Below are 115,343 nucleotides of genomic sequence, written 5' to 3'. Positions count from 1 at the left end.
CTAAAGCAGCTTGCTCGCTGATCATTGCGCCCATAAATGGTTGAGGCTCAGCAAAACTTTCATCGACAACAATGTCCTTCGTTGCGCTAATAAGCTTAGCTAAAATAGCATCACCATTTGATCCATTTTCAATGAATAGCCTGCGTGCACAAGTACATCGTTGACCCGACGTTATAAAACCTGACTGGATAATATCGTGAACAGCTGCATTTACATCAGCAACATCTTTGACGATTAATGGGTTATTCCCCCCCATTTCAAGTGCAAGAATTTTCCCCGGATGGCCTGCAAACTGCTTATGCAATAGATGCCCGGTGTTTGAGCTACCGGTGAAGAATAACCCATCAATATCTTGATGACTGGCAAGTGCTTTACCTGTTTCGACTTCACCTTGAACCAAATTAATTACGCCAGCAGGTAAGCCCGCTTTCAGCCACAATTCAAGTGTAAATTGTGCAACATAAGGAGTCAGTTCAGAAGGCTTAAACACCACCGTATTACCCGCTAAAATTGCTGGTACAATATGGCCATTAGGTAAGTGGCCAGGGAAGTTGTACGGGCCAAATATTGCCACAACACCATGAGGTTTATGGCGAATGAAGGCTTTAGCACCTGGCATGGGGTTTTCAGTGGTGCCCGTACGTTCGTTATAGGCTTTAACTGAAATAGCCACCTTACCCGTCATAGCACCCACTTCAGTGCGTGTTTCCCAAATGGGCTTGCCTGTTTCTTTTGCAATAATGGTGGCGAATTCTTCACTGTGTTTTTTTAACAAAGAGGCAAAATTTTCAAGTATGCTAATGCGTTCAGCAAGCGGCGTATCAGCCCAATTAACCTGAGCGTCACGTGCAGCTTTAATTGCGTTGTCAACTTGCTCTGGCGTTGCGCTTAAGCCTTGCCATAGTACTTCACCATTACTTGGGTTTATTGAGCTGAAGCTATGACCTAGACCTATTTGCCATTGGTTGTTTATCAGTTGATTGTTTTGTGATTCAAGACTCATAGAATTCCTACTTTGTTTACAGGCGAAAAAATCTCGCCGCGTCGCCTTGTTTTAGTTCAAGGGCGTGTGCAACGTCTTTACTTACGATTAATGTATGCTTAGCATGATTATAATGCGCATGTTTGGTAAACGTGGCTCTAAAATCTGCTACTCCTTGATTGCAAATTGCCAACGTATCAGAGCTTTGTTCATCTACATAATCAAGCTCGCCGATAGAAATTGGACATACAATTGAATCCCTTACACTGCGAATATTACCAAGCTTTGCTTCTACCGTAGGGCCTGCATCAAACAGGTCGACGTAACCTCTGTGTTCAAACCCTTCTTTTTCTAGTAATTTAAGTGCAGGTTTAGTTTTATCATGCACTTTACCAATCACGTCTTGCGCTTTTTTGCTGAGTAAATTCGCATAGATAGGGTATTTAGGCATTAGTTCGCTGATAAAAACCTTATCCCCTAAACCAACTAAATGATCTGCTTGTGGAAATTCGATACTAAAAAAATGCTCTTCTAACCACTGCCAAAATGGAGAATGGCCGTTTTCATCGCTCACCCCACGCATTTCGGCGATAATTGTGTCAGCAAAGCGTTCACTGTGCTGTGCCATAAATAGAAAACGTGAACGAGATAAGAAACGTCCAGCTAGCCCTTTACGACTATCTTCACGTAAGAATAACGTACAGATTTCAGAGCAACCGGTGTAGTCATTACACATACTCAGGATATCGACTGTGTTATAGACTTTTAAAGTAGGTGAGTGATGGACTGTTTTACCTAAATGGTAATGATACAGAGGAACATTAAGACCCACAGCAGCTTCAATAGCTGTTGTACCAATGACCTCTCCAGTGTTGGTGTCCTCAAGGACAAACAAATAGCTCTCATCAAGCGGTTGGCTAATGTCTTTAGAAAAGCTACTTTCTGCGCGGGCAATTTTTTCAAGTAACAATGTATCGTCAACGGGTAGCGATGTGAAACCATGACCAGATTCAATAGCGATTTGTTTTAACGCTTCAAAATCAGTGTTCTTGATAGGGCGTAATACATGCATTTATTAAAGCTCCATTAGCGCTCTTTAAATAAAGAGCGCTAAATTAAATTAACCGTTTACTACATCAGCTACGGCTTTTTCAAAACGCGAAAGGCCTTCTTTTATATCCTCAAGCGGTATTACTAATGAGGGTGTGAAGCGGATTACATTTGTGCCTGCTACTAAACTCATAAGCCCTTGTTCAGTACTTGCTATTAAAAAGTCACGAGCGCGCCCTTCAAACTTACTGTTAAGAACAGCGCCTAATAAAAGTCCTTTACCGCGAATTTCACTAAACACATCATACTTTTCGTTAATTGCAGCAAAACCGTCACGGAATAATTGTTCACGCTCTTTAACGCCTGCCAAAACGTCTGGATTATTTATTGTATCAAATGCAGCTTCAGCAACGGCGCATGCCAAAGGATTGCCACCGTATGTTGAACCATGAGTACCTATTTTAAGGTGAGCTGCAATTTCTGTTGTGGTTATCATGGCACCAATTGGAAAACCACCGCCGAGTGCTTTTGCTGTTGTTAAAATATCGGGTGTAACACCTAAATCTTGATAAGCGTATAGAGAGCCCGTACGACCTACGCCTGTTTGTACTTCATCAAATATTAGTAATGCGTTGTGTTTATCACACAGGGCACGGACGCCTTTGATAAACTCATTAGTTGGGGAAATAATACCGCCTTCACCTTGCAGAGGCTCCATCATTACAGCACAGGTTTTATCACTAATTAGCTGTTCAAAAGCAGCAAGGTCATTATAGTCACAATGATCGATAGCCGCAGGTTTAGGGCCAAAGCCATCTGAATAGGCAACCTGACCACCTACAGTCACTGTAAAGAAAGTGCGACCATGGAAACCTTTGTTAAAAGCAATAATTTGTGTTTTGTCTTCACCGTGAACATCCAGTGCAAAACGACGAGCAAGTTTAAGAGCTGCTTCATTTGCTTCTGCGCCAGAGTTAGCAAAATAGACTTTATCAGCAAATGTTGCATCAGTAATTTTTTTTGCTAAACGTAAAGCTGGCTCATTGGTCATTACATTTGATAAGTGCCAAATTTTATCGCCTTGTTCTTTAAGCGCATTAACAAGTGCAGGGTGGCAATGCCCGAGACAGTTAACCGCAATTCCACCTGCAAAATCGATAAACTCTTTTCCTGTTTGGTCCCAAACACGAGAGCCTTCTCCACGCACAGGAATTACTGAAGAAGGGTTATAATTTGGAACCATGACATCGTTGAATAAATCTCGAGAAACTTGCATTTGACGCACCTTAAATAGCGAATAAGAAAATAAATAAACGTGTAACTAACTATCTTTTAACTGCTATAAGCAGTATTTCATTGTTATTTATCTATTATCTAGCTTCGTTAGTTAAATTTGCAGTGCTAAATTGTTAAAAATGACTATAATAAAAGTCATATTAACGATTAGGGTTAGCAAAGTGATAGGAAAGCAAGATGAAAAGCTACTTGCAATTTTAAGAACAAACGCCCGTGCAAGTATTTCTGATTTAGCAAGAGCGCTGAATTTATCCCGTTCAACTGTACAAAGTAGAATGCTTAAGTTAGAAGAAACAGGAGTTATCAAAGGCTACAGTGTTGATTATGGTGAAGCGTATCTCAATGCAATGGTTGCGGCACATGTGTCAATTAAAGTGAAGCAAAAGCTAACTACGAAAACAAATTTAGAGCTTAAGCAAATTGATGCTATTTCACAGTTATATGCAATAAGTGGTGAATTTGATTTAATTGCAGTCGTACAGGCACAAAACTTAGAAAAGTTAAGTCATTTACTTGATGATATTGGTAATTTAGATGGCGTTGAGCGAACAACGTCTTCAGTTATTTTAGAAACTAAATTTAATCGTTAGTGTAATAGTAAATTAATCACTATACTAAGTTTAAAATATTCATTAAATTTAGTGTGAATAGCTTTTATAGGTACTGTTATTAGTATAATTAAAGCTTAATAATATTAGTGTCAAATAGTGTTCTTACACAAAGATTTGGCTTTTGAGGGCTTATGCAAGTCGGTTTACTAAATTCAATTATTAAGATAACGAAAAACAAAGATGTAGACTCTCTTGAGTATACGATAATCTCAACGATTCAAGAGTTCGTTAAGTGCGAAGAAATATCGATATATAAAGATTTAGAAGTTGCTGGAGAATTGCGGATTGAACGAAGCGCTTCTTTAAAATTTTTATCTCAAAATGATTTTATTTGGCAAGATAAAGATGTCATAAAAGAGCCCGATGCTGAACTAGTTTCATGTATCAGTTCTTCCTGCATTATCACTGTTAAATCAGATAACAATAAAGAACGTCGGTGGCTTCCTATCAATGTGCGTGATAAACCCGTTGCTGTTATTGCTATTTTATCGGAACATTTAGAAAGTGAAGATCAAGTGTTGCTGAATGCTTTTTGTCGCATCTTTGAAAATTACTTAGCAATTTTACATGAAAGTGAAACGGATAAACTGACAGGGCTGTTGAATCGTCAAACGTTTGATAAGAAGATCAAGCTACTGATAGAAAAGCAAATGGCGAAGCAGCATCAGAACATCAAAACAGATGAAAAACGCTCTAAACACTCAGGTTCCTCCTCCTGGCTCGCGATTGTTGATATTGATCACTTTAAGCAAGTCAATGATGAATACGGCCACGTCTGTGGCGATGAAGTTTTATTAGTGTTAGCACAAAAAATGAAAAGCTATTTTCGTTCATCAGATTTAATATTTCGATTTGGGGGAGAGGAGTTTGTATTGGTATTTGAACCAACAAATTATGATTTTATCCACGCTAAGTTAAATACATTTTTAGATTTAGTGAGAAATACAAAATTTCCATTCGTCTCAAACCTATCTTTGAGTATTGGCTTATCTAGGATCAGCCCCTATGACTTTCCTATTTCTGTTGTAGAAAATGCGGATAAAGCACTTTATTACGCTAAACGAAATGGGCGTGACCAATTATGTTTTTATGATGAATTAGTCACAAAAAATTTGATAGATACCAAAGAAAAACAATCTGATATTGATTTATTTTAACTGAAGAGGTGATTTTTTAATTACCTTTTTTGTTGTCTCATCCAGCTTAATGACATAGGCATTACCTCCTATACCCTTAAATTCCTCATCGGTAAATACTAGCGTATTTTCATCGTAAAAGGTTATGGCTTCTTTTTGAGTCACAATTCCTAAGTCAATTTGAGATACGTCACCAGAGAAAAATTTATCACCTTCAAAGTTTTCGAATAGCCAGATACTAGTTGAGTCGAGTAAGACGAGTTTTTTTCGGTTTGGGCTTAAAGCTGCCGATGTTATCCAGCACAACTTTTCCATTGTGGTACACGTTTGAAATGAATCAATTAATTGTGCATCAAAGTTAGCAGCATGGTCGCCCACTTTATATACATTGGTTATGCCATCAAATGGTTTAGTTCTGTTTTTTGTAAAAAGGTATAAATGTCTGCCAAATGCAACAAAAGCCTCTAAGTCATAATTTCGTTTATTAGGAGCAACTGGTTGGTCATTGAGTTCAGGATAGGTAAATTTAATAATTTCTGCTTGTGTAGAGTTACCTTTTATATCAATGGGGTTTTCAATTTTATAAATAGTCAGCCATCGACGCTCTTGTTTGTTATTGCCAAAATCACCTAAGAAAAAATGGCCAAAGTCATTTTGGGTGATGTCTTCCCAGTCAATATTTTTAGCGTTGGTAACAAGTACTTCTTTTGAGATAGAGCCATCTTCACTTAGGCGGTAAAGTTTTGCATCATCGCCACCATCATTGATGGCCCAAAGTTGATTGGATTTATCAAATTCGATACCGGATATTTCTTTAAGACGCGCATCTACAGTAAGTTTCTTTTTACTGTAAAGGGTATAGATAGATGAACCAATAGTAATAGCTGTTATCAGTACGGCAAATATGATGAGAGACAAGAAACTTTTTTTGAGCATTGGTTTTATAAAAAGATAGTAATATCCCGCTATTATGCTGTATTTAGCTAATAATTACTACTTGGAGGCTTAACCATTTGATTCAATTTGCCATACCCCCGTGCCTGTAGCAGCTACGTGGTTAACGTTACCTTGTAAAACTTTGTTGCCTACATTAATCGACGATTCTGGTCGGCTGACTAAATACCCTTGCACACTGCTGATCCCTAAGCGCTTGACAAGGTCAAATTGTGCGAGTTCTTCAACACCTTCAGCCACTATCTTCAGCCCTAATTTAGTACCTAGTTCGCTGATTGAATTTAAAATTTCATTATATTTAGGATTTTCATTTGCTTGAGCAATAAAGAGCCTATCTATTTTTAAAACATCGATAGGTAAATCAGCCAATGTACTTAAAGAACTAAATCCGGTGCCAAAGTCATCAATAGCGATAGTGACACCTTTTGTTCTGAGTTTTTCTAATTCTCTGATTATGCTATTGCTAGCCGTAATCAGTGTTGATTCAGTTATTTCGAGCATAAGTGCAGAAGGTGGTAAGCCTGTTTTATCAAGTTTTTGCATTACCCAGTCATGCAGTGGTCGGTGTTTTAGTTGAATTCCCGAGACATTGACTGAGATTTTTACTTTACGCATACCTGCATTATGCCAAGCTGACATTTGTCTACATGATTCAAGCATAATCCAATCACCGAGCTCTAATATGAGGTTAGACTCTTCAGCAATAGGAATGAATTCAACGGGAGATATCATTCCTTCAACCGGATGATCCCAGCGAACCAATGCTTCGAAATAGTCTATGGCACAATCTTCAACATGAACGATTGGCTGAAATGAAAGGTGAAAGTTTTGACACGCAATAGCTAATCGCAACTCTTCAAGAAGGTAGTGATAGCGGCGCATCTTATTACCCATTTCAGGTGAGTAAACTTTAAAAATTCCACGCCCGTCAGTTTTTGCTCTATACATTGCAACATCAGCCATTTGCAATAAAGCATGAGGAGTAGATGCACTGTCAGGGTAGACTGCCACACCCACGCTAGCACTTATTTTTATCAGTTTATTACCTAAAACAAAATCACGTTCTATTTCACTCAATACATTTTGCGCAACGTCTAATGTCTTACTTTCACTATCAATGTTATTGATAAAAATAGAAAATTCATCTCCCCCCAAACGCGCTAAGTTTTGCTCTAGCATACTGGTTGGATTAATATCATTTAGTTTGTGATTACGTAAAACGCTTGCAAGTCGCTCAGCAACTTGGATTAAAACTTCATCACCAAAGCTATGGCCAAAAGAATCATTAACTTGTTTAAAGCCATCTAAATCAATAAACAGCAAGGCACAGTGCATATTTTCAAGTTCGGCACTATTTAATTGTCGGTCAAGATGTTCAATGTAAGCATGACGGTCAATTAACTGTGTTAGTTTATCCTGGCTAATACTAGTTTGTGTTTCTCTGGTATATGTTGCGATATGTGTGTTTAAGGCCGATAAACCCTGACTTAACCGAGTCACAGGATTAATAATTTCTAAAGACGGTAACTGAATTTTAAACGAACTTAATAATTTATCGGTTTGAATGTTTAATTGTTCGATTACTTTTTGTTCACGGCGAGCGCGCTGTAGACTCCCCAAATACCAAGTTAACCAAAAGCCCATCAAAATTAAAATAATAAGGTTGGCTGGAGAAAGAAGCGTGGCCACTAATAATGACGAATATTGCACAGTAACAAATTCAGCATCCGTAATTTTTATCAGTAAATAATCATGCTCGTTGGTTGATATTAGACTGTGTCCACTTAATACAGGGTTATACCAAGAGGGTATTTCTAAATGAGTTTGCGCTATGGGAAACGTTCGAATAGCGACATTCGACTGTTTTGGATTAATACTATTAACTTGTTTTGTCAGCAAAATATTTAAGCCGTAACAAAAGACAATTAAAGTAATTAAAGCAATACTGATTACACGAAAAAATTTAGTCATTCTATTAAGCCATTATGACCCCCTATTTTATTATGATTATAGCGAAGGGAGTTGGTACTTTTTTTCAGTATATAGTGTGTGAGTTCAAGAGACAAACTTTTCACAAGCACGGTATTAAAAAAACATGATTTTAAGAATTAGAGTACTTAATCTACTGTGTTTGTTGAATTTTTCGCTTGTTTCAAATTTAGTTTATTTCACTTTACGAATCTTTATATGTTATCTATTTTGTTTACTGTTAGTTGTTTGATAAGTGAACTATGGTTTAGTTCTTGCAGTTTTCAATTTAACGTAAAAGATAGCCTCATATAGAGCTATTTTGCACCATACTTGTGCGGTGGATTTTTTAATGCACTGTCATAAAGCATAAATATAAGTTTGATTAACTTATAAACACCCCCCGGCATATGTTGAGTAGTTGAACTGGCACGGTGGCAAGGATAAATAAACATAAAGTTTAGCTGGAGCCCGCTATGTTGAGTAAACGTTTTTTTAAAACCAAAGAAGAAGCTGAAGTAACGTTCGAATTTAGTCACCCTGACGCACAAGATGTGCAACTTGTTGCTGAATTTACAGATTGGCAGCCTGTTGCAATGAAATTTAATAAGAAGCAGCGTTGTTTTAAATTAAAACAACGCTTACCTAATAATCAACAATTTCACTTTAGATACCTTATAGACGGTACTATTTGGGATAACGATCATCAAGCAGATGGTTACGCTGCTAATAATTACGGTACTGAAAACAGCATTGTAAATACTCAACGTGTATAAGGTAATATAATGGATTTACTTTCGCAGTTGTTTTATCTGCATGGTATTGGTTACGAATACACAAAATATACTGGGGAACAGGTATTTTTTGAACACGATACACGTTCAGCGGCACTTCGCTGTTGTGGCGTAGATACTGAAAACCTTCAGCAAATAGAGCATTTAAATATCTCATTGGATGCTGCAAAATGGCTAGAATATGTGCCTAGTTGCAGCCTTGTTCAAAGCGATGCACCAGCTTTAAAAGTGAGGGTTGATAAACGGCTAATACATCATACTTGCACTATTTCTTTTGAAAGTTTAGATATTGAGCCAATAGTTTCTGATTTACACACTCTTGAGTGTACTGGAAATTATACGTTTAATGATGTCGTTTATGTTGAGTTGCAAGTTTGCTTGCCTAAACTCCCTGTTGGTTATCATGATGCTAAAGTTTCTATTAATAGCAAAACAGTCTTGACTGAAATTTGGGCAACCCCTAAACAAAGTTATCAAATTCCTGATAAAAAACGCACAGGCCTATCAATACAGCTATATAGCTTAAAAAATAAAGCAGGGTTAGGGATTGGTGATTTTGCCGATTTAATGGAATTGACTTGCCACAGTGCTGCTTTGCAACTTGATTATATATTGCTTAATCCATTGCATTTACTTTTTGTAGACGAACCCGAAAGAGCAAGCCCTTACAGTCCAAACAATCGTGCTTTACTTAATCCATTATATATTGCGGTGTCACTTAGCGAAGATGCACATGCTAACGCTTCGTTGAATCAACTTCTTAAAGAATCTGAACACTTTAATACCGATAGTCAATATATTGATTATACCTTGGTTTCTCAATACAAATACCAACTACTTAAATGTCTGCATAACAAGTTTATAGCTGATGGAAGTGATGAGCGAAAAGCTCAATACGCACTCTTTTGCCAAGAACACCGCACAACGCTGGCAACCCTTGAACAACAAGATTCCGAGTTTGCTTACTATCTACAATGGCAAGCGCATACTCAGTTAAAGCAATGTCAAAACGTAGCGAGAGACAGCGGGATGGCAATTGGTTTAATCAATGATTTAGCCGTAGGATGTGCCGGCGATGGTGGTGAGTTTTCAACCCAGCAGCAGCTATTTGCTAAAAATGCACATGTAGGTGCTCCGCCAGATCCGTGGGCTGAGCAAGGCCAAAACTGGGGCTTACCTGCTCTGAACCCAGTTAAAGTAGGTGACAATAATTTCGCATTTTACCGTGCACTCATTAAATCTAACATGGAAGATGTGGGTGGATTGCGTATTGATCATGTAATGGCCATACGTAGATTATGGTGGTGCTTCGAGATTAATGGACAACAAGAAGGGTGTTATGTGTATTACCCGTTTGAATACTTACTGGCAATTGTAACCATCGAATCGCACTTGAATGAATGTATTGTGATTGGTGAAGACTTAGGGGTTGTACCTCAGGAGGTAAAAAAAGCGCTGGCAGAGAAAGCAATTTTTTCAAATAGCTTATTTTACTTTGAGAAAGATCAATATGATGAGTTTTTACCTGCCGACGCGTTTGACCCCCATTGTTTATTAATGATTGCTAATCATGATGTCCCTCCATTTTTCGCTTGGTGGGAAGGCCGCGATATAAATTTAAAGGTTCAATATCAATTAATAGATGAACCGCAACAAGTGAAAGATTTAGAAGTCCGTCAAGTTGAAAAACAACGAATGTTACGATTTTTAGAGCAAAGTGGTCATCATGGCTATACGCTTAATACGCAAACTAAAGATATATATACCGCATTGACATTAAGTCTAGCACAGTCACCAGCTCAACTTTTCGCAATTCAATTAGATGACTTGGATCAGCAAATACTCTCTGTGAATATCCCCGGTACAGATAAAGAGTACCCCAATTGGCGAAGAGTGCTTTCTAAGCCATGTACAGAAATACTAAAACAACATGCTAATTTGCTTAGTGAAATAAATTCAATAAGGACGTATTAAATGAACAGTTCTGTTCAAATTAAATCAGTATCCGATCAGTATAATCAGCAAGTATCTGCGTTAGAGCGTGGTTGTTTTAAAGACCCATTTAGTTTTCTAGGTGTACATACTGATTCAAACGGTAAGCAATGTATCCGTTGTTTTTTACCCGCAGCCAAAAGCGTCAGTGTTAAATCAAAAGGCACAGTAATTAATTGTTCTCGATATATGGATTCGGATCTATTTATTGCACACCTTAATTCTGTACTGAGCGATGACTACGAACTAGTTATTAAATACTCTGATTGCACCGTTTCGCAGCGTGATATATACAATTTTCCAAGTGCCTTAGATACGCATGCAATGTATTTATTTAATGAAGGTACGCTTGAGCATGCGTATCGTCATTTAGGCGCTCATTTTATTACTCTTAATGAGACTGATGGAGTTCGCTTTAGTGTATGGGCCCCAAATGCAAACAGTGTTTCAGTCATTGGCGAATTTAATCACTGGCAGCGAAATCATCACTTTATGCGTTTTAACCCAGGTTCAGGGGTATGGGATATTTTTATTCCAGCTCTTACAGCAGGGCAGTGCTATAAGTTTGCTATTACAACAACGAGTGGCGATGTACTCGAAAAAGCCGATCCATTTGCATTTAAAATGCAACAAGCGCCCGGTACCGCTTCTGTATTGCAACCCCAATTAGGTGCCATCAAGTTAACTGATAAAATGCTAAAGCAAAAAGCGAAGCGAAATGCTATTGATGCACCCATCAGCATTTATGAAGTTCATTTAGGTTCTTGGCAACGAAAGATTGATAATTGCTACTTAAACTATACTGAATTTGCTGAACACCTCATCTCTTATGTTAAAGAAACGGGGTTTACTCACATTCAATTAATGCCGATAAGTGAGTATCCGTTTGACGGTTCTTGGGGTTATCAACCAGTTGGTCTATTTTCGCCAACAAGTCGTTTTGGCAGTGTTGATGACTTCAGATATTTCGTGCAACGCTGTCACGAAGAAAATATTGGGTTGTTAGTTGACTGGGTTCCGGGACACTTCCCAAGTGATCCGCACGGGTTACATTGTTTCGATGGCACGCACCTATACGAACACGCAGATGCAAGACAAGGGTTTCACCCTGATTGGAACACGTATATTTATAATTATGATAGGCCTGAAGTACGCAGCTTCTTAGTTGCAAACGCGATGTTTTGGCTTGAGGAATTTGCTATAGATGGTTTGCGTGTTGATGCTGTTGCCTCGATGTTATACCTAGACTACAGCCGTGAAGAGGGACAGTGGGTACCTAATTGTTATGGTGGCAGAGAAAACCTTGGTGCAATCGAATGTTTAAAGCAAGTTAACCTGCGTAGTTATGCAAATAACCCCGGTATTATGATGGTTGCAGAAGAGTCAACTGCGTGGCCAGGAGTGACCCGCCAATTGGATCATGATGGTTTAGGTTTTGGTTATAAGTGGAATATGGGCTGGATGAATGACAGTTTGCATTATATGCAACGAGACCCACTCTATAGACAGCATCATCACCATGAAATGACATTTTCTATGGTCTATGCATTTAGTGAAAACTACATTTTACCGTTAAGTCATGACGAAGTGGTGCATGGCAAAGGCTCATTAATTGAAAAAATGCCAGGAGATGATTGGCAGCAATTTGCAAATTTACGCGCATATTATGCCTTTATGTGGGCACACCCGGGTAAAAAGTTACTCTTTATGGGCGGAGAGTTTGCACAGCGCAAAGAATGGAACCACGACCAATCCCTTGATTGGCACCTGTTAGAGCACCAAAGCCACAATGGTATTCAAAACACTGTTAAAACATTAAACGAAGTTTATACGTCTACACCTGCTTTGTATGAATTAGATTCAGAACCAGCGGGTTTCAGTTGGATTGATAATCAAAACGCACAACAAAGTATTTTTAGTTTCGTTCGTTATGCTAAAAAAGCGTCAGATTATGTGGTGGTGGTGTGTAACTTAACACCGAATGTTTACCAGGGGTATCAAATAGGTGTGCCGTCAAATGGGCATTTTGAAGTGGTGCTTAATACGGATGATGAGTTACTTTTTGGCTCCGGGGTTAAGGTGAGTGATGGTTTAATTGCAACAGAAGCATCGCCGAGCCATGGTCATCAAAACAGTGTATTAATAACGTTACCACCGCTTGCGACAGTTTATCTGAAAAAGGTGTGCAATGAGTCTATCAATTGAGTTAAGCCAAGGGGAAATTACCTCTTTAGGTGCGTCAATCAAAGATAATGGCGTCAACTTTGCTGTTTATGCCCCATTGGCAAAGCAATTGTATCTCTGCTTATTTGATGCTAGCGGGCATACCGAAGTGCTTAAATTAGCGATGAACAAAAATGAAGGTGGAGTGTGGAGCTTATTTATTAGCCCACTGCCTGTCGGTACGTTATATGGGTATCGAGCGGAAGGTGAGTATCAGCCTAGTAAAGGCCTGCATTTTAATAGTCAAAAACTTTTAATAGACCCATATGCAAAAGACTTATTTGGTGAATTCACTTGGAGTGAACGTCATTACAGTCAAATGCCCATTGGTACATTAAGTGCCGTGAATAATGCCATTGATATGCCAAAGTCAAAAGTGACACAGCTACAACCTTATCAAGGTGTTAAACCGAATCATAACTGGGGCAAAACGGTCATATATGAATGCCATGTTAAAGGGGCAACTGCGCGCCACCCTAGTATACCAGAGCATTTAAGAGGTAAATATTTAGGGTTAAGCCACGCTGTATTTATTGAACATTTGCGAGATCTTGGTGTGACAACACTTGAATTGTTACCAGTGCATAGTTTTATCAGTGAACAATTTTTAACTGGAAAAGGCTTACAAAACTACTGGGGCTACAACACGTTAAACTTTTTCACCCCCCATAAAGATTACCTTGTTGATGATGAAATAGCTGAATTTCAACAAATGGTCTCAAAACTTCACAATGCTGGGATCGAAGTCATACTTGATGTGGTTTATAACCACACTGCTGAAGCTGGAATTGACGGCCCCTTGTTATCATGGCGCGGGTTAAATAATCCTGGTTACTATCGCGCTGTTGAAGGAGATCCTAAAGTCTACATTAATGATACAGGCTGCGGCAACACACTCGATATTGACAATCCATATAGCTTAAAAATGGTCCTAGATAGCTTACGTTATTGGGTAGAAATTATGGGGGTTGATGGCTTTAGATTCGACTTAGCTTCAATTTTAGCTAGAACCGCACACGGTTTTAACCAGCAACACACATTCTTACAAGCAATTAATCAAGACCCTGTTTTATCAAAAGTTAAACTGATTGCAGAGCCATGGGATATTGGCCCAGGTGGTTACCAATTGGGCGCGTTTCCTGCACCGTGGCGTGAGTGGAATGACAAATACCGTGATGTTGTAAGGCGTTTTTGGTGTGGTGAGCAAAACATGTTACCTAAATTAGCTAAGCGATTACATGGCTCATGCGATTTGTTTGATCATAATTTAAGAGGCCCGCTTAATAGCATCAATTTTATTACAAGCCATGATGGTTTTACGCTTGCGGACTCGGTCAGTTATGAAGAAAAACATAATGAAGCCAATGGTGAGCAAAATAGAGATGGGCACAGCGCTAATTATTCCTTCAATTGTGGTGTTGAAGGATTTAGTAATGACCCAAAAATTACTGCTGTTCGTCTGCAACAGCAAAAAAATATGTTGCTCACATTATTATTGTCGAAAGGCGTGCCAATGCTTGCATCCGGCAGTGAAATGGGCCATTCGCAAGGGGGTAACAATAACGCTTATTGTCAAAATAATCGCACGAGTTGGCTTGCTTGGAAAGGCTCTCAACGTCGACACCCGCTAACACGCTTCATTGATGACGTTTTACGGTTACGTAAACAACATTGCGTATTTAAACACCGCGAATTTTTACATGACACAGATAAACGATTCGCAGTGCATTGGTTTAATGAACTGGGCATGCCAATGCAAGAGGATGATTGGCATGATGGCAGTAAGCAATTTTTGATGTATAGCTTGCACGACGAACAATTAAAATCTGCATTATTAATTATATTAAATGCAAGTGACGTAACGGTAGATTGTACGCTGCCAGAAGCCGAAGAAGGTGATTGGCAGCTAAACATAACAAGCGTTGAAGCAGGTGTTTTAAAAGACACAAAACAATTTGAAGTTGCTGCGCATAGCAGTTGGGTATTTTCAGCTAATTTAGAAGGCGAAGGTCATGGCTAAGAACAGTGAACAAATATGTGTTGCAAAGGGTTGGCAAGATGCTCCTTTGATTGATGAAAGTACATTGGAAGACGATTTATCGCGGCACTTTTACTACACTTTGGGGCGTGACAAAGTGGGCAAGTCTCAGTTGTATTTATACAACGCACTGGCGTTTACTATTCGCGATCGGTTAGTTGCTCGGTGTCGTGCTACCAAACAGCAAATGAACAGTGAAAAGCGTCGTAAAACAGCTTACATCTCGCTTGAGTTTTTAATGGGCCGAGCAATGGGCAATGCAATTTTAAATCTAGATTTAGACGACCAAGTTAGCCAAGCACTGCAACAATATTGTACTAATATTGAAGATGTCGCCCAAGCAGAGCATGATGCGGGGTTAGGTAATGGCGGATTAGGGCGCCTAGCTGCTTGTTTTTTAGATAGCTGCGCAAGCCTTGCATTACCCGTTGTAGGTTATGGTATACGTTATGAGTACGGTATGTTCAATCAAGCCATTGAAAACGGCCACCAAGTAGAGCAACCGGATAACTGGCTTCGCGAAGGGCATCCTTGGGAGTTAAGCGCGCCAGAGCAATCTAAACGGGTAAAATTCTTTGGTCACGTTGAGTGTTACACAGATAAAAATGGTCGTGAACACCGTCAATGGTTAAATACACATGATGTACTTGCAGTTCCTTATGACGTTCCTATTCCAGGCTATAAAAATGATATCGTAAATACCTTACGTTTATGGAAATCAGAGGCCACCGACGAATTTGATTTAAGTGAGTTCAATGCCGGTAGTTATTCTGAAGCTGTTGCCCATAAAAATCTAGCCGAACAAATTACAATGGTATTGTACCCTAATGACAGTAGTGAAAATGGTAAGGAACTAAGGTTACGCCAACAATACTTCTTGTCGTCTGCGAGCCTACAAGACACCATTGCTAGCTGGGTATCACAGCATGGCGAAGACTTTAGTGATTTTGCTGATTATCATGTTTTTCAGCTTAATGACACACACCCAAGTATTGCTGTTGCCGAGCTAATGCGCTTACTCATTGATGAGTATGAGCTCGATTGGGATAAAGCATGGCAAATCACAACTGCCACAATGGCGTATACAAATCATACATTATTACCTGAAGCGCTTGAAAAATGGTCAGTATCGTTATTTTCTCGCTTATTACCGCGCATTTTAGAAATCATTTATGAAATAAATGCCCGTTTTCTAGCTCAAGTGGCGCAAGCATGGCCAGGGGATGTAGCTAAACAACAAGCACTTTCACTTATTGAAGAAGGCCCTGAGCCGCAAATTCGCATGGCGTATTTAGCTATCGTAGGCAGTTATTCTGTTAATGGTGTCGCCGCGTTACATACAGAGCTGTTAAAAGAAGGGTTGTTTAAATCATTCTTCGAGTTGTGGCCTGAAAAATTTAATAATAAAACCAATGGGGTAACACCAAGGCGTTGGCTTGCTCATTGCAATCCCAAATTGACCCAGCTTATTAGTGACAAAATTGGGTCTGAGTGGGTGGGGGAATTCGCTCAAATTAGTCAATTACGTCGTTACTTTGATGATGAACAATTTCATACGCAATGGCAGCAAGTAAAGCTTGAAAACAAACAGCGCTTAGTTGATTTAGTCAAAGAACGCTGTGATGTTGAATTTGATAAACATATGTTGTTTGATGTACAAGTAAAGCGAATACATGAGTACAAGCGTCAACTATTAAACGTACTGCATGTGATTCACCTTTATGACCGCATCCGCCGCGGCGATACTGACAACTTAGTACCTCGTTGTGTACTGTTAGGTGGTAAAGCTGCACCGGGTTACTACATGGCAAAACGCATTATTAAGTTAATAAATAATGTGGCAGAAGTCATTAACAAAGACCCACTAGCCCAACCTTATTTACGTGTTGCGTTTTTACCTAATTATAATGTGACTGCAATGGAAACTATTTGTCCTGCAACGGATTTATCGGAACAAATATCAACTGCAGGTAAAGAAGCATCAGGAACAGGCAATATGAAGTTCATGATGAATGGTGCATTGACGATAGGTACCTTAGATGGTGCTAATATCGAAATCAGGGATGCGGTGGGCCAAGATAACTTTTTCTTATTTGGTGCCAAAGCACAAGAAATAGAATCTATTAAGCAAAACTATAACCCTTTGCATATCATTCACTCTACACCTGATTTACTTAATGTAATGCAACTACTTGAAAGTGGGCACTTTAACTTATTTGAACCAGGCTTGTTTGATGACATTATCGGCGCGATTAAAAGCCCGCATGATCCTTGGTTAGTCGCTCATGACTTCGAGAGCTTTGTTAAAGCGCAGCGTGATGTAGAGGGCGCTTATCAAAACCAACAACACTGGACACAAATGAGTATCTTAAATACGGCAGCAAGTGGCGTATTTTCAAGTGATAGAACAATTGGCCAATACAGCGATGAAATTTGGCATTTGACACCTTTAACAGCAAATAAAACGAACATCAGCACAGATTAATACGGAGATAAATTATGCCAAGTTATGCAAATCGTTACATAAGTAGTTTAACAAGAGAAACCTACGCGCTTATTTTAGCAGGAGGGCGAGGATCGCGACTCCATGAATTAACTAATTGGCGCGCTAAACCTGCTGTTTATTTTGGTGGTAAGCATCGAATTATAGATTTTCCGCTGTCCAATTGTATTAATTCAGGTATCAGGCGAGTGGGTATTGCGACACAATATAAATCGCACTCATTAATACGCCATGTTAACCGTGCTTGGGGTCATTTTAAAAAAGAGCTTGGCGAATCGGTAGAGATATTACCAGCATCTCAGCGTTATGGTGACGAATGGTATTGTGGCACTGCGGATGCTGTTTTTCAAAATATGGATATAATTCGTCATGAATTACCAAAGTATGTGATGATTTTGTCAGGCGATCACGTCTATCGTATGGACTACGGTGCATTATTAGCAAAACATGTTGAAACTGGTGCAGATATGACAGTTTGCTGCATAGAAGTTGATTGCGAAGAAGCGGCAGACACCTTTGGTGTGATGACAGTCGACGAAGAAAAGCGTGTAAAGCGTTTTGATGAAAAACCAGCGTCTCCAAGTTCTATTCCGGGTAAACCTGGCACGTGTTTAGCGTCAATGGGTAATTATGTATTTAATACCGATTTTTTGTTTGAGCAATTGAAAAAAGATGCTGAAAATGAAGGATCTGGACGTGACTTTGGTCATGATATAATTCCATCAATTATTGAGGAACATAACGTTTTTGCTTTCCCATTTAGAGATCCCGCACATGAAGGTCAACCTTATTGGCGTGATGTAGGTACACTTGATTCATTTTGGGAAGCTAATATGGAACTTGTTATGCCAGAACCACAATTAGATTTATATGATCCAACGTGGCCTATCTGGACTTATCAAGAGCAATTACCACCGGCTAAATTTATTTTTGATAATGACGATAGAAGAGGTATGGCTGTTGATTCAACCGTATCAGGTGGCTGCATAATTTCAGGTTCAGTAGTCAGAAAATCCTTGTTGTTTTCTAATGTTCATATTCGTTCATATTGCGAAATTGAAGAGTCAGTCATTTTACCTGGGGCAATTATTCATCGTAACTGTAGAATACGCCGTGCCATTATTGACCGTGGCTGTGAAATTCCTGAAGGTGTGGAAATTGGTTTTGACGAAAAAGCGGATAAAGAAAATGGCTTTAGGGTGTCTAATAAAGGTATTGTGCTTGTTACAAGAGATATGTTGACAGAGCTTGCCAAAAAAATAGAACGCCAAGAGCAAGAAAAAAAACGATTAGCTTAAGTTGTAGGAAGTAAATAAATAATGCATGTATTGATGGTTGCGGCCGAAAATGACGCGTTACCTAATGCCAAGGTTGGGGGAGTTGCTGATGTAATACGCGACTGCCCAAACGCATTAAGTAATAAAGGGATTTTTGTTGATGTAATAATTCCAGATTATGGGTTTAGTCAACTAGACAGAGAACGGTTAGGGACACTGAACGTGGCATTTGCAGGTCATAGCCATCAAGTTGATGTATGGCAAGTACATATTGCCAACTCATCATCAAGGCAACTGGTTTTGTCGCATCATTATTTTAGCCAACACAATGGCAATGTGTATTGTAATGATGAACCTGGTCGACCTTTTGCAACAGATGCGACTAAATTTGCGTTCTTTGGCGCGGCGGTGTGTGAAGGGTTACTGCAAGGGATTATTCCATGCCCTGATGTTATTCATCTACACGATTGGCACAGTGCATGTGTTGCTTTGCTATTAAAGTTTGATAAACGTTATGAAGCTCTGCTACAAACAAAACTTGTGTTCACTGTGCATAATATTGCATTACAAGGGATCAGACCCTTTAAAGGCGATGAATCAAGTTTAGAGGCTTGGTTTCCATCACTTGGTTATGATGGTCATGTGATATGCGACCCACGTTATCCGCATTGTTTTAATCCAATGCGTAGTGCCATAAACCTCGCTGACAAAGTTCACTTAGTATCACCTAGTTATGCTAAAGAGGTAGTATTACCTAGTGAACCAGATAAAGGGTTCTTTGGCGGTGAGGGGTTGGAAAAAGACTTACAAAAAGCGGCTGATATGGATAAAGTCGTGGGTGTTTTAAATGGTTGCGAGTACACACCAAACGATGAAAATCCCCCTAGCTTCGAAGCCTTGTATAACGCTATAGAAACAGAACTGTTTATATGGCTAGCTAAAAATAAGCAATTAGAGTCAGGTTATTATATTGCACATCAACGTTTATTATCGTTTATTAAACATGATGACAAAGGGCCACTGCTGACAAGTGTAGGGCGCTTAACCGATCAGAAAGTATTATTATTACGCCAACCATATAACAACAAACTACTTGTAGATGAACTATGTAAAGAGTTGTCAAAGTTTAATGGCAAGATCATTATTCTAGGCTCTGGTGACAGTGAATTAGAAGATGTGTTTACTCAAGCCATGGCAAGAAATACTAATCTTTTATTTTTAAAAGGTTATGGGCAGAAGATTGGCGAATTACTTTATCAACTAGGGGATTTGTTTTTAATGCCTAGTTCATTTGAGCCGTGTGGTATTAGTCAAATGTTAGCTATGCGTGCGGGACAGCCATGTTTAGTTCATCAAGTTGGTGGGCTTAATGACACGGTGACACATTTAGAAAACGGCTTCTGTTTTGATGGCAACACGCTAGAGCTGCAATGTAAAAATCTCCTGAATTGCTTTATTGAGACTCTTACACTATATAGTAAAGAGCCAAAGAAATGGCAGCATATTGTTAATAATGCGCGCAATGCCCGATTTACCTGGGATGATGTCGCACAACAATACATAGAGACTATGTACAAATAGGCTAAAAAGATTACTTTTTATAATTTTACTAGTTATAATGTTTGGATACATAAAGTGATTTAATGATTTTTTACTATTTATTTTGTAAGTAGTAAAAAATCCAGAATAAGGGCAATCTAGTGCAAGTATTTGTTGCGCGTCAAGCAATATTCAATCGTCGCCAACATGTTGTTGCGTATGAATTGTTGTTTCGTAATAGTACAGACAATTTTTTTCCTAATATCGACGAAAGTGTCGCTACTGCAAAGCTTATTATGGAAAATCAGCTTAACTTTGGCACTCGTCACATTACTTCAGGTAAGAAGGCATTAATAAATATTGGTCCAGATTCATTAAAAATGGACTTATGTACATTTTTACCCTCCAATGATGTTGTTCTTGAACTACTAGAAGATATAGAGCCAACAGAAGAAAACTATCAGCTTTGCCGTGACTTGTTTCATAAAAATTATATTTTAGCACTCGATGATTTTGTCTACGAGCCCAAGTGGGATCGTTTCCTAAAGTTTATAAAACTAATTAAATTTGATATTCAAATCACCCCACTTAAACAATTAAATGGTTTAATTACAGAACTCAAAAAACATAAAAAAATTAAACTGTTAGCAGAGAAAATAGAAACCATTGATGACTTTCAATTAGCGCATAAAATGGGCTTTGATTATTTCCAAGGCTACTTTTTTGCTAAACCTAAAGTAATTGAACAAAAAGACATTGATATGAATCATGCGCTGGCTTTGTCTATTTATGCGCAAGCGATGAAAGAAAACCCAAATATCAACACGATTGCAAGCTTATTCCAGTTAGACACCGCGCTTGCGTTTAAATTGTTAAGGTTGATAAATAGCGGTGTCTTTCCGGTGCAAAAAGAAATTGAATCCATCAGGCAGGCCTTAGTTTATTTAGGGCATGAGCATATTCGAAAATTTGTTAGTTTAATTATTACTGCACACGTGTCTAAATCTAAACCCGCTGAATTAGTAAAGATGTGCATCATTCGCGCTAGATTTTGCGAACTAGTCGCTCAGAAAGTGGCACCTAGCCATGCTAACAGTGCATTTTTAACCGGTTTATTTTCTTTACTGGACGCTATTTTAGACAGGCCGATGGCACAATTGCTGGATAAATTACCTTTCCCAGAAGAGATTAAATTGGCACTGATGGCGGAAAAAAATACACTTTTCTATATATTAGAAACAGTTAAAGCGTATGAGTCTGGAAGCTGGTGGGCATTGGAAAAAGCAGTGGTGTTTTTAAATACTTCAAGTGAGGGTTTACCTAAGTTATATGAAAATGCGTTAAGCTGGTCAAATACTCAAAAATATCATTAGGGTCTATTGACCTTTGTGGATTAAAATTGGTTCAAACTAGGATCGGTTTAATCGCGGGGCGAGGTTTGTAACCTAGTGGGCTAAGTTAAAACCGAGCAAAGCCTGCGCGTCCTGCACACGCCCCTCACCACCATTTATGTAGGCAACAAAGAGTAAGTCGCCCCTAGGCAGAACCCGAAGGGCAGCGCCTGTTTGGCATTGATGCTGCGTTATCACCTATTTATGGGGAATAACCATATCACATAGGCGGCTTGCCTAAATACTAAACAGACTGCTGCAAATTTAACCTTAAAAGGTCAGCAGACCCCAGAGCACTGTAATGAGAAATAAAAACATGGATGTAGTTCGTGGCATCGCCGTTTTAGGTTTGATGTACATGAATGTTTATTTTTTTGGTTTATTTGAATTCGGTTATGTGCCGCAACCAACCCCTCCTTTGTCAGATTATGTAATCCAGACTGTAAACCTATTTTTCATTGATGGCCGCTTCCGCACTTTGTTTTGCTTATTATTTGGCGCAGGCCTATATATACAATGGCAGCGTTATCAAAATATTACGATACTTAAGAAACGACTAAAAGTGTTGGCAGTATTTGGCTTGTTGCATGGTTTTTTACTTTGGGCGGGTGATATTTTGTTTATTTATGCCTGCGCGGGTTGGTTGACGTGTAAATATTTAAACGCGGACAATTCAATCATTATAAGGCGTGCGTGGCAGTTTTTGTTCATAGGCGCATTGATGAGCATGGTATTAATGCTAGTGGAGCCTTATGTTGTTATCAATCGCACTGATAGTGCATTTTTACAAAGTTATGAGCAAACATTGTCGAGTTTAGGCAATATACTGGGCACAAATGCACTGATGTTTGTCATTATGATTATCGCGGTCCCGTTAATTACGCTTTGGATGAGCGCTGCTGTAATGCTGGTGGGCGTGTATCTCTATAAATTAAACATTTTCGATGATGGCTTACCGACTGCCTCAGTTCGCACTGTTGGATGTATTGCTTTTTTACTGTCCTGTTTGAGAGTGCTATTGGAGTACCAACATTTTCAATTGGCAGAAGTGCTGAAAGAGCCGTTAAATTGGTTAGCGGCATTATTTACCGCCTTACTATTAATTCACATCATCGTGAAAGCTGTACATAAAGATAATTGGATCACAATCGGATTTATGCGGTTAGGTCGAATGTCTTTAACCGCTTATATTTCTCAAACGGTTTGCTTGTTTTTGCTATTCAAAATAGTGTATCCACACTGGGTATTAAGTTTTAATCGGATTGATTATTTGTATTTAGTTACAGTACTTGCGCTGATCCAATATTTTAGTTTTTGGCTTTATAGTTGTTACTTTAAACTAGGGCCACTTGAATTAGTTTGGCGAAAACTGTCAAGGTAAAGTTTGTGGGCTATGCTTAAATTCTGGTATATAAGATTAGGTTGCGATATGAAAATTCTGCTGTTAATCCTGTGTTTAAGCGTGAGCTCACAAGCCGCGGCAAATAATGCGATTTCAATCTTATTTGTTAATCCATCAATTGAAGGAGAACCCTTTTGGGCCAAGGTTCAGGCTGTAATGGAAGTCGCAGCAAAACAATATAATGTTAACCTTGATGTAATTTATGGTGAAGGTAATCGTTATCTCCAATTAGCCGAACTTAAGAAATACCTCCAGTATCGAGCCACCCCAGATTACGTTGTCCTGCTCAATTACCCCGGGGGTGCTGAGCAATCCATGTCATTGCTTGAAAAATTTAATGTAAAGTTTATTACTTTAGAGCAAACAATAACCGGCGAAGAGCGTGCAGCAATTTCAGGCCCTCAAGCGCAGTTTAAATTTTGGCTGGGTGAAATTTATCACGATAACTACACAGCAGGCTTTATGCTAGCAAAGGCATTAATTGAAAAAGCAACTGCAAAGGCACTCACACCTCATGTGGTCGCTATTAATGGCCATTATGGTACAGAGTCTGATGCGCGAAGCGATGGGCTCAAAGCTTATTTGCAGCAGCATGACTTAAGCCTTAGCCAAACAGTGTATGCTGGCTGGTCTAAACCAGAGGCGATGGAAAAAACTAAAAAGTTACTTAAAAGGTATCCAGATACAAATATCATTTGGAGCGCATCTGATTTAATGGCATTAGGCTCTTATACTGCGGTAAAAGATAAAAATGCTCATCCTTATTTAATAGGTGGGTTTGATTGGCTCAGAGATAATTTAAATTTAATAAAGCAAAACAAAATCACTGCCAGTGTAGGGGGCCACTATATGATGGGAGGTTGGGCACTCACTACTTTGGTTGATTATCATAATGGACATCCTTTTTGGCAAAACAACACCAAGGTTGAATTTGAACTGGGTGTAATAACACAAGACAATATTCACCAGTATGATTACCTTATAGACATTGCGGATTGGACTTTTTTAGATTTTAAACAGCTCTCCTTATTTCGCACTAAACAGGCTAATTATGTGTTTGATGTGTCTCAATTACGTAAAGACAACAGCCAAAATGAAAATTAACCGCGCAAAATTTTTAGCGCTGGTTTATATCTAAGTCACCCAAGATATAGAATTTAGCGTTTCACAGAGGCTCGATACTTAGACGCTACTTTGCCACAATGCCAATCATTTAAAAATAGCCTCTATGAGTTAAGTGCCTGTAAAACGTCCTCAAGGTGGGTTTTAAAACAATGTATATTGCGTTATGGATTTTAACAAAAGAACCTCTATTATCTAAAATCAATGCCTTGCCCAAATCACTTTTAATTCCAACTGTAACTCGCATCTTAGGGTGGTTTGGGTATACAATATCTGCCTTTAAAATTAAGACGAATTGGCCATGACAGATTTAAAACGATTAAATAAATTTATAAGTGACACTGGTTTTTGCTCGCGACGTGAAGCTGATAAGTATATTGAAGACGGTCGTGTCACTGTTAACGGTCAACGCCCTGAAATGGGTGTAAAAGTTGCGGTCACTGATGATGTATTAGTTGACGGCAAACCACTTAAAAAAGTGCCTAAACGCGCGTACATTGCTTACAACAAACCCGTAGGCATTACCTGTACTACTGAGCGTAAAATTCAAAGTAATATTGTTAAAGCAGTTAATTACCCTGATCGAATCTTCCCAATTGGTCGTCTTGACCGCCCCTCTGAAGGGCTTATATTTTTAACCAACGAAGGGGACATCGTTAATAAAATTCTTCGCGCTGGTAATAACCACGAAAAAGAATACGTAGTCACTGTTGATAAACCGCTGAATCGCCAGTTTGTTAATAAGATGGCCGGGGGTATTCCCATTCTTGATACAGTCACTAAAAAATGCAAAGTAACGCAAACCGGCGCTAAAGAGTTTACTATTATTTTGACTCAAGGCTTGAACCGCCAAATACGTAGAATGTGCGAATACCTTGGCTACGAAGTAGTCACATTAAAGCGCACGCGTATTATGAACGTGACGCTAAAAGGGTTAAAAGTAGGGCAATGGCGTCATTTAACTGAACATGAAATGGCATTAATTAATGACTCAATTGCAGACTCTGGCAAAACAGAAGAACGCTCAATTGATGAAAATAAACACGGCGTAGCCGATGTTAAAAAACGCGACTTTCAAAAGCACGTTGAAAAAGCTAAGTCACAACAGCCAGCAATTGCCAATAAGTCCTTTAATAAACCTCGTGCAACTGCAAAACGCAGAACAGGCACACTCAGTTTAAAAAAGTAACGCGCTAAAATTTTGAAAAGGCCAAGTAATGTGAATTACTTGGCCTTTTTTGTTAGCTGTTCTTCGGCACCTCAATTCTAAACAGTACAGTATAAAGCACTGGCACAACGATTAAGGTGAGTATGGTAGCAAAGCCTAAACCAAACATGATGGTGACCGCCATTGACTGGAAGAACACATCGAACAACAGTGGGATCATGCCTAGTATTGTGGTGATAGCGGCCATAGCCACGGGGCGGACACGGCTAACACCAGAATCAAATACGGCTTGGTAGGGGTCTTTGCCTTCGCTGAGTTCGAGGTTTATTTGATCGACTAACACAATGCCATTTTTTATCAACATGCCGCTTAGGCTCAATAAGCCAAGCAGAGCCATAAAGCTAAATGCGGCATTCATTAATAATAAACCCGCGCTGACACCAATGATGGCCAATGGCACAGTGGCCCAGATCACGAGTGGCTTTTTAACAGAATTAAATAACAACACCGTCACTGCAAACATGGCAAGGTAACCTAGAGGCAGTGAGCCAAATATGGCTTTTTGTGCCTTTGTTGCTGACTCATATTCGCCGCCCCATTGCAGCTCATAGCCGTGAGGGAGTTTTATAGCTGCAATACCACCTCTTACGCGAGCAAACAACTTAGCAGGCGTTTCATCACCAATGACGTCGTGGTCTGCCATAACGGTGATGGTCCGCTTGCGGTCGCGGCGCATTATTAGGCTGTCTTCCCATTCAACAACAAAGTCATCCACCACTTGGGTAACGGGCACAAACACGCCAAGTACCGGGCTGTATATCTGTAAGTCGCGCAAGCTTTCAACATTCAAGCGCTCTTCTGCAGGGGAGCGTGCGATGATCGGTAATTGCTGAGTGCCATCTTTATACACGCCGACTTTTTTACCTGACAAACTGGTTAGTAATAACTGATCTAAGTCTGTTTTAGCAATACCTAAGCGCCGCGCTTTTTGCTCATTTAGTTGAGGGCGAATTAGTTTTGAGCGCTCGCGCCAATCATCACGAATATTAAACGCGCCAGCATCTTGGCTTAAAACTTCTTTCGCTTTTTTTGCAAGTTTTCGAAGCACGACTGGGTCTGCACCAGAGAAGCGTGCTTCTATTTTGGCGTCGGTCGATGGGCCAATTTCCATCCGCTTGATTTTAAGTTTGGCATCAAACACGTGGCTGTACTCATAGTCACGTACTTTGGCAATCATAGTGGAGACGGCTTCACGGTCTTTTACCCGAATAATTAATTGTCCATAGGCTGGGTATGATTTTTCAGGTGCATAGGTCAACATAAAGCGTGGCGCACCTTGGCCTATGGTTGAGGTAACTTCTTCGACCAGCTCATCTTTTTGTAAAAAGGCTTCAAGTTTTGCTACTCCATCCATTGTCGCATGAATATCAGCGCCTTGCGTGTGCCAATAATCTACGTAGAACATGGGCGTATTTGATGCAGGAAAGAATGCTTGTTTAATAAATTTAAAGCCAAATACCGAGCCTACCAGTAATACCACCATTAATAGCAAGGTCGTTTTACGAAAACGCATTGCATTGCCTAATAGGCTTTTATAAATATTAAATATGAAGCCTTGGTAAGGGTCTTCTTCGGTATTTTGGTTTTTAAACTCAGACTGTTTAAACATTAAATCAGCAAAAAATGGCGTTAGCGTTATAGCTGTTATCCAACTTAAAAGTAATGAAATAAGTAACACCCAGAATAAGCTGCCAGCAAATTCACCACTGGCGTCAGAGCTTAAACCAATAGGTGCAAAAGCAGTGATTGCAATGACTGTTGCGCCGAGTAAAGGCCATTTTGTTTGCTGCACAATATTAGCCGCGGCTTTAACTTTGGTTTGCCCACGCTTTAAGTTGATTAATATACCTTCGGTGACAACGATGGCGTTATCGACCAGCATACCCAATGCGATGATCAAGGCGCCAAGTGAAATGCGCTGTAAATCAATAGCGAACAGCTTCATAAAAATGAATGTACCCAACACGGTAAGCAATAATATTACGCCAATCAAAACGCCACTTTTAAGCCCCATAAACACCAGCAAAACAATAATAACGATGGCAACGGCTTCAACTAAGCTGATAATAAATCCGCTTACAGACTTTTCTACTTCAACGGGTTGGTTGTATACAGTATTAATCTCCATGCCATGTGGGCGTTGGTATTCTAGCGATGCTAAATGAGCTTGAATATTTTCGCCAACATCCACCACATTCACGCCAGTACTAAAAGAAACACCGACTAATAGAGCTTGTTGTTGGTTAAACCGCATTACATTATTGGGTACTTCGGCGTATTCGCGATATACCGTTGCTACATCACCTAAGTAAATAAGCTCACTTGCGCCAGGTTTTGAAATAAGTAGATTTTCAAGCTCAGACACATCCTTAAACTCGCCCGTAGGGTGAAGCCGAATTGATTCATCACCCACGCGTACTTTACCTGCATTAGAGACGGTGTTTTGAGATTGTAATAACTGGTAAATTCGATTTGGAGCAATCCCTAGTTGCGCAAGTTTACGGGTAGAAATTTCTACCATAACTTGTGCTTGTTGTTCTCCATTGACGGTTACTTTACTTACCCCTTCCACTAAGACTAGCTCACGCTTTAGGTAATCAACGTAATCTTTGAGCTCATCATAAGAGTAACCATCACCCGTGACTGCGTACATTACACCATATACATCACCAAAATCGTCCAGTACGGTGCTTGGGTATACACCGCTTGGCAAAGAGGATGCATTGTCACTAATTTTGCGGCGCAGTTCGTCCCAAATTTGACGTAAATCTTGTTTTCGATAAGTGCTTTTCATTTCAACGGAAATTTGCGATTTACCCGGTGATGAAATACTTGTTACGTAGTCAACGTAGGGTAATTGTTGAATAGCGTTTTCAATGGGAAAAGTGACTTCTTCTTCTACTTGCTGCGGTGATGCCCCCGGATAGAGTGTAATCACCATGGCTTTTTTCAGTGTAAACTCAGGGTCTTCTAACTGACCAAGGCCTAAGTAAGATACTGCACCACCGATCAATAAAAGCAGTGCAAACATCCAACTAACCACTTTGTGCTTGATAGCAACCTCTGCAAAGCTCATTTTATAGGCCTCGCTCTTTTTGCCATGGACGAACTTGCATGCCTTCTTTTAGATAATGCACACCAGCAGCTACCACGGTTTGACCTTGTTCAAGCCCAGAAAGTACTTCTATACCACTCTTATGCAATTGGCCCACTTTAACAGCATGCTTATTAACTTTGCCTGTTTGTTGATCATACACCCAAACATAACTGCTATTAGCTTGTTCTGTTGGCTCAGAAAAAACAGCCTCTACAGGTAATAAAATATAACTCGATTGTGAATGTGTAATTTTACTTAAATCAATGTCTACTCGGCCAGTCATTCCTGCAAGCAGGTTAAAATCTTTTGGCACTGGCAATGAAAACACCACTTTATATGTCAATGTGGCAGGGTCCGCTTGTGTATCAAATTCTTTGATTGTGAGGGTGTATGATTTATCAGGGTAGCCATCAAATACAACGGTTGGTTGGTAGTTCGCGTCTTTATCGATACGAGCGATAAGCTTCTCTGGTACTTGAATAACAACATCCATTAAATCGCGTGTTTCTAAGCGCAAGATGTTTTGTTTAGCTTGAATATTCTCGTAATTTTTAACAAATACTTTTGCAACGGTACCACTAAATGGCGCACGTAATTCACTGTTATCGAGATTAGTTTTAGCTATTTTTAATGCTGATTCAGCAACTTGTTTATTTGCTAATGCCTGATCAAGTTCTGATTGACTGGTGATGGATTTATCAAATAACTTTTTGACCCGCTGTAGCTGTGACTGAGCTAGCTCAAAACGAGCCTTGCGTTCATCATACTGGAGTTTAAAGTCCTCTGGATCAAGTTTTGCCAGCAGTTGCCCTTTTTCTACATGTTGACCTGCTAAGGCGGGAAATTCAAGTAATTCGCCATTTACCCGAAAGGCCAAATAAGAACCCTGATTAGCAACAACTTCAGCAGGGAAGCTACGTATTGTTTCATCCGAATTAACGCCAATAGCAAATAATTTCACTGGGCGAACAGGCTGCTCTATTGTCGTATTCTTGGCTGCTTCTTTACACGCAACTAAACTAAGCATGAGTGATGATAAAATCAAAACTGACAACAGTTTCATGGTCTTCTCCGTGGCTATGAAAACATAAATTAGATGCAGCATACGCCGCAAACATATAAAATAAAAATTATTAAATTTTAAAAAGATCATAAATAAAAATTATGGTTATTAACAAGGATACAAAATGAACCTTGTTCAGCTAAAAATGTTAGATGCGATTGTTTCAACGCAAAGCTTATCTAAAGCTGCAAATGAATTGCACAAAACGCAGCCCGCGCTAACGCTTGCTATAAAAAAACTAGAACAAGAGCTCGGTTTTGAGTTGCTCGATCGTACACAATACAGATTAACTCTCACTGAAAAAGGAAAGCTGTTTCACCGGGAAGCGGTCCAATTATTAATTGCTCAATCACATTTAAGTCAGTTAGCGAGTGAGCTTGCATTAGGAAATGAGTCAAATTTTAAAATCTGTTACGAACAGCTCTGTCATGCGCCGTTATATAACGATATTATCTGTGAAGCATTTACTGAGTTTCAAAGTACTGAGTTTAGCGTAAGCAGCGGTAAGCGATTTGCGTCTTTAGAGCAAGTGAATAAAGGTCTAGCTGATTTAGGAATAGGGCCTTGGTTTGACCTTTTTCATGCGACTGGTGATTTAGAAAGTCTACCCATCGGAAAGTTAGATATTGGCATTGTGTGTGCAAATGACTTAGTACCAAAACAAATTAACTACGAGCAGCTTCAGCACTATCCTTGCCTTGCAATGTTTGAAAGTGAAATGAGCTTTGACTCTGAGCGACTTTCTTATTCGAAAGGCTCAGCAATTATGAAAATTGACGACATTGCTACCTTAAAATCTTTTTTAGTCTCAGGGGCTGGTTGGGCAATGATCAGTATAGGTCACTGCCAAGCAGAGCTTGACGCAGGTTTATTACAGCAGGTTGAAGTGTTAGACAGAGAGCACATGTTTAGCGCTCAAATTCGCGTTTTTAGGCAGCATGCAACACATCATGGCCCTGTTGCTCGAGCAATATGGCAAGGTTTTAAACAAGCAAGTGAACAGTTTAAAAATGAAAGATAATCAGGCAACCAAAGAAGAAAAAATTTTTACTGTAATCGCAAACATTCCACCAGGTTGTGTTGCAAGTTATGGGCAGGTTGCAGCGATGGCTGGGCTTATTAATAATGCTCGTTTGGTCGGGCGGCTATTAAAACTAATGCCCAAAGATTCAACTATCCCTTGGCACCGCGTGATAAATAGCCAAGGGAAAATCTCTTTTGCAGAAGGTACAGCGCAATACATAAAACAATATCAGTTATTGCTCGCTGAAGGGGTTGTGTTTAAAAATGGCAAAGTCAATATGCGGATATATCAGTGGCAATAAATTAAGTCATTAATAAACGTATTGGCTGATTGCAATATAATGGCAAACACATCCTAACATCACAAATACATGCCAAATTGCGTGGCTGAATTGACGGTGTTTGGCACTGTAAAAAATGGTGCCTAAACTATAAAATAGCCCACCACTGAGTAACCACCACAGTGCATTGATATCCACTTTTAAATAGAGTGGGTATACAATAGCGACAGCAAACCATCCCATTAATAAGTAAGTGGTTAGTGACACTCTTTTATTTTGATTTTTTACAAATAATTTATAGCAAACCCCACCTAAAGCTAAAGACCAAATAAATACCAAAGTTAAAACCGAGACTAAACCAGACAAAGAAAGCACTAAAAATGGTGTGTAAGTGCCTGCAATTAAAATATAAATAGCACAATGGTCACATTTTTTATAAACAGCACGTGCACGCATAGATGAACTACCGTGGTAAAGGGTGGATGCTAAAAACAATAAAAAAAGGCTTGCACCGTACACCAGTGCGCTTGCACCTTGTACTACGTTTTCAGATTTTACTAGCAGCTGCCAAAGCACATAAATAGAAAAAATAACGCCAGCACCGTGCGTCACCACATTTAATTGCTCTTCTTTTTTTGAATAAGCAGGGATAACACTCATATCACACTCTAAAGGGGAAAATATAGTTTCAGTGTACAAGTGTACGCTGAAATTTTCAATACAAAATAAGAGACAACATTTTGGTTAATTTAACTAACTGTGATGGTTAAAAAAACCATACCCTGAATCTTCACTGAAAGTGTATTTAGTTATATCTATATATATCAGTGAGTTAATTTTTATTTTTCAGTTGGCACAACCTTTGATTAAGTAATAGCGACTAACTTAATAACTCAATAAGGAATACCATTATGAAAAGCTTAATGAAACTATCTGTTGCGGCACTATTGGTTGTTGGCTCTACACAAGTAAGTGCAAATGATGGTCAATTAGACCTTACACAGACACTATCAAATAATATTGCTTCATATATAGAAAAAACCAGTAATGAATTGCAAAAAAACTTAAAGCAATCATTATTAGTTGATTCACAAAATATGTTAAATAACCTGATCTCAGAGCAGGCAGATAATGTAACTAATGTGGCTAAAACCAATACTAAAGAGCAAGTTGTTTCAGTTGAAACAGCAAAAGTAGAGGGTTAATCAGATGAGCAGTGAACTAGGATTATTTGTTTTAATGTTAGCACCTGTTCTTAGCTTATTAAGTGCTTACGCTTCATTTGAACTGTTAAGAAATATCGCTCAATGGTTAAATGTAGGCTGATAGATTAAAACAATTTTTGATGTTGATCTTATACACTGCAATGCACGTAAAGTAATGCATAGTTGAATTAATGTAGTAGGGCAATATGATACGTGCAATCTTCCCATTACCTGTGTTTATTTTACCTGGTGGGTATACGCGACTTAGGATATTTGAAGCGCGCTATTTGGATATGGTTAAAGAGGCGCTAAAAAATGATGCCCAATTTGTTCTTTGTGATTATGATTCGCATACATTCAGTAATGTTCCTGAAACAGGCTGCCTTGTAAAAATAGTCGATTTTGATCAGGACGATCAAGGCAATTTGCTGATTGATATCCGCGCTCAGTCAGTTGTTACAATTAGTAATGTTACTTTCAGTAAAAATAAATTGCGCTATGGCGAAACTGCACCATTACAGGGGCCAGGCTGGCTTAGTGATCCTCGACCATTGAATTCTGACGATCAAATCCTTAGAGAATCACTTGAAAAATTGTTTACAGAAAACCATGAACTCGCTTCACTTTATAAGTCCACGTGCTTTGATGAACTTCCATGGGTTATAGCTCGTTGGCTTGAACTAATTCCAATATCTCATAATAAAAAACAACAGCTTGCGTTCAATTCAGGCTTTGCGAATATTCAAAATTTCCTCCATACTGTAATTAATAACGAATTTACCTAAAAATGTGATCTTATTATTTATCTCTACGTATTGGATAGAAGTGAATATTAAGGGGAACTAACAATGGTAAGTCAACAACCTTCTACGCGTTGTAAACCTAAAACAGGTAACTTCACTGCCATGGCGGATACACCGAGCAAAGAACTTGCAGATTCATTATTTGCAGTTGCATCAAGCAGAGACAAAAAAGCATTTGCTTATTTGTTTTCTTACTTCTCTCCAAAGATAAAGCGCTTTGGCATAAAACAGTTTAATTCTGAGGCTCAAGCAATGGAGCTTGTGCAAGAAACGTTAACCTCAGTTTGGCGAAAAGCGCACTTATATAACAATGACAAAGGCGCTGCTACGACTTGGGTTTACACAGTCATGCGAAATGCATCATTTGATATGCTTAGAAAAATGAAAAGCACAAAGGAAGATTGCATAAGTGAAGATATTTGGCCATTGATTGAACAAAGCGAGACTGAAAACTATGAGTTCAGTGACCACTTAGAAGATAAACAGATTAAGAACTACCTCGAAAAACTACCCCAAGCTCAACGAGATGTTGTCCGTGGCGTGTATTTTCAAGATATGTCGCAAGAGCAACTGGCAGACCAATTAGGCATACCAGTTGGTACAGTAAAATCCAGACTTCGTTTAGCGCTACAAAAACTTCGCAACGAGATGGGAGAAAGTCATGATTAAACACCATCCAACAGATGAAATTTTATCTCAATTTGTTTCAGCAGATTTGCCCGCAAGTCTCAGCGTAGCAGTTGCCATTCACGTTGACATGTGTCCGTGTTGTAAAAGCAAAGTAGCTGCAATTGAGGCTAAAAATGCTGAACAAGTTTTTGCTGAGGAGTCTATCAATGACTTTTTAGTTGAAGATGAGCTCGAAGGGATCTCAGACTTACTTGATGCCATTACAATGGACGAGTCAGTTGATGACATGTACGAGGTTGAACCTCAATTGATTAGTATAAACGAGCAAGATTATCAATTACCTCGTAGCTTATCGCGTATTCCTCATAGTAAGTTTATGCAAATGGGTAAGTTATCTCGTTCTCGTGTTGCTATAGATGACGGCCCATTACGTTCAAGCTTGCTACATATTGCGGCAGACGGAGAGATACCTGAACACACACACACAGGGTTTGAGTTAACACTGTTGCTTGATGGTGAATTTAGCGATGAAACTGGAAAGTATGTACCAGGTGATTTTATGATGCTCGATGGTCGTCACAACCATACGCCAATTACGAAAGAAGGATGTTTGTGCTTTACTGTTGTAAGTAGTGCTCTACACTTTAATAAAGGATTAAGTAAGTTACTAAATCCAATAGGCAATTTTATATACTAGGATAGGTATGCAAGAACAGGTTATAAAGCTAGGCATTAGTGCATGCCTAGCAGGTGAAAAAGTACGTTTTGACACAGGCCACAAAAGATCAAACTTTTGCATGGACGAACTTGGGAAGTACGTAGAATATCAACGTTTTTGCCCAGAGGTCGCAGTAGGTTTACCGATACCTAGGCCTACTATCAGACAAGTCAGAGTGGGTGACACCATTAAAGTTTGTAGACCTGATGGTACAGGTGATGTAGGTCCTAAGCTTACTGAGTATGGAAAAAAAATCGCTATGGAGCAGGCGTCTACTTTAAGCGGTTTCATTTTTTGCGCTAAAAGCCCAAGTTGTGGAATGGAGCGTATTAAAATTTATAACGAAGCGGGTACAGGTAATACTTCTGAGGGAGTTGGTTTTTTTGCAGAGCAAATAATGGCTCATAACCCTTTATTACCATGTGAGGAAAATGGCCGTTTAAATGATATGCATTTGCGCGAAAATTTTGTTATGCGCATTTATACGTTTAAAAATTGGCAGCTACTTACAGAGCAGCCAATTACTGTGCACCGTTTGACGCAGTTTCATGCAAAATACAAATATTTATTAATGGCGCATAATTATCAGGCTTATAAAGACCTAGGCAATCTACTAGGGACATACGACGGTGATGATTATGAAGCACTTGCAGATAAATACATTTTGGGTTTGATGACTGCGCTTAAGAAGCCTGCGTCACGCAAAAATAACAGCAATACCTTGATGCATTTACAGGGCTATTTTAAAAAAGTGCTTTCAAAGGTAGAAAAGAAAGAATTACGTGATGCCATTGATGAATACAGAGAAGGCATTGTCCCACTTTATGTACCCTTAACCTTGGTTAAACATCACCTAAAAGTTCATCCTAATGAATATTTAGAACTGCAAGTTTATTTTAACCCCTATCCTAATGATCTAAAATTACGTTTCGGAATTTAATGGACACAATTTTTTGGTTTAGGCGCGATTTGCGCCTTTTTAATAATTTTGCACTATACGATGCAATCGAAGCAGGCTGTAAAAATGCCCTTTTTTTCGTTACGCCAGGTCAATGGGAGCAGCATAAGGTTGCGCCAATACAAATTGATTTACTAAAAAGGCGTGTAACATTTTTAGGTAAGTTATTAAGCGAACATGGTATTACACTTCATGTCATCGAAAGTACTAATTACACGTCTTGCATAAAGGATCTGTCAGATTTTTTATCATCAAATAACGTAAAGCACATTTACGCTAATGCAGAATACGAAATAAATGAGCACAATCGTGACAGACAGTTTATTTGTGAGGCGGATAAGCTAGATGTGTCTGTTCATATGTATGATGGTGATTTGATAGCCCCTCCTGGTTCTGTTACCACAAAAAATGGAGAGATGTATAAGGTGTTCACACCATTCAAAAACGAATGGTTAAAACAGCATCATGACACCCATTTTTATTTTAAAGAAATGCCTAACACGTTTTCTGCGGTTCAATTCCAAGATAACGATTTGCTTAAAGGTGACGGTAGCTCACATAAGTGGCCAGTTGATGATGAGGCCTTAAGTCAGGTTATCCATCGTTTTATTGATGAGAAACTTACGAACTATAAAGAAACACGTGATTTTCCTGCAATAAAAGGCACATCCGGTTTGAGTCCATACCTAGCACTGGGTATTGTCAGTACCCATCAGCTTATTGCCCTTGTGCAACAACGTCATGTTGATGTGCTATCCAGTGCAAAAAGTAATTTATTTACATGGGTTAATGAATTAGTTTGGCGTGAGTTTTATCGCCACTTATTAGTCGCTTTCCCGTCGTTAAATAAATATAAAAACTTTAACGAAAAGTACGACGCGGTTAAGTGGCGTACGAGTGAGGCTGAATTTCAGTCTTGGTGTGAAGGTAAAACAGGCTATCCATTAGTGGACGCGGCGATGCGCCAACTGAACGAGACGGGTTGGATGCATAACCGATTGCGAATGGTTGTGGCAAGCTTCCTAACAAAACACTTATTGATTGATTGGCGCAAAGGTGAGCGTTACTTTATGCAGCACCTTATCGATGGTGATTTAGCATCTAACAATGGCGGCTGGCAATGGGCTGCAAGTACAGGATGTGATGCTCAGCCTTATTTCAGAATTTTTAACCCGATAACGCAAAGTGAGCGATTTGATCCGAAAGGCGAATTTATCCGTAAGTATATACCAGAGCTTGAAAATGTTCCTGATAAGCAAGTTCATTTTCCGCATAAATATTTAGCGAGTATTGGCCGAGAAGCCGATTACTGGCCGGCGATAGTGGATCATAAAGCAGCAAGAGAAAGAGCACTAGCCGCGTTTAAGGTATAACGAAGGAATAAAATGAGTACGCAAAGAGTTGAATCATTCGTTAATATATATCAACAGCTGAATAAGCATAATCTTCACCTTTTAAGTGATATATATGCGCCTAATATTCACTTTTCAGATCCTCTTCATGAGGTTACTGGTCTTGATGATTTACACAATTACTTCTCAGATTTATATAGTAATGTTCTAGAGTGTGGTTTTGACATAACGAGTCACCATTGCTCTGGGGATGATGCGTTTGTCTATTGGATAATGAAATACAGACATCCAAAGCTAGCAAATGGCAAAGAGATTAGCGTCAATGGACATAGTCACCTTGTGTTTGATGGCGATAAAATAGTTAAGCATCAGGATTACTTTGACGTAGGAGCACTTTTGTATCGTAACATTCCTTTGGTTGGTGCTGTTATTAAACTTATAGACAAAAGGGCAACGCAGTCATGATAACGTTAATTACAGGCGCCACATCTGGGATTGGTGAGGAGTTAGCCAAGCAGTATGCAGCGCAAGGCGATACTGTTATTGCGTGTGGTCGTAATACCGATAAGCTGGCAGAGCTTGCGACACATCAAAATATCGAGCCATGCAAATTTGATGCGACTGATTTACAAGACATTAAGAGTGCGACAATAGCTTATACCCAATTTGACCGTGTAATTTTAAACGCGGGTAATTGCGAGTATATAAATGATGCGCGTAATTTTGATAGCAGTTTATTTACTCGTGTCATAAACACAAACCTTTTGTCTGTCGGGTATTGTTTAGAAGCGTTACTGCCAAAAGTAAAACTGGGTGGTCAACTTGTGCTTGTCAGCTCAAGTGTGACTTATTTACCTTTGCCTCGTTCAGAGGCCTATGGCGCTTCTAAAGCGGGTGTGAGTTATTTAGCTAAAAGTTTAGCTGTCGATTTGAATGATGTCGATGTCACTTTGGTCCATCCTGGATTTGTTAAAACGCCACTGACAGACAAAAACGATTTCCCTATGCCGATGGCTGTTTCTGCAGAAAAAGCAGCTGATTACATTATATCTGGTGTTAAAAAGCGTCGCAAAGAGGTTCACTTTCCCTACCGATTTACACTTATTTTAAAATGCATGCGCATTTTGCCATTACCATTATGGCTTAAATTAGCAAAAGGATTATCTCGTTGAAAAAAATTGCAATTATTGGCTCTGGTATTTCAGGCTTAAGCTGTGCTCATCTACTACACAAACAATACGATGTTACGGTATTTGAAAAGAACGACTATATTGGTGGTCATACTGCAACTGTTGATGTTGATATTGAAGGGACTAATTATGCTATCGATACGGGCTTCATTGTATTTAATGATAGAACCTACCCGTATTTTGAAAAGTTACTCAGTCGAATTGGCATCAGCCGCAAACCTACCCAAATGAGCTTCAGTGTTCACAATGAACAAACAGGCTTTGAATATAACGGACATACATTTACAAGCTTATTTGCTCAAAAGCGAAACATTTTTCGTCCTCGCTTTTACAAATTATTAGCTGATATTGTCCGTTTTAATAAATTATGTAAATCACTACACAGTAAAAATGTATACGAGAAAAAAACGCTGGGACAGCTTTTAGATGAGCATAGTTTTAATGACTTCTTTCGCTACCACTACATACTCCCTATGGGCGCCGCCATTTGGTCTACCAGCATAAAAGAAATGAGTAATGTTGGGGTTGAATTTTTTGTCAAATTCTTCTTTAACCACGGTTTATTAGATATCACTAACAGACCCCAATGGTATGTAATCCCAGGCGGTTCAAGAGAATATATTGCGCCTCTTATTAATGGTTTTGAACAGAAGATAAAACTTAATAGTGATATCGCTGAAGTTGAGCGCCTTGATGATAAAATTATTATCCATTTAAAAAATGGTGAGCAACAGCAGTTTGATAAGGTCGTCTTTGCATGTCATTCTGATCAGGCTTTAGGGTTATTATCATCCCCTAGTATCGATGAGAAGAAGGTGCTTGGCGCTATTCCTTATTCTGAAAATTCAGTGATTTTACACACTGACACATCAATCTTACCCAAGCGAAAAGCAGCGTGGGCGAGCTGGAATTATTTATTGAACGACAGCACAGATAAAGCCGCTGTAGTCACTTACCAAATGAACATTCTTCAGGGTATTCAAAGCGATACGCAATTTTGTGTAACTTTGAACCACAAGCAAGGTATTGATAAAAGTAAAATACTACGTGAATTTACTTATCACCACCCAGTCTTTAATGAAGCCTCAATTGATGCTCAACAACAAAAGCACAGTATAGATGGTGAAAATAACACTTATTTTTGTGGGGCTTATTGGTATAACGGTTTCCATGAAGATGGGGTTAGAAGTGCAGTCGATGTAGCTCGCCAATTAGGTGTTGAATTTGAATAGTGCTGTTTTTACAGGCGATGTGCGTCACCGCAGGTTTGCTGTTAAATCTCATGAGTTTAAGTACCCGCTCTACATGATGTGGGTTGATTTATCACAACCATCATTGCTTAATGGTATTCACCCACAACTGGGCACATCAGGATTTAAAGCATTAAAATTTAAGCAGTCTGACTATTTGAAAGATGGCACAGAAGAGCTTAATGGAGAAATAGTCAAACGTGCACTAAATAAAATTAATGAATTAGGTGTAAACGATGAGTTTGCAAATGTGTACATGCTTGGCCAGCTTCGTTGTTTAGGTATTTATTTTAGTCCGGTTAATTTCTTTTTGTATGAAAAATCGGATGGCCAGTTAAGCTATATGGTTGCTGAAGTAAGTAATACGCCGTGGAACGAACGGCACTACTACTTAGTAGAACTTGAAAAGAAAGTGAACTTTAAGAAAGTTTTTTCCGTATCACCTTTTATGAATTTAGATATGGATTACCACTGGGCAACGCGTATTAATGATGACAGTGTTTTAATCCACATTGAGAATAAAAAAGACAATAATGTGTTGTTTGATGCAACACTTAGGCTAAAACGGCAATCGTTAACTAAACAAAACGTATCTGCTATTTTTAAACAGTTCCCTGCAATGACTTGGACTATTTTTAGAGGTATTTATGTTCATGCATTTAAGTTGTTTTGTAAACGAGTGCCATTTATCGGTCATTCAGGAAGCGGCAGTTAAGTCTGCTTCAAACTAGTTAGGTGATGTAATGGAAAAAGTATCCAGTTTGTCAAACAGTCAACCCAGTGGATGGCTTATAAAAATTTATAAAAAACTGGTGTTTGGTGCATTTAATAGCATCGAAACTGGTCGTATATCTTTAATCGATGGCAACGATGTTAATCATTTTGGTGATGATAATGAAAAAAAACTAGCGGTTAAAGTGGTTGTTAATGATCAGGCAATGTATAAGTCATTTGCGCTTTCAGGCAGTGTTGGTGCTGGTGAGTCTTATATTTTGGGTCATTGGGAATGTGATGACCTAACAAAGCTGATTGAGATTTTTGCTATAAATCAATCACAATTAGATGCCTTCGAGAAAAAATTCGCTTTCTTTAGCAACATCTTTTTTAGATTTAATCACATTCGGAATAAAAATTCTGAAGATGGTTCTAAGAAAAACATTGTTGCTCATTACGATTTAGGTAATGATCTGTATTCTTCTTTTCTAAGCACTGAAATGCTTTATTCAAGTGCAGTTTACCCTTCACAAAATGCTTCTCTCGAACAAGCACAAAGCCACAAACTTGATTTGATTTGCCAGCAAGTGGATTTACAGCAAGGTGATAAGGTAATTGAAATAGGCACGGGGTGGGGCGCTTTTGCAATACACGCGGCTTCTCATTATGGTTGTCATGTTACTACGACAACTATTTCGGATGAGCAACACGCTTACGTGGCGCAGAAAATAAGTGAGCTTGGATTAAAAGATAAAATAACCCTACTAAAGCAAGATTACCGATTACTAGAGGGTAAATTTGATAAATTGGTTTCGATTGAAATGATTGAAGCTGTAGGTCATGAATACTTACCCAGCTTTTTCAAAAAATGTAATGACTTGCTTAAAGATTCGGGTGCTATGTTGATTCAAGCAATCACCATTGCAGATCAACGTTACAAGCACTATTTAAAAAATTCTGATTTTATTCAGCAGTATATTTTTCCCGGTGGTTGCCTACCTTGCATTGATGAAATGAACAAACAAATTAAGCATCAATCAGATATGGTTGTGCACAGTGTCAAAGACATTGGTGTGCATTACGCTAGAACTCTCGCTGACTGGCGCACGCGTTTTATTGCAAGTTGGCCTGAAATTGATAAAGCAAAGTTCGATCAGCGCTTTTATAGGTTGTGGTTATTTTATCTTGCTTATTGTGAAGGGGCATTTAGAACGCGCGTAACAAGTACAGTGCATCTTGTTGCTAGAAAGCCACGTTTTACTCATTCAGGTGATGGCATTGCGCTCGATTATTAATTTTGTTTTATTTCAAGGGGTCTGGTTTCTGGCCTTACTCCTCGAAAATAAAGCGTTATTACCAATTTGCGGCATAGTTATTTTGATGCTTTTTCTTTCCCAACAGAAGAAGCAGGATATGTTTTTACTGGTTATCGGGCTTTGTATTGCCTTGGTTTTTGAGTTTGTAATGGTTAAATTTGAGTTGCTAGGTTTTAAAACCTATCCATTTCCGCTTTGGTTTGTGTTGCTGTGGAGTGCTCTTATTTTAACGATTAATACATCGATGCAATTTCTAACACGGCTACCTTGGTATGTAAGTCTTTTTGTATGTGCCTTGTTTGCACCAGCAAGTTATTGGGCAGGCGCTAGATTTGATGTGATCACAGTTGCACAGCCAATTTGGTTTTTCTGGTTGGCGTATGGCCTGTCATGGGGTGTAATGTTCAATTGTATTTTAGTAACAAACAAGCTCATAAAATCAAAGATAAATAGCACGGCTATTCCCCCTCACGCTTAGAAATATTCATCCATTGTCAAATAAGGATTTGTTATGCGCGTTTTACTTATTTTTTTGTCTTTATTCTCACTTGGAGCATTTGCAAACTCTGCTGCTAGTACTGACTTTAAGTTAGTAGGTGAAGGCCGTTTTGAGTATTACTTTTGGGATGTTTATGACGCTAAACTGTTATCACCCACGGGGAGTTATGAGTTTGGGCAACACCCCTCACAATTATCTTTGACTTATTTACGCGATTTTGCTGCGAAAGATATTGTTAAAGCAACCAATGAGCAATGGGAACACTTAGGCAAAAAAAGTTTAATAAATAAATACGATGATACTTTATTAGAGTTATGGCCTGATATTAAAGAGGGCGAAACACTTACTTTTAGAACAGATGATGCAGGAAATGGCACGTTTTATCACAATGATAAGAAGCTAGGTGGAATTGAAGATGCTACTTTTGCAGATGACTTTATGGCTATTTGGTTATCACCTAATACATCAGAGCCTGCTATGCGAAACCAATTAATAGGGAAGTCCAAATGAAACTACTAAATACTGCAATCTTACTTATTTTGTTTTTGTTTTTAGCCAGTTGTGCCGCTCCTGATGTTGAGCATTACAAAGGTAGTTCGCCAGAGTTTAATTTTAAACAGTTTTTTAATGGCAAACTTAAAGCGTACGGTGTAGTACAAGACTTCAAAGGAGAGTTAACCCGCAAACTTGTTGTTGATATGGAGGCTAGCTGGGAGGGCAATGTTGGTGTCATCGAGGAAGACTTTATTTACGACGATGGTGAAACTCAGCGACGTGTGTGGACTATTACACTAAATGACGACAATACTTTAACTGGAACAGCCAGTGATGTATTGGGTATTGCTAAAGGCGCGAGTAGTGGCAGTGTATTTCATTGGACTTATTCGTTAGAGCTTTTAGTCGATGGTAGCCAGATTGAGGTTAATTTTGATGATTGGATGTATCAGGTAACTGATTCTCGGTTGATAAATCGTACTTCAATTGATAAGTTTGGCATTGAGGTTGGTGAAGTAACCCTTGTTATAGAAAAAGTTGAATAATTTTAAATTTAAATATGGTTATATTTAGGCATTATTTTGCTTTGAATTGTTGTTTATTGTCGCTTTTTGACGACAATAGTTATAAATTTTGCACATTTTTTAATAATTTACGCAAAAATGGCAATTTGCTGTTGCCATCAGTTTAAAAATGCATAAAGATAGGTTTTGCGAAGGCAAAATAATAACGAATAGGAATTTAACAAATGAATAAAGCTCAATTAGTTGAAAAAATCGCTACTGATGCAGAAATCTCTAAAGCAGCAGCTACACGTGCACTTGATGCATTCACTGGTGCAGTGACAACTTCATTAAAAGAAGGTAATTCAGTCGCACTAGTTGGTTTTGGTACTTTCTCTGTAAAAGAGCGTGCTGCACGTACAGGTCGTAACCCACAAACAGGTGCGGAGATTCAAATTTCAGCTGCCACTATCCCAAGCTTCAAAGCAGGCAAAGGTCTTAAAGACCAAGTTAACCCTTAATAGAGTTATCTGAACAAATAAAAAAGGGCTGTTAAGCCCTTTTTTAGTGTCTGTTAAGCTTTAAGCGCTTTGTCTCCCCTGCCAATACCAACGGCTCCAGAACGAACAACTTCTATTACATCAGTTTCATGTCGTAATGTATCTAGAAAAGACTCTATTTTGTCTGTGCTACTTACCAGTTGCAAAGTATAGCTGTTTCTACCCATGTCTAAAATAGCACCTTGAAATACATCCACGACACGAGTTACAGCAGCACGTTTAGTTTCATCTTGAGCAAAAACTTTAACTAACAACAATTCACGCTCAATATGCGCCATTTCTGTAAGATCAATAATTTTTAGAACATCAACTAGTTTATTAACTTGTTTTGTAATTTGTTCGACTATTCTGTCATCACCAAGTGTTGTAATTGTAATGCGTGACAGTGAGTGATCATCGGTTGTGCCTACCGTCAAACTATCTATGTTATAAGCACGTTGCGAGAATAAGCCTACTATACGTGATAGTGACCCAGGCTCATTTTCTAATAAAATTGATAAGATACGACGCATTATGCTTTCACTCCTTTACGCAACCACATTTCATCTACTGCACCAAGCTTTATTTGCATTGGGTATACATGCTCTTTTTCATCAACACAGATATCAAGGAATACTAGCCTGTCATTAATAGACATTGCTTTTTCAATAGCCGGCTGTAATTGATCCAAAGTGTCTACGCGAATACCCACATGGCCATAACTTTCAGCTAATTTAACAAAATCAGGGAGTGAATCCATATATGATGATGAATGTCTTCCGCTGTACATCATATCTTGCCATTGTCTTACCATGCCTAAAGAACGGTTATTTAATGAAACAACTTTAACAGCAAGATTGTATTGTAAGCAGGTTGAGAGCTCTTGAATATTCATCTGAATCGAGCCATCACCGGTGACACAAATAGACTCTTTGTCAGGGAATGCTAACTTAACCCCCATAGCAGCAGGAAGACCAAACCCCATGGTGCCTAGGCCGCCAGAGTTAATCCATTGGCGCGGGTTTTTAAAAGGGTAGTATTGAGCAGCAAACATTTGGTGCTGACCCACATCTGAACTGATATATGCATCGCCGTTAGTCGCTTTATATATTGCTTCAATTACCGCTTGAGGTTTTATTTTTTCACCTTCAGTACTGTAGCTTAAGCATTTTTGCTCGCGCCAACTTATAATTTGTCGCCACCAATCTTCTTGCGCGCTACGGTCAATATTGATTGAGCTCTTATCAATTGCCGTCTGCAGTTGTTCAAGGACTGTGGCTAAACATCCTACAACAGGGATATGTGCTTTTATTGTTTTAGAGATAGAAGTGGGATCAACATCAACATGGACAATTGTTGCATTGGGGCAAAACTTCTTAACATTATTTGTTACTCGGTCATCAAAACGTGCGCCTAATGCCAAAATAACATCAGCATTAGCCATCGCTTTATTTGCTTCCAAACTGCCATGCATGCCTAGCATACCAATAAAGTTAGGGTGAACGCCTGATATACCACCTAAGCCCATTAAAGTGTTTGTTATCGGTGCATTTAGTGACTCTACCAGGTGTGTTAGTTGCTCAGATGTATTAGAAATAACAATACCGCCACCTGAATAAATAACTAACTTCTTAGCCTCAAGAATCGCATTTACGGCTTTGCGTATTTGTTTAGAGTGACCTTTTGTGTTCGGGTTATATGTGCGTAACTCTGTTGATTCAGGGAACTTAAAATCATATTTAATAGAAGGGTTAAGCATATCTTTTGGCAGTTCAACAACCACGGGGCCTGGTCGTCCAGTGCTGGCAATATAAAATGCTTTTGCCAATATAGCGGGGATTTCCTCTGCACTTCGACAGTTAAAACTGTGTTTTACGATAGGGCGTGAACAACCGACAATATCGGTTTCTTGGAATGCATCATCACCGATTAAACTGGTAGGTACTTGACCTGACAAAACCACCATAGGGATTGAGTCCATGTAGGCTGTTGCTATGCCTGTAATACAGTTTGTAGCGCCAGGTCCGGAGGTTGCCAGTACGACACCTACTTCTCCTGTTGCACGGGCATATCCGTCAGCCATGTGTGTTGCTGCCTGTTCATGACGCACTAAAATATGTTCAACATCATCTTGTTGAAATAGCGCATCATATAAATCTAAAACGGATCCGCCTGGGTAGCCAAAAATATATTTAACCTTTAACTCTTTTAATGCCCGAACAACTAGCTCAGAACCATTATATTGCTGTGTACTCATCCTCATTCCTCTGTGTACCTAGGGTCTGTTGACCTTTGCAAATTTAACCTTGAAAGGTCAACAGACCCTAGTATTTTTTTGGTATTTTATTTACCAAGTCGTATTTCAATGCATAAAAAAACCCCCGTTATTAGCGGGGGTTTTTAAAAAGCGTTTTCACTTTTCAATACATCCCCGCTGGACTTAAGACTAAGACCAGTACGAGTACGTTTACAAAGCGAATTTGATATTTCATTTTAATTTCTTTTTATAAAAATAATGGGTAATAAACCAATACGAATAACGTATATATGATTTTTTGTTCTAATAGGTTATTTTTAAGGCTTTTGTAGTTCAATGTCAACCTAAGAACGTGTTTAATTTGCATTGAAATTTCTTTATTGAGCTTTTTATGGTTGTTTTTTAAATTAAAAGTAAGGAATGGTATTTTTATATGCAGTCTTTATGCATTTCTATATCTTTGCCAACGTTTCATTAATGTGAACATGGTTTTACTTTGCTATTATTACATCATAATCTGCAGTAGGAATTTTTATGAAACGTTTATATGTGATAGTAATTGCTGTTATCTCATTGTTTGTAGGGCATGTAAGTGCTAAACCACAACATTCTAGCCCAACCGATATAGGGGTAGTTAATAAAGAACGAATTCTTTATTGGTTAAACAAGCGAGGTGAGCTGAATGAGCTGCATAATAAGGAAGCTGCAATTGCAAGCTTTATAGGCACCCCAACGCAATATTATCCAAGTAGGCTGCAAAAGAACATTCCGCCCTCGCTAAAAAAAACACAGCATCTTAATAAATCATTTGCTTCTTCACTAACACCAAATGACATCTCAACTACTGTAAAGGTATTGGTTATTTTGGTCGATTTCCCTGATTTGCCCTACGACGAAAATGGCTTAGAGGAATCAGATACAGCGATGTTTTACCCTTTGTATGATAAACAGCATTACCAACACATGTTATTTTCAACGCAAGGTTATGATGGACCGGATGGTCAAACTCTCAATAGCGCTTATCAGTATTATCAACAAGCCTCAGGTAATACGCTTTCATTCACTGGTGAAGTATTTGGTTGGGTACGTGCGGACAAAAATGCCAAAGCTTACGGCGAAAGGGTCGGGGATGATAAAGACATCGATGCACCAAGTTTAGTTAAAGAAGCCGTCGAAAAAGCAGTTGATCAGTTTAATATTGATTTATCGCAATACGATTTAACAGATTTAGATGATATAGATGGTGACGGCATTACAAATGAACCCAATGGTATCATTGACCACGTAATGATTTTTCATTCAAGCGTAGGTGAAGAAGCCGGAGGCGGAGTGTTAGGGTCAGATGCGATATGGTCACATCGTTTCTATGTTTATAATGAACAGTTTCAGCCGAGTAACTTGCCAAACAGTCCTATCGATCTGTTTGGGTATACAATTAATCCACTCGACGCTGGTATTGGTGTTGTTGTGCATGAGTTTGGTCATGATTTAGGTTTACCAGATGAGTATGACTTAAATAATTCAGATATTGGAGAACCGGTTGCATCGTGGTCAGTCATGTCTGGGGGCAGTTGGGCGGGAAACCCTAGGGGGTCTGAGCCCGTAATGTTTAGTCCCTATGCATTGGAGTATCTGCAAAACCGTTACGGTGGTAATTGGTTAAATCAACTTACGTTTGATCTAAGCGAAGTGAATGCACAAACAAATCAGGTGTTACATCACACAAGTGCGACCACAGACGACTTGAATCAAATTAAAGTTAAACTCCCTGCGAAATTAAAATCATTTTTTTCAGCTGTTGAGGGTAAGTTTCAATACTACTCAGGCAATGGAAATAACTTAATTAATACAATGAGGAAGTCAATTGCTATCCCTGCTACGAGTGAACAAACGTTACTTGAATTAACCACTTTTTATGGTATTGAAGATGATTATGACTATGCTCAGGTAATTGTAAATGGCGAAGCGATTTCATCACAATACACAAAGACTAATAACCCATATTATTCTAATTTAGGGCCCTACATAACGGGTGATTCTTTATCAAATAGCGATGCAAAGCTTCCTAACAATTATTTAATACATCAATTTGATTTGTCTGCTTACGCTGGCGAAACAGTTACATTAGAGCTTCGATATGTAACTGATAGCTATGTTAATTATTTTGGTATTGTGTTTGATGACTTAAAATTAATACAGCAGGGGGAAGTGGTTTGGGAAGATAATGCTGAACTAAAGACTAACTTTGAGTTAGCTGGCTTCTCACGTGTCGGTGCTTATATTTACGATACAGCCAAACATTATTATTTACAGTTAAGAAACTACGAAGGGATAGATAGCGGCTTGCAAAAAGAGCAATACTCACCGGGTTTGTTACTGTGGTTATCTAGCACCGATTATGAAAACAACAATACTTCAGAACACCCAGGTGAAGGCTTTATTTTAGTGGTAGATGCTGATCAAAATATGATCGCAAGAGGCGCAACGCAAAGTCCTGCTAATACAGAAATTCAATTAAGGGATGCAGCGTTTAGCCTATATCAGCAACGCCAAGGCTTAGGTGATAACAATCTTGCCGCTATCAGTGAATTTAATGACGCTACTGATTATAGTTTTGCAGTGCAACCACAGTCTGGCGTTAAATTGACACCATTTGGCTTTGGCTTCTCTATTGCTGATCAGGCTGTAGATAATTCAACGATTGAAGTTGACTTAAGCTACTTAGAAAATCTGGGGATAACCTACACGGCAAATGATTTGGCTGTCACATTCGAGGTGAGTGGCTTACAGCTGTCACCAACAGATAGTTTTGAGTGGCAATTTGGCAATGGCGTTAAAAGTGAGGAGTTAAACCCTACCGCAATCTACACGGAATATGGACGTTATTTAGTTACTTTTAGCCGACTCACGGAATCAGGTGAAAAAACGGTTGAGAGCCAAGAAATCCTGCTGACACAGCCTTTAGGTTTCAACGATTTCGAGGCTTCAGTAAATGAAAGTAATTTAACTGGTTTTGTCACTGCGTCGGGTGGTTTAGCACCTTATACCTATCAATGGGACTTTGGCGATGGTAACACCGCATTATCTGATACTGTTACACACAACTATCGTTTTAGCGGCAGTTATGCGATTACAGTAACGGTTACAGATAGTTTAAATCAAACGACAAGTTCTACAAAGAATGTGTCGGCAGTTGTGCCTTTATCTGTCTCAGTCGATTTCACGGCTACTAACTTAGTTGCAGCGTTTAGTGCTCAAGCGACAGGTGGTTTTGGTGACTACACCTACAGCTGGGAATTTGGAGACGGCTCAACAAGCGTGAGTGAATCACCAAGTTATACCTATGGCAGTGCGGGAAGTTATCAAGTAATACTCACCGTAACAGACTCTAAAACCAACCAATCAGTAAACAAAACGGTGACTGTTTCAGTAAAAGAAAAGCAAGCCAGCTCAGGAGGTGGTTCGCTTGGTTGGGCTTTAATATTTGTTTTAGTATTCGTTAGTAGACGCACTTGGTAAAGTTGTAGTCATGAAAAAGGCCAGTTATTAAACTGGCCTTTCAAATTTTAAATCTATGTTTAAATTATAAACGGTCAATTACTGATTGTGTAAAGTCAGTTGTTCCGTGGCTGCCACCTAAGTCACGCGTTGTACGATCCCCAGATTTAATTACCTCAGCAACAGCGCTACGAATACGCTCTGCTGTATCAGCCATTTCTAAATGCTCTAACATTTGAATTGACGCTAATATCACAGACGTTGGATTGGCAAGGTTTTTACCCGCAATGTCAGGCGCGCTGCCGTGAACAGCTTCAAAGATTGCAGTATCTTCACCAATGTTAGCACCTGGTGCCATACCTAACCCGCCAACAAGGCCCGCACATAAATCTGATAAAATGTCACCGAATAAATTAGTTGTAACGATAACATCAAATTCTTCAGGGCTCATTACTAGTTTCATACACGTTGCATCAACAATCATTTCTGTTGATTCAATTTCAGGATAACGTTCAGCAACTTCGCGTGCTACTTTTAAGAATAAACCTGACGTAGACTTTAAGATATTGGCTTTGTGTACAGCCGTTACTTTTTTACGGCCTTCACGCACAGCAAGATCATAAGCAAAGGTTAAGATCTTTTCAGCGCCTTCGCGTGTGATCATTGACATTGCTTGTGCTTCATTACCATCTTCAGAAACGACTTGACCAAGGCCAGAGTACATCCCTTGAGTGTTTTCACGAACTGTAATGATGTCGATGTCTTCGTAGCGTGCTTTTGTACCAACAAATGATTTTACTGGGCGAACGTTTGCGTATAAACCAAATTGCTTACGTAAAGTCACGTTAATTGATGTAAATCCTTCACCCACAGGTGTGGTTAATGGCCCTTTGAGAGTAATTTTATTACGCGCAATGGTATCGATAGTGTCCTGAGGTAATAATTCACCTGTTTTTTCTAACGCGGCTAGACCTGCATCAACGAATTCGTAATCAAAATCGCATCCTGCGGCTTGTAATATCTCAAGAGCTGAATCAATGATACTTGGGCCAATGCCGTCGCCTTTGATTACTGTGATGGTTTGTTTAGCCATGAATTTTTCCTATTAAGCGGTGACGTAAATACATCGCATGTGTTTTTGCGACTGCTTGTTAGATATTTACGTTAATGAGTTTGAAAATTTAAGCGGCTTTTATAGCAATTTATTCAAGAGATTTCCACTAAAACCCGCTAAATTAGGCAATATGTCTAATAAAGTGCGTCTATTATACGCTAGATGACAAATGTAATGGTGGCAATTGTGCATAAAAATTCGTAATGCTCTCCCAGCCAATATCTTTTAAAATACTATCTAGCGTTTGTTTTTGCCAGCTGCTGTTAGTCATGTGGGGCTGATAAACGTTTAATGTAATAACTTTAAGCGCGACCCATAGTTTTGCTTTTACTGAAAGGTGCTGTTTGGTCTGTTGCTCGGCATCAAGTAGCGCTTGTGTCCATGGGTTATCATCCAGTAGTTGTAACAAAAACACGCTTAACTCTTCTACATTATGATTATTTACGCCAAATAGCCAAGAAATTGGCAGGCTAATAGTCGTTTTTGGGTCTTTTTCACACAAGGTTTTGCGACTCAATTTATTACTAGAGTGGGTTAGTAAATAATTTATATACGCATATAAAGGGAGTGATACTTGTTCAAACTGTATTTCTGTTTGTTTACTTAATAATAAAGACAATAAGCGCGTTATGGCTGTTAAGCGCACTTTTATGTGTTCTTTTAATGGGTGACGTTGTATATCAACGAGCTGCTCAAAAAGCACTCGTTGAATAATTGCAGGCGCGTTATCAATTCCCACCATGGTTAAGCAATGGCGTAAGTCCTTTGCGGCCAAATGTTCTTTATTATAGGGTTTGACAGCCTCTTTTAAAATATCAATTGTCTTGGTGTGGCCGTTTAATAACTTTTCTAAATTACGATACGAGTATTCTTTTTGTATTTTCAGATTACCAATCAGCTGAAGAATATTATCTTGCTCATTAATCGGATCACTATCCACTGCAGGTATGTGTTCATTAAACCAAATACTAAATAAAAGTCGTTTATCTTTTGTTGGACGTTGTTTTGCATTGCAATCTAATTTTGCAGCAACACCATGCCATCTTGCTCTTTTAGTATCGTTTAAATCAATAAGAATATGTTTATTATGTGTTTTGCTGCATACATACGTGAGTGACTGTTCTGCAATATTAACATGACTACCAGGTAGGTAAGGGCCAATATTTTCTACTAACTTTTTAAGTGCATTTTGTGCGAAACTATTTGGCGTTCTAATATATATATCAGCAATCGCTTTATATAGATTAACGTGGTCATTAGCCGCCCTGTAAGTAATATTCATAGCAATAATATTGGCCAACGCTACGAGAGTAGTAGCCCCATCGTAAATCATTATTTTTGGCGCACTCAGCAATGCTTGTTTGTATTTGTTTAATGGAGCTAAAATTCGGGCTATATCGGTAGAGGGCAGGTTAGCTGACTGCAATAATTTTACAGCAAGTTGATGACGTGCCTGCCACTGTTTTTTTTCTTCGTTATTTAAAGGCTGTTGAGCGGCAAGTTTGTTAGTTTGAGTTTGAACGCATAGGTAGTTTGTTAAGCAAACGGCTATGAGTTGTTGGCTAACTTGTGAATTGTAATTTAAGCTTTTGCAAAGTGCCGCTACAATAACACACTGATTAACAACTAAGTTTGTAGTGTAGCCAAAATCAGAAACATAGAGGCATAGTTGAGCTTGTAATGCATTTGGATGGGTTTCATATAAATTATAAAACTGTTCAGCCTGCTTAGATAAAAGTGGGTATATTGAGGGCCATTGGCTTTTATTATAATACAAACGTAACATTTCATGGGTTTGTTTAAATAAGTTGGCTAAATGCTGGGGTGTTGGTTGCATAGTACTCGTTTAACTTTTCTGCATAAAGGCGTCATGAGCACTTGGGCCCCATAAAACTAATTCACCATTATTAAATAGAAGTCCGGTGCATTCATCCATGGTTGTTATACCATCTGATTTTATATGTTGAGTACGATAAAACACAATTTGCCATACATCATCGCCACTGCGCTTTGCGAAAGTAAGATCTGGGCTACCTAAATAGTCTAAAACAGTATTCAAGGTTGTTGGCTTTTTGATGCTTAATTTTGTGATGTAACGTTTATTAAATGCTTCTCTGTCTTGCCATATCATGGCTTGTGGGTCATCTTTGTAAAAGGTAATCACTAACGCAGCTATAAGTGCGTAAACACCCAGCCCTAATATGATATATCGAATAACCTTTTTAAACATTTTGCACTCTTAAAGATGATTAAAATAATGCGTTGCTTTAAAGCAATACTTGAATAGATACTACGCAATAATTACTAAAGTATATGCGTAGGTAAAACCCAGAACCAGTTTAACCATTTAACAAAGTCTTAATTGTTTTAAGCTAAACCCTAGATGTATATCAGTTCGTAAACTCACAAGTTGCTTTGATATAATATAGTCTTGCATTCCTGCATCCAACTTATTTCTTAGCGCTTGTGAAATAGTTTCATCGGAAATTGCATCGGCAATATTTTGATGCTTCCTGATTACCTCTTGTGCAGTTTTAAGGCCAATGCCTTTAATACCGGGAATGTCGTTGGTCTTATCACCAGCAAGTGCCCAAAAATCGATTAATCTATCCTGTTCAACGGCAAAGCGCTCTAATATGGCATTTCTTTCAATATATTCTTTCTTAAAATAATCGTAAATGTGAATATTTTCACTCAATGCCGGTAAAAAGCCTTTATCAGTAGATACAATTGTACTTGAAACACCATGTAATGCAGCTTTATGAGCTAGAGTTGCAATAATATCGTCAGCTTCATCGTTATCGGGTGCAAATACAACAACCCCAATTTCCTCAATTGCACTTATGAACTGTGTTAAGTTCTCTTTAAGCAAGGTCGGCATTGGGGCACGACTATTTTTATATTGTGGGTAAAAGTGATAACGCCAACTTTTATTGCCATCAAAAACAGCGATGGCATGGGTGGCATTCGTTACACGGAGCAGCTTTTTACATGCCTGTGCCACGCGTTGGCAACAAGTGGTAATCATTTGCTGTTCACTGTACTTATTTTGATTACTATCAACAGCATAGATGCGCCTTATTAAATTAAGCGCATCTATTAAAAGTAATTGTCCTGACACGGTTTTCTCTTCTAAGCCTTTATTTCGTAACACGGGACATACTTTGAACCAGGAAGTTTCATTCTACCTTGTTCAACAAATGCTTTAAGTAACTTATCCATGTTTTTCATGAGCGCAGGCTCACCACTAAGAATAAATCGACCATGTTGTTTAATTGCTTGAATACCTTCATCTTTAACGTTTCCAGCCACAATTCCAGAGAATGCACGACGAAGATTAGCCGCCAGCAATTGTTTAGGTTGATCAAGGTGTAAATCAAGTCCTGACATGTTTTCGTGGGTAGGAGCAAACGGTTGCTGAAAGTCATTATCAATTTTTAGTGTCCAATTAAAATAATAAGCATCACCTACACTTTTTCTATAATCACGTACTTGAGACATAGATGATTTTAACTTAATTGCTACTTGCGCAGGGTTATCAACAATGACTTCAAACTTTTCTAGTGCTTCACTTCCTAATGTTAACTCAATAAACTTACATAACTCTTTGAAATAGTCTGCACTTTCTTTAGGGCCCGTCAGAATAACAGGTAATGATTGTTTCTGATTATCTGGGTGCAATAAAATACCTAATAAGTACAGCAGTTCTTCAGCAGTCCCAGCACCACCGGGAAAAATAATTATGGCGTGAGCTGTGCGAATAAACGCCTCAAGACGTTTTTCAATGTCTGGCAGTATAACCAGTTCATTTACAATGGGGTTAGGTGGCTCAGCAGCAATGATACTTGGTTCAGTTAAACCTAAATAACGATTATCGGTATTACGCTGTTTGGCATGACCAATGGTGGCTCCTTTCATAGGTCCTTTCATAGCGCCTGGGCCACAACCTGTACAAATATTTAAACCGCGTAAGCCTAATTCATAGCCAACTTGTTTCGTATACTTATACTCGATTTCATTAATAGAGTGACCACCCCAACAAACAATCATACTAGGATCAGAGTTAACTCTTAACGCACCGGCATTACGCAGCATGTCAAATACCATGTGGGTAATTTTTTTTTGTTCTGTTAAGTCTTTTTCGTATTTTTGACAAATAAATAGTATGTCGCGAATAACTGAAAAAATATGTTCATGGATCCCAGTGATTATCTGACCATCAACGAAGGCTGTTTGAGGTGGGTTTTCTAGCTCAATTTTAATACCACGTTCGCGGATTAACAGGCGAATATCAAAATCTTGGTATTTATCATATATCTCAGAGCTTGAGTCCGTATGGCTGCCGACATTTAATACTGCGAGTACACAATTTCTAAATAAAGTGTACCGCTCACTTGCAGAGGATTGCTCTAATAAATCAACTTCTAATTGCGACAGTAAATCTAACACGCCTGTAGGGTTTAACTGAATTAACATAGGCATTCTCCTTGCTGACTGTTATTACTTTTTATGTTAAGAATTGATACATAGCTTGTCTCGGCCAGATTTTTTGGCTTTATATAAAGCGTCATCAGCGCGATCAAATGCGATTAGCGGCGTATCTCCTTTTTTGAATTGAGTGGCTCCAACTGATACGGTGATCTGTACGCTCTTGTTCTTAAATTTGAACGGAATCGATTTAATTGCTTGTCGAAGTTTCTCAAGTGGTGCTGTTGCATGCTCCACAGACATCCCTGGCATAAGTAATACAAACTCTTCACCGCCGTAGCGCGCGATAAAATCCGATTTTCTAATCGACATTTGCAGTGCTTTAGCAATCACCTGCAGTGTTTTGTCACCAGCACTATGGCCATATTGGTCATTGATTGATTTAAAGTGGTCAACATCAATAACAACCAAAGTAAAATCAGATTCTTGCACAGAGAAAAGGTGAAATTCATGGTTAAACCTTTCATCAAATGCAGCACGGTTTGGTAATTTAGTTAGTCCATCAAGTAAACTTTTAAACCGTTGTTCATGCAATCGTTTTTTGTATTTAGAGAGTTTACTTTCTAAACTACCAACACGGGTATTTATATCATGGAAGTTTTTAATAAGGGCTTGTCGGTCTTCTTGCTCAAGGCGCTCTTTTGCAATTAAATCGTGACTTAGCGATTTTAGTTCATTATCTACAAGTGCTTTTAAAGATGATATAGATGTCGCATCTTGAGTCTGTTTTGTTAAATTTACTATTTTGCTTTCAATGCGTTTATTAAGCGTCTCGAATTCAGTACTCATAGACTCTGAATGTTTGCTAGTCGCTACAATTGAATGATGGAGATCTTCAAGTGTCTGATTGAGCGATACTAAAAAACTTTGCGCAGATTGGCGTTCATCGCTAATGTTTGTGGCAACAATTCTAATTATTTCAATTGCTGAGGTCAGTAAATCTTCAACTGAATCTGTTTCTGATATTTTATTCTTAATGGCCTTAACATTGTCAGCGGCTTCATCTTCAAAAACAAGGTCATTGGCCAATGTTAAAAGCTCTTTAGCTAACCTAGGTTGAGTAATTGAATCCTCAGTATTTTTGACAGAAAGTTTGACGTTTAGGGCTTGGTTATATATAGATACCAGCTTATTTAGAATCGGTATAAAATCGTTAGTCGATTGAATTTCATTTAATTGGTGATCCAACAAATGGCGTAACATGCGGCGGGTATCATCAGGTAAACCTTTGGTTTTTTGTAATAACTTACCAGCGGTTAAAACACTCGTGTGCAGCTCTCGTTGATGCGATAGTTGCTGTGCTTCTTGGTTTTTTAAAAGGCTCAGGATTTCAGCGATCAGTGGTGCTAAATTCTCAAAGTCGACACCTTTACTCAGGGCGCTTCTAAATTTGGCTAAACGGTTATCCAATTCGATATCCATACCTTTGCAACTTAATGAAAGCTTAGCTGCAAAATTTGTCAAAGTATCTACTTGTTGCTTTCGAGCAGTTTCAAGTACCTTTCTGGTATCGATAGCTTGTTTAAGCTTTTTATTTAAAACTTCGAGCTGGCCTGACACTAATACTTACCGCCATAAAATTTAATCATTTATAAGCGTAAGTTTACAACAAATTTGGCACAAATGTAGGTGCTAAGTCAAAAACTTAGTATTTGATGTTGTTTTTTATTCATCGAACCTAAACTGTGGTCATCTTATCGCTTTTATTACACATCATTTCACTTCATTGATAGGCTCTTATTTATTAAATTTTAAATTAGTAAGAGTTCCCATGAAAAAGTTATTAGCCATGTCGCTTGCGACTGCATTCTCGTGCTCAGCTTGGGCTGATGTGAATTATTCATTATCCATTTCAGAGCCTGAGCATCATTTAGGCAATGTTAGCGTTGAGTTTCCTGTTTCAGCTCAGGCCCATTTAGATATTAAATTGCCTGCATGGCGAACGGGCCGCTATGAAATTTTAAATTTAGCGAATGGTGTACGCTACTTCGACGCAAAAGATGAGAACGGACAAACTCTTAAATGGGAGAAAATAAATGCCAGTACGTGGCGTGTTCATTTAAATGATCCAACCAGCGTAAAAATTGATTACCAAGTCTATGCCAATGAATTAGGTAAACGAGCTCGCCATATAGATGATAGCCATGCTTTTATCGATGCATCAGGTTTTTTTATGTTTAGTGAATCATTTCGACAGGAGCCTGTTACCGTGAATCTAGACGTACCTAAAGCATGGCGATCTGTGTCGGGTATGGACAATGCTGGCTCAAAAAATAGCTTTAAAGCAGCTGATTACGATGTACTTGTTGATTCGCCGATTGAAACAGGGATTAATAAGCTTCATAAATTTGAGGTAGACGGACGAGATTACGAATTAGTTATTTGGGGCGAAGGTAACTACGATGTTGACTTGATGCTAACTGACCTTAAAAAGCTGGTTAAAACAGGAAATATTATTTGGGACAATTACCCATATGAACGTTATGTGTTTATGATTCACGCCACATCGGGTGCTGGTGGTGCAACTGAGCATTTAAACTCAACTATAATCCAACGCCCTCGAGATAGGTTTGGCTCGCGAGATGATTACCTTGCTTTTATAAGCACCGCTGCTCATGAGTTTATTCATACTTGGAATGTTAAAGCATATAGACCAGAGGGTTTGATGCCTTACGACTACACAAATATGAACTTTGATAAATTGTTATGGATTGCGGAAGGGTCAACAAGTTATTTCGAAGATCATTTACTCGTGCGTTCAGGTATATCAACCACCGATGAATTTTTCAAAACCTTGACTAAAACAGTTAATCGTCACTTGGCTACGCCAGGGCGCGAAGTACAAAGCGCGAGTGAAACTAGCTTTGATAAATGGATTAATCAGGGGGGCGATCATGCACGAAATTATGGCACGAATATTTACTTAGAAGGTGCATTAATTTCGATGGCGTTAGATATAGATTTGCTTGAAAAGAGCCAAGGAAAACAAAGTTACCGTGATGTACATCGCGCTCTATATAATAGCTACAAAATGCCTCATGGGTTTACTGCCACTGATGTAAAAACAATTTTGCAAGATTTAACCGGTCGTGATTATAGTGATTGGTGGGCTAGCAATGTAGATAGCCCAGTTGCTATTGATTTTGATAAGTTGTTAGCAAAAGTAGGTTTAATTCACACCCGTCCAGCGGGGGCAAAGCCGCAAGCGAGTATTGATAGTTTTGCCAAGAATACGGGCGAGTTATTAACGCTTACTCATGTTCGTCGTGGTGGGGCTGCTTGGCAGGCTGGTTTAACGACAAATGATAAAATTGTTGCTATTGAAAAAAAGCACGTAGGTAAAGATTTAAAAGCAAGCTTAGAAACGTTTAAAGCAGGCGATACAGTTTCGATTGATTTTATACGTCGAGATGCATTGCAAACGACGACAATAACGCTAAGTGAAGGCTTTGATAAAGCGAAAAAGATAACAGCAAATGCTGATGCAACAGAACAACAAATGGCGTTGTTTAAAGCATGGATAGGTGTAGATCACCCACATAAGACTCAGTAACCAGAACTCTGGAGGTTAAGGGGGTGATTCGTGATTATTATCAATGTATTAGTACATCTCTTAACCCTAGTTCAGGTTAAATAATTAACTTGGTTTTTCAAATAGAAAGGAGCTCAGGCTCCTTTTTTGTTTGAAATGCTCTTGGTGTATTTCGTTTATAAACTCGCTGGTTGCTTTTTTATTATTAATATTGGCTATTAATTGTTGATACTTTCTTTTGAAAAAGGCTTTTTTCACCTGCTTTTCGCTTCTAACATGAATGTCACTCTCTTGTTCTGTAGATTGAATGACAGGAAAGGGCATAAGCGAATAACCACATACACCGGTTTCCCAAATATGCTGTAAATCACAATCAATAGGTCTGCCAAATTTTTCTGTTGCTGCCAGTAGCTGTTTCGCGCCATGATAACTTATTGCCGTAGCGCAGCACCCTGACATCAGCTTTTTGTGTACCACTAAAGAGTAGCCATCATCTAAAGTTTTTTGATAAGCAATGCGTCGCTTTCGCCCTTTATATGCACAAAGTTTAATTAATTGCCACTGCATTTCTAATTTATTAATACGGTTAATTGCCGCGTGTATATCGCTTGTTAAGTTAAAGTCATCTTCAAAAATTAATGCATAATCAAGCTTTTGATCAACAATTGCTTGCCATGCTTTGCGGTGACTTAAATAACAACCGATTTGCCCTCTACTTAATGGGTAATGGTAGTTTTTTTTATTTAAGGTTTCACAGTAATGCTTATTAATCTGGGCTTGTGACAAGGTCGCACCATCAATTGCATCTATTTTGGTGAAGGAAAGTTCGTGCTTGTTAAACTGCATTACGCTGTTTGCCAAGCGTTGCGGTGAACGCTCAAGGTTAATTAAAAAAATAGGGGGCATAAAACACATTCAACATAAGATAAGATTTTACAATATGTTAATGAGGGCATGTGACACATCTATGGCAAGTTTATGTCATATTAATTGCAATGAAGGTAAGTTTATTTCCTTTTGACGTTATATTATAACTATTAGTCGCAGAAAGATTGACCTGTTCAGTGATTGGCGCGTACCCTATTTATGACATAATAAAAAAGGATTGAAAAAATGCGTTTAAAACCTCTTATTGCACTGTGTGCTTTGGCATTTACTGGCACATCGTTTGCTGATGAAGGTATGTGGCAACCACATCAACTCCCAGAGCTTGAATCTGTATTAAAAGCGAAAGGGCTTGAGATTGATGCAAAATCAATTTCTAAATTAACCGAATTTCCAATGAATGCAGTTATAAGCTTAGGTGGATGTACTGCATCGTTCGTATCACCTAAAGGCTTAGTGGTAACTAATCATCACTGTGCTTATGGTTCTATTCAATACAACTCCACACCAGAGAACAATATTTTAGAAAATGGCTTTTTAGCTAAAAAAGCTTCTGATGACTTACCTGCAGCCCCAGGTTCGCGCGTCTATGTTACAGAAACCGTGACCAACGTGACTGATAAAGTCATTAAGGGTACTGAATCGCTTAGCGCAAAAGCTCGTTACGATGCACTTGAGAAAAACCAAAAGCAACTGGTAGCTGACTGTGAAGCGGATGATAATTACCGTTGTAATGTATATTCATTTCATGGTGGTTTAGAGTTTTACTTAATAAAATCATTAGAAATTAAAGACGTTCGTTTGGCCTATACTCCAGCAATGGGTGTAGGTAAATACGGTGGTGATATAGATAACTGGATGTGGCCGCGACATACTGGTGATTTTGCATTTTACCGCGCCTATGTTGGCAAAGACGGTAAACCGGCTGAATACAGTGAAGACAACGTGCCATTCGTGCCTGATTCATATCTGAGCGTCAGTGCAAAAGGCGTGCAAGAGGGTGATTTTGTCATGGTGACAGGCTACCCTGGGCGTACCAATCGCTATCGCATTGCTGCAGAAGTTGATTATGTATTTAATACCAGCTACCCAAAAGCCCGTATCCATAATACGAAGTATGTTTCATTAATTGAAGAAAATGCTGAAGATGGCAGCAAAGCGCGCATTGCTTATGAAAGTACTATCGCAGGGTATAACAATTATATTAAAAACTACGGCTCAATGATTGAAAGCTTTAATAAAGGCACGATGTACGAGCGTAAAAAGCAGTTTGAACAAGCGTTAACAAACTGGATAAACAACGACCGAAGATTAAAAAGGCAATACGGCAGCGTATTGGCTGAACTTTCGGCATTAGTTGAACAGTCACAACAGCATAACGAACGTGATCGTATGTTGGGATATGTACATCGTTCACAAATGATCAGCACAGCTCGTCGTTTATATCGTTTAGCATATGAAAAGCAAAAACCGAATAGTGAGCGTGAGTCTGGTTATCAAGAACGTGACTTACCAAGACTAGAAGCAGGCTTAAAGCGTATGACTCGTCGCTTTGATGAAGGTGTTGATAAAGCAATCTTACTGCACTTTTTAGAGCTGTATGCTGCACTGCCGAAACAAGAACGGTTTGCTGAAGTTGATCAAGCATTTGACTTGCAAAATGGCTTTGATAAAACAAAACATAAAGCACTACTCGATAGCATGTACGCGAAATCATCACTTAATGATGAAGACACTCGTTTAAAATTAGCTGAAAAGCCATTTGCGCAAATTAAGAAAAGTGATGACCCATTTATTCAGTATGCTGATGCCATCTTTAAGGTAATGAAAGCCCAAGAAGATAAAGACAAAGCACTTGCAGGCAAACTTCAAGCCGCACGTCCAAAGTTAATGGCAGCGATCATTGCATTTAATAAAGCGAAGAATAAACCTGTGTATGCTGATGCAAATAGTACGCTTCGCGTAACCTATGGCACAGTGGGTGGTTATTCTCCACAGGATGGGTTGGTTGCAACACCGTTTACGTCGCTTGAAGGATTACTTGCTAAAAATACCGATGTTGAACCGTTTAATGCTCCTCAAAATTTGCAAAAGCAAATTAAAGCTAAATTATATGGCGACTACACTGGCGGCATGAACACAGTACCTGTTAACTTTTTATCGAATGTTGATACTACCGGTGGTAACTCAGGATCGCCTACGCTAAATGGTAAAGCGGAACTTGTAGGTTTACTGTTTGATGGCGTATACGAGAGTATTATTGGTGACTGGGATTATAACCCTGCATTAAATCGCTCAATTCATGTTGATTCACGTTATATGTTGTGGGTAATGGATAAAGTTGATAACGCGCAAAACTTGCTAGACGAAATGAAGATCGTTAAGTAATAGCAAAAATATATTTTTATCCAAAAAGCGTTGATATTAATCAGCGCTTTTTTATTTATTTCAGTTTCTTATAAAAATCCTTCCTTATCCTATACAACTCATATTTTACATTTTTGTTCATTTATTAATAAAAATTGTTTTACTTTGGTTACTGGTATGTTAAAAAGTAACAGTTGCTTTTTTATTAATAGTTACAAAGTAACAAAAGGGTCGGCGGGCAAAAGCATTGTTTAAGCCATGTAATGTCTGCTGTAAATTCAAGGGGTACGTTAGTTGTTGTTTTACTAGCTCACTGGTTTATGAAAATAAAGAGATTATAAAAATGTCAAAACTAGTCATCGATACAGGAAAAAATCAGACTAAACGAACAAGGTTAAGCCTTGCAGTTACTTATGCGTTAATGGGTTTAAGCCCGCTATTTGTTTCATCTTTTGCATTGGCTGAAAATGACAGCGCTGCCAATGCGGATGAAGACATAGAGGTCATCGAAGTAAGCGGTATACGCGGTAGCATTAATAGCGCGCAAAACCTTAAGCGATTTGCTGATACAGTGAAAGATATTATTACCGCGTCTGATATTGGCGCACTGCCTGACAAATCGGTGACAGAAGCTTTACAACGTGTGCCTGGTGTAACAATTGAGCGATTCGCTTCTTCGGATGATCCTAAGCATTACGCAGATGAAGGAACAGGTGTTTTAGTACGTGGCCTAGACAGGGTCCGCTCAGAAGTAAATGGCCGTGATGCATTTAGTGCCAATGCAAGTGGGGGTCTAAGTTATGAGGACTTTCCTGCCGAGTTACTTGGTGCGGTTGAAGTGGTAAAAAACCAAACTGCTGACTTGATTTCGGGTGGTATCTCAGGCACGGTTAATTTGTTGACAAGAAAGCCTTTTGATTCTGATAAGCAACTTATTTCTGTTAATGCAAAAGCAAACTATGCTGATTTTAGAGAAGAAGTAACGCCGTCTTTCTCCGCTTTATTTTCTGACACGTGGGAAACTAATTCAGGTAAGTTTGGATTTTTAATTGCCGCTTCACAATCTGAGTATAAAACCCGCGGGGATGGTGTTGGTTTAGGTAACTTTCATTCACGAGGTGATGCTTTTATCCCAACGCTTGATCAATGGGGCGGCATCACAGGGGTAGACCCTTCTTCACCCGTAGATGGCCCAGCGCTTCCTAATCAGCCTGCCGGGAGTATCTGGCATGTGCCTGTTGCCATCCATATGAGCACAGCAGATAACGACCGTAAACGCCAAGGCTTAACCTCATCTTTACAGTGGGCAAACGATGACGAGACCATCGTTGCAACGGTTGAGCACATTCGATCTAAAGCATCTTTAGAATGGAATGAACGTCAAATAGGCCAGGCTGCACAGGGCTTCAAAGGGTTCATGGGATCATCTCAAAATTGGCAAGATGATGCTGCTAATGGTTATCCGCTTACGACGAGTGATAATTTTGTCACGTCGGGTATTGCTTTAGGTGTAAGCCCTGAAACCCCATTCTTTTACCGAAGTCGTTGGAACTACAATGAAAATACGGTCAATGACACCTCATTTAAATTGACTTTAAAGCCTGTTGATAGGCTGACAATCGACTTTGATTATCAAATGATAGACTCAGATAAGCACGTACAAAACTACAGCATGTCAGGTCAAACCCGTGGTAACCATGTACATGTAGTTTCACCATATTTTTTAGATATGCGCGGTAGCAGACCAACCGTTGAGTTTTTGAGTGACAATATTATGACTGCGGGTTGGTCACCTAATGAAGATTGGAATGGACCTGTACCTAATTTATTTTTAGGCAGTGGCATGGAGCAAGTGGAGCATAATACAGCTGAAGCAGATAGTTACAAAATTGATTTTAAATATGAATTAGATGGTAATGTCACTAGTATTAGTGCCGGTGCATATATGTCAGACAAAGATCTGACAGTTAGAGATACAGCTTACGAGGGCTGGTCTGCTATTGGGACACCTTGGGTGCAAGATGACCGTAATGCCGCAGCAGCAGTGAATCGTCCAGAACTATTTGAGCGTGTTGATTTTTCAGATTACTACAATGGTCAAGTGTTAGTTGGGAATGTAAATAACTTTCTATTTCCTAAGATGGACCTAGTAAAGAACTATGCAAACTCTCTTCGCCAAGGTTGTAAAGATGGGTGGCATAATGCAACTAACAGTGCAGCAAATAATGGTATGTGTACAGGTACCTATGTTCCTTATGAAGATAAACTTGACCGCGTAGAAGGCCCATTTGCTGCTCATAATATTAGTTCGAGTAATGAAAAGCGTACAGAGTTCTATGTGCGCACAGATTTCGATTTCGAGTTTAACGATATGCCCATTGTAGGTAACGTGGGTTTGCGTTACGTCAATTACAAGCTGCAATCGACAGGAGCAGTTGTGCAACCTGCAACGATTAAGCGAGGTGAAGAAGGGACTTCTTTAAACAATGTTATGCAGCAAGATGAATACAAGCGTTACTATGATCTTGCTAATGGTGAATCCACTTTAAGTACAGTAGATGGGACTGATTACAGTACAATTCTGCCAAGTTTAAATCTTAGTTTTGGTGTATCAGAAGACGTTGTTGTGCGTTTTGGCGCATCAAAAGCATTGTTTTACCCTAACTTGATGGATGCTAGAAATATTAGCATTATCAATTTAGATTATAATCGAAGATTACAAACACCGGGCGCTGATTATGATGAAACAAACAACCCTGTTGTGGGGATTGACGATATTGAAGTAACGGCACTGTCGGGTAACCCTAATATAGAGCCGGAAGAGTCTATTAATACAGATCTAACCACTGAATGGTACTTTGCAGAAGCAGGCTATGTCACTGTTGGTTTGTTCCATAAGAAATTAGACAATATTATTCGTAATAAAGCATTTAATATGGCGCGAACTTTTAATGGTGAGCAATACGATATTTCAGCCTATGGCCCAGCCAATACGGGTTCAGGAACAATTCAAGGTGCTGAATTTTCATACTCACAATTTTATGACATGCTGCCAGGTGCTTGGAGCGGTTTAGGCTTACAATTTAACTTTACCTTGATCGATCAGGATGGACTGGAAGATCCAAATGAAGTCTCAGCGGGTACATTGGCGTTTGATGAAAACGGTGATCCAATTTCTGATACTCGTAATACATTCCGTGTATTCAGTGGGCTGCCATTGCAAGGCTATTCTGATAAGAATATGAATTTAGTCGGGATGTATGAATACGACAAAATATCAATGCGTGTCGCTTACACATGGCGTTCAGAGTATTTACTTACCCTTCGTGAATCTGAAGAATATGTTCCAGCATATGCAGAGGCATCAGGCATGATGGATGCAAGCATTTACTACAGCATAAATGACCATTGGAAAGTGGGACTTGAAGCTAGTAACTTATTGGATACTGAAACCAAGACTCGATACCAAATGGATCAAGCGGGCACCAAAACTCAAGCTTTAAACTTTACAACAGACAGACGTTTTGCGTTAAGTGTTAGAGCAACCTTCTAATGGACTGTCCTTGTCAAGGCTGCTCGTTAGCTATTAGCAGTCCTGACAAGGTTTATTTCGTCAAATGGAATTGTGAGTAATATAAGGATAAAAATGTCTGAATTGAGCAAAGGTAGTGGCTGTATAAAGCAATTACAACAAACAGGTTGGGATATATTTAAAGAACAAGTTAGTTTACCTGTGGCTGTTATTAAACAAGATAATATTAAAAAAAATGCAAAATGGATGGCAGACTTTACTGCTAAACATAACATGTTGCTTGCCCCTCATGGTAAAACAACCATGTCAACAGAATTGTTTAAAATACAACTAGATGCAGGTGCATGGGGGATAACGTTAGCCACAGTTGCGCAAGTTATAAATGCATTTGAAGCCGGTATTACGCGTGTGATTATGGCAAATCAGTTGGTTGGTAAATTTCATTTTGAACAAATTGCAAAATGGTTAGAAAGTAGCAAGGTTGAGTTTTACTGTTTTGCAGACTCAATAGAAAACTTAACAGACATAGGTGAATTTTTTGCTGAGCGTAATTTGAGTGTTAATGTTTTATTAGAAGTGGGTATAAAAGGTGGGCGCTGTGGCTTGCGTTCAGCAAAAGATATATCAAGTTTAGTTGCTACCTGTGAGCAATATACCAGCCTAGAATTGATGGGAATTGCTTTTTATGAGGGCGTTATAGGCGGTGAAAACGCTGCACAGCAAGTGAAAGTTTTTGTTGATGAAGTAAACACTCTGGCAAAAAGACTGCAAGTTGAAAATCGCTATAACACAGATAAACCTATTATCACGGGAGCAGGTTCAGCATGGTACGACATTGTAGCGAAAACACTTTATGACAATTCATGCTCGGATAATTTTAACATCATACTTAGACCCGGTTGCTATCTTATCCATGACACTGGCATTTATCAAAAAGCGCAGCAGGCAATAATGGCGAGGAGTCAGGTAGCCTGTGATATCCCTGGCGATCTAGAAAATAGTTTAAGTATCTGGGCATATGTGTTGTCACTCCCTGAGCCTGGTCTTGCAATTATTGGTATGGGCAAACGTGATGTTGCTTTTGATGCAGGGCTTCCAACAGCGGAGCTTATTTACTCAGTGAAAACCAATCAATTACGTGCTGTAAACAGTGCATTTAAAGTTGAAAAGATAATGGATCAGCACTGCATGTTACGTTACTCAGACGATCAACCACTTCGAGTGGGCGATATGATGAGTTTTTCCACGTCTCATCCTTGTTTAACCTTCGATAAATGGCGTCAAATAGGTATTGTTGAAGATGAGTGGGTTATCACTAAGACCATTTCAACACAATTCTAGAAAGGTTTCTTATGGATATAATAAGTAAAATAAAGGAAGGCCTTGGACACTTCAGTCCAGCTGAAGATAAAGTGGCCAGATTAATTTTGTCTGAGTTGAATTTTTCAGCTACCGCATCAATCAGTGAACTAGCAGATAAGGCACAAGTCAGTCATGCCAGTATTACTCGCTTAGCTCGAAGCTTGGGCTGCGAAAACGTTCGTGATTTAAAATTTAGACTAACCCAATCCGCGGCCATTGGAGAGCGTTTTACTAATTCAGATATTATCGAAAAAAAGCAATTATCTCATGTATATACATCTATCCATGAAATTTTAGAATTAAATGCTGGCGCCATTGATGAAGCAATTGTTGAGCAAGCGAGTGATGCTATTTGTCATGCTAGGCATTGCTTAATTTTTGGTGTCGGTGGCGGCAGCAGTATGTTAGCCCAAGAATGCCAAAACCGCTTTTTTCGCCTTGATGTACTTTCTAATGCCTACAGTGACCCTATGATGATGCGTATGACTGCCTCAACAGTAAATAAGGGGGATGTGGTCATTTGTTTATCTTTAAGTGGCGTTTCACCCGATGTGATGGATGCTGCAAAAATAGCAAAAGAGTATGGGGCTGTGATTATTACTATTTGTCCTGATAGTGAGCTTTCAGCACTCGCTGATTTTCAATTGCCAATTAAAACACAGGAAAGCGATTATATTTTTAAACCAAGTGCCGCAAGGTACGTAATGATGGCAGCTTTGGATATTCTTTCAAGTGAGGTGGCGATGAGAAACCAGCGCCGCTCAAAAGAGAAATTACGTCGCTTGAAGATCCAACTTGATCAACATCGAGACAAAAATAGCGATATGCCACCTGCCGATAAGCGTTTTCCGATAGGGGATTAAGAACGTGCAAAACACATCAGCCGATTTAATTATTCAAGGAGCTCGGGTCTTTATTGATAAAGAAAGTCCAATAGAGCAGCTCGATGTTGCAATAAAGAACGATCTTATTTTAGCTATAGGCAAAAACCTAACTATAGACACGAGAAAAACGATTCCCGCACAAGGTTTGATTTTAGCGCCAGGGTTTATTGATGTTCATACCCATGATGATCTCGAAGTGCTAAGAAACCCAACAGTGCCAGCCAAGTTAAGTCAGGGTGTGACAACAGTCATTGCTGGCAATTGCGGCATAAGCGCAGTGCCAACAACGGCTATTAGCGCTGTGCGAGATCCTATTAACTTACTTGGTGGGCAAAGTGAATTTGTTTATCCTGATTTGCTGAGTTACAAAAAAGCTTTCGCAGAGGTAAAACCCAGTGTGAATTTGGCAATGTTAATAGGTCACATCAGTTTACGCGCACAAGTGATGGATAATTTAGAGCGAGAAGCAACCGTTGATGAAATAAATGAAATGAAAAGAGCGTTAGCTGTTGCTATGAAACAAGGCGCGCTCGGTTTAAGCACAGGGCTTGCTTATTACAATGCAAAAGAGGCCAGTCAGTGTGAAATTAATGAATTAGCTAAGGTTGTTACGCCATTTGATGGGCTTTATACCACTCATTTACGAAGTGAATTTCAGGGAATAATAAATGCTATGGATGAAGCATTTGCGACTGCTAAGCAGGCTAAATTACCTTTAGTTATTTCTCATATAAAATGCGCGGGACAAGAGAATTGGGGTCGTTCAAAAGAAGTGCTCGCTCACTTTGAACAGCAAAAGCAGCATCAGCATATAGGTTGCGATTGTTACCCATATTCTGCAAGTTCAAGTACCTTAGACCTAAAGCAAGTAAACGACGATACAGAAATTTTTATTACATGGTCTAAATCGTTTCCTGATATGGCACAGCAAAGCCTAAGTGATATTGCAAAGCAATGGCAAGTTTCGCAACTTGAAGCAGCTTCCCGTATACAGCCAGCAGGCGCTGTTTATCACTGCATGTTGGAGTCAGATGTGAAAACATTCCTAGGTTACGAGCACAGCATGATTGGCTCGGATGGTTTACCGTGTGATCCTCATCCACATCCAAGGTTGTGGGGGACATTTCCGCGCGTGTTGGGTCATTATTGTCGTGAAGAAAAATTGTTTTCATTAAATCTTGCTTTGCACAAAATGACAGCGCTGCCAGCTGAGCATTTTAAATTGTGTCAACGCGGCAAAATTGAGGTCGGATTTTTTGCTGATCTGGTGTTATTCGATCCAGAAAAAATTATAGATAATGCAAGTTATAGCAACCCCCAATTTAAAGCGAGTGGAATAGAGATGGTCTGGGTAAATGGGGCTTTAAGTTACCAATCAAGTGATAACTCAACTGAGTATTCAGGATTTGGACGAGCTGGACAGTTTTTGAATCGACATAACCATAGTTAATGAGGAACGTATGACAATAATAAGAATAGGTGCCGAAGGTGGGAAAGGAACGGGTGGCCAGCATTTACCTTTTTCACGGGCTGTAGAAGCGGGCGGGTGGCTTAAGGTATCAGGCCAAACACCGATGAAAGACGGTGAAATCGTAGAAGGAGGCATTGTACCTCAATCACGTTTAGCAATAGAGAACTGTATTGCAATTATGTCTGAAGCCGGTTACGGACTAGAGCATGTGACACATGTTTCTGTTGTGCTCACTGATGCCCGGTATTTTCAGTCTTTTAACAAGGTATTCGCTGAATTTTTTGGGGCACATCCACCTGCACGGATTTGTATGGTTGCAGATTTGGTTGTCGACTGCAAAGTCGAGGTTGATGTGACCTGTTACAAGATTAGCTAACACAGCCTGGGGAGAACGTATGTTTGCAAGTCAATCTTATTATCTGTTCGCATTTTTCATATACTTACTGGTCATGATTTTAATTAGCTGGTATGTATCGCGAAAGCAAAAGAATGCGAGTGATTATTTATTGGCTGGACGTAAAGTGCCCCTTTTTCTTACACTCGGTACGACCGTTGCAACTATGGTCGGCACAGGCTCCTCGATGGGGGCTGTAGGCTATGCATATGAAAATGGATGGGCTGGTGCTTTGTATGGTGTTGGCGGCGCTACGGGTATTTTACTACTAGCGTGGTTATTTGCACCTGCTCGAGAGCAAGTATTCTCAACAATGAGTGAAGAGCTTGCAAGCTACGTCGATAATCATAAAAGGGTCAAACAGATTTTAGCTGTTGTGATCTATTTGGCGAGCATAGGTTGGCTTGGCGCCCACCTTATTGGTGGTGGTATGTATTTGTCTTGGTTAACCGAGTTGAGCAATACGCAAGCTAAATTACTGATAGGGGTTGGTCTTGCTGTATTCATTATTTTAGGCGGTTACTCAGCAGTTATTTGGACTGACTCACTCCAAGCCATTATATTGTTTATAGGTTTTATACTAATGGCATACTTTTCAATACAGGCTATTGATGGCGTTAATTCATTAAAAAAGAGTGTTCTTATTGCTGAACAGGGATTATTTTCCTATAAAAATGTGGGTTTATTACCTGCAATATCGATGTTTCTGGCTGTATTAGTAGGGGTATTGGCTACACCGTCATTTCGTCAGCGAATTTATGCTGCAGATAGCGTTAAAACAATTCGTCGCTCTTTCATTCTATCAGGTATCTTATATTTATTTTTTGCATTCCTACCCGCTTTAATTGGAACCAGTGCCTACTTAATCGATAGTTCGTTAGATAATGCATCTTATGCATTTCCATACATTGCATTAAATGTTCTACCTGTTTACTTAGGTGGTTTTATTTTGTTGGCAGGTATATCGGCAACCTTGTCCAGCGCAAGTTCAGATGCAATCGCTGGGGTCAGTGTATTAATTCGTGATATCTATAACAGGGGCAATAATGTTGTACAAAACGAGGCAACACAATTGCTAGTTTCTCGGTTCGCTATGTTAGTGACGATTTTAATTGCCTTATTATTAGCTCTTTGGTCAAACGATATTGTTAGTTATATCACTAAAATGATTTCTATTTTAATGAGTGGTTTATGCGTGATGGGGGTTTTAGGGCGATTTTGGTCTAGTTACACATGGCAGGGAGCTCTTGCCACTCTACTTGGCGGAGCTTTTGCTGGTGTGCTAGTGGGGGCAAATAACCAGTGGTTGCAATTATTTGGTAATCCAATTATTCCTTCATGTGTTAGTGCATTGTTGTTAGGTATTGTAACAAGTTTGCTTACGCAACAGCATCAGATGCTTGATTTATCTAATAATAAAAGTGAGCAATCACAATGAAGAAAGCATTCCTAAGTAATATTAAAAGCATCGTTTTTTTTGGTGAGTGCATGGTGGAACATCGTGCTGATGCCGATACAAGCTTTGCCGGTGATACCTTCAATACTGCTTGGTATTTAGCACAATTGATTAAACATGACTCTATTCTCGCTATTTATTATGCAACAGCTATTGGTGATGATACTGCAAGTCACAAGTTGAGTGACTTACTAAAAAGCTCAGGCATAAAAACAAAATATATAGCGACTCGAACAGGTATGAATTTAGGGCAATACTGGATCAAAATTGACAACCGTGGTGAGCGCCAATTTGATTTTGACCGTTCTAAAAGCCCAGTTAAACAGTACGTTGAGCAACACCCTGCTTTATTGGAGGCTCTGGGAGAAAAAGAGTTTGATGCAATTTATCTTTCGGGGGTAAGCCTCGCAGTTTTATGTGATGCACAAAGAGAACTGTTGATTAGATCACTTATTCAATTCAAACAACGTGGCGGAGTAATTATCTTCGATAATAATTACCGTTCTGCATTATGGGGCGCCTTTGAAGCTAGAGGCTGGTTTAAAAAAATAATGGCCTTAGCAGAACTAGTCTTTTTAACCGATGAAGATGAATATAGCGTATATGGAACGACGAATGTAGATGAGATTATACAATGTCATTTTAGTCAACCCAACCACCCTGATACTTTAGTTATCCGATGTGGAAGTGCCCCATGTATTGTTGTAGATAAAGGAGGGGATAGTATATTGCGAATCTCACCAGAGGCACTTGTTAGTAGCAAAATTATCGACACAACAGCTGCAGGTGATGCTTTTGCGGCGGGATTTTTATCCGCTACTTTTAAAACAAAAGATTATGATGAGTCAGCCAAGTTTGCCCACCGCCTTGCTGCTAAGGTGATTCAATACCATGGTGCACTTATTCCTAAAAAAGTGCTCACAGACCTTATTGCTCGGGAAAGTTAAATGCGTTGTTACAAAGCTATATTCATTTTATTGAGTTTATTATTTTCAAGTCTGGCTTTTAGCTCGGTTCATCCTCATTCGGACTTACCTCTTATGCCTATGCCTAAATACATTTCTCAAAATGGCGCTGAGCTCAATCTCGGCTCAGCTTTTTCGGTGTATATCGAGGGGATGAGTAAATCACGACAAAACTTTCAGTTGCAGCGTCTGCAATTACATTTATCGCGAATAAATCAGGGGGCTGTAAAAATATCACCAGGGAATGAAGAGCTTGCCGATATCAAAATTAGCATACATCAACCAGAAACGACTTTAACTGTCCCTCAATTTGGTGAAGATGAAAGCTACACTATATTAATTAGTAACATCGGGGTGAACATACAGGCTATGAGTGTATTTGGTGCTCAGCATGCGCTGACTACATTAATACAACTTGCAAATACAGGGGAAGCTCGCAGAGAAAAAAAAGGCATCTCTTTGCCAATACTCAGTATTGAAGATGCACCTCGTTATGCTTGGCGTGGCTTATTAATAGACAGTGCGCGACATTTTTTATCACTGCAAACCATTAAACGTCAGCTAGATGGTATGGCCGCGGCAAAGCTTAATGTTTTCCACTGGCATCTAACGGACGATCAAGGCTGGAGAATTGAAAGTAAACAGTACCCACGTCTGACAACTGCAGCATCAGATGGCGATTATTACAGTCAACAAGAGATCAAAGAGGTTGTCGAGTATGCGAGTTTACTTGGAATAAGAGTTCTTCCTGAAATTGGCATGCCAGGCCACGCCAGTGCAATAGCGGTGGCTTATCCTAAATTAATGACCAAAAATAAGCACTATGAAATGGAGCGCCATTGGGGAGTTTTTAAACCTTTACTTGATATTGCAAATCCAGAAGTGTATGAGTTTATTGATACGCTGATTGGCGAAATGGTGACTTTATTTCCAGATCGCTTTTTTCATATCGGTGGCGATGAAGTTGACCCAGAACACTGGCTTGAGGATGCAAGAATTAACAACTTGATGCAACAAAACAAGTTGCAATCGGGGGCTGATTTACAAAGCTATTTTAATAGTAAAGTTCAGCCAATCATCGCTAAACATCAACGAGTAATGGTAGGCTGGGATGAAATATTTCATCCTCAACTACCTAACAACATTGTAGTGCAATCTTGGCGAGGGCACGATTCTTTAAACACTATTGCTAAAGCTGGCTACAAAGGGGTGTTGTCAACTGGGTTTTATATCGATCAACCACAATATACAGATTATCACTATCGTAATGACCCTCTTTTACTCCCCCCAACAATTGATTTTACACAACCTAAGAGGTTGGCAAAACAGTTTGTTATAGAACGATTAAAAGGCAAAGCTGTAAAAGGTGAGCTGCTGTTATTAGGTTCGCAACTATTGATTAAATTAAATAATAATCACCATCAACGAGCTGTACTTATAACCGAGTCATCTTCTACTCAACATCTATCAGCTAAACTAGATAGTTGGATGGGCCCACTGACTTTTGAATTTAACTTTATTAAAAATACAGGTTTTGTATTGATTGGTAATAGTCGCTACCCGATCACAATTGAGGATTCACTATCACCAGCCCCCGTAACTATTACGCAACCATTGTCAAAAACACAGGAAGCCTCAATTTTAGGGGCTGAGGCCACAATTTGGAGTGAAATGGTAACGGAAGATAATATTGATTTACGAATATGGCCGAGGCTATTTGCCATTGCTGAACGTCTTTGGTCGCAAGCGCGAGTAAACAATCCACAATCGATGTATGAGCGGTTAGAAAAAGTTAACGTTTTTGCAGATAAGGTTATTAACCTATCACATAACAAGCAGCAGCGGTCAGGATTTAAGGCGCTAATAAACAGCAAGCTTACAGAGCGCGAGCAAATAGGGACGTTAAATTTACTCAACACCATGGCACAACTACTTGAACCAAGTCACTATTACACTCGCCATCATATTAAATTTTTAAATGACAAATACCATCAAAATGCACCACTTGATTCTTATGTTGATTTTTTAGCAGTGGAAAGTGACCAAATACGTTATTTGAAACAGCAGGTAAATGCATTTATATCAGGCAATAAAAAAGCATCTGAAAACATATACAAACAACTTTTAACATGGGAGAGGGTATTAGCTCTTGAGCATGGCTTGCTGAGTAAAAGCGAGCAATTGAAACTATTACAACCGGTTTTTGAAAAGTTAACGCGGTTTATAGCACACTCTAAAACCGTACTTGAGGTGTGTAAAAGCAATAAGGCGGTTAAAGAAATAGAAGATGAGCTACTGACATTAACGTCTTTGTCAGATGAGCTTGTGATAGCCGGTATTTACCCAGTTCGAGATTTATATTTACACTGCGTTGCTGCGCAGGATAAGGAATAAAATGAAAGCGATAATTCTATCAAGTTTACTATTTAGTTGCGCCGCCAATGTAATGGCTGGTGAAGCAATACAGTCTAAAATTATGCATGTGTCAGAGGACTATATTAGTGACGGTTTATTCACACAGGGTATTGAAGGTCCAGCTGTTGATAAAAATGGTGTTTTATATGCCGTTAATTATAAACAACAGGGCACCATAGGTAGGGTTGTTGGCAAGAATAAAGTGGATACATTGCTTACCCTAGAAAATGGTTCGATTGGTAACGGTATTCGATTTGACGGCATGGGTAATATGTATATTGCTGATTATGTGAATCACAATATCCTCAAGGTGTCGGTTTCTGCCCTTACAAATGGGGGAGATGTGTCTGATTCTGTGCACGTATTTGCCCATGAGAACAGCATGAATCAACCTAATGATATTGCAATTATGGGTAATGGTATTTTATTTGCCAGCGATCCAAATTGGGCAAATAATACGGGCAACTTATGGCGAATAAATCAAGACGGTAAAGTAACGTTACTTGAATCAAATATGGGCACAACCAATGGCATTGAGGTTAGTCCTGATAACAAAACATTATATGTAAATGAAAGTGTGCAGCGAAATGTCTGGCGTTATGATTTAGATGAAGTTGGCAATGTATCTAACAAACAATTGCTAATCAATTTTTCTGACTTTGGTATGGATGGTATGCGCTCTGATAAACAAGGAAACCTTTATATTGCGCGCTATGGGGCAGGACAAATTGCGGTTGTTTCACCACAAGGAAAGTTAATCAATACCATTGAACTTAATGGGGAGTTTCCTACTAATGTAGCGTTTGGCGGCGAAAATGGCAGGGTTTTGTATATTACCATGCAAAAACGAGGCGCCATAGAGGCCGTTTCTTTAGCAACTACAGGTCGTAATTTTTAAATGTTGTTAAACCAAGATTAAACGACGAAACCCAAATCATCAGGAAAGTAAAACTGACTCTTTGGAGTATTACCTATAAAGGACATAGTATGCTCAGTTGTTCAAGAACTAGACGCGCTCAGAAAATTGATTATAATTTGACTTACACTTTAGGTTTATAAAGTAACCATAATTCGTAAGTCAGGATGGTAATGTCTAATAAAAATCAGCGTGATTTAGAAAAAGAAAATCTTCACTTAAGAGAGCAATTAGCAAAAGTCTCATTTGAAAGAGACAAATATAAAAAGCTATTTGAGGTCTCAGGTGATGCTTTATCAATCATCGATTTGAGCTCAGGGAAGTTTATTCAATGCAATGATTCAGCAATCAAGATGCATGGCGTTGAGAGTAAGAATAACTTCTTAAATTTATCCCCATCAGACATTTCACCACCTATACAACCATGTGGTAAATCTTCTGAAGAATTAGCTACTAGGTATGTCGAAAAAGCTCACTCTGATGGGCCACAGTTATTTCAATGGACGCACTCTAAAATTGATGGTACTGAGTTTCCTTGCCTAGTCTCTTTAAGTGCAGTGCAAATACAGGAAAAGAACTTAATACTGGCGATCGGAAGAGATATCTCTGATTTAATGGAAGTTAAAGATCAGTTAGAAGCTGCACGCACTAATATCAAGCACTACAAAGCGGCGTATCAAAAAGAAAAAATAAAATTTGAGAGTTTTGTAAACTTAGCACCTGTTGGTATTGCAGTGAACTCGTTAAAGGATGGCGCATTTCATTATGTGAACAATGAATTTAGCCACATAACAGGGTATACGGTCGATGAAATTAATGCCATTGATTATTGGCAAATCACTCCAGACAAATACAAAGAACAAGAAGAAAAGCAGCTGTTATCTTTAGTAGAGACCGGGCGGTATGGCCCTTATGAAAAGGAGTATATTAATAAAAGCGGGGTGACATTTCCTGTGCGCCTATCCGGTATTAAAGTTATGGATGAAAATGGCGATGATCTTATTTGGTCAGTGGTGCAAGATACATCAGAGCAAAAAAATACCGAGCAACAATTATTAAATGCAATTGAAAAAGCAGATTTATTGGCATTAAGAATTCAATTGGCCAATACATCTGCACAAATTGGTGTTTGGGAGTGGGATCTCATTACTGGCAAGCTATTTTGGGATGAGCTTATGCTCACACTCTATGGGTTGAAAAAAGAGCAGTTTAAAGAGTCTTATGATGATTGGGTTAAAGCTGTACACCCTGATGACATTGAGCTTGCGAATGCGCAGTTGAAAGATTCAATTGAAAAGGGTGCTCTCTACGAACCAGAGTTTAGGGTCGTACACCCAGACGGAAAAATAAGAACTTTGAAAGCGAGTGCGCGAGTTATACGCGATAAATGGGGCACTCCATTAAAAGTAATTGGTGTGAGTTATGATGTTACTGATAAAATACAAGCGATAGAAACGTCTGAAAATGCAAGAGTGGCAGCTGAGAACGCCTCTAAAATTAAAAGTGATTTTCTTGCGAATATGAGCCATGAAATACGTACACCAATGAACGCAATACTTGGTGGGCTGCAACTATTAGATAATGCAGAGTTATCTACAGACTTACGAAAAATATTAGTCAATGCCACCTCATCTGCTAAAAGCCTACTCACTATAATCAACGATATTCTGGACTATTCAAAAGTAGAATCTAACAAAATTGAAATAGAAAAAATGCCATTGTCTATTGTGGATATTCTAAATTCAGTAAAATATGATCTAGATGCATTGATAAGCAATCAACAAATCGATTTTAAAATTGACGTGAGTAAAAATTTTCATGATAACTGGCTAGGTGATCAGGTTCGAGTAAAGCAAATTATCCTAAATTTAGCTTCTAATGCGGTCAAGTTTACTAATCAAGGCTGTGTAAAAATAGCCGTTGATTGTATAGAACATAAAAGCCAACAAACAATCCTAATTAAAGTAGAAGATTCCGGTATAGGCATGAGTGAAGAGGCTCAAGGACGTATTTTTGAACGTTTTTCTCAAGCTGATACATCTACAACACGAGAATACGGAGGAACTGGGCTAGGCATGTCCATAACTATTAGTTTGGTTAAGTTGATGGGCGGAGAAATTGCAGTAAATAGTATCAAAGGTAGAGGGACCATAATCGACGTCACTTTGCCATTGGAGAAAACGCATGTTGCACCAAAAAAAGTAAAAGCTCAGTCGTGTACTCCACCTGCCTTAAGTGGGAAACGTATATTAATTGCAGAAGATAATAAGATAAATCAAATGCTAATTAAAACGATGTTGCAGGAAACAGAATCAAGTTTAGTTATTGTCGAAAATGGTATGTTGGCCGTAGATGCGTTTAAAAATCAGCCATTTGATTTGGTTTTAATGGATATACATATGCCGGTTATGGATGGTGTCGAAGCCCTGAAATCAATAAAAACGTTAAACAATTCAATCCCCATTATTGCCTTAACTGCAAATGTAATGGTTGAAGACGTCAGACAGTATCTTAAGCTTGGTTTCGACGCGCATGTGCCTAAACCTATTGAGTTATCAAGGTTGTATGGGACGCTACTAGAGTACGAATAACTCGAATATTAACAATGAAAATAAGTTTGCCTACCATGGATACAAATTGATTACTTATGGGGCTGTTCCCTTGGTGTTTGTAAAATCTTTGCTTTTTCATCATCAGATAAAATTATCCAATCAAATATTTCGTCATTTGAACGACCGCACCCAGTGCAGTGACCTTTTAATCGATGGCACTGACCAATACAGTCAGTCTTAAATTTAGCTGTGACAGGCTTTATATTTTTCATGTTAACTTATTTGTGTTGAAAGCCAGAATATCTGGCTTTCAATGACAATTGAGTCATTAGTTAGCTGCAACAGGTTTACCTATTTCTAATGACGTAGACCAAGGCTTAGAGCGAGATAAAGTTTTACCCGTATGGATTGAAATCACTGGTTTCGTTTCATCAAGCACAAAGGTTGTGCGAAGTGAATCAGCCGACTCTTTTTGTTGCTCATACCAGTTTTTAGTCGATAAGCACTGTCGAGTAAAATCAACTGCTTTTTGATGAAGTGCAACTGCTTCACTTTGCTCACTGTACTCATCTTGGCATCGGTATGTCATTGTATCTTTATCAAGAGCTGTGATTTGGCATTCATCACCCACTAAATTATATTTCGCAGTCCAGGTTTCCATATATTTTGTGTTAACGCGTGCACGTTTTAAGCCTTCAAAACGATTATCATAGGCAGACAGTAAACCGCTTATTTTTTCGCATGGTGTGAGGCTGTCAATTTGGGCTTGTTGCTCAGCAGTTAAGCTTGTACAGCCAGCTAAAACCATGGCGGTAAATATTGCAGACAAAGACTTTTTCATAGTGCGCTATCCTTTTGTAATAGCCGTTCCTGAATAATAGGCTAAAGGATACCTAAGGGCTTGAAAAAATGCTATTAAAGTAATGAAAATAAAATAGTGAAGCGTAGATAAAAAAGCTTTTTAAAATTGTAAACTTGAACGCTAATGCGGCGCACGATAAAACTAACATCTTAGCTCGTTATCATTTAGCTAACTAAGTAAGTAACGCGGCGCCGCGATTATTTTGTTCTAAATTAAATCAATAACAACCCTAAAAGCTCAACAGACATTTGAGTGATTACAGTTTAGTGTTTTGCACATTTTTAACTTTTACGCGCCCAGAACCATCAGCAACTAGCTTAAAGCTTTGCGCCTGATTAACATAAATACCACCAGATCCATCTGAAATTGTAACTGAGCCTGCTGTTTGTTCGACATCAATATTGCCAGAGCCATCATGAATCAAAACATCTGCGTTACTATTTGACAAGTCGATGCTGCCAGAGCCATCATGTATTTCAACCTTGCCTGTTATATTTGTTGCATCAATAGAGCCTGATCCATCTTCAATTGTCAACGGGCCAGAAATCATGTTTACCACTATTTTTCCTGATCCATCGTGAATAATTGTATCGGCGGTATTTTCAATTTCAATTGCACCAGAGCCATCGTTAATTTCTAGCATAAACGACGACGGTACAGAAACTGTTAAGTCGATACGTGTTTGGTTTTCATAATTGCTATTGGATTTATTATTACAATTATTAGCGATCAGTTGGGCTGTTTTAGCATTTTGCTCTAAAGATAGGCAGTAATTATTGTGCGGTTCATACTGATAAATTTCTGCTTTAACGGTAACTTCATCCGTGTCACTACCAATAATGTTTAAAAACCCTGAACCACTTTCTACAGCTAAAGTAGTGAGCTTTGATTGTGCTAAACTCAACTGTTTAGTTTCTTGTAATGTCATATCGTTATTCCAAGCCAAAGCTTGAGTAGACAGTAATCCTGCGATTATCAATGTAGCGTGTGAGAGTGTTTTTAACATTTTTATTCCTTTTTTATTTGGGCGATTTTTAAATTAGACGCATATAAATATAAAAAGGTTTAAAGCTTTTTTAAATAATGTTTATTAAGAAATTGCAACGGCCTTCTAAGAAGGCTAAAGCATGTGTAAGGGCAAGAAGCTAAGGTCAGCAGGCCTTAGTAAATAGGTTTAATAAACCAAAACACCGAATAATTTCAGCGTTTTGGTATATTTAAGTTTTACTTATGGCGACCTTGCAAACAGCCTACCACGTCTTTTAGCTCAAGGCCTTGGCGTTGTAGTAACACGATTAAGTGATATAACAAATCGGCAGATTCGTTAGTTAGCTCATCGTTATCGTGCTTCATCGCGGCAAGGGCGACTTCAACGCCTTCTTCACCAACTTTTTGGCAGCTGCGGCTTAAATCTTTGGCAAATAATGACGCTGTGTAGCTTTTCTCTGGGTCGTCGTTTTTACGCTCAACAATCACTTGCTCAAGTTGAGCTAAAAAGCTGAGACTTGGTTTTGCAGCATCGCCAAAACAGCTCTGTGTGCCTAAGTGACACGTTGGGCCAAGTGGGTTGGCAAGCACTAAAATTGAATCGTAATCGCAATCAGTATGCACCGAGACTACCTCTAAGTAATTCTCTGAGGTTTCACCTTTGGTCCATAAACGTTTTTTTGAACGCGAATAGAAGGTCACTTTTTGTTTCTCGAAGGTCACTTCAAGGGATTCTTGGTTCATAAAACCTTGCATCAAAATAACCCCAGTACGGGCATCTTGCACAATGGCGGGGATCAATTCGCTTTTAGCGAAATCCACTTGAGAGAGGTTTTCTTTTGTTAGTTGCATAGTCGCGCCGCCACTTGGTTATCTGTTAAATATTGTTTTAATTCGCCGATATTGATCACGTTTTTGTGAAAAACACTGGCTGCGAGTGCGCCATCAACCTGACTTTGTTGAAATACATCAACAAAGTCTTGCATGGTACCAGCACCACCTGAAGCAATTAGGGGGATATCACATAAAACACGCATTTTAGCTAACTGCTGGTTATCGTAGCCGTTACGAACGCCATCTTGGTTCATACAGTTAAGTACGATTTCGCCTGCACCTAAATCTTGCACGCGTTTAACCCATTCCTCAGTTTTGTATCGTGTGCGGCTTGATGCATTAGGATCGCCGGTGAGCTGATACACTAAGTATTCGCCGGTGACTTCATCATAAAAGCTATCGATGCCGACCACTACACATTGCTTACCAAATTCATCGTGTAACTCTTTGATAAGCTCAGGGCGTGCAATAGCAGGGCTGTTGATACTGATTTTATCTGCACCACGTTCAAGTACGCGTGCTGCATCAGCAACAGATTTTATACCACCGGCAACGCAAAAAGGAATATCAATATGGCGGGCGATGCTTTCAACCCAATTGACATCGAGTAAACGTTTTTCAACGCTTGCGCTAATTTCATAAAAAACCAGTTCATCTGCGCCTGCTTCACTGTATGCTTGTGCAAGAGTGAGAATATCACCAACAATTTCGTGGCCTTTAAATTTAACACCTTTGACGACTTGGCCGTCTTTTACGTCTAAGCATGGGATTATGCGTTTTGATAACATGCCAGCGCCTCCTCAACATTAAAAGCGCCATCAAGCAGTGACTTACCTAAAATAACGCCGCCCACACCCAGCTCTTTGAGCTTTTTAATGTCATCAAGTGAGCTTACGCCGCCTGATGCTTGTACTTTTATATCACTGTTGTGATTTGCTAAATCTTTATACAGTTCAAACGAAGGGCCCGTCATGGTGCCATCTTTACTGATGTCCGTGCATAGAAAATCAATCACGCCAAGGGCAACATAAAAGTCGATGAGTTCAAACAAACCAAACTCTGATTCACTTAACCAACCATGGGTAGCAGGCGCCCAACCGCTAGCTGTTTTATTTACATCAAGGGCAATCACAAAGTGTTTAGCACCAAATTTTTCAATCCAGCTTTTCACTTCATCACGCTTTTCAACCGCCATAGAGCCAATAACAACTTGGTTGGCACCAGCGTTTAGCCAATCACTGACATCTTGCTCAGTGCGAATACCGCCGCCAACTTGATAGGGTACGTTGATTGCTTTGGTGGCCGCTTGAATGTGTTGCCATTGTTTCTTACTTGGGTCGCGTGCGCCTTCTAAATCAACAAGGTGTAATTTACCTGCGCCGCTTTGTGCATATTCTTGTAATCGTGCGCCTAGCTCAAACGGGTAAAATTGTGCGGTATCGTATTTACCTTGATATAAACGCACGATTTGATTTTGTAATACATCTAATGCTGGAATAATCACGTTAAATTCTCTTTTAATTTTGTTTGCCAGCAGCCTACAGCTGCCAGTCTAAAAAGTTTTGTAATAATCGCGTGCCGACTTTTGCGCTACGCTCTGGGTGAAATTGCATCCCTGCGTAATTGTCGTTAGCGACAATGGCTGAAAACGTTTGCCCGTATTCGCCGCTAACCAGTGTCGCGTCATTTACGGTGTGAGCAAAACTATGCACAAAATACACTTGGTCGTTTACATCAAGGCCTTTTGTAAGGGCATGCTCGCGATTAAGCGTTAAGTTGTTCCAGCCCATATGGGGTGATGTTAAATTACCGACATCCAGCGCTTTAACTTGGCCAGGGATTTTACCTAAACATTGCACGTTACCTTCTTCAGTGCTGTCGCATAACAACTGCATGCCCAAACAAATGCCCATGATCGGACGCTGGTATTCATTAATTGCTTGTTGCCAGCCACCTTCAACTAAGCGTCTCATTGCGACAGAGGCATGGCCAACCCCCGGTAAAATAGCACGCTCAAAGTTTTTCAGTTGCTCGGGTGAGGTGATCACTTCTGGCGTTTCGCCAAGGCGTTCAAAGGCAAAACGTACTGAGTTTATATTGGCACAACCGGTATTGATGATGGCAATCATAAACACCCCTTAGAGCTGGCTGTTTGCTGGCTTGCATCAGCGGCAATCGCCATACGTAACGCGCGCGAGAATGCTTTAAATAAGCCTTCAACTTGGTGATGACAGTTACCGTCACTAACCGATAATATTAAACTAATTGCAGCGTTATCACTTAAGCTTTTAAAGAAGTGCTCAACCATTTGCACATCTAAGTCACCGGCCTTTTCACGGCTAAAGTTGGCATTTAATACAAATGATGCACGCCCTGATAAGTCAATTTGTGCCTCTGCTTTACATTCATCCATTGGCAATGCAAAACCATAACGAGCAATTTGCGATTTAGTACCTAGCGCTTCTTTTAACGCAAGGCCAAGGGCAATACCAATGTCTTCAACTAAATGGTGTTCATCGATATGTAAATCACCTTTAGCTTGAATATCGAGACCGATGTTAGCGTGAGTGCGAATTTGATCCAGCATGTGATCAAAAAAGCCAAGACCAGTGCTTATTTCGCCATTTTTACTTTGGTCTAAATTGAGTTTGACATCAATTTGCGTTTCTTTGGTATTACGCGTAACGCGGCCTTGGCGGTCGGCAGTGGTAAGCTTAGTTACAATCGCGTTCCAATCACCTTTATATAAAATGCCTTCGCAGCATAAGTTTTGCGCAAGGCCAATATCCGTTTGGCGGTCACCAATAACAAATGAACGAGCTAAATCGACTTTACCCGAGCGCATAAGCTCGGTAAGTAAGCCTGTTTTAGGCTTGCGGCAATCACAGTTTTGCTCGTCAAAATGCGGGCAGATTAGCACGTCGTCAAACTTAATCCCTTGGCTAGATAAAATATCCATCATTTTATCTTGAGCGATATCAAAATCAGCCGTTGGGAAGCTGTCTGTGCCTAGACCATCTTGGTTTGACACCATAACCAAACGGTAGCCCGCAGCTTGCAATTGCAGCAGGGCAGGGATCACATTCGGTAAGAACTCTAGCTTTTCAAGGCTATCGACTTGTTTGTCAGTAACAGGCTCTGAAATGATAGTGCCGTCACGGTCAATAAATAAATAAGGGTTACTCATGATACTTCCTGCTCTACTAAGTTGGTTGCTTGGCTTAGGTCATCTAACCATATTTTGACTTGTTCTAATTCTTGCTCATTACCGATTGAAATACGTAACCAATCGTTCTCACCGTATAAGGTAAATGCACGCATCACTAAGCCTTGATCAAGTGCGACATTAAAGCTGTTCTTATTGGCAAGCTTTAAGGTAACGAAGTTACCTTCACCACTTAGCACGTTCAATACCGCCGGTGAAGCGTTAAGCCACTGTTTTAGTTTTTCTTTTAAGGCATTTAAAATGCTCACTTGACGGCGCATTGAGGTAATTGCATCAGGGCTTAAGGCATTTGCTGCAATGCTTGCGACAACGGTTGATACTGGGTATGGCGCTATTACTTTACGAATCGGTAATAACACCGCTGCTTGTGCTAGGGTAAACCCTGTTCGCAAACCTGCCAATGCAAATGCTTTAGATAGCGTACGAAGCACAACAACATTTGCGTAGTCGTTGATTAGTTTACTGGCGCTTTGCTCTGGGCAAAACTCAATATAGGCTTCATCAACAATAACCAGTGCTTTACCTTCAAGGGCTGTAGCAATGGCTTTAATTTTATCAAGTGAGGTTAAGCTACCCGTTGGGTTATTAGGGTTACAAATAAACACTAACTTAGAATTAGCCACAGCGCTGACGATATCATCCACTGAGCCTTCAAGCAGTAGAGCTTGGCTTAAACCATTAATAGCGACATTATGCGTATCAGCAGTGACTTTATACATACCGTATGTGGGTAAAAATAACGCGATGCTGTCTTTGGCTGGTTCACAGTATGTGCGTACCAGTAACTCAATACCTTCATCTGCACCACGGGTCATTAATACTTGCTCGGTGCTAAGCTGTGTATACTCTGCATATCGGTTGATCACGCTAGCAGGCTGTGGATCTGGATAACGATGTAAATCATCAATACTAATATCAATGTTTTTCACATACGGGCTTTCGTTAGCATTAAGCCAAGTAGTACCTGTGAGTTTTTCACTTTTAGCTGAGCTATACGCTGCTAATGCATCAATATTAGCGGGTAATAAAGTATTATTACTCATAATTCAGTCCCTTTATTTATAGCTTCTAGACGTACCTTTACTGCATTTGCGTGGGCGTCGAGTCCTTCAGCATCAGCCAGTGGTAAAATGGCTTTTGATAAGTTTTTTAGGCCACTTTGGGTAATGGTTTGAACTGTATATGTGCGGAAAAAGTCGAGTAAGTTTAAGCTCGAATAGGTTGCACTATAGCCGTAAGTGGGTAATACGTGATTAGTTCCAGAGGCATAATCACCCGCTGACTCAGGGGTATAATCACCAACAAACACAGAGCCCGCATTTTTAACTTTAGCTAAATAAGGATTAGCATCGGCTAATTGCAAAATTAAATGTTCAGGGCCATATTGTGCTGAAACATCAAATGCTTGTTCAATTGATTCAACCAAAATTAGCGACGAGTTAGCCAATGCTTTTGCGGCGATATCTTGACGTGACAGTTTAGCAAGTTGACGCTCAATTGCTTGTTGGGTTCGCTCGATGGTTAATTCACTATTGCTCAGTAAAATAACTTGAGAGTCAGCCCCATGCTCAGCCTGTGATAATAAATCAGCGGCAATAAATTCAGGGTTCGCACGTTCATCGGCAATCACTAATACTTCAGAAGGCCCTGCTGGCATATCAATTGCCATACCGGGTATTGTTTGAGCTACTAATTGCTTAGCCATAGTGACAAAGCTATTACCTGGGCCAAAAATTTTATTCACTTTTGGCACAGAGCCAGTGCCATAAGCCATGGCGGCGATTGCACCGGCGCCGCCACTTTCGACGATTGTATTGATTCCGCATAATTTAGCCGCATATAAAATTGCTGGGTTGATTTGCTCATCGCCTTGCACCGGTGTTGCTAAAACCACTGTTTTAGCGCCACTTAATTGGGCTAGTACACCTTGCATGATCACTGAAGAAGGTAATGGTGCACTACCACCGGGTACATAGATACCCACCGCTTCAATTGCTTGATATTTAAGTTCGCATAACACACCAGGTTGTGTGGTTAACTGAATATCTTTTGGTAATTGGGCTTGGTGAAAGCGTTTAACATTTGCATAGGCTGTATCAATGGCATACCTAAGCTCAGGACTCAGTTGTTGAGCCGCATTATTTATTTCTTCAACAGGCACTAATAATCGTGGTGTTTGGCGATTATCGAATTCTTTTGCCATGTCGAGCAAGGCATCATCACCTTGCGCTTTTACATTTGCCATAATAGTTAGGCAAATTTCTTCTACTTTCGCACTCGCACTAACAGCAGGGCGCATTAGCGCCGCTGCTTGTGCGTCTGCGGATACCTCATTCCAGCGCAGCATTGAGTTACTCCATCATTTTTTCAATTGGCATCACGAGGATAGAGTTTGCGCCTAACGCTTTTAATTGCTCCATCGTTTCCCAAAATAATGTTTCGCTGCTGACCATGTGAAGTGCTACATATTCATCAGAACCTGCTAACGCAAGAAGTGTAGGTTGGCCTGTTCCAGGAAGCAGGTCGCAAATCTCATCAAGCTTATCTTTTGGTGCGTGTAGCATGATGTATTTGCTTTCTTTAGCTTGCTTAACACCGCGCAAGCGTGGCATAAGCTTTTCAATAAGAGCTAATTTGTCAGCGTCTTGCAGATCTTTATTTTGTATCAAGCACGCATTTGACTCTAAAATAGTGTCGCCTTGCATTAAGCCGTTTGCTTCAAGCGTTGCACCGGTAGATACTAAATCACAAATTGCATCTGCAAGTCCTGCACGTGGCGCTACTTCAACTGAACCAGTTAACATAACCGTACTTGCGTTAATTCCTTCACGTTTTAGGTATTGGGTGAGGATTTCAGGGTAAGTGGTGGCGATGCGTTTGCCTTCAAACCAGCTTTTATCTTGTGGGCCTAACTCTTGCGGCCATGCTAGGGCTAAACGACAAAAACCAAAATCAAGCTTGGCAAGTTTATTAACGTCACTTGGTACGCCTTGGCGCTCGCGTTCTGCTTGTACTTCTACTAAAACGTTTTCGCCCACGATACCTAAGTCACACACGCCGTCCATAACAAGACCTGGGATATCGTCATCGCGCACACGTAGTACGTCAATTGGCATGTTTGTAGAGTGTGCAATTAAGCGCTGCTCACGTAAATTAAGTTTAACACCTAATTGTTTAAGTAAGTCTTGGCAATCTTTAGAAAGGCGGCCACCTTTTTGAATGGCGATACGTAGACGGTTGCTGTTACTCATTATTCATTTTCCTTTAATTTAAAAACTAAAAACCCCGAGGGAACCTCAGGGCGAAAATGAATCTAATATGTTGATTCGCCAGAGGTTCCTTTTAGGAATAACCTCTCAGCGAAAGACCTGACAGGTTATTCCGATGAATGGTGGTGATGATGTACTGTTGTCAGGTTTAAGCGCATTTTATAAATCCTATAAACTTTCGTTTTTTGTAAGTCTAAATTTTACAAATAAGAAACAAAAGTTGTTAATCTGTTTAAGTAAATTTCATATATAGAAAAACATATTTTTATAAACACTGGCAAGTCTTTTTTGAATTAATTAAAGAATAAGGTATAACAGCCGATACTAACTGTATTGATAGGAGGTACGTATGGACATGATGATCCCTTTCCTTGGGAAGATATCTCGGTTAGATGTCGAGCACAAAGGTGCATTCTACATTGCTGGTTTAAAGGACTCTAAAATATCGCAAATAGAACTCGAAAAGCGAAAAAAAGCCGCTAACGAGCGAAAAAAAATGTTAGAAAAAAACCAGCCTAAAGAGCAGGGAGCTGCTGTGACAACGGATGAAGATGGTCAAAAGCACCTCGATACATGGGCTTAAACTTTTAAAATAGTAGGTAGCTCACAGAATGACTCTGCTATGTTTATAAAGTAAGTTAAAAATAATGTGATAGTAAGGTTTTATATGGAAAAGCCCAAGCTCCCAGAAAATGAAACAGCTAGATTAACAATGCTAAGGTCACTTAACCTTTTAGATACGCAACCAGAGGATAGTTTTGACCGCGTAACGCGGCTTGCACAGTATATCTTCAAAGTACCTATTGCCCTTGTTAGCTTAGTTGATGAGCATCGACAGTGGTTCAAGTCGTGCATTGGGCTTAACGTCAATGAAACATCACGAGATATATCATTTTGTGGCCATGCAATTTTAGCTAGCACGCCACTTATTGTAAATGACACGCACCAAGATCCTCGTTTTGCAGATAACCCATTGGTGGTGGGAGATCCTAAAATACGATTCTATGCAGGCCATCCAATCATTCTTTCGGATAGTGTTCATATAGGCACAGTATGTATAATAGATACTAAGCCACGTAATTTCTCCGCTAATGATATACAAGCATTAAAAGATTTAGCGCTTATCACACAACGCGAATTATCAATAATGCGCTTAGCAACGCGTGATGAGCTAACAGATATTCCAAATCGCAGAGGGTTTAAACTACTCGCTGAACGTTACCTCGATTTATGTGTTCGCCAACAAAGCAATGCAATCACAATATTCATCGATCTAGACTCTTTAAAATCAATCAATGACCATTTTGGACACCCTTGCGGCGATAAAGTACTTCGTACCTTTGCATCGATTATCGCCCGATCGTGTCGTAAATCGGATCTATATGGGCGCTTTGGTGGGGATGAATTTGTGATAATGTTGACACAAGTGACGCATAAACAATGTCAATTACTTATCTCTCGAATCGAAGAAGCGTTTGCTACTGAACCAACGTTGCAATCGTACACCGAAACACTCGGATTTTCATACGGTATAGCGGAGTTTGATCCTGCTGCTCCTGTTGAGCTCGAGCAATTATTAGAGACTGCGGACAGCAAAATGTACGTGTGTAAAATGGCAAAACGCAATGTAGTCTAATAGATGATTTAATCAATTGGAGTTTATATAAATATTTGTCTCATTGTTTGGCAAGCCTTAAGTTAGAGTCTGTCTACCTTTCAAGCTTGAATTTGCAGCAGTTTGTTTGGTATTTAGGCAAGGCAGCGCCTATCTGGTGTGGTATTGCCCATAAATAGGCGATAACGCAGCATCAGTGCCAAACAGGCGCTGCACTTCTGGTTCTGCCTAGGGGCGATTTACTCTTTGTTGCCTACATTGATTTAGCTAAAGGGCGTGAGCAGGACGCGCAAGCTTTGATCGGTTTTGACTTACTCCACTAGGTTACAAACCTCGCGCCGCGATTAAACCACCCTAGTTTGAATGAATTTTAATCCGCAAAGATAAACAGACCCTAATCTAAAATGCGTAATGGGTATCTTTTTGAGCAGAGTTTAACTTTGTTTTGTCCGCATGTTTTTCATAATTCAAACATACTTTGAGGTTATTCTGTTACTTAAGTTGTATTCGCTTGCTCTGTACACGTTGCTTTTGTAAAATCCGTCTATCATTTTTCGTCGAGCGGACGTTATTATCAAACAGCTCTTTAGTGCAACGGGTCCTTTAGCTTTATCTTTAGAGGGATACACACCGCGTCAACCTCAAATAGATATGGCTGTCGCTGTGAGTCAGGCATTAAAAAATCGTTCTCAATTAGTCGTCGAAGCGGGGACTGGTACCGGTAAAACTTATGCCTATTTAGCACCTGCATTAAAGTCTGAAGGTAAAACAATTATTTCGACGGGGACTAAGGCTTTACAAGAACAGCTCTACCATCGTGATTTACCCCAATTAGTTAAAGCCCTGAGTGCATCAAAAAAAACGGCCTTATTAAAGGGGCGCAGTAATTATCTGTGTTCTTATCGGCTCAATCAGCATGTTGCGCATGTGCCTACAGATGACTCAGATGTCATGCATCAATTGGCAATGGTGGCTAAGTTTGCAAGTGAGACTCATACAGGTGATTTAGCTGATTGTATTGGTATTGAAGAGGATGCCAAAGTTTTACCCTATGTTAGTTCAACAGCTGATAATTGCTTAGGCAAAGAATGCCCAGACTTCCAAGAGTGTTATATTCGTAAAGCCAGATTAAAGGCAATGGATGCCGATGTTGTGGTCGTTAATCACCATTTGTTTTTTGCAGATATGGCAGTTAAAGACACCGGGTTCGCAGAGCTTATTCCCACCGCAGATGCCTATATTTTTGATGAAGCACATCAATTAAGTGAGATTGCCAGTGATTACTTTGGCGAAAGTGTAAGTACAAAAAAATTAGTTGATTTAATCACTGATCTTCGTGCTATTTATCGTTCAGACATACCTGATATGCTGCAATTGGGAAAAACACTTAATAAATTAGAGACCAGTGTTGCTGATCTTCGATTACAATTTGGTGTGGACGGTAGCCGAGGCGATTGGCGCCAAATGCTTGCTGACAAAGATGTATGTGCAGCACTACACCGAGTTATTAGTGATTTAGATTTCCTATATCAAGTACTCAAACATTGTTTAGATCGAAGCGAAAAGATTGAGCATCCGTTTGAACGCACACTTGCTTTTAAAGGCCAGCTAGAGCGAGTTTTTGATATAAGTCAAACGGGTTACAGCTACTGGTATGAAACAACACGCCGATATTTAACAGTGCATGTAACACCGCTTAATGTGTCAGTGAAATTCGCGCAAATGATGAAAGATACAGGTGCAGGCTTTGTGTTTACCTCGGCCACTTTATCTGTTGATAATGAGTTGGATCATTTTAATGCAAGCTTAGGGCTCAAACCGGAACAAAGTATGATGGTTGATAGTCCGTTTGATTATCAGAATCAAGCTTTATTGTGCTTACCGCGTTACTTGCCAGAAACACATGCTGCAAATATGCCTCATGCAATTATTAAATTAACATTAGATTTGATAAAAGCAGCAAAAGGGCGATGCTTTGTGTTGTTCACCAGTTACAGAATGATGCATTTAGTTGCTGAGGGGTTGAGCACGCAAATTGATTACCCCATTTATATGCAAGGACAAATGTCTAAGCGAATAATCTTAGAAAAATTTACCCGACACGGCAATGCAGTGTTACTCGGTACCGCGTCGTTTTGGGAAGGCGTAGATGTTAGAGGTAGTACACTTAGTTGTGTTATTATTGATAAGCTTCCCTTTGCAGCACCTGACGACCCATTACTTCAAGCAAAAATGCAAGATGCTCAAATGCAAGGATACGATCCATTTGCTTATATTCAGCTTCCACAAGCGGTTATTGCGCTTAAGCAAGGTGTGGGGAGATTAATACGCGATAATCGCGATAAAGGCGTTTTAGTAATATGTGATAACCGTTTAGTTACTCGTCAATATGGGCAAGTATTTTTAAAAAGTTTACCGCCAATGCGCAGAACTCGAAGCATTGAACAAGCGAGCAAATTTTTAGAACAGATAAATTAGAGATTATAAATAATGAGTAAATCAACTAAAACAGCAGCCATCAATTTTCTAGCGCTCGATGCATCTACAGAGGCGCTTTCAATTGTATTAAATGTAAATGGTGATGTTTTTCATCATTTTGAAGAGTGTCCACAACAACATAGTCAAAAAATTCTGCCGCTTGTAGACTCATTATTAGCGAAAGCAAAGTGCAACCTTAAAGATATGGATGTTATTGGCTTTGGTCAAGGTCCAGGCAGTTTTACAGGGGTTCGTATCAGTGTCGCTATTGCTCAAGGCTTAGCATATGCTTGTAAATTACCACTTGTGGGCGTCTCAACACTGCAAATGATGGCACAACAAGCGTATCAGCAAACAGGCGCTACCCACGTTTTTAGTGCCATTGATGCGCGCATGGGGGAAATTTATTTTGCTGAATATGCATTAGGTGAAAACTCCACGATGGAACTCGTTGCAGAGGAACAAGTATTGAAACCTGAGCAATTAATGCTTCAAGGCAAGCAAGGGGTTGCAGTTGGTACAGGTTGGCAAACATACTCAGAAATATTGTCTGAATGCTCGCAAATAACCATTGATTCGACTATAACACTGCCAGATGCGTTATTTATGTCAGCCTCAGTTACGGGGAATTTTGAGTTAGGTAATACAGTTGAAGCAGCCCAGGCGCAACCTAAATATGTTAGAGACACAGTTACTTGGAAAAAGCTTCCTGGAAGAGAATAATAGTCAACAGACTCTGATGTTTTCTCATTACATCGACATTAGTTGTTTTTTGTAAAGCGTAGTTTAATTTATATACTTGCAAGGATGCACAATATGACACATAATTATTCAATGCGTATTAGTGAGAAACCGCTATGACTTTACCCATTGGCTCAGGTTTTTTTACAGGTGATATACCTGGCAAAATTACACCAAAACAGAATATAGCTAATAAACCACAAAGTTTATTAGAGAATTCTGCTACTCTCGATAAAAAGCCAGAGTTTGTAAAGTCTACTCAAGCCGGTATTGAACTTGCTCAACAGCTTCAATTTGCTAGTACCAAAGCTTCGGCTGATTATCAGCAAACCATCTACGATCAACCAACTCCTAAAGTAAGTAAAGCCATTTCTACCTACTCAGAGCTTGCAAATCTTGAGCGACGTGCCGAGGTACAAAATCTTATTGGTGTTGATATTTACGCCTAATTTAGATTCACTCATTGTGTGCTTGTCAAATTGAAAATCCCCAAAAACCTTGATCCCGATAACTTTTTTGTAATTAAATGGTTAATTAACGTTAATTTTTTGTGGTTGATTTGCTGTTTAAGGTTGTTAAATTCCCTGAAATAGGTATTGTAGTAAAAAAATAATAAGAATTTATCGTGCTGTTTTCCAAAGTATTTCATCAGTTTAATCAAAACGCAGTTAAGGTGTCATCAAACACTGTTATTTTGTCCTTACGTGAAGGATATATCGCGCTCATTCCATTTTTTATTGTCGCTTCTGTGATTACACTTCTAAACCAGTGGTTTAATTTAGCTGACAAAGGTGGTGAACATGAATATTTGAATGATTTTAATCAGCTAATATGGGCCCTTTTACCACTGATCACGCTTATCTCTTTTAGTTATTATTTATCAAAAAACTTACGACTGCATACAATCGCTGCTCCTGTTTTAGTTCTTACGTGCTTTTCAGTTAGTACGGGGTATATAACAGCACAGATGGAAAATGTATTGGTAAATAATCGTTCAGGTGTATTGTACTCAATCCTTATGCCTATTTTATGTTGTTATTTACTGAAGTACTTTTCTTCTTTTAGCGCCTTAAAAATTGTGGGTATTAGTACGATAAGCTTATTTTTAAGGAAGCACTTAAATTTAATATTTCCTTATTTACTCGTAAGTATTATCACACTAATGTTAATTCCTTTTATCACTAACTTAGGTGAGTTCTTCGTTGCTTACTTGATAAATTTAGATCAGAGCCCGTCAATATTAGATAAGCTCAGCTTACAAATGATTAGTGCCAACTTATTATGGTTTGTGGGTATCCATGGCGATAATGCTTACCATATCTTAACGCCGGTTACGTACACAGACTATGATGTATTTAATGGGTTAAGTAGTTACAATTTTTTTAGTACTTTTGTTTTATTAGGCGGAACAGGGTGTCTTTGGGGGCTTATTGTTGCATGTTTTATGATCAAAAATGCAGAGCATGAACGCAGTATAGCCCGTATCTCTATGCCCCTTGCCGTTTTTAATATCAGTGAGGTAATGATTTATGCACTGCCTATAGTCTTTAATCCATTTTTTTTAGTGCCATTCTTACTGACACCTATTCTAAATGGTGTAATTTCATATTCGCTGATTGACAGTGGTTTACTGATATTAAATACAAATGAACATATTCCATGGTTTACACCTGTTATTTTAAGCGGTTGGATGGTAACGCATAGTTGGACCGGGGTTGCCCTGCAACTTGGCTTGATTTTAATAAATGCGATTGTTTATTACCCGTTTGTTTTAGCCAATAAGCGTCATAATATTACAGGGAAGGCATTGGATATGCTGGTTAAACGTTATAGTGCAGGAGAAAGCATTGAAGGTCAGTCAGAGCAATCATTTGCACGTTCGCATTCGTTAAATCAACTAGAACAATACAGTTTAAAATCTGTAACTGATGCGCTTAATTCAGGTGCTCTATCCTTGTATTATCAACCTAAAATAGATCCAAAAACGCAAGACATTGTTGGTTTTGAAGCGTTACTAAGATTGATTCAGGCCGATGGTGTGGTGGTTGGACCTTGGTTTTTAGAAACCTTAGAACAACATAATTTGATGTACATTATTGATGATTTTGTGATTGATCAACTTGAAGTTGACTTAAGTAATTTTGCAGCTCAAGGTTTTAAGCCTAATATTAGTTTTAATATTTCGCCACAAAACTTGTTAGCAGGGGGCTATAAACGTGTCGTTAACGCGTTTGCTAGATACCCAAATCAGGTTGAAGTAGAGATACTCGAATCTAGTTACATAGAAGACTTTGAGGCAACTGTTAAGCTTGTTAATTTTTTAAATAAACATCATATAAAATGTGCGATGGATGATTTTGGCACGGGATATTCTTGTTTATCTGTTTTGTCTAGACTCAACGTTAACACCATAAAGTTAGACAGAAGTTTATTACCAGAAGGTGATAATAAGAAATCAGTCGTGTTATACCAACATTTAGCTAAGATATGCGAAGAGCTAGGCTTTAATGTTGTTGCTGAAGGAGTTGAAAGTCAAATGCATGAAGAGGTTGTTAAAAAAGCCCAGATACATTCTGCTCAAGGCTTTTTATATAACAAAGCATTGCCTTTTAATGTGGCAATGGCTTTGTTAAATCCTAAGAATTAATTTTTGTCGATGTAGTGAATAAGTTTATCAGCAATATCTGTATTATTCATCGAACCGGCGAAATCATTCGCTCCTTTGCCATAAGCAAATATTTGAACATCTACAGCGGTATGGCCGCCAGTAGTCCAGCCAGTAAAGCTTGCTTTGCTAATAATATCTTTTATTGCAAGGTTTAATGGCTTTACTCCCATTTTTTTGGCTTGCTCTAATTTGACTTTGTTCTCAGGGGTGAAGGCTATTTTAGTATTTTCTTCCCATACAGGCTGAAGATTTGAAGCGTCGAATAGTAATTTAGTGAGCTTACCTGCCGTTGCTTTAACACCTTTTATTACTTCGGTTTCCCACTTATACTGACCATGAGCACCCAATGTTAAGCCTCCGGTAGAATGGTCAGCTGTAACAACCAATAATGTGTCGGGGTTCTTATCAATATAAGCTTTAGCTAATTCGATTGATTTCGCAAAATCATCCATTTCTGCCATCGCACAAGCAATGTCGTTAGCGTGGCCACACCAATCAATTTGACTGCCTTCAATCATTACAAAAAAACCGTCACTTTTTGTATTATCGAGTAAATTTAAGGCTTTATTGGTCATTTTAGATAAGCGATTAGGGTTTTCATCAAGAGCAAAAGGCATACCAGATGGAGCATAAAGGCCAATTGCAGGTATTTGTTTGATATTTGCTAATTCACTGAAGTTGTCACTGTACTGGTAACCGGCCGCTTTAAATTCAGCAACCAAATCACGATCCTCACGAATAAAATATTGTGTGCCGCCACCGAGCATTAAGTCAACGGGCAGCTTCCCAGCAATTTTATTATCGATGTAGTCATTAGCAATTTCATCATAATTACGTCGAGATTCATTGTGGGCAGCAAAACTAGCCGGGGTGGCATGATTTATTTGTGACGTTGCAACGAGTGCCGTGATCATGCCTTTTTCTTTGGCTATTTCTAGCATGGTTTTTACAGGCTTTTTATTTGTATCAACCGCGATAGCTCCATTATAACTTTTATGACCAGAGCTCAGTGCAGTCGCACTTGCAGCGCTGTCTGTCACTACAGTATGGTCGTCTGGGTAAGTATGGGCCATCCCGGTTAATATTGAATCAAAAACTGTTTTTTCAATTTCTTTGGTCGTTGGATCATCTTTATAGTATCGGTATGCTGTTGTATAAGCAGGGCCCATACCATCACCAATCATATATATTATGTTTTTTGGAGTTTGTTCAGCATAAACTGCGCTTGAACACATTAACGCCAATAGGCTTAATTGTTTTTTCATTTTTGTACCCTGTCCATTATGTGTTGTTATTGTATACCTACTGTATTATAAATAAACGTCTTTTTCGGTGAATTGGCTTAATTTAAAGAGGAGTAACTTAGTGCAACCTTTTTCAATCCAAAGTGGCAAATTAGCCCTTCGTGGCCTAACATTTGGCGATGGGGATGAAGTCGTCATTGCATTGCATGGTTGGCTGGACAATTGTCACAGCTTTATTCCAATGCTTGAAGGCGTAAACTTGAACGAAAAATGGTATTGCATCGATTTTCCAGGACATGGTTTGTCGGATTGGCGCAGTGAAGACGCACATTACTATTTTGTAGACTACGTTGACGATGTTTATAATTTGATTAACCAAATTGGTGCAGAACAAGTCCATTTGGTTGGTCATTCTATGGGCGCTATGGTTGCTGGATTATTCGCAAGTTGTTTTGCAGAAAAGGTCAAGTCAGTAACTATGATAGAAGGGGTTGGTGTTATTACAACGCCAAGTGAAGATGTTGTAAAGCAGCTTAGACAAGCGATTCTAAAGCGTTATGAAGTTAAAGGCAGAACGCAACGTGTATATAAATCAAAGGAACAAGTATTTAAAGCGCGTGCGATGTCGAGTGACTTACCGCATACACTTATTGCTCTTTTAATGAACAGGAATCTGACAGCGACAAGTCAGGGGGTTATGTTAACAACGGATCCTAAGCTTAAAAATCACTCAGGTTTTAGATTTGATGAACAGCAATGTATAGCTGTTATAAGTAAAATAAATGTACCCTGTCAACTCATTATAGGTGATGATGGTTATTCCTTTGTTAGCGAGAATGTCGAGAAATATAAATTATATTTCAAAGGTTTAAATGTAATTTCAGTTAAAGGGGGGCATCATTGTCATATGCAAAGTGCGCAGCGGTGTTTAGTGCAAGTTCATGAGTTTATGCAGCAAAATGGTGCATGTTAATTGTATATCTGCCCCAAATGTGGGATTATTTACTCATTAGAGTATTTGCTCGATTGTTAAAGTGCCTTACATAGTTTAAGGTTTAATAAAAATAAATTATAAATAGAACAGGAGCTAAGAGTGGAAAAGATCTGGCTTAAGCGCTACCCAAAAGGTATGCCTGAAACTATCGACCCTGAACACTACAACTCGTTACTAGAAGTGTTTGAGAAAAGCTTCTCGGATTATAAAGATTTACCCGCATTTACTAATATGGGTAAAACACTAAGTTATAACGAAATGGACAGCGCAACAAAACGTGTTGCATCCTATATCCAAAATGATTTAGGGTTGAAAAAAGGTGCTAAGGTCGCGGTTATGATGCCGAACCTATTGCAAACACCAGTTACGATTTTGGGTATTTTACGTGCAGGTTGTGTTGTTGTTAACGTAAACCCACTTTACACTGTGCGAGAACTCGAACATCAGTTAAATGACTCTGAGTCTGAGGCAATCTTTATACTTGCAAACTTTGCAGATACCTTGGAAAAATCGCTATCAAAAACCAATGTAAAGCATATTGTCGTAACGCAAGTGGGCGATATGGTAGGTGGCCTTAAAAAGCACATTGTAAATTTAGTTGTGAAGCATATTAAAAAAATGGTTCCTGCTTACAGCTTACCAAACCCGATCAAGTTTTCAGAGGTTTTGAAGGGCGATGAAAGCCGCTATACCAAACCAGATGTGAACTTGAATGACTTAGCTTTCTTGCAGTACACCGGTGGAACAACCGGTGTATCTAAAGGGGCAATGCTAAGTCATGGCAATATGGTAGGAAACCTAGAGCAGGTTTCAGGGTGTTTAGACAACGTACTGGAGCGTGGCAAAGAAGTGGTTGTTACGGCTTTACCGCTTTATCATATCTTCGCTCTTACAGCTAACTGTTTAACGTTTATGAAATATGGTGGATTAAACTTACTGATCACCAACCCGCGTGATATGCCTGGTTTTGTGAAGGAGCTTAGCCAGCATAAATTTACAGCCATTACTGGTGTAAACACATTATTTAATGGTTTGCTAAATACACCGGGTTTTTCAGACTTAGATTTTAGTCATCTTAAAATGTCTTTAGGTGGCGGTATGGCTGTTCAGCGACCTGTTGCTGAAAAATGGCAAAAAGTAACACACTCTAAGCTAATGGAAGGCTATGGCCTAACCGAATGTGCACCACTTGTAACAATTAGCCCTTATGATTTAGATTCTTACAATGGGTCTATTGGATTACCTGCACCAAGTACTGAGCTAAAGCTTATTTTAGACAATGGTGAAGAAGCAGCTAAAGGTGAGCCAGGTGAGTTGTGGGTAAAAGGTCCTCAAGTTATGCTGGGTTATTATAACCGTCCTGATGCTACAGCAGAGTGCTTGAAAGATGGCTGGTTTGCTACAGGTGACATTGCGACCTATGATGATGAAGGCTTTTTCTACATAGTGGACCGCAAAAAAGATATGATTATCGTATCTGGCTTTAATGTTTTCCCAAATGAGATAGAAGAAGTCGTGGCAATGCATGATGGCGTACTTGAATGCGCTGCGATTGGTATTCCTCACGACGTTAGTGGTGAACAAGTTAAAGTTTTTATTGTTAAAAAAGACCCATCTTTAACTGAAAAAGATATAATAAAGCACTGTCGTGATAATTTAACTAATTACAAAGTTCCAAAACTCGTTGAGTTTAAGGATGAGCTGCCAAAAACAAATGTTGGCAAAATACTCAGAAGAGCTTTAAAAGATTAGCAACTATAAAAAAACCGGCAACTGCCGGTTTTTTTATTGTAGGAGCACAAGTGCAATACCAATTGATCCAAACACAAATTCAATTAAACACGTTTGTTGAGCAAATTCGCAACAAACCGTTACTGGCAATTGACACAGAGTTTATGCGCAGACGTACTTTGTACCCTGAAGTAGCGCTTATTCAAGTCTATGATGGTGAGCATTTAGCGCTTATTGATCCTCTATCCGAGTTATCATTATTTGATTTTTGGGAAATCTTGCGTGATGAAAGTGTATTAAAAATACTTCATTCACCATCAGAAGACATTGAAGTATTTCAAAAATACGCTGGGTTTGTTCCAGCCCCTTTATTTGATACTCAATTTGCACTGCAATTACTAGGTCATGGAAATTGTATGGGGTTTGCCCATATGGTTAAGTCATTACTTAATATTGACATTGATAAAAGTGAATCAAGAACTAACTGGTTGCAACGCCCACTAACAAATAGTCAGCTTGATTATGCAGCCGCTGATGTGTTTCATTTATTACCATGTTTTGACATTATCATTGAGCAAATCAATGCTGCAAATTATTTTGAGTTAGTGATAAATGAAAGTAACTTGGTTGCTCAAAAGCGTGCTTATCAAACTCCAGATGAGTTATTGTATAAAGATATTAAAAATGCATGGCAGTTAAAGCCTTCTGAACTAGTTGTTCTAAAAGAGCTTGCTGCGTGGCGAAAGAACAAAGCAATACGCAAAAATCTTGCACTAAATTTTGTGCTAAAAGAACATAACCTTGTTGAGATTGCTAAGCGTAAGCCAAGTAGCCTTAATGCTCTGCGCAATATCCCAGAAGTAGAGAATATTGAGGTTAATCGCTCAGGTGTAGAAGTTTTAAAATGCATAGAAAAAGCGAAAGTAGTGCCTGTGTCTGATTACCCTGAGCAATTAAAAAGATTAATCGACTTTCCTACGTATAAAAAAGCGGCAAAAGACATTAAACAAACAATTACTAAAGTTGCAAAAGAGCAGGGCATTCCTGAGGATGTCATGGCATCTAAAAAGCAGATTAATCAATTAATTAGTTGGAATTGGAAGCTCACACCTGAACAACGTAAAACCCATTTGAAGCCAGATTTACTTAATTCTTGGCGTTATGAGTATCTTAAAGGTGCCATCAAGGAATGGGATGTTTAAATAGACTGAGGAACTCGTTTTACATTAAACGAGTTCCATTAGTTCAGTTTAGTTTTGCATGGCTTTTAAGATTTTATCTAAGTTTGCTTTTGATTTAGCAACGCTTTGCAATGGACTCATACCCGCAGGAAACTCCTCTTGTTCTATTACCAACCATTTTGTGCCTCCATCGGTAATAAGAGAATTGATAATTTTTTTCCATGGATAGTTGTTTTCACCAAATATAGGGTTTAAGCCGTCATCTTTGTGGGTGCGTACTTTTAAATGAGCTGCATAGGTTCTGCCCGCGTATTTTTTTATAAAATAAACAGGTTCTTTACCTGCATAATGTAGCCAACCTATATCAAGTTGCAGTGGCAATTCATTAGGTGTATTGCTGGCTAATGCATCCCAATAAGTTTCATTATTAAATTGTTCAAACTCTTTGTTGTGATTATGAAAACCAATATACATATCATATTTTTGTGCAATCTCATTAAGTTCTTTTAGTTGTTTTACTAATGGCATTATACCTGTAGGATCCCATGCTCGCTCATCCCACGGCACGAACAAATTAGTTACGCCAAGTGTCTTATAAAATAATAAAGCCTCCATTAATTGGGTGTTTGAAAGTTTATCAAAACCTATATGTGCACTACTGGCAACTAAGTTTAAATCATTTAGTTTGTTTTTTAATGCTCCTGGGTTATCTGCATAGGGGCCAAAGTCACCAGCAAACTCAAGTCCTTCAAAGCCCATATCCGCAAGTGCTGTGACGGTTGCATTAAAATCAGCTTTTAAATCATCCTTAACTGACCACAATTGCACGCTTACCTTAGCTGACTCGAACGTACTTGCGTTACTTGTGAAAGGGAACATCACAAGCAGGAGCAAACTACACACAATAGAATTAATTAAGAAGGAATGAGAGGATTTAAACATAAGATTACACCTAAATATAAGCAGGGAATAAATCCCTGCTTGGACTGGGCTAAGAAAAAAGAGGACTCAGATTACAAATTAGTCGGTATAAGCATATTGGCTTAGACCAAGTTCATTTAACACGCTATCTAAGTGTTGCTTTGCTTCAGCTGAAGGACCTGGATAATCACCTGTAATAGGTACATTACCTAAGTAACCAATGTCTTTACATCCTTGTGGTGAGCAAAAATAGGCACCAAGAACCAGATTCTTTAAACGTAAAAAAGCATTGCCAATTCGCTGAAACTGCTCTGGCGTAGTGTCATCGAAATACGCAATATCATTCAATATTGCTGTTTGTTTTTCACGGCTTAGCGCAACAAACTTTGTTTTAAATCGCATAACCGATTCATCATCAATCCAAGCGAGGCCATGTAAAATAGTAACGCGATCTTTTTGTTGGCCGTTATAGGGTGAGCTGACCCACTCATCGATAACACTAGGAACATTTACCTCGGTTGCACTTGGGTTATCACCTTCTCTAGGTACAATATAATTCGCTAAAACAGCCACTAGTGATAGTTGTTCTTGCGTTAATGTAAGCGGCCAAGGTGATTCAGGTGGTATAACTAAATTAGGATCAGTGCCATAGCCTTTCGCAGTGATGGGCTTTATATCTAGAGTAGGCCAATGGCCTTTTGTACTAATCGTTTCTTCAAGCGCTTTACTGCAACCAGCTGAGAGCGACACTGCTGAGCCCGCAGCTAGTAATCCAAGCCATTTAAGGGATTCTCGGCGTGTCATTCCGGAAATATATTTGTAAGAGTCAACACGATCATCATTATGCATATCAAAGTACTCCTTGTTCTATTTGTTTGGAGATCCAAGTTGAGTTGCGCATGGCTAAAGTCATAATTGTTAGCGTACAGTTTTTGTGTGGGTTAGAAGCAAAAGTTCCTGCGTCCATTACAAATAAATTTTCACAATCCCAAGTTTGACCCCATTGATTAGTGACCGACTCTTTAGGTGAGCTGCCCATACGGGTTGTGCCCACTTCGTGAATTATTTCACCTCCTTTTGAAATTGCTTTTTCAGCAGGGGGTAATTTACCAACCTTAGCACCCATGTTTTCAAGGATTTGCTTTGCTGTTTTTAAACCATGCTCAATCTGTTTGAGCTCTCTATCAGACCATTTAAAATGAAATTTAGAAACTGGAATACCCCATTTATCTTTAGTATTTTCATCAATTTCCATGTAAGAGTCATCGTTTGGTAGCATTTCACCGCGCAGTGCTAGTCCTACATATGAACCATAAGCATCACGTACTTGCTGTTTAAGCTCTACACCAAGACCCCGTTTATCGCCTGAAACACCTGAACCTGGCTGGTTGAAACCACTGCTTATTTCAAAGTGATATCCTCTAGGAAAATCAAGTTCACCTTTTGCTTGAGCTTTATGGCCCCACCAAGGAATAAATAAATGGTTTCCTGTATGGCCGTCTTCATTATAACGAGGTCGACCTTTTAAAGCTGGGATTTGAGCACCTAACCACGCACCCGTTGAGTCCATCAAATTTTTACCGATTTGACCACTCGAGTTAGCAAGACCTTTAGGGTGCTTTTTGTGTTTTGAGTTCAGTAGAATACGCGCTGATTCGCAGGCACTTGCAGCAAGTATAACAATATCAGCATTTAGTGATTGTTCAGTCACTGACTTTTTATCAACATAAGTTACACCAGTCACTTTACCATCATCATTCACTGCAACAGACTTAACCATAGCATCCGTTATAATTTCTAAGTTACCAGTTGCTTTAGCCATTGGTAGTAGAGACGTGGTTGTTTGAAATGCAGCGCCAATAGAACACCCAGAGCCACAAGGTGTTGCATAAAAACACGCCAAGCGGTCATCTTTAGGACGCGTTAATACTGCTCTATGCATGGGGACTGCTGGGATCCCAAGCTTTTTCGCTGATGCTGCAATCAATAACTCAGGAATTCTGGGGGTTGGTGGTGGCTGCAATACACCAGGTGCTGATGGCGGCATATCATCAAGACCTGTGTTTGTACCACAAATACCCACTAACTCTTCAGTTTTGTCATACCATGGTGCTATATCTTCGTAGCTAAACGGCCAATCTGCACCGTTTCCGTCTTGGCTTTTTCCTTTAAAATCGTGCTCACTAAAACGCAACGAATAACGGCCCCAGTGGTTTGTTCGGCCACCAAGCATGCGTGCGCGCCACCAATAAAAGTCAGTCCCTTTGGCATTTGTATAGGGTTCATCAGGTACTTGCCAGCCGCCATCAACGGTTGCGTCATAAAAGCCAAAGTTTTTATCTTTATTACCAGCGCCCATTAACGGGGCTTCACTGTTACGACGAAACATCGGGCTTTCCGTTTTTGGGTCGTAATCACGACCTGCTTCAAGTAACAATACTTTGTGGCCTAACTTAGTTAATGTATACGCGGCCATTGCACCGCCGGCACCTGAGCCAACAACGAGTACTTTATGATTGAATTTTTTCATCGTTATAGCTCCTTAATTTTTATATTTTTGAACCAGACTTTGTCACCATGATCTTGCAGGCCTATATGGCCTTGTTTTGAGGTTGCAAAGTTAGACCATGTAGCAAATTTACTGTTTTTTACTAATGTGTTCCAAGGGCTGCTGCCTATAACCATACTGACGGTACTCACGCCGTTCTGCCAAACTTGCAGATGATTATCGAGCATTTTTATTCGTACAGTATTCCATTGCATTGCTGGTTTATGTGCAGCAGTCGGTGCTGAAAGTAAATCATAAATTGACCCCGCTAAATGCGAATCTATTTCGGTATCCGCATGGCGTTCATTATCAATAATTTGAATTTCTGGGGCGTGAGAGTAAATATAACTACCTAGCTCATCAGCAAGAACAAATATGCCGCTATTACCCACTTCACTAATTTTCCAATCAAGTTTTAGGTCAAAATTCTTATAGATTTTTTTTGTTAAAATGTCACCACCACCTTTAGTAAGCAGCATTGCGCCATCATCTATTTTCCATTTTGAGCTAAGTTCATCACTTTTAAAGTTACGCCAATGAGACATATCTTTGCCATTGAATAGTAATTGCCAGCCTGTGGCGCGTTCTTCTTTTGTTAATTTATTATCTTGAGTCTGTGCAATTACAGTGCTACTGAAAAGCAGTGCAAGTGACATAATCGAAATTGATTTAAGCATATGTTGCCCCTTATATTGTGTGCTATTTATTGCTATTAAACGCATTTCTTTACATTTTTTTGTTTTGTTATAAACAGGTGAAAACCAAAAAATACAACAATCAGTACAATTGGAAAGATTAATAGGTTCTCTAAAACAGCTTGCCCAGCAACGATTTCAATTTGTTCTACTGAGATATTGCTCGCTTGTGCATGTTGTTTGGCATCATCTATCCAATAACCTATCACTGGATTCCACAGACTCATTGCAAACATGCCAGCCCCGCCAATTAATGACATCCCTAATGCACCAGTTTTTGGTGTATATTCGGCAACACAGCCAATCATGGTCGGCCAAAAATACGTGACACCAATGGCGAATAGCGCTGCGGCAAAATAAATTGCACTTCCTTGAGCTTGGCTCATTAAAAAAATGCCGATTGTTGAAAATACCGCTGAGCCTAGAAGCACGCCAGATGGACTAAAGCGATGAACAATTGGACCTGCAAAATAACGACCCAGTGCCATAAGGCCAGTAATAAGCGCTAAAATGACCATTGGGGATGCGCCTGAAGACCCTAATATCTGTTCAATCCATTGCTGAGTGCCAAACTCTGTTACCGCAGTTATCGTCATACAAATGATTAAAAATATATACAAAGGTGAAACGAGGTTTCTCACGTTACTGCTGGTGGAGTTTTGCTGTGCATCAAATTTAGGAAATTGCGCTGTAAGCATCATCGCGCCATAAATAGCGGTAGGAATTAATATCAAAGCGACTTGCCATTGCCAGTTAAAACCTGATGCTGTCATTGCACTTGAAGCTAATGCGCCTATAACGATACCGCCGGGAAACCAAACATGGAATCGGTTCAACATCGTTGTTTTGTTATTTGGATACATTTGCGCAATAAGCGGATTACAGCCGGCTTCAACAGAGCCATTTGCAAAACCAATTAAAAAAGTTGAGATAAGTAAGGCCCAAAAACCATCTGCGGATATTGTTAGTAACAAGCCGAGTAAATGACAAGCAAACGCCAGTGCTACTAATTTTTTAGCTCCGATTGCGTTATAGATGATACCACCGAGCATAGTCGCTATCGGAAAACCCAAAAAGGCCATTGCATTGACCCAACCGAGTTGTGTATTCGTTAAGCCAAACTGCTCGCCAAGTTGCCCTAAAATACCAGCACGAATCGCAAACGTCATTGAGGTGACAATTAATGCGATACAGCATAAGCGAAAAATGAGGCTGTGATTATTATTGTTATTCATTGTGTTGTCCTATTTAGTTAATACCCAATATCCGTTTATTACGGTGGGGATTGGTATTCATTGCACTAAAATCATCAAACGCTTTGGTTGCAGGCGTTATTAAATGTTGTTCAATAAACGGTGCGCCTTCTTTAGCCCCTTGTTCAGAATCTTTAATACAACACTCCCATTCCAAAACAGCCCAGCCATCAAACCCATACTGCGTTAATTTGCTGAATATTGATTTAAAATCTATTTGACCATCACCGAGCGAGCGAAATCTCCCTGGTCGCTCTTGCCAATCTTGGTAGCCCCCATAAACACCACTGCGGCCATTTTGATTAAACTCTGCATCTTTCACGTGAAAAGCTTTGATCCGCTCATGATAAATATCTATAAATGCAAGGTAATCCAGCTGTTGCAATACTAGGTGGCTCGGATCATAGAGAATATTTACTCTTGGATGATTGCCTGTTGCAGCTAAAAAGCGCTCAAATGTAATGCCATCATGTAAGTCTTCACCTGGGTGTAACTCGTAGCAAACATCTACGCCCATTTCGTCAAAGTAATCAAGTATCGGTAGCCAGCGTTTAGCAAGTTCGTTAAAGCCTTCTTCAACTAGGCCTTGCGGTCGTTGCGGCCAAGGATAGAAAGTATGCCAAAGTAGCGCACCCGAAAATGTTACGTGGTTTTTAAGTCCTAAATTTTTACTTGCTTTGGCAGCAAACATTAATTGTTTAATCGCCCATTCAGTTCTCTTTTCTGGGTTACCACGCAACTGCTCTGGTGCAAAATTATCAAACATTTCATCATAAGCAGGATGCACAGCAACTAACTGTCCCTGTAAATGGGTTGATAACTCGCTGATTGTAAGCCCTGCTTGTTTAGCAATGCTAGTCACTTCATCGCAGTATTCTTGGCTTTGGGCTGCTTTTTCTAAATCGAATATCTCAGTATTTGATGTTGGCAGTTGAATTGCTTTATATCCAAGCTCTCCCGCCCATCGGCAAATATCTTTAAAATTATTAAATGGCGCTTCATTGCTTATGAATTGCGCTAAAAATATTGCTGGGCCTTTTATTTTTTTCATACTATCTCTATCCAATTTTAAATGTGTGCCATTTAGTCTCTTCTTTAGAAGCTGCTACTGCATTTTCAATAAATGCCATGCCTCTAATCGCATCTTTTATACCTGGTACATCGAACTCAACATTAGTTGCTGATTTCCCAGCTTTTTTGGCGTTTATTTGATTTGCAAAGTTGACGTATATATTGGCAAAAGCCTCGAGGTAACCTTCTGGGTGGCCTGCAGGTGCACGCAGTGCGTTTTGTGCTGCTTCACTTTTAAGCGCAACCCCTGCACGTAATAATGTTGTTGGTGCGTTATGACTTTTCAGCCATAAGCTGTTTGGCTCTATTTGGTTCCATTCTAAACTTGCTTTATCACCGTATATGCGAAGAGATAAATTATTTTCTTCACCAAGCGCTACTTGGCTCGCAAGTAACACGCCTTTACTATCGTTATTAAAGCGCAGCAAAACAGTGCCATCATCATCCAGTGTTCGCCCTGGCACAACCTGATTCAGATCAGCACAAAGTGCGTTAATTTCGAGGCCGCTAACATATTCTGCTAAATTAGCTGCATGAACGCCAATATCAGCAATACAACAACTTATTCCTGCTTGCTGTGGGTCTAAACGCCATTGGGCTTGTTTTACCTGTTCGTCTTCGGTTTGACTAAGCCAACCTTGCGAGTATTCAACAATGACTTTACGAATAGTGCCTATCTCGCCTTGGGATATACGATATTTCGCTTCTTTGATCATTGGGTAACCGGTATAGGTATGGGTTAATCCGTATAAACAATCACTGTTATCTAAACTTTGTTTTAAGCTCAATGCTTCATGGAGATTTAATGTGGCAGGCTTATCTGATAAAACGTGAAAACCACTTTCAATGGCTAATTTAGCGATAGGAAAATGAAGATGGTTGGGGGTTACAATAACCACAAAATCAATGCGTTCATCAACAGGTAGTTTTGCTTCTTCAATAAACATTTGTTGATAAGTGTCATAGCTTCTACTGGAATCGATCCCCAGCATGGCTGCTGTTTTTTTTGTCAGTTCAGGGTTAGAACTAAAAGAGCCCGCGACAAGACTGATCATTCCATCGAGTCTAGCTGCAATACGATGAATGCCACCAATAAATGCGCCTTCAGCGCCACCAACCATTCCCATTCGGATTTTTGTGTTATTCATCTAAAATACCACCTCAATAGTAATCTATTGAATTTAGTTAACATCATGTTATTAATAATAGAGAATGGTAATCATCAGGGGTAATAAAAATTCGGTTGACAATGCAACAAAATCGGCGTTTTATATATTAAGTTTTAAGTTGATTTTAGAGGTTTTGTGCGTTGGACATTCAGCAAATTATTGATAGAGCAGGTGTCAATCAATTAATATCAGCATTTGATATGTTGCCTGATATTTTGTTTTGGGTAAAAGACACTGAAAGTCGAGTTCTCTTTGCCAATCAGCATTTTATTGAACATCAGGGTTATAAAACGTTTGAGCAAATAGCGTTAAAAACTGATTATGACTTTTCACCAAAACATTTAGCGTTTCAATATGTAAATGATGATAAGCGAGTGATGTTGGGGGGAACTGTCACCGACAGGCTTGAATTAAACCACACATCAAATGGAGACTTGGCTTGGTTTTCAACTTCTAAAAAAGCTATTTATTTGGATCAAGAAATTGTCGGAACTTATGGCGTTACACGTCACCTTCAAAAGACCTCTAAAGCTTTGTCCCATGTTAGGGCAATAGAAGGGCCAGTAGATTATATTCGCGAACATTATTCACGCCCTATCAACATAGAACACTTAGCGGACCTTGCTCATTTATCTGTGAGTGCGTTAGAAAGGCGCTTTAAAAAACATTTAGCTAAAACACCAAATCAATTTATTAACGAAATACGTTTGGAAAATGCACGTAAATTATTAGTTGAAACACGCTTACCTATTTCGCAAATAGCTTACCAATGTGGCTTTGCAGAGCCTAGTTATTTTAGTAAACAATTTAGACGTTTATTTGGTGAAGTACCTTCACAAATGCGCGAAAACATTAATCGTTAGCGTAATGTCTAGCCAATTGAATAGCCCCTTGCTCTGGTGAATATTTAGCATTACAAAGGTAGCTTTGTATATTGCTGGACAAGCATGGGCTAATTTTATCTGCCACTCCACCGACTAGAGTGATATCTTTAAATCCGAGCCTTACTAAATGTTCGATGTAACGGGTTGTATAATCCGCTGCTTTTTGAATAATCGATTTCGCAATAGGGTCTTCACGCATAGTAAATACCAGCGGTGCGAAACGAGCGAAATAAGCTGGCTTTTCGTTCATTGCACGTTGAGTTAACAGGTGTGCATTAGCAAACTTTGTTTGAGCTAAAAATGCCTCAACTAATGGCGTACTTGGATAAAGGCCATCTAGCACTTCTAAAGTATGGCGAAAAAGAGCAAGGCCAATCCAGCTTCCGCTGGCACCATCGCTCAACAGTAGTCCGTGACCTCCAAGCTCTGTTACTTGATTATTTTGAATGACACCAGCACAAAAACCTGTACCAAGAATGATAATAGCGCCGTTGTTACTTCCGTGCGCACCAAGGCAGGCTATATGTAAATCTGTAGAAAAATTAAATTGTGCAAACGGATGTAACCATTTGGACATAGCTACTTTGGCGTTTTCAATGTTTGCTCCTGCAAGCCCGGCATAAGCATTGATAGAAGGCAGTACAGAGGCTGGTAAATTTGCTTCCTTGAGTGCTAGCATGGTCGCATCAACAATAGATTTTTGTGCTATTTCTACTGACGTTGCAATGTTTGCAGAGCTACTTTGTGCTTGCGCGAGTAAACCGCCTTTTTCGTTTTCGAGTCTGACACGGCATTTTGTTCCACCGCCATCAATACCTAAATAAAACTGTGGTTTTTTATCAATCATTCAATGCCTGCTTTTCAGTAGTATCTAAAATTTCACTTATCAATAATGGATTAATATACCCTTTACTGTTGAGTACGCTTGAGTGTGTATGAAGTGATACTAAATTGCCAACAGCTAGTTGCCATAATTTTCCTGCGTTTTTAGTAGTTACACCACCACCTATCACAATTTCAATTTGATTTTGAGCTTCCTCAATAAGTTGTTCTAATTGATAAAGGTTATGCAGTATAGGCTGGTTTGCATTCCAATGATTTCCATTAGTTAGCACGCGGTCAATACCTAAATCAATTAGTTGCTTTATAGCTTGTTGTTTATCATTAATACAATCAAATGCGCGATGAAATGTTGTTTTTAAACCGTTCTTTTGTGCGCATAACACAAGCTTTTGGGTTGTGTTTATGTCTATTTCTGATTTAGATATTGCACCAAATACTACACCGGTTGCCCCTAAATCTGCTGCACGTGTTATTTCACGAATCATCTTATTTAAAATTTTGTTATTGGCAACAAACGTGTTTGCAACAGGTCGTATCATTACGAGAAGCTCACCGTGTGCTGGTATTTGTTGCGCACACAGTTTGATCGCAGTACTGTCTGGTGACAATCCATCAAGGTGCATAGAGCTGCACAACTCAACTCTATTTGCTCCTGCGATAAATGCACTATTAAGATTAATAGGGAGCGTTAATAGGTTGTCGGAATTCAAACAAATTTCTAAATTTTTACCTGTCACTACATTTCCTAAAATAAATTATTTAGTTGCCATATATTATTTACCACTTAGTCAGACATCAAAAATAAACTATAAATCTCTTTTTAATTAATGATTTATATGTATTTTTATTGAGTGTTAATGTTCCTGTACTAATAAATAAACTCAGTTTTTACGGTTTAAGACTATAAACCAATTCAAATTGAAATAGATATTAAAATATACTAAACGCCGATTTTGTAGCATTGTTAACCGAATTTCTATTATCGCTTTTAATTGTAAAACCCTATTCTGGAATTGTGATTTAACAACAATTTAACCTTGAACTTAATTATTTGGTTTTTAGGTTTAACTAATTGTTTGACCTTATGAAGGCTTACACAGCACAAGAACACACACAGTGAATGGAGATAAACATGAACAATAATAATAGTTTAGGATCGCCAAACCTTGCTCGGCGGTTTCGAAAGTCAGCATTAATGTTAGCGATAATTGCAAGCTCGAGTAATGCATTGGCGCAAAATGAAAATAACGAACAGGATGATGACATAGAAGTTATAGAGGTGCGAGGGATTCGCTCTTCAATGGCAGAGAATCTAGCGATTAAACGTCTTTCAAATTCAATTGTTGATGCTATAACGGCTGAGGATATTGGCAAATTTCCCGATAAAAATGTAGCAGACTCCTTGCAGCGTGTACCCGGTGTTGTGATCTCTAGAAGTGGTGGCGAAGGGGAAAATGTGAGTATTAGAGGGCTTTCATCTGATTTAACACTTACCCAGTTAAATGGTAATTTCATCGCGTCGTCTCCGGGCTCTCCATCACGTTCCTTTAGTTATTCCTTATTGCCATCAACCATGGTTAAGTCTGTTGAAGTGTTTAAATCATCGGAAGCTCGCTTAGATGAAGGGGGAGTGGGTGGTACTGTCATTCTAAATAGCCGAACACCTTTAGACATGGAAGCTAACTCTGGTGTATTGAATGTTGAGTATACTTACGCTGATGTTACAAAAGAATATGAACCCAACTTTAGTGGTGTTTACTCTTGGAAGAATGAAGATGAAAATCTGGGTTTTTTACTTGGATATACTAATCAAGAGCGTACAAACAGATCGCTTACAGGCAATATGTCAGGCGGCGGTGGGTGGCGCTGGGCAACGGGCAGTGATTTGCCTGCAACGGATACTAATGGCAACGAAATAACGGATAGCACTAGACGTTTTGATGCATTGGAAGATGCATATGGCAACACATACGATGGTGTTTGGGCACCACAAGTTGCTGGTGTTGGAATTACGCAAGAGGCCCGCGAGCGAGTTGGAATTCAAGCAACTTTTCAATGGCGTCCATCAGATAATTTAGAACTTACCTTTAATCACTTCCATTTCGAACTGGGGCAGGATCGCACGACATCTCAATTGATGATCCCAGAATGGAAATACAACCCCGATTACTTAACAGGTGTTTTACTCGATGAAACCGGCACTATTGTAACAGGAATGGACTTTACAAGCGGGGCAGGTGGCAGTGAGGGAAATTTAGAATTTCCTTGGATTATAGGAAGCTATACAAAAGAAAAAGACACCTCTGATACCTATGATTTTGCATTTGAATATGCGGGCGACCTGTTTGACTTAAGCGGTAAATTTGGTCGAACAGAAGCGAGTGGAGGGCCTTCTGAGTCATTTAATGCAGCGTATAAAAGTGGACAGCCAGCAAGCCGAAGTGATTCAGGTGTTAATGAAAATGCCGCATCGTTTGCAGGTTGGCGTTTAGGTGAGCGTGTATCACTTTATGCCGATCCTGCTCTACTAGCAAATTTACAAGCTGGCGTTGCAGGGGACCCCGATCCGGGCTCAACAGGCTCAAGCTTTATTGTTAGCGACTTAGTTGAAGACTATGCGCAATTAGATTTAGATTACCACATAGCTTATGGCATCGTAGATACAATTCGCGTGGGTGTTAAGCATCGAAAAGCAAGTTTGCACCGTGAAACCAATAATACATTCTTTATTACGCAAGAAGGCGCAAACCGTATTGCGAGTGGAGATTTAGACCCATTTAGCCAAGGTGCGATTGACGAAGTTGCTTACCAATGGATTGGTGGAATGCCAAGCCTACAAGACGTACTTAATGCAGAATCAGAGCAAAACATTGCAGGTGGCATTGAAGTTAATACGATGCCAAGTATTAACTGGCAAAAGTACCGCGATCTAGTTACTAGTGAATACGCTAAGTATACTAGGCGAGAGCCAGATTTTGTGTTTGATATAGAGGAAGAAATCACAGCGGCTTATTTACAAGCTGATTTTTCGTTTGGTGATTTCCGAGGAAATGTGGGTGTTCGTTATGTTGAAACACAAACCCAAATTATGTCGTCAGATAAGATTAATTATTTTTTAGATGATATTAACGACGTAACTGGCGAAGACATCTTAGGCGATGAACGTTTAGTTGATGTAGAAACAATGACCACGCGTAGCGTAAAAGATGAACGTTTTCTGCCCAGTTTAAACCTAGTTTGGGAAGCCAATGATTCGTTCGTTGTTAGAGCTGCTGCAGCGAAAACAATGTCACGAGCACCATTTAATGATTTAGGTGCGCCAGAGCAACTTACTTTCATATCGCAAGAGTGGGCTGATGATCGCCTTGAGTTCAGAGGTAACCCCGTGGATCAAGGATGGAGTGGTTCAGGTGGTAATAAAGCGCTTGAACCATTTGAATCAGTGCAATTAGATTTATCGGCTGAATATTACTACGGAGTTGGCTCCGCAGTGGGTATCGCTATATTTAATAAAGATGTCGATAATTTTATAGTGCCTTTAATTATTACCTCAGAGCGCCCATTTGAAGGCTTTACAAATCCATTTACGGATGAAGAAATTGTCTCGTCCGGCAATATTACTGTTTCCCCATTTACGACAACCGCCAATGGTACAAATGCAACGTCACGCGGTGTTGAAGTGTTTGCCCAACATTCATTTGAAAATGGTTTTGGTATCAATGCTAACTATACATTAAATGATACGAACCAAGCCGATGTTAGTGTGGATGGCGAGAAAGTTGGTGAGTCTGCACTTGTTGGTAGCGCAGACGATCAATTTAATTTTTCAGCGTACTTTGAAAATCAAGACTACAGCGTTAGAGCGTCTTACAACCGTCGAGGAAAAATGGCATTAGGCCTTGCAGATGGCTTAACGGTTTCACAAGAACCTTATCAGCAAGTCGATTTGAACGCATCTTATAACATTATAGAAAATCTAATTCTGTCGGTATCGGTGATTAACTTAACTAAAGAAGAATCGCGAACTTATTATGGCGACGATAGTAAAGACCGCCTTCGCAGCAGTAGTTATAGCGGACGAAGATATTATGCTGGCATAACTTATCGTTTTTAAAACCATATAAATAAGTACGTATTTACACACTGAGCAAGATTAATTGCCTACGCCATAAAAATAACGACTTGGGCAAGCTAGTGTGTAACCGATACCTGAACTTTAAGGCATTATTATGAATAAATTAAAAATTTTTAAGCATCTGAGCACAGGAATTCTCACTGCTGGGCTTGTTAGTGGCTGTGGAGGAGGAAGTAACGACCCTCAAAAAGAGGATGTTCCTGTTACACCTGATGTAACCTATGCTGAAATTGCTGGCTCAGTTGTAAAAGGTGTGATTGCAAACGCAGATATATCAGTAAGCGCATTAAATGGCACTGAGCTAACAATCAGTGGCACTCAATTTACAGACAATGAAGGCAAGTTTTTTGTTGAGTTAGCATCAGCCCCAGGTTTTGGAATTAACACTACAGTTAAGCTAAATGTTGTAACAAGCGAGAGCTCGACAATGTTATGCGATGCTTTGCAGTGTGGTGAGGCAGACTTTACACAGTTAACAGCAGAAGGAGCAATTGCAGGAAACACCTTTACCACATTAGGTCAATTATCTGTTGATTATGGTAATACAAACAATGGTGAAGAGGATGCAATACTCCAAGCTAATGCACTTACCACACTCGCAACGCAATTATTAGAGCAACAAATAAATGATGGTAAGAATGTATCAACACCAGAGTTGATGGTATTAGCCCAAAGTCAGGTGTCTGATCTTTTATTAAGATTGTTAGGGTGGAACACAAGCAATAGTAATGTATTTACGACCCCTGTTATTGGCGCAGATAAACTTGAAAGCTTTATCGTGGGTGAAAACTGCGAAGAAAATGACTCTGGTGAGCAGGTTTGTTCAATTGAATATGCTGATGAAAAAACCATTAAGTTGTCTTTACTTAATGCATCGTTTGCTCAATTTAATGACACCCAAACATTAAAAACAGTTTTAGATTCTGCCCAGCAGAATATTCAGTTGGCACTCGCAGAGGATAGCGTTGCTTTAGAGACGCTTCGTCAAACAGCCTTTGATGCTATCAGTATTCATCCGTTAACAGAGCAACTTGGATTATCGGCTGATGCCATTGTAGATGTATCACTGTCATTATTTGATGAAGCCGTATCAACGGGACCATTACAAGAGGTGACAACTCAAGAGAATTTAACGGGGGCTGTTTATACAGCACGAAATGCAATAAGTGATGCAGAGGATGCAGCAAAAGCATTTGATTCGAATATTGACACTAAATGGCTTGATCACAATGATTGGCTAGGCGCACCAACTGAAGAGTCGCCTTCGTGGATACAGGTTGATTTTCCAAGCCCTCATGCAGTGAGCAGTCTGTTTATTACAAGCGCTAATGATGCTCCTGAGCGAGACCCAGAAAACTTCACAATCTTAGGATCGAATGATGATGGAGAAACATGGTCAAACCTTGCCAGCTTTGTCGGTGCATCATTTGATGAGCGTCTCATGCGACAAGAGTTCAGCTTTACTAATGCCCAAAAATATAAAAGCTATCGTATCAATATAACAAAGAACAAAAATAATGACGGCTTAGTGCAGTTGTCAGACATTCAAATGGTTGGGCCGGTGTTTACTAGTGTTGATCATACCAATGTAATGAATGGTGTTGCTACGGCTAGGTACAGCATTGGCGATGCAGAAAACCAAGATAAGGCATTTGATAACGACCCATCGACAAAATGGCTCGATCATAATGATTGGCAAGGAGCACCAACCGAAGCGGATCCATCATGGATACAAATGGATTTTGACAGTGCTGTTGCTGTAGATACATTAGCAATAACAAGTGCAAATGATGCGCCAGAGCGCGATCCAGAAAACTTTACATTATTTGCTTCAAATGATGGCGGAACAACTTGGCAGAAACTTGCAAATTGGGTAGGTGAATCATTTGATGAACGAGCGCAAAGAAGAACCTTCACATTTCAAAATCAATTAGCATTTACAAGCTATCGATTAGAAATAAGTAAAAATAAGAATAATGATGGGTTGTTGCAAATAGCAAATATCGACTTAATCGGCCCTGTGCAGCCAGGTTTAGATCACAGCAAAGCGGATGGCGTAAAGTATAGTGCGCGCTATAGTATTAGCGACAGTGAAAGTGCAGCTCAAGCCTTTGATAATGACGTGAATACAAAATGGCTTGACCACAACGATTGGCAAGGTGCACCTACTGATGAAGACCCTGCTTGGATTCAAATCCAGTTACCACAGGCAAAAGCAGTGAATGCATTATCAATAACCAGTGCTGGCGATGCACCAGAGCGTGACCCAGAATCATTTAGTATTATGGGCTCTAATAATGCTGAAGATTGGGTTAATTTAGCTTCGTGGGTTGGTGAAACATTTGAACAGCGTTATGAACAAAAAAACCTAACATTTAGTAATACCTTAGCTTATAGCTATTATCGTTTGTCAGTAAGCAAAAATGCTAATAATGATGGCTTAGTACAAATTGCTGAAATCGCCACGGTTGGCCCTGATTATGCCTACACAGATTTAAGTCGCTTACCTGATGCTAGTTACAGTGCTCGCTATAGTATTGGCGATGGTGAAAGTGCTGATAAAGCGTTTGATGGTGATGTGAATACAAAATGGCTTGATCATAATGATTGGCAAGGTGCACCGACTGCTGACGACCCTTCATGGATCCAAGTAGATTTTACTCAAAAACAAGTTGTTAGCGGTTTAGCTATTACAAGTGCAAATGATGCGCCAGAGCGCGACCCTGAAAACTTTAGTTTACTGGGCTCAAATGATGGTGGACAA

General features: G+C 39.3%; 93 protein-coding genes (2 of these 93 only partly in view). 55 read left to right on the top strand and 38 right to left on the bottom strand.

Annotated features, from left to right (window positions below):
- The 3 genes in view from astD to C7Y70_RS05265 are tightly spaced (at most 48 nt apart) and all read right to left on the bottom strand, a layout consistent with a single transcriptional unit that may run on beyond the window.
- Nucleotides 1–1,003, bottom strand: the 5' portion of a protein-coding gene (gene astD / locus C7Y70_RS05275; RefSeq protein ID WP_135473641.1) for a succinylglutamate-semialdehyde dehydrogenase. 479 nt of this gene lie to the left of the window's left edge; the window shows 1,003 of its 1,482 coding nt (coding positions 1–1,003); its start codon is at nt 1,001–1,003; its stop codon lies off the left edge, out of view.
- Between the two features lie 16 nt (nt 1,004–1,019).
- A complete protein-coding gene (gene astA / locus C7Y70_RS05270; RefSeq protein WP_099293523.1) occupies nt 1,020–2,054 on the bottom strand; it encodes an arginine N-succinyltransferase in 1,035 nt (344 codons plus the stop codon).
- 48 nt (nt 2,055–2,102) lie between these two features.
- Nucleotides 2,103–3,308: an aspartate aminotransferase family protein gene (locus tag C7Y70_RS05265; RefSeq protein WP_135473640.1), complete on the bottom strand. Its 1,206-nt coding sequence runs from the start codon at nt 3,306–3,308 to the stop codon at nt 2,103–2,105.
- A 181-nt stretch (nt 3,309–3,489) separates the two neighbouring features.
- Here C7Y70_RS05265 and C7Y70_RS05260 point away from each other — a divergent pair, with 181 nt between their 5' ends.
- Together C7Y70_RS05260 and C7Y70_RS05255 are read left to right on the top strand one after the other, a co-directional pair.
- Nucleotides 3,490–3,918: an Lrp/AsnC family transcriptional regulator gene (locus tag C7Y70_RS05260; protein WP_099293519.1), complete on the top strand. Its 429-nt coding sequence runs from the start codon at nt 3,490–3,492 to the stop codon at nt 3,916–3,918.
- Between the two features lie 152 nt (nt 3,919–4,070).
- The gene (locus C7Y70_RS05255; RefSeq protein WP_135473639.1) at nt 4,071–5,096 is read left to right on the top strand and encodes a GGDEF domain-containing protein; all 1,026 of its coding nucleotides are present in this window, start codon (nt 4,071–4,073) and stop codon (nt 5,094–5,096) included.
- On the opposite strand, the gene C7Y70_RS20490 is transcribed toward C7Y70_RS05255, so the two are convergent.
- Together C7Y70_RS20490 and C7Y70_RS05245 are read right to left on the bottom strand one after the other, a co-directional pair.
- Entirely contained in the window at nt 5,088–6,011 is a 924-nt protein-coding gene (locus C7Y70_RS20490) for a hypothetical protein (RefSeq protein ID WP_167850792.1), read from the bottom strand. The genes C7Y70_RS05255 and C7Y70_RS20490 overlap by 9 nt on opposite strands.
- A gap of 69 nt (nt 6,012–6,080) precedes the next feature.
- Nucleotides 6,081–8,000 (bottom strand): bifunctional diguanylate cyclase/phosphodiesterase, encoded by a 1,920-nt coding sequence (locus C7Y70_RS05245; protein ID WP_099293513.1) that lies wholly within the window; start codon nt 7,998–8,000, stop codon nt 6,081–6,083.
- A gap of 473 nt (nt 8,001–8,473) precedes the next feature.
- Here C7Y70_RS05245 and C7Y70_RS05240 point away from each other — a divergent pair, with 473 nt between their 5' ends.
- The 11 genes from C7Y70_RS05240 (at nt 8,474) to rluF (ending at nt 25,467) form a co-directional block, all read left to right on the top strand.
- Nucleotides 8,474–8,773, top strand: coding sequence for an isoamylase early set domain-containing protein (locus C7Y70_RS05240; protein WP_099293511.1), 300 nt, complete (start codon nt 8,474–8,476; stop codon nt 8,771–8,773).
- Between the two features lie 9 nt (nt 8,774–8,782).
- The gene (gene malQ / locus C7Y70_RS05235) at nt 8,783–10,765 is read left to right on the top strand and encodes a 4-alpha-glucanotransferase (protein ID WP_135473638.1); all 1,983 of its coding nucleotides are present in this window, start codon (nt 8,783–8,785) and stop codon (nt 10,763–10,765) included.
- Nucleotides 10,766–12,988: a 1,4-alpha-glucan branching protein GlgB gene (glgB, locus tag C7Y70_RS05230; protein ID WP_135473637.1), complete on the top strand. Its 2,223-nt coding sequence runs from the start codon at nt 10,766–10,768 to the stop codon at nt 12,986–12,988.
- Entirely contained in the window at nt 12,972–15,026 is a 2,055-nt protein-coding gene (glgX, locus tag C7Y70_RS05225; RefSeq protein ID WP_135473636.1) for a glycogen debranching protein GlgX, read from the top strand. Before glgB ends, glgX begins: the two co-directional genes overlap by 17 nt.
- The gene (locus tag C7Y70_RS05220; RefSeq protein WP_135473635.1) at nt 15,019–17,529 is read left to right on the top strand and encodes a glycogen/starch/alpha-glucan phosphorylase; all 2,511 of its coding nucleotides are present in this window, start codon (nt 15,019–15,021) and stop codon (nt 17,527–17,529) included. The genes glgX and C7Y70_RS05220 overlap by 8 nt, the downstream gene beginning before the upstream one ends.
- 14 nt (nt 17,530–17,543) lie before the next feature.
- A complete protein-coding gene (gene glgC, locus C7Y70_RS05215; protein ID WP_099293500.1) occupies nt 17,544–18,845 on the top strand; it encodes a glucose-1-phosphate adenylyltransferase in 1,302 nt (433 codons plus the stop codon).
- A 21-nt stretch (nt 18,846–18,866) separates the two neighbouring features.
- Complete coding sequence (locus C7Y70_RS05210; RefSeq protein ID WP_135473634.1) at nt 18,867–20,405, top strand: glycogen/starch synthase; 1,539 nt, start codon at nt 18,867–18,869, stop codon at nt 20,403–20,405.
- 119 nt (nt 20,406–20,524) lie between these two features.
- A complete protein-coding gene (locus C7Y70_RS05205) occupies nt 20,525–21,736 on the top strand; it encodes an HDOD domain-containing protein (protein ID WP_135473633.1) in 1,212 nt (403 codons plus the stop codon).
- A 319-nt stretch (nt 21,737–22,055) separates the two neighbouring features.
- Nucleotides 22,056–23,135, top strand: coding sequence for a DUF418 domain-containing protein (locus C7Y70_RS05200; RefSeq protein ID WP_135473632.1), 1,080 nt, complete (start codon nt 22,056–22,058; stop codon nt 23,133–23,135).
- 48 nt (nt 23,136–23,183) lie between these two features.
- On the top strand, nt 23,184–24,260 hold the full coding sequence (locus C7Y70_RS05195) for an ABC transporter substrate-binding protein (protein ID WP_135473631.1): 1,077 nt from the start codon (nt 23,184–23,186) through the stop codon (nt 24,258–24,260).
- Nucleotides 24,261–24,579: 319 nt separating this feature from the next.
- Complete coding sequence (gene rluF / locus C7Y70_RS05190; protein WP_135473630.1) at nt 24,580–25,467, top strand: 23S rRNA pseudouridine(2604) synthase RluF; 888 nt, start codon at nt 24,580–24,582, stop codon at nt 25,465–25,467.
- 52 nt (nt 25,468–25,519) lie between these two features.
- On the opposite strand, the gene C7Y70_RS05185 is transcribed toward rluF, so the two are convergent.
- Together C7Y70_RS05185 and C7Y70_RS05180 are read right to left on the bottom strand one after the other, a co-directional pair.
- Nucleotides 25,520–28,582: an efflux RND transporter permease subunit gene (locus tag C7Y70_RS05185; RefSeq protein ID WP_135473629.1), complete on the bottom strand. Its 3,063-nt coding sequence runs from the start codon at nt 28,580–28,582 to the stop codon at nt 25,520–25,522.
- Between the two features lies 1 nt (nt 28,583).
- On the bottom strand, nt 28,584–29,666 hold the full coding sequence (locus tag C7Y70_RS05180; RefSeq protein ID WP_135473628.1) for an efflux RND transporter periplasmic adaptor subunit: 1,083 nt from the start codon (nt 29,664–29,666) through the stop codon (nt 28,584–28,586).
- Between the two features lie 124 nt (nt 29,667–29,790).
- Between C7Y70_RS05180 and C7Y70_RS05175 the strand changes: the two genes are divergently transcribed.
- Both C7Y70_RS05175 and C7Y70_RS05170 read left to right on the top strand, forming a co-directional pair.
- Nucleotides 29,791–30,687, top strand: coding sequence for a LysR family transcriptional regulator (locus C7Y70_RS05175; protein WP_135473627.1), 897 nt, complete (start codon nt 29,791–29,793; stop codon nt 30,685–30,687).
- A complete protein-coding gene (locus C7Y70_RS05170; protein ID WP_135473626.1) occupies nt 30,677–30,991 on the top strand; it encodes an MGMT family protein in 315 nt (104 codons plus the stop codon). Before C7Y70_RS05175 ends, C7Y70_RS05170 begins: the two co-directional genes overlap by 11 nt.
- Before the next feature lie 9 nt (nt 30,992–31,000).
- Here C7Y70_RS05170 and C7Y70_RS05165 read toward each other — a convergent pair whose 3' ends face one another.
- Nucleotides 31,001–31,630, bottom strand: coding sequence for a hemolysin III family protein (locus C7Y70_RS05165; protein ID WP_135473625.1), 630 nt, complete (start codon nt 31,628–31,630; stop codon nt 31,001–31,003).
- Nucleotides 31,631–31,881: 251 nt separating this feature from the next.
- On the opposite strand from C7Y70_RS05165, the gene C7Y70_RS05160 reads away from it, so the two are divergent.
- The 15 genes from C7Y70_RS05160 to C7Y70_RS05090 all read left to right on the top strand — a co-directional run bounded on the left by C7Y70_RS05160 (nt 31,882) and on the right by C7Y70_RS05090 (nt 43,124).
- A complete protein-coding gene (locus tag C7Y70_RS05160) occupies nt 31,882–32,175 on the top strand; it encodes a hypothetical protein (protein WP_099293478.1) in 294 nt (97 codons plus the stop codon).
- A 206-nt stretch (nt 32,176–32,381) separates the two neighbouring features.
- Nucleotides 32,382–32,960, top strand: coding sequence for an LON peptidase substrate-binding domain-containing protein (locus C7Y70_RS05155; protein ID WP_099293476.1), 579 nt, complete (start codon nt 32,382–32,384; stop codon nt 32,958–32,960).
- 63 nt (nt 32,961–33,023) lie between these two features.
- Complete coding sequence (locus C7Y70_RS05150; RefSeq protein WP_099293474.1) at nt 33,024–33,647, top strand: sigma-70 family RNA polymerase sigma factor; 624 nt, start codon at nt 33,024–33,026, stop codon at nt 33,645–33,647.
- The gene (locus C7Y70_RS05145) at nt 33,640–34,305 is read left to right on the top strand and encodes a ChrR family anti-sigma-E factor (RefSeq protein WP_099293472.1); all 666 of its coding nucleotides are present in this window, start codon (nt 33,640–33,642) and stop codon (nt 34,303–34,305) included. The genes C7Y70_RS05150 and C7Y70_RS05145 overlap by 8 nt, the downstream gene beginning before the upstream one ends.
- Nucleotides 34,306–34,312: 7 nt before the next feature.
- The gene (locus C7Y70_RS05140) at nt 34,313–35,266 is read left to right on the top strand and encodes a DUF523 and DUF1722 domain-containing protein (RefSeq protein WP_135473624.1); all 954 of its coding nucleotides are present in this window, start codon (nt 34,313–34,315) and stop codon (nt 35,264–35,266) included.
- Nucleotides 35,266–36,657: a deoxyribodipyrimidine photo-lyase gene (phrB, locus tag C7Y70_RS05135; protein ID WP_135473623.1), complete on the top strand. Its 1,392-nt coding sequence runs from the start codon at nt 35,266–35,268 to the stop codon at nt 36,655–36,657. Before C7Y70_RS05140 ends, phrB begins: the two co-directional genes overlap by 1 nt.
- A gap of 12 nt (nt 36,658–36,669) precedes the next feature.
- The gene (locus tag C7Y70_RS05130) at nt 36,670–37,101 is read left to right on the top strand and encodes a nuclear transport factor 2 family protein (RefSeq protein WP_135473622.1); all 432 of its coding nucleotides are present in this window, start codon (nt 36,670–36,672) and stop codon (nt 37,099–37,101) included.
- Complete coding sequence (locus C7Y70_RS05125; RefSeq protein WP_135473621.1) at nt 37,098–37,808, top strand: SDR family NAD(P)-dependent oxidoreductase; 711 nt, start codon at nt 37,098–37,100, stop codon at nt 37,806–37,808. Before C7Y70_RS05130 ends, C7Y70_RS05125 begins: the two co-directional genes overlap by 4 nt.
- The gene (locus C7Y70_RS05120) at nt 37,805–39,058 is read left to right on the top strand and encodes an FAD-dependent oxidoreductase (RefSeq protein WP_135473620.1); all 1,254 of its coding nucleotides are present in this window, start codon (nt 37,805–37,807) and stop codon (nt 39,056–39,058) included. Before C7Y70_RS05125 ends, C7Y70_RS05120 begins: the two co-directional genes overlap by 4 nt.
- Nucleotides 39,051–39,791 carry a DUF1365 domain-containing protein gene (locus tag C7Y70_RS05115; protein ID WP_135473619.1) on the top strand — a complete coding sequence of 247 codons (741 nt, stop codon included), beginning with the start codon at nt 39,051–39,053 and terminating at the stop codon, nt 39,789–39,791. The genes C7Y70_RS05120 and C7Y70_RS05115 overlap by 8 nt, the downstream gene beginning before the upstream one ends.
- A 28-nt stretch (nt 39,792–39,819) precedes the next feature.
- Entirely contained in the window at nt 39,820–41,085 is a 1,266-nt protein-coding gene (locus C7Y70_RS05110; protein ID WP_135473618.1) for a cyclopropane-fatty-acyl-phospholipid synthase family protein, read from the top strand.
- Nucleotides 41,063–41,584, top strand: a complete 522-nt coding sequence (locus C7Y70_RS05105) for a DUF2878 domain-containing protein (RefSeq protein ID WP_135473673.1) — start codon at nt 41,063–41,065, stop codon at nt 41,582–41,584. The genes C7Y70_RS05110 and C7Y70_RS05105 overlap by 23 nt, the downstream gene beginning before the upstream one ends.
- Nucleotides 41,585–41,617: 33 nt before the next feature.
- The gene (locus C7Y70_RS05100) at nt 41,618–42,115 is read left to right on the top strand and encodes a chalcone isomerase family protein (protein WP_135473617.1); all 498 of its coding nucleotides are present in this window, start codon (nt 41,618–41,620) and stop codon (nt 42,113–42,115) included.
- A complete protein-coding gene (locus C7Y70_RS05095) occupies nt 42,112–42,645 on the top strand; it encodes a DUF3833 domain-containing protein (RefSeq protein ID WP_135473616.1) in 534 nt (177 codons plus the stop codon). The genes C7Y70_RS05100 and C7Y70_RS05095 overlap by 4 nt, the downstream gene beginning before the upstream one ends.
- Before the next feature lie 203 nt (nt 42,646–42,848).
- Nucleotides 42,849–43,124, top strand: coding sequence for an HU family DNA-binding protein (locus C7Y70_RS05090; protein WP_058559313.1), 276 nt, complete (start codon nt 42,849–42,851; stop codon nt 43,122–43,124).
- A 53-nt stretch (nt 43,125–43,177) separates the two neighbouring features.
- Here C7Y70_RS05090 and ilvN read toward each other — a convergent pair whose 3' ends face one another.
- Nucleotides 43,178–43,675 carry an acetolactate synthase small subunit gene (gene ilvN / locus C7Y70_RS05085; protein WP_099293450.1) on the bottom strand — a complete coding sequence of 166 codons (498 nt, stop codon included), beginning with the start codon at nt 43,673–43,675 and terminating at the stop codon, nt 43,178–43,180.
- Complete coding sequence (locus C7Y70_RS05080) at nt 43,675–45,399, bottom strand: acetolactate synthase 3 large subunit (RefSeq protein ID WP_135473615.1); 1,725 nt, start codon at nt 45,397–45,399, stop codon at nt 43,675–43,677. The genes ilvN and C7Y70_RS05080 overlap by 1 nt, the downstream gene beginning before the upstream one ends.
- Nucleotides 45,400–45,933: 534 nt before the next feature.
- Between C7Y70_RS05080 and C7Y70_RS05075 the strand changes: the two genes are divergently transcribed.
- The gene (locus C7Y70_RS05075) at nt 45,934–48,918 is read left to right on the top strand and encodes an immune inhibitor A domain-containing protein (RefSeq protein WP_135473614.1); all 2,985 of its coding nucleotides are present in this window, start codon (nt 45,934–45,936) and stop codon (nt 48,916–48,918) included.
- A gap of 64 nt (nt 48,919–48,982) precedes the next feature.
- Here C7Y70_RS05075 and C7Y70_RS05070 read toward each other — a convergent pair whose 3' ends face one another.
- The 6 genes from C7Y70_RS05070 to C7Y70_RS05045 form a co-directional block, all read right to left on the bottom strand.
- The gene (locus C7Y70_RS05070; protein WP_135473613.1) at nt 48,983–49,990 is read right to left on the bottom strand and encodes an isocitrate dehydrogenase; all 1,008 of its coding nucleotides are present in this window, start codon (nt 49,988–49,990) and stop codon (nt 48,983–48,985) included.
- 172 nt (nt 49,991–50,162) lie between these two features.
- Complete coding sequence (locus C7Y70_RS05065) at nt 50,163–51,848, bottom strand: hypothetical protein (RefSeq protein WP_135473612.1); 1,686 nt, start codon at nt 51,846–51,848, stop codon at nt 50,163–50,165.
- A 9-nt stretch (nt 51,849–51,857) separates the two neighbouring features.
- Nucleotides 51,858–52,241, bottom strand: a complete 384-nt coding sequence (locus C7Y70_RS05060) for a DUF3192 domain-containing protein (RefSeq protein WP_099293440.1) — start codon at nt 52,239–52,241, stop codon at nt 51,858–51,860.
- Nucleotides 52,242–52,358: 117 nt separating this feature from the next.
- A complete protein-coding gene (gene xni, locus C7Y70_RS05055; protein WP_135473672.1) occupies nt 52,359–53,132 on the bottom strand; it encodes a flap endonuclease Xni in 774 nt (257 codons plus the stop codon).
- 11 nt (nt 53,133–53,143) lie between these two features.
- A complete protein-coding gene (ppnN, locus tag C7Y70_RS05050) occupies nt 53,144–54,487 on the bottom strand; it encodes a nucleotide 5'-monophosphate nucleosidase PpnN (RefSeq protein ID WP_099293438.1) in 1,344 nt (447 codons plus the stop codon).
- A gap of 36 nt (nt 54,488–54,523) precedes the next feature.
- Nucleotides 54,524–56,059 (bottom strand): diguanylate cyclase, encoded by a 1,536-nt coding sequence (locus tag C7Y70_RS05045; RefSeq protein ID WP_099293436.1) that lies wholly within the window; start codon nt 56,057–56,059, stop codon nt 54,524–54,526.
- A 211-nt stretch (nt 56,060–56,270) separates the two neighbouring features.
- Between C7Y70_RS05045 and C7Y70_RS05040 the strand changes: the two genes are divergently transcribed.
- Complete coding sequence (locus C7Y70_RS05040) at nt 56,271–58,052, top strand: PDZ domain-containing protein (RefSeq protein ID WP_135473611.1); 1,782 nt, start codon at nt 56,271–56,273, stop codon at nt 58,050–58,052.
- A gap of 84 nt (nt 58,053–58,136) precedes the next feature.
- Here the strand turns inward: C7Y70_RS05040 and C7Y70_RS05035 are convergent, their stop codons facing one another.
- Nucleotides 58,137–58,937: a glycosyltransferase family 25 protein gene (locus tag C7Y70_RS05035; RefSeq protein ID WP_135473610.1), complete on the bottom strand. Its 801-nt coding sequence runs from the start codon at nt 58,935–58,937 to the stop codon at nt 58,137–58,139.
- Nucleotides 58,938–59,144: 207 nt separating this feature from the next.
- On the opposite strand from C7Y70_RS05035, the gene C7Y70_RS05030 reads away from it, so the two are divergent.
- From C7Y70_RS05030 to C7Y70_RS04980, 11 genes are all read left to right on the top strand, one after another.
- Nucleotides 59,145–61,304, top strand: a complete 2,160-nt coding sequence (locus C7Y70_RS05030) for a S46 family peptidase (RefSeq protein ID WP_135473609.1) — start codon at nt 59,145–59,147, stop codon at nt 61,302–61,304.
- A 322-nt stretch (nt 61,305–61,626) separates the two neighbouring features.
- A complete protein-coding gene (locus tag C7Y70_RS05025) occupies nt 61,627–64,836 on the top strand; it encodes a TonB-dependent receptor (protein WP_135473608.1) in 3,210 nt (1,069 codons plus the stop codon).
- Nucleotides 64,837–64,929: 93 nt separating this feature from the next.
- On the top strand, nt 64,930–66,156 hold the full coding sequence (locus tag C7Y70_RS05020) for an amino acid deaminase (RefSeq protein WP_135473607.1): 1,227 nt from the start codon (nt 64,930–64,932) through the stop codon (nt 66,154–66,156).
- An 11-nt stretch (nt 66,157–66,167) separates the two neighbouring features.
- Entirely contained in the window at nt 66,168–67,040 is an 873-nt protein-coding gene (locus C7Y70_RS05015) for a MurR/RpiR family transcriptional regulator (protein ID WP_135473606.1), read from the top strand.
- A 4-nt stretch (nt 67,041–67,044) separates the two neighbouring features.
- Nucleotides 67,045–68,511, top strand: a complete 1,467-nt coding sequence (locus C7Y70_RS05010; protein ID WP_135473605.1) for a D-aminoacylase — start codon at nt 67,045–67,047, stop codon at nt 68,509–68,511.
- A 10-nt stretch (nt 68,512–68,521) separates the two neighbouring features.
- Nucleotides 68,522–68,908 (top strand): RidA family protein, encoded by a 387-nt coding sequence (locus C7Y70_RS05005; protein ID WP_099293420.1) that lies wholly within the window; start codon nt 68,522–68,524, stop codon nt 68,906–68,908.
- Between the two features lie 19 nt (nt 68,909–68,927).
- Nucleotides 68,928–70,364 (top strand): sodium:solute symporter family protein, encoded by a 1,437-nt coding sequence (locus C7Y70_RS05000; RefSeq protein WP_135473604.1) that lies wholly within the window; start codon nt 68,928–68,930, stop codon nt 70,362–70,364.
- Entirely contained in the window at nt 70,361–71,329 is a 969-nt protein-coding gene (locus C7Y70_RS04995; protein ID WP_135473603.1) for a PfkB family carbohydrate kinase, read from the top strand. Before C7Y70_RS05000 ends, C7Y70_RS04995 begins: the two co-directional genes overlap by 4 nt.
- Nucleotides 71,330–73,741 carry a family 20 glycosylhydrolase gene (locus C7Y70_RS04990; RefSeq protein ID WP_135473602.1) on the top strand — a complete coding sequence of 804 codons (2,412 nt, stop codon included), beginning with the start codon at nt 71,330–71,332 and terminating at the stop codon, nt 73,739–73,741. It abuts the gene before it with no gap.
- A 52-nt stretch (nt 73,742–73,793) separates the two neighbouring features.
- A complete protein-coding gene (locus C7Y70_RS04985; RefSeq protein WP_245321365.1) occupies nt 73,794–74,660 on the top strand; it encodes an SMP-30/gluconolactonase/LRE family protein in 867 nt (288 codons plus the stop codon).
- Nucleotides 74,661–74,851: 191 nt separating this feature from the next.
- Nucleotides 74,852–77,269 (top strand): PAS domain-containing hybrid sensor histidine kinase/response regulator, encoded by a 2,418-nt coding sequence (locus C7Y70_RS04980; RefSeq protein ID WP_245321361.1) that lies wholly within the window; start codon nt 74,852–74,854, stop codon nt 77,267–77,269.
- A 50-nt stretch (nt 77,270–77,319) separates the two neighbouring features.
- On the opposite strand, the gene C7Y70_RS04975 is transcribed toward C7Y70_RS04980, so the two are convergent.
- The 11 genes from C7Y70_RS04975 to hisG form a co-directional block, all read right to left on the bottom strand.
- Nucleotides 77,320–77,502 carry a DUF1289 domain-containing protein gene (locus C7Y70_RS04975; protein ID WP_099293408.1) on the bottom strand — a complete coding sequence of 61 codons (183 nt, stop codon included), beginning with the start codon at nt 77,500–77,502 and terminating at the stop codon, nt 77,320–77,322.
- A 56-nt stretch (nt 77,503–77,558) separates the two neighbouring features.
- Nucleotides 77,559–78,071 (bottom strand): hypothetical protein, encoded by a 513-nt coding sequence (locus C7Y70_RS04970; RefSeq protein WP_099293406.1) that lies wholly within the window; start codon nt 78,069–78,071, stop codon nt 77,559–77,561.
- A gap of 277 nt (nt 78,072–78,348) precedes the next feature.
- Nucleotides 78,349–79,098: a DUF4097 family beta strand repeat-containing protein gene (locus C7Y70_RS04965; protein ID WP_135473599.1), complete on the bottom strand. Its 750-nt coding sequence runs from the start codon at nt 79,096–79,098 to the stop codon at nt 78,349–78,351.
- 218 nt (nt 79,099–79,316) lie between these two features.
- Complete coding sequence (gene hisIE / locus C7Y70_RS04960; protein ID WP_135473598.1) at nt 79,317–79,931, bottom strand: bifunctional phosphoribosyl-AMP cyclohydrolase/phosphoribosyl-ATP diphosphatase HisIE; 615 nt, start codon at nt 79,929–79,931, stop codon at nt 79,317–79,319.
- A complete protein-coding gene (hisF, locus tag C7Y70_RS04955) occupies nt 79,922–80,701 on the bottom strand; it encodes an imidazole glycerol phosphate synthase subunit HisF (protein WP_135473597.1) in 780 nt (259 codons plus the stop codon). Before hisF ends, hisIE begins: the two co-directional genes overlap by 10 nt.
- Nucleotides 80,683–81,417, bottom strand: a complete 735-nt coding sequence (locus tag C7Y70_RS04950; protein WP_135473596.1) for a 1-(5-phosphoribosyl)-5-[(5-phosphoribosylamino)methylideneamino] imidazole-4-carboxamide isomerase — start codon at nt 81,415–81,417, stop codon at nt 80,683–80,685. The genes hisF and C7Y70_RS04950 overlap by 19 nt, the downstream gene beginning before the upstream one ends.
- A gap of 34 nt (nt 81,418–81,451) precedes the next feature.
- The gene (hisH, locus tag C7Y70_RS04945) at nt 81,452–82,042 is read right to left on the bottom strand and encodes an imidazole glycerol phosphate synthase subunit HisH (protein ID WP_135473595.1); all 591 of its coding nucleotides are present in this window, start codon (nt 82,040–82,042) and stop codon (nt 81,452–81,454) included.
- Entirely contained in the window at nt 82,039–83,100 is a 1,062-nt protein-coding gene (hisB, locus tag C7Y70_RS04940) for a bifunctional histidinol-phosphatase/imidazoleglycerol-phosphate dehydratase HisB (protein WP_135473594.1), read from the bottom strand. The genes hisH and hisB overlap by 4 nt, the downstream gene beginning before the upstream one ends.
- Nucleotides 83,097–84,182: a histidinol-phosphate transaminase gene (gene hisC, locus C7Y70_RS04935; RefSeq protein WP_135473593.1), complete on the bottom strand. Its 1,086-nt coding sequence runs from the start codon at nt 84,180–84,182 to the stop codon at nt 83,097–83,099. Before hisC ends, hisB begins: the two co-directional genes overlap by 4 nt.
- Nucleotides 84,179–85,486: a histidinol dehydrogenase gene (hisD, locus tag C7Y70_RS04930; protein WP_135473592.1), complete on the bottom strand. Its 1,308-nt coding sequence runs from the start codon at nt 85,484–85,486 to the stop codon at nt 84,179–84,181. The genes hisC and hisD overlap by 4 nt, the downstream gene beginning before the upstream one ends.
- A 4-nt stretch (nt 85,487–85,490) precedes the next feature.
- Nucleotides 85,491–86,390, bottom strand: coding sequence for an ATP phosphoribosyltransferase (gene hisG, locus C7Y70_RS04925; protein WP_099293388.1), 900 nt, complete (start codon nt 86,388–86,390; stop codon nt 85,491–85,493).
- A gap of 367 nt (nt 86,391–86,757) precedes the next feature.
- Between hisG and C7Y70_RS04920 the strand changes: the two genes are divergently transcribed.
- The 6 genes from C7Y70_RS04920 (at nt 86,758) to C7Y70_RS04895 (ending at nt 93,889) form a co-directional block, all read left to right on the top strand.
- Complete coding sequence (locus tag C7Y70_RS04920) at nt 86,758–86,991, top strand: hypothetical protein (protein WP_135473591.1); 234 nt, start codon at nt 86,758–86,760, stop codon at nt 86,989–86,991.
- 84 nt (nt 86,992–87,075) lie between these two features.
- Nucleotides 87,076–88,044: a sensor domain-containing diguanylate cyclase gene (locus tag C7Y70_RS04915; protein ID WP_135473590.1), complete on the top strand. Its 969-nt coding sequence runs from the start codon at nt 87,076–87,078 to the stop codon at nt 88,042–88,044.
- A 630-nt stretch (nt 88,045–88,674) separates the two neighbouring features.
- The gene (locus tag C7Y70_RS04910; RefSeq protein ID WP_237113939.1) at nt 88,675–90,501 is read left to right on the top strand and encodes an ATP-dependent DNA helicase; all 1,827 of its coding nucleotides are present in this window, start codon (nt 88,675–88,677) and stop codon (nt 90,499–90,501) included.
- A gap of 12 nt (nt 90,502–90,513) precedes the next feature.
- Complete coding sequence (gene tsaB, locus C7Y70_RS04905; RefSeq protein ID WP_135473589.1) at nt 90,514–91,224, top strand: tRNA (adenosine(37)-N6)-threonylcarbamoyltransferase complex dimerization subunit type 1 TsaB; 711 nt, start codon at nt 90,514–90,516, stop codon at nt 91,222–91,224.
- A gap of 134 nt (nt 91,225–91,358) precedes the next feature.
- The gene (locus tag C7Y70_RS04900) at nt 91,359–91,691 is read left to right on the top strand and encodes a hypothetical protein (RefSeq protein WP_099293378.1); all 333 of its coding nucleotides are present in this window, start codon (nt 91,359–91,361) and stop codon (nt 91,689–91,691) included.
- Nucleotides 91,692–91,867: 176 nt separating this feature from the next.
- The gene (locus C7Y70_RS04895; protein ID WP_245321360.1) at nt 91,868–93,889 is read left to right on the top strand and encodes an EAL domain-containing protein; all 2,022 of its coding nucleotides are present in this window, start codon (nt 91,868–91,870) and stop codon (nt 93,887–93,889) included.
- Here C7Y70_RS04895 and C7Y70_RS04890 read toward each other — a convergent pair.
- The gene (locus C7Y70_RS04890) at nt 93,886–95,175 is read right to left on the bottom strand and encodes an alkaline phosphatase (protein ID WP_135473588.1); all 1,290 of its coding nucleotides are present in this window, start codon (nt 95,173–95,175) and stop codon (nt 93,886–93,888) included. The genes C7Y70_RS04895 and C7Y70_RS04890 overlap by 4 nt on opposite strands.
- A gap of 100 nt (nt 95,176–95,275) precedes the next feature.
- On the opposite strand from C7Y70_RS04890, the gene C7Y70_RS04885 reads away from it, so the two are divergent.
- From C7Y70_RS04885 to rnd, 3 genes are all read left to right on the top strand, one after another.
- Nucleotides 95,276–96,127, top strand: a complete 852-nt coding sequence (locus C7Y70_RS04885; RefSeq protein WP_135473587.1) for an alpha/beta hydrolase — start codon at nt 95,276–95,278, stop codon at nt 96,125–96,127.
- A 120-nt stretch (nt 96,128–96,247) separates the two neighbouring features.
- Nucleotides 96,248–97,900 carry a long-chain-fatty-acid--CoA ligase FadD gene (gene fadD, locus C7Y70_RS04880; protein ID WP_099293372.1) on the top strand — a complete coding sequence of 551 codons (1,653 nt, stop codon included), beginning with the start codon at nt 96,248–96,250 and terminating at the stop codon, nt 97,898–97,900.
- Between the two features lie 50 nt (nt 97,901–97,950).
- Nucleotides 97,951–99,081, top strand: a complete 1,131-nt coding sequence (gene rnd, locus C7Y70_RS04875; protein WP_135473586.1) for a ribonuclease D — start codon at nt 97,951–97,953, stop codon at nt 99,079–99,081.
- Between the two features lie 48 nt (nt 99,082–99,129).
- On the opposite strand, the gene C7Y70_RS04870 is transcribed toward rnd, so the two are convergent.
- The 7 genes from C7Y70_RS04870 to C7Y70_RS04840 all read right to left on the bottom strand — a co-directional run bounded on the left by C7Y70_RS04870 (nt 99,130) and on the right by C7Y70_RS04840 (nt 106,696).
- Complete coding sequence (locus tag C7Y70_RS04870) at nt 99,130–100,002, bottom strand: sugar phosphate isomerase/epimerase (protein ID WP_135473585.1); 873 nt, start codon at nt 100,000–100,002, stop codon at nt 99,130–99,132.
- A gap of 78 nt (nt 100,003–100,080) precedes the next feature.
- Nucleotides 100,081–100,830, bottom strand: coding sequence for a gluconate 2-dehydrogenase subunit 3 family protein (locus C7Y70_RS04865; RefSeq protein WP_135473584.1), 750 nt, complete (start codon nt 100,828–100,830; stop codon nt 100,081–100,083).
- Nucleotide 100,831: 1 nt separating this feature from the next.
- On the bottom strand, nt 100,832–102,511 hold the full coding sequence (locus C7Y70_RS04860; RefSeq protein WP_135473583.1) for a GMC family oxidoreductase: 1,680 nt from the start codon (nt 102,509–102,511) through the stop codon (nt 100,832–100,834).
- Nucleotides 102,512–102,513: 2 nt separating this feature from the next.
- On the bottom strand, nt 102,514–103,206 hold the full coding sequence (locus C7Y70_RS04855; RefSeq protein WP_135473582.1) for a DUF1080 domain-containing protein: 693 nt from the start codon (nt 103,204–103,206) through the stop codon (nt 102,514–102,516).
- Between the two features lie 35 nt (nt 103,207–103,241).
- Nucleotides 103,242–104,459: an MFS transporter gene (locus tag C7Y70_RS04850; protein ID WP_135473581.1), complete on the bottom strand. Its 1,218-nt coding sequence runs from the start codon at nt 104,457–104,459 to the stop codon at nt 103,242–103,244.
- A gap of 13 nt (nt 104,460–104,472) precedes the next feature.
- Nucleotides 104,473–105,528: a sugar phosphate isomerase/epimerase family protein gene (locus C7Y70_RS04845; RefSeq protein ID WP_135473580.1), complete on the bottom strand. Its 1,056-nt coding sequence runs from the start codon at nt 105,526–105,528 to the stop codon at nt 104,473–104,475.
- A gap of 7 nt (nt 105,529–105,535) precedes the next feature.
- Nucleotides 105,536–106,696 (bottom strand): Gfo/Idh/MocA family oxidoreductase, encoded by a 1,161-nt coding sequence (locus C7Y70_RS04840; RefSeq protein ID WP_135473579.1) that lies wholly within the window; start codon nt 106,694–106,696, stop codon nt 105,536–105,538.
- A 161-nt stretch (nt 106,697–106,857) separates the two neighbouring features.
- Here C7Y70_RS04840 and C7Y70_RS04835 point away from each other — a divergent pair, with 161 nt between their 5' ends.
- Nucleotides 106,858–107,580, top strand: a complete 723-nt coding sequence (locus C7Y70_RS04835; protein WP_099293362.1) for an AraC family transcriptional regulator — start codon at nt 106,858–106,860, stop codon at nt 107,578–107,580.
- On the opposite strand, the gene C7Y70_RS04830 is transcribed toward C7Y70_RS04835, so the two are convergent.
- Nucleotides 107,570–108,448 carry a BadF/BadG/BcrA/BcrD ATPase family protein gene (locus C7Y70_RS04830; RefSeq protein ID WP_135473578.1) on the bottom strand — a complete coding sequence of 293 codons (879 nt, stop codon included), beginning with the start codon at nt 108,446–108,448 and terminating at the stop codon, nt 107,570–107,572. The two genes, C7Y70_RS04835 and C7Y70_RS04830, sit on opposite strands and share 11 nt — an antisense overlap.
- Nucleotides 108,441–109,181 carry a copper homeostasis protein CutC gene (locus C7Y70_RS04825; RefSeq protein ID WP_167850791.1) on the bottom strand — a complete coding sequence of 247 codons (741 nt, stop codon included), beginning with the start codon at nt 109,179–109,181 and terminating at the stop codon, nt 108,441–108,443. The genes C7Y70_RS04830 and C7Y70_RS04825 overlap by 8 nt, the downstream gene beginning before the upstream one ends.
- 395 nt (nt 109,182–109,576) lie before the next feature.
- On the opposite strand from C7Y70_RS04825, the gene C7Y70_RS04820 reads away from it, so the two are divergent.
- Both C7Y70_RS04820 and C7Y70_RS04815 read left to right on the top strand, forming a co-directional pair.
- Nucleotides 109,577–112,558 (top strand): TonB-dependent receptor, encoded by a 2,982-nt coding sequence (locus C7Y70_RS04820; protein WP_135473576.1) that lies wholly within the window; start codon nt 109,577–109,579, stop codon nt 112,556–112,558.
- Nucleotides 112,559–112,673: 115 nt separating this feature from the next.
- Nucleotides 112,674–115,343 carry the 5' portion of a discoidin domain-containing protein gene (locus tag C7Y70_RS04815; protein ID WP_135473575.1) on the top strand. It continues 180 nt past the right edge of the window, so 2,670 of the gene's 2,850 nt are visible here — the first part of the coding sequence; the start codon lies at nt 112,674–112,676; its stop codon lies beyond the right edge, outside the window.

Origin of the sequence: Pseudoalteromonas sp. KS88, assembly GCF_004766475.1 — a bacterium.
GTDB lineage: Bacteria > Pseudomonadota > Gammaproteobacteria > Enterobacterales > Alteromonadaceae > Pseudoalteromonas.
Note: the sequence above shows the minus strand (reverse complement) of the source record. Positions and strands in the feature narration are given on the sequence as shown.

Bases quoted from the DNA above. Each gene is read 5' to 3' on its own strand.
- glgC (WP_099293500.1), top strand. From the start codon at position 17,544: ATGCCAAGTTATGCAAATCGTTACATAAGTAGTTTAACAAGAGAAACC.
- hisB (WP_135473594.1), bottom strand. From the start codon at position 83,100: ATGAGTAACCCTTATTTATTTATTGACCGTGACGGCACTATCATTTCA.
- hisD (WP_135473592.1), bottom strand. From the start codon at position 85,486: ATGCTGCGCTGGAATGAGGTATCCGCAGACGCACAAGCAGCGGCGCTA.
- C7Y70_RS04840 (WP_135473579.1), bottom strand. From the start codon at position 106,696: ATGAATAACACAAAAATCCGAATGGGAATGGTTGGTGGCGCTGAAGGC.
- hisF (WP_135473597.1), bottom strand. From the start codon at position 80,701: ATGTTATCAAAACGCATAATCCCATGCTTAGACGTAAAAGACGGCCAA.
- glgX (WP_135473636.1), top strand. From the start codon at position 12,972: ATGAGTCTATCAATTGAGTTAAGCCAAGGGGAAATTACCTCTTTAGGT.
- malQ (WP_135473638.1), top strand. From the start codon at position 8,783: ATGGATTTACTTTCGCAGTTGTTTTATCTGCATGGTATTGGTTACGAA.
- C7Y70_RS04870 (WP_135473585.1), bottom strand. From the start codon at position 100,002: ATGTTTAAATCCTCTCATTCCTTCTTAATTAATTCTATTGTGTGTAGT.
- ilvN (WP_099293450.1), bottom strand. From the start codon at position 43,675: ATGCGTCGTATCTTATCAATTTTATTAGAAAATGAGCCTGGGTCACTA.
- C7Y70_RS05095 (WP_135473616.1), top strand. From the start codon at position 42,112: ATGAAACTACTAAATACTGCAATCTTACTTATTTTGTTTTTGTTTTTA.
- C7Y70_RS05170 (WP_135473626.1), top strand. From the start codon at position 30,677: ATGAAAGATAATCAGGCAACCAAAGAAGAAAAAATTTTTACTGTAATC.
- C7Y70_RS04865 (WP_135473584.1), bottom strand. From the start codon at position 100,830: ATGCATAATGATGATCGTGTTGACTCTTACAAATATATTTCCGGAATG.
- C7Y70_RS05255 (WP_135473639.1), top strand. From the start codon at position 4,071: ATGCAAGTCGGTTTACTAAATTCAATTATTAAGATAACGAAAAACAAA.
- C7Y70_RS05240 (WP_099293511.1), top strand. From the start codon at position 8,474: ATGTTGAGTAAACGTTTTTTTAAAACCAAAGAAGAAGCTGAAGTAACG.
- C7Y70_RS04965 (WP_135473599.1), bottom strand. From the start codon at position 79,098: ATGTTAAAAACACTCTCACACGCTACATTGATAATCGCAGGATTACTG.
- C7Y70_RS05145 (WP_099293472.1), top strand. From the start codon at position 33,640: ATGATTAAACACCATCCAACAGATGAAATTTTATCTCAATTTGTTTCA.
- C7Y70_RS04985 (WP_245321365.1), top strand. From the start codon at position 73,794: ATGGCTGGTGAAGCAATACAGTCTAAAATTATGCATGTGTCAGAGGAC.
- C7Y70_RS05000 (WP_135473604.1), top strand. From the start codon at position 68,928: ATGTTTGCAAGTCAATCTTATTATCTGTTCGCATTTTTCATATACTTA.
- C7Y70_RS05175 (WP_135473627.1), top strand. From the start codon at position 29,791: ATGAACCTTGTTCAGCTAAAAATGTTAGATGCGATTGTTTCAACGCAA.
- C7Y70_RS05200 (WP_135473632.1), top strand. From the start codon at position 22,056: ATGAGAAATAAAAACATGGATGTAGTTCGTGGCATCGCCGTTTTAGGT.
- C7Y70_RS04860 (WP_135473583.1), bottom strand. From the start codon at position 102,511: ATGAAAAAATTCAATCATAAAGTACTCGTTGTTGGCTCAGGTGCCGGC.
- C7Y70_RS05165 (WP_135473625.1), bottom strand. From the start codon at position 31,630: ATGAGTGTTATCCCTGCTTATTCAAAAAAAGAAGAGCAATTAAATGTG.
- C7Y70_RS05150 (WP_099293474.1), top strand. From the start codon at position 33,024: ATGGTAAGTCAACAACCTTCTACGCGTTGTAAACCTAAAACAGGTAAC.
- hisH (WP_135473595.1), bottom strand. From the start codon at position 82,042: ATGATTGCCATCATCAATACCGGTTGTGCCAATATAAACTCAGTACGT.
- C7Y70_RS04970 (WP_099293406.1), bottom strand. From the start codon at position 78,071: ATGAAAAAGTCTTTGTCTGCAATATTTACCGCCATGGTTTTAGCTGGC.
- C7Y70_RS04820 (WP_135473576.1), top strand. From the start codon at position 109,577: ATGAACAATAATAATAGTTTAGGATCGCCAAACCTTGCTCGGCGGTTT.
- C7Y70_RS05015 (WP_135473606.1), top strand. From the start codon at position 66,168: ATGGATATAATAAGTAAAATAAAGGAAGGCCTTGGACACTTCAGTCCA.
- C7Y70_RS04910 (WP_237113939.1), top strand. From the start codon at position 88,675: ATGGCTGTCGCTGTGAGTCAGGCATTAAAAAATCGTTCTCAATTAGTC.
- C7Y70_RS05090 (WP_058559313.1), top strand. From the start codon at position 42,849: ATGAATAAAGCTCAATTAGTTGAAAAAATCGCTACTGATGCAGAAATC.
- C7Y70_RS05265 (WP_135473640.1), bottom strand. From the start codon at position 3,308: ATGCAAGTTTCTCGAGATTTATTCAACGATGTCATGGTTCCAAATTAT.
- hisG (WP_099293388.1), bottom strand. From the start codon at position 86,390: ATGAGTAACAGCAACCGTCTACGTATCGCCATTCAAAAAGGTGGCCGC.
- C7Y70_RS04920 (WP_135473591.1), top strand. From the start codon at position 86,758: ATGGACATGATGATCCCTTTCCTTGGGAAGATATCTCGGTTAGATGTC.
- C7Y70_RS05160 (WP_099293478.1), top strand. From the start codon at position 31,882: ATGAAAAGCTTAATGAAACTATCTGTTGCGGCACTATTGGTTGTTGGC.
- rluF (WP_135473630.1), top strand. From the start codon at position 24,580: ATGACAGATTTAAAACGATTAAATAAATTTATAAGTGACACTGGTTTT.
- C7Y70_RS05060 (WP_099293440.1), bottom strand. From the start codon at position 52,241: ATGTTTAAAAAGGTTATTCGATATATCATATTAGGGCTGGGTGTTTAC.
- C7Y70_RS05065 (WP_135473612.1), bottom strand. From the start codon at position 51,848: ATGCAACCAACACCCCAGCATTTAGCCAACTTATTTAAACAAACCCAT.
- C7Y70_RS04830 (WP_135473578.1), bottom strand. From the start codon at position 108,448: ATGATTGATAAAAAACCACAGTTTTATTTAGGTATTGATGGCGGTGGA.
- C7Y70_RS04890 (WP_135473588.1), bottom strand. From the start codon at position 95,175: ATGAAAAAACAATTAAGCCTATTGGCGTTAATGTGTTCAAGCGCAGTT.
- C7Y70_RS04990 (WP_135473602.1), top strand. From the start codon at position 71,330: ATGCGTTGTTACAAAGCTATATTCATTTTATTGAGTTTATTATTTTCA.
- C7Y70_RS05005 (WP_099293420.1), top strand. From the start codon at position 68,522: ATGACAATAATAAGAATAGGTGCCGAAGGTGGGAAAGGAACGGGTGGC.
- C7Y70_RS04915 (WP_135473590.1), top strand. From the start codon at position 87,076: ATGGAAAAGCCCAAGCTCCCAGAAAATGAAACAGCTAGATTAACAATG.
- C7Y70_RS05125 (WP_135473621.1), top strand. From the start codon at position 37,098: ATGATAACGTTAATTACAGGCGCCACATCTGGGATTGGTGAGGAGTTA.
- C7Y70_RS05100 (WP_135473617.1), top strand. From the start codon at position 41,618: ATGCGCGTTTTACTTATTTTTTTGTCTTTATTCTCACTTGGAGCATTT.
- C7Y70_RS05080 (WP_135473615.1), bottom strand. From the start codon at position 45,399: ATGAGTACACAGCAATATAATGGTTCTGAGCTAGTTGTTCGGGCATTA.
- C7Y70_RS04975 (WP_099293408.1), bottom strand. From the start codon at position 77,502: ATGAAAAATATAAAGCCTGTCACAGCTAAATTTAAGACTGACTGTATT.
- C7Y70_RS05155 (WP_099293476.1), top strand. From the start codon at position 32,382: ATGATACGTGCAATCTTCCCATTACCTGTGTTTATTTTACCTGGTGGG.
- C7Y70_RS20490 (WP_167850792.1), bottom strand. From the start codon at position 6,011: ATGCTCAAAAAAAGTTTCTTGTCTCTCATCATATTTGCCGTACTGATA.
- C7Y70_RS05180 (WP_135473628.1), bottom strand. From the start codon at position 29,666: ATGAAACTGTTGTCAGTTTTGATTTTATCATCACTCATGCTTAGTTTA.
- C7Y70_RS05185 (WP_135473629.1), bottom strand. From the start codon at position 28,582: ATGAGCTTTGCAGAGGTTGCTATCAAGCACAAAGTGGTTAGTTGGATG.
- ppnN (WP_099293438.1), bottom strand. From the start codon at position 54,487: ATGTTAATTCAGTTAAACCCTACAGGCGTGTTAGATTTACTGTCGCAA.
- C7Y70_RS05195 (WP_135473631.1), top strand. From the start codon at position 23,184: ATGAAAATTCTGCTGTTAATCCTGTGTTTAAGCGTGAGCTCACAAGCC.
- C7Y70_RS05210 (WP_135473634.1), top strand. From the start codon at position 18,867: ATGCATGTATTGATGGTTGCGGCCGAAAATGACGCGTTACCTAATGCC.
- C7Y70_RS05035 (WP_135473610.1), bottom strand. From the start codon at position 58,937: ATGCCCCCTATTTTTTTAATTAACCTTGAGCGTTCACCGCAACGCTTG.
- astA (WP_099293523.1), bottom strand. From the start codon at position 2,054: ATGCATGTATTACGCCCTATCAAGAACACTGATTTTGAAGCGTTAAAA.
- C7Y70_RS04980 (WP_245321361.1), top strand. From the start codon at position 74,852: ATGTCTAATAAAAATCAGCGTGATTTAGAAAAAGAAAATCTTCACTTA.
- C7Y70_RS05070 (WP_135473613.1), bottom strand. From the start codon at position 49,990: ATGGCTAAACAAACCATCACAGTAATCAAAGGCGACGGCATTGGCCCA.
- C7Y70_RS04855 (WP_135473582.1), bottom strand. From the start codon at position 103,206: ATGCTTAAATCAATTTCGATTATGTCACTTGCACTGCTTTTCAGTAGC.
- C7Y70_RS05130 (WP_135473622.1), top strand. From the start codon at position 36,670: ATGAGTACGCAAAGAGTTGAATCATTCGTTAATATATATCAACAGCTG.
- glgB (WP_135473637.1), top strand. From the start codon at position 10,766: ATGAACAGTTCTGTTCAAATTAAATCAGTATCCGATCAGTATAATCAG.
- hisIE (WP_135473598.1), bottom strand. From the start codon at position 79,931: ATGCAACTAACAAAAGAAAACCTCTCTCAAGTGGATTTCGCTAAAAGC.
- C7Y70_RS05245 (WP_099293513.1), bottom strand. From the start codon at position 8,000: ATGACTAAATTTTTTCGTGTAATCAGTATTGCTTTAATTACTTTAATT.
- C7Y70_RS05075 (WP_135473614.1), top strand. From the start codon at position 45,934: ATGAAACGTTTATATGTGATAGTAATTGCTGTTATCTCATTGTTTGTA.
- C7Y70_RS04845 (WP_135473580.1), bottom strand. From the start codon at position 105,528: ATGAAAAAAATAAAAGGCCCAGCAATATTTTTAGCGCAATTCATAAGC.
- C7Y70_RS04995 (WP_135473603.1), top strand. From the start codon at position 70,361: ATGAAGAAAGCATTCCTAAGTAATATTAAAAGCATCGTTTTTTTTGGT.
- C7Y70_RS05105 (WP_135473673.1), top strand. From the start codon at position 41,063: ATGGCATTGCGCTCGATTATTAATTTTGTTTTATTTCAAGGGGTCTGG.
- C7Y70_RS05025 (WP_135473608.1), top strand. From the start codon at position 61,627: ATGTCAAAACTAGTCATCGATACAGGAAAAAATCAGACTAAACGAACA.
- C7Y70_RS04850 (WP_135473581.1), bottom strand. From the start codon at position 104,459: ATGAATAACAATAATAATCACAGCCTCATTTTTCGCTTATGCTGTATC.
- C7Y70_RS05020 (WP_135473607.1), top strand. From the start codon at position 64,930: ATGTCTGAATTGAGCAAAGGTAGTGGCTGTATAAAGCAATTACAACAA.
- C7Y70_RS04900 (WP_099293378.1), top strand. From the start codon at position 91,359: ATGACTTTACCCATTGGCTCAGGTTTTTTTACAGGTGATATACCTGGC.
- tsaB (WP_135473589.1), top strand. From the start codon at position 90,514: ATGAGTAAATCAACTAAAACAGCAGCCATCAATTTTCTAGCGCTCGAT.
- C7Y70_RS05140 (WP_135473624.1), top strand. From the start codon at position 34,313: ATGCAAGAACAGGTTATAAAGCTAGGCATTAGTGCATGCCTAGCAGGT.
- C7Y70_RS05030 (WP_135473609.1), top strand. From the start codon at position 59,145: ATGCGTTTAAAACCTCTTATTGCACTGTGTGCTTTGGCATTTACTGGC.
- C7Y70_RS05040 (WP_135473611.1), top strand. From the start codon at position 56,271: ATGAAAAAGTTATTAGCCATGTCGCTTGCGACTGCATTCTCGTGCTCA.
- phrB (WP_135473623.1), top strand. From the start codon at position 35,266: ATGGACACAATTTTTTGGTTTAGGCGCGATTTGCGCCTTTTTAATAAT.
- hisC (WP_135473593.1), bottom strand. From the start codon at position 84,182: ATGAGTAATAATACTTTATTACCCGCTAATATTGATGCATTAGCAGCG.
- C7Y70_RS05110 (WP_135473618.1), top strand. From the start codon at position 39,820: ATGGAAAAAGTATCCAGTTTGTCAAACAGTCAACCCAGTGGATGGCTT.
- C7Y70_RS05220 (WP_135473635.1), top strand. From the start codon at position 15,019: ATGGCTAAGAACAGTGAACAAATATGTGTTGCAAAGGGTTGGCAAGAT.